Annotated in this window: 93 protein-coding genes (2 of these 93 only partly in view); 45 read left to right on the forward strand and 48 right to left on the reverse strand. The window is 66.5% G+C overall.

The window, feature by feature from the left end:
* On the reverse strand, window positions 1-185 hold the 5' portion of the coding sequence (locus tag JNX00_RS06715; protein WP_070398813.1) for a GMP reductase. The gene continues 793 nt to the left of window position 1, outside the view; the window shows 185 of its 978 coding nt (coding positions 1-185); its start codon is at window positions 183-185; its stop codon lies beyond the left edge, outside the window.
* 209 nt (window positions 186-394) lie between these two features.
* Between JNX00_RS06715 and JNX00_RS06720 the strand changes: the two genes are divergently transcribed.
* Window positions 395-2,755, forward strand: coding sequence for a 3'-5' exonuclease (locus JNX00_RS06720; RefSeq protein ID WP_204744459.1), 2,361 nt, complete (start codon window positions 395-397; stop codon window positions 2,753-2,755).
* Window positions 2,756-2,848: 93 nt separating this feature from the next.
* On the opposite strand, the gene JNX00_RS06725 is transcribed toward JNX00_RS06720, so the two are convergent.
* Complete coding sequence (locus JNX00_RS06725) at window positions 2,849-3,967, reverse strand: TIGR03364 family FAD-dependent oxidoreductase (RefSeq protein WP_204744460.1); 1,119 nt, start codon at window positions 3,965-3,967, stop codon at window positions 2,849-2,851.
* An 86-nt stretch (window positions 3,968-4,053) separates the two neighbouring features.
* On the opposite strand from JNX00_RS06725, the gene JNX00_RS06730 reads away from it, so the two are divergent.
* Window positions 4,054-4,596, forward strand: coding sequence for an HD domain-containing protein (locus JNX00_RS06730; RefSeq protein ID WP_204744461.1), 543 nt, complete (start codon window positions 4,054-4,056; stop codon window positions 4,594-4,596).
* 192 nt (window positions 4,597-4,788) lie between these two features.
* On the opposite strand, the gene asd is transcribed toward JNX00_RS06730, so the two are convergent.
* On the reverse strand, window positions 4,789-5,703 hold the full coding sequence (asd, locus tag JNX00_RS06735; RefSeq protein ID WP_204744462.1) for an archaetidylserine decarboxylase: 915 nt from the start codon (window positions 5,701-5,703) through the stop codon (window positions 4,789-4,791).
* 56 nt (window positions 5,704-5,759) lie between these two features.
* Between asd and JNX00_RS06740 the strand changes: the two genes are divergently transcribed.
* On the forward strand, window positions 5,760-7,415 hold the full coding sequence (locus JNX00_RS06740) for an aminotransferase class III-fold pyridoxal phosphate-dependent enzyme (RefSeq protein WP_204744463.1): 1,656 nt from the start codon (window positions 5,760-5,762) through the stop codon (window positions 7,413-7,415).
* A 71-nt stretch (window positions 7,416-7,486) separates the two neighbouring features.
* On the opposite strand, the gene JNX00_RS06745 is transcribed toward JNX00_RS06740, so the two are convergent.
* Entirely contained in the window at window positions 7,487-8,089 is a 603-nt protein-coding gene (locus JNX00_RS06745) for a hypothetical protein (RefSeq protein WP_204744464.1), read from the reverse strand.
* 168 nt (window positions 8,090-8,257) lie between these two features.
* On the opposite strand from JNX00_RS06745, the gene JNX00_RS06750 reads away from it, so the two are divergent.
* Complete coding sequence (locus JNX00_RS06750) at window positions 8,258-9,499, forward strand: glycosyltransferase family 1 protein (protein ID WP_239478267.1); 1,242 nt, start codon at window positions 8,258-8,260, stop codon at window positions 9,497-9,499.
* A 108-nt stretch (window positions 9,500-9,607) separates the two neighbouring features.
* Window positions 9,608-11,545, forward strand: coding sequence for a PhoX family phosphatase (locus JNX00_RS06755; RefSeq protein ID WP_204744465.1), 1,938 nt, complete (start codon window positions 9,608-9,610; stop codon window positions 11,543-11,545).
* Window positions 11,546-11,621: 76 nt separating this feature from the next.
* Here the strand turns inward: JNX00_RS06755 and JNX00_RS06760 are convergent, their stop codons facing one another.
* The 3 genes from JNX00_RS06760 to JNX00_RS06770 are packed head-to-tail and all read right to left on the reverse strand — an operon-like array spanning window position 11,622 to window position 13,739.
* On the reverse strand, window positions 11,622-12,416 hold the full coding sequence (locus JNX00_RS06760; protein WP_204744466.1) for a BPSS1780 family membrane protein: 795 nt from the start codon (window positions 12,414-12,416) through the stop codon (window positions 11,622-11,624).
* Window positions 12,413-13,411: a homoserine kinase gene (locus tag JNX00_RS06765; RefSeq protein ID WP_204744467.1), complete on the reverse strand. Its 999-nt coding sequence runs from the start codon at window positions 13,409-13,411 to the stop codon at window positions 12,413-12,415. Before JNX00_RS06765 ends, JNX00_RS06760 begins: the two co-directional genes overlap by 4 nt.
* 1 nt (window position 13,412) lies before the next feature.
* Window positions 13,413-13,739, reverse strand: a complete 327-nt coding sequence (locus tag JNX00_RS06770; protein WP_070398804.1) for a hypothetical protein — start codon at window positions 13,737-13,739, stop codon at window positions 13,413-13,415.
* Window positions 13,740-13,816: 77 nt separating this feature from the next.
* On the opposite strand from JNX00_RS06770, the gene polA reads away from it, so the two are divergent.
* The 3 genes from polA to JNX00_RS06785 all read left to right on the forward strand — a co-directional run bounded on the left by polA (window position 13,817) and on the right by JNX00_RS06785 (window position 18,624).
* Window positions 13,817-16,606 (forward strand): DNA polymerase I, encoded by a 2,790-nt coding sequence (polA, locus tag JNX00_RS06775; RefSeq protein ID WP_204744468.1) that lies wholly within the window; start codon window positions 13,817-13,819, stop codon window positions 16,604-16,606.
* 171 nt (window positions 16,607-16,777) lie between these two features.
* A complete protein-coding gene (locus JNX00_RS06780; protein WP_204744469.1) occupies window positions 16,778-17,677 on the forward strand; it encodes a dienelactone hydrolase family protein in 900 nt (299 codons plus the stop codon).
* 140 nt (window positions 17,678-17,817) lie between these two features.
* Window positions 17,818-18,624, forward strand: coding sequence for a ZIP family metal transporter (locus JNX00_RS06785; protein WP_204744470.1), 807 nt, complete (start codon window positions 17,818-17,820; stop codon window positions 18,622-18,624).
* A 22-nt stretch (window positions 18,625-18,646) separates the two neighbouring features.
* Here the strand turns inward: JNX00_RS06785 and JNX00_RS06790 are convergent, their stop codons facing one another.
* The 4 genes from JNX00_RS06790 to JNX00_RS06805 form a co-directional block, all read right to left on the reverse strand.
* Window positions 18,647-21,244, reverse strand: coding sequence for a PAS domain S-box protein (locus JNX00_RS06790; RefSeq protein ID WP_204744471.1), 2,598 nt, complete (start codon window positions 21,242-21,244; stop codon window positions 18,647-18,649).
* A complete protein-coding gene (locus JNX00_RS06795; RefSeq protein WP_070398799.1) occupies window positions 21,244-22,095 on the reverse strand; it encodes a sulfurtransferase in 852 nt (283 codons plus the stop codon). The genes JNX00_RS06790 and JNX00_RS06795 overlap by 1 nt, the downstream gene beginning before the upstream one ends.
* A 45-nt stretch (window positions 22,096-22,140) precedes the next feature.
* Window positions 22,141-23,031 carry a DMT family transporter gene (locus JNX00_RS06800; protein WP_204744472.1) on the reverse strand — a complete coding sequence of 297 codons (891 nt, stop codon included), beginning with the start codon at window positions 23,029-23,031 and terminating at the stop codon, window positions 22,141-22,143.
* Between the two features lie 106 nt (window positions 23,032-23,137).
* A complete protein-coding gene (locus JNX00_RS06805) occupies window positions 23,138-24,298 on the reverse strand; it encodes an aromatic ring-hydroxylating dioxygenase subunit alpha (RefSeq protein WP_204744473.1) in 1,161 nt (386 codons plus the stop codon).
* Window positions 24,299-24,540: 242 nt separating this feature from the next.
* Between JNX00_RS06805 and xseB the strand changes: the two genes are divergently transcribed.
* From xseB to dut, 7 genes are all read left to right on the forward strand, one after another.
* Complete coding sequence (gene xseB / locus JNX00_RS06810) at window positions 24,541-24,792, forward strand: exodeoxyribonuclease VII small subunit (RefSeq protein WP_070398796.1); 252 nt, start codon at window positions 24,541-24,543, stop codon at window positions 24,790-24,792.
* A complete protein-coding gene (locus tag JNX00_RS06815; RefSeq protein ID WP_239478268.1) occupies window positions 24,789-25,772 on the forward strand; it encodes a polyprenyl synthetase family protein in 984 nt (327 codons plus the stop codon). Before xseB ends, JNX00_RS06815 begins: the two co-directional genes overlap by 4 nt.
* A gap of 33 nt (window positions 25,773-25,805) precedes the next feature.
* Window positions 25,806-27,713: a 1-deoxy-D-xylulose-5-phosphate synthase gene (gene dxs, locus JNX00_RS06820; RefSeq protein WP_204744474.1), complete on the forward strand. Its 1,908-nt coding sequence runs from the start codon at window positions 25,806-25,808 to the stop codon at window positions 27,711-27,713.
* A 170-nt stretch (window positions 27,714-27,883) separates the two neighbouring features.
* Window positions 27,884-28,963 carry a TRAP transporter substrate-binding protein gene (locus JNX00_RS06825; RefSeq protein ID WP_204744475.1) on the forward strand — a complete coding sequence of 360 codons (1,080 nt, stop codon included), beginning with the start codon at window positions 27,884-27,886 and terminating at the stop codon, window positions 28,961-28,963.
* Between the two features lie 149 nt (window positions 28,964-29,112).
* Window positions 29,113-29,709 carry a TRAP transporter small permease subunit gene (locus tag JNX00_RS06830; protein ID WP_070398792.1) on the forward strand — a complete coding sequence of 199 codons (597 nt, stop codon included), beginning with the start codon at window positions 29,113-29,115 and terminating at the stop codon, window positions 29,707-29,709.
* Between the two features lie 11 nt (window positions 29,710-29,720).
* Window positions 29,721-31,520: a TRAP transporter large permease subunit gene (locus tag JNX00_RS06835; RefSeq protein WP_070399200.1), complete on the forward strand. Its 1,800-nt coding sequence runs from the start codon at window positions 29,721-29,723 to the stop codon at window positions 31,518-31,520.
* A gap of 10 nt (window positions 31,521-31,530) precedes the next feature.
* A complete protein-coding gene (gene dut / locus JNX00_RS06840) occupies window positions 31,531-31,980 on the forward strand; it encodes a dUTP diphosphatase (RefSeq protein ID WP_070398791.1) in 450 nt (149 codons plus the stop codon).
* Between the two features lie 114 nt (window positions 31,981-32,094).
* Here the strand turns inward: dut and JNX00_RS06845 are convergent, their stop codons facing one another.
* The gene (locus JNX00_RS06845) at window positions 32,095-32,634 is read right to left on the reverse strand and encodes a peptidylprolyl isomerase (RefSeq protein ID WP_116958037.1); all 540 of its coding nucleotides are present in this window, start codon (window positions 32,632-32,634) and stop codon (window positions 32,095-32,097) included.
* Between the two features lie 38 nt (window positions 32,635-32,672).
* Here JNX00_RS06845 and JNX00_RS06850 point away from each other — a divergent pair, with 38 nt between their 5' ends.
* Window positions 32,673-33,821, forward strand: a complete 1,149-nt coding sequence (locus JNX00_RS06850; RefSeq protein WP_070398789.1) for a cupin domain-containing protein — start codon at window positions 32,673-32,675, stop codon at window positions 33,819-33,821.
* Window positions 33,822-33,834: 13 nt separating this feature from the next.
* Window positions 33,835-34,359, forward strand: a complete 525-nt coding sequence (locus tag JNX00_RS06855; protein WP_204744476.1) for a hypothetical protein — start codon at window positions 33,835-33,837, stop codon at window positions 34,357-34,359.
* A gap of 28 nt (window positions 34,360-34,387) precedes the next feature.
* Here JNX00_RS06855 and bamC read toward each other — a convergent pair whose 3' ends face one another.
* From bamC to JNX00_RS06880, 5 genes are all read right to left on the reverse strand, one after another.
* Window positions 34,388-35,482 (reverse strand): outer membrane protein assembly factor BamC, encoded by a 1,095-nt coding sequence (gene bamC / locus JNX00_RS06860; protein ID WP_204744477.1) that lies wholly within the window; start codon window positions 35,480-35,482, stop codon window positions 34,388-34,390.
* A gap of 55 nt (window positions 35,483-35,537) precedes the next feature.
* Window positions 35,538-36,425: a 4-hydroxy-tetrahydrodipicolinate synthase gene (dapA, locus tag JNX00_RS06865; RefSeq protein WP_070398786.1), complete on the reverse strand. Its 888-nt coding sequence runs from the start codon at window positions 36,423-36,425 to the stop codon at window positions 35,538-35,540.
* 69 nt (window positions 36,426-36,494) lie between these two features.
* Window positions 36,495-37,049, reverse strand: coding sequence for a class I SAM-dependent methyltransferase (locus tag JNX00_RS06870; protein WP_204744478.1), 555 nt, complete (start codon window positions 37,047-37,049; stop codon window positions 36,495-36,497).
* Window positions 37,049-37,258: a hypothetical protein gene (locus JNX00_RS06875; protein WP_139147021.1), complete on the reverse strand. Its 210-nt coding sequence runs from the start codon at window positions 37,256-37,258 to the stop codon at window positions 37,049-37,051. Before JNX00_RS06875 ends, JNX00_RS06870 begins: the two co-directional genes overlap by 1 nt.
* The gene (locus tag JNX00_RS06880; protein ID WP_204744479.1) at window positions 37,255-38,490 is read right to left on the reverse strand and encodes an MFS transporter; all 1,236 of its coding nucleotides are present in this window, start codon (window positions 38,488-38,490) and stop codon (window positions 37,255-37,257) included. The genes JNX00_RS06875 and JNX00_RS06880 overlap by 4 nt, the downstream gene beginning before the upstream one ends.
* A gap of 168 nt (window positions 38,491-38,658) precedes the next feature.
* Between JNX00_RS06880 and JNX00_RS06885 the strand changes: the two genes are divergently transcribed.
* Genes JNX00_RS06885 through JNX00_RS06900 form a run of 4 tightly spaced genes read left to right on the forward strand, consistent with a single transcriptional unit; the run spans window position 38,659 to window position 44,319 of the window.
* Complete coding sequence (locus tag JNX00_RS06885; RefSeq protein WP_204744480.1) at window positions 38,659-40,626, forward strand: DNA topoisomerase IV subunit B; 1,968 nt, start codon at window positions 38,659-38,661, stop codon at window positions 40,624-40,626.
* Window positions 40,626-42,971, forward strand: a complete 2,346-nt coding sequence (gene parC / locus JNX00_RS06890) for a DNA topoisomerase IV subunit A (RefSeq protein WP_204744481.1) — start codon at window positions 40,626-40,628, stop codon at window positions 42,969-42,971. Before JNX00_RS06885 ends, parC begins: the two co-directional genes overlap by 1 nt.
* A gap of 33 nt (window positions 42,972-43,004) precedes the next feature.
* Window positions 43,005-44,135, forward strand: coding sequence for a crosslink repair DNA glycosylase YcaQ family protein (locus JNX00_RS06895; protein WP_204744482.1), 1,131 nt, complete (start codon window positions 43,005-43,007; stop codon window positions 44,133-44,135).
* Between the two features lie 4 nt (window positions 44,136-44,139).
* A complete protein-coding gene (locus tag JNX00_RS06900) occupies window positions 44,140-44,319 on the forward strand; it encodes a hypothetical protein (protein ID WP_139147020.1) in 180 nt (59 codons plus the stop codon).
* Between the two features lie 17 nt (window positions 44,320-44,336).
* On the opposite strand, the gene JNX00_RS06905 is transcribed toward JNX00_RS06900, so the two are convergent.
* The 8 genes from JNX00_RS06905 to JNX00_RS06940 all read right to left on the reverse strand — a co-directional run bounded on the left by JNX00_RS06905 (window position 44,337) and on the right by JNX00_RS06940 (window position 60,360).
* On the reverse strand, window positions 44,337-44,804 hold the full coding sequence (locus tag JNX00_RS06905; protein WP_070398778.1) for a RidA family protein: 468 nt from the start codon (window positions 44,802-44,804) through the stop codon (window positions 44,337-44,339).
* Window positions 44,805-44,933: 129 nt separating this feature from the next.
* Window positions 44,934-45,686 carry a hypothetical protein gene (locus JNX00_RS06910; RefSeq protein WP_204744483.1) on the reverse strand — a complete coding sequence of 251 codons (753 nt, stop codon included), beginning with the start codon at window positions 45,684-45,686 and terminating at the stop codon, window positions 44,934-44,936.
* Window positions 45,687-45,696: 10 nt separating this feature from the next.
* The gene (locus JNX00_RS06915; RefSeq protein ID WP_204744484.1) at window positions 45,697-47,256 is read right to left on the reverse strand and encodes a hypothetical protein; all 1,560 of its coding nucleotides are present in this window, start codon (window positions 47,254-47,256) and stop codon (window positions 45,697-45,699) included.
* A gap of 18 nt (window positions 47,257-47,274) precedes the next feature.
* Entirely contained in the window at window positions 47,275-47,901 is a 627-nt protein-coding gene (locus JNX00_RS06920) for an FG-GAP repeat protein (protein WP_204744485.1), read from the reverse strand.
* Window position 47,902: 1 nt separating this feature from the next.
* Window positions 47,903-53,143 carry a DUF6531 domain-containing protein gene (locus JNX00_RS06925; RefSeq protein WP_204744486.1) on the reverse strand — a complete coding sequence of 1,747 codons (5,241 nt, stop codon included), beginning with the start codon at window positions 53,141-53,143 and terminating at the stop codon, window positions 47,903-47,905.
* Window positions 53,144-53,318: 175 nt separating this feature from the next.
* Window positions 53,319-54,296, reverse strand: a complete 978-nt coding sequence (locus JNX00_RS06930) for a transglutaminase family protein (protein ID WP_204744487.1) — start codon at window positions 54,294-54,296, stop codon at window positions 53,319-53,321.
* A gap of 6 nt (window positions 54,297-54,302) precedes the next feature.
* Window positions 54,303-56,891: a circularly permuted type 2 ATP-grasp protein gene (locus JNX00_RS06935; RefSeq protein WP_070398775.1), complete on the reverse strand. Its 2,589-nt coding sequence runs from the start codon at window positions 56,889-56,891 to the stop codon at window positions 54,303-54,305.
* A gap of 46 nt (window positions 56,892-56,937) precedes the next feature.
* A complete protein-coding gene (locus JNX00_RS06940; protein ID WP_204744488.1) occupies window positions 56,938-60,360 on the reverse strand; it encodes a transglutaminase family protein in 3,423 nt (1,140 codons plus the stop codon).
* Between the two features lie 65 nt (window positions 60,361-60,425).
* Here JNX00_RS06940 and JNX00_RS06945 point away from each other — a divergent pair, with 65 nt between their 5' ends.
* Window positions 60,426-61,289, forward strand: coding sequence for a ComEC/Rec2 family competence protein (locus tag JNX00_RS06945; protein ID WP_204744489.1), 864 nt, complete (start codon window positions 60,426-60,428; stop codon window positions 61,287-61,289).
* 528 nt (window positions 61,290-61,817) lie between these two features.
* Here the strand turns inward: JNX00_RS06945 and JNX00_RS06955 are convergent.
* Together JNX00_RS06955 and JNX00_RS06960 are read right to left on the reverse strand one after the other, a co-directional pair.
* Window positions 61,818-62,369, reverse strand: a complete 552-nt coding sequence (locus JNX00_RS06955) for an HAD domain-containing protein (RefSeq protein WP_204744491.1) — start codon at window positions 62,367-62,369, stop codon at window positions 61,818-61,820.
* 263 nt (window positions 62,370-62,632) lie between these two features.
* A complete protein-coding gene (locus JNX00_RS06960; RefSeq protein ID WP_345774102.1) occupies window positions 62,633-62,980 on the reverse strand; it encodes a helix-turn-helix domain-containing protein in 348 nt (115 codons plus the stop codon).
* Window positions 62,981-63,373: 393 nt separating this feature from the next.
* Between JNX00_RS06960 and JNX00_RS22570 the strand changes: the two genes are divergently transcribed.
* Window positions 63,374-63,559: a BPSL0761 family protein gene (locus JNX00_RS22570; RefSeq protein ID WP_345774098.1), complete on the forward strand. Its 186-nt coding sequence runs from the start codon at window positions 63,374-63,376 to the stop codon at window positions 63,557-63,559.
* 572 nt (window positions 63,560-64,131) lie between these two features.
* Here JNX00_RS22570 and JNX00_RS06965 read toward each other — a convergent pair.
* Entirely contained in the window at window positions 64,132-64,752 is a 621-nt protein-coding gene (locus tag JNX00_RS06965) for a hypothetical protein (RefSeq protein ID WP_204744493.1), read from the reverse strand.
* 148 nt (window positions 64,753-64,900) lie between these two features.
* Here JNX00_RS06965 and JNX00_RS06970 point away from each other — a divergent pair, with 148 nt between their 5' ends.
* From JNX00_RS06970 to JNX00_RS06995, 5 genes are all read left to right on the forward strand, one after another.
* Entirely contained in the window at window positions 64,901-65,728 is an 828-nt protein-coding gene (locus tag JNX00_RS06970) for a LysR substrate-binding domain-containing protein (protein WP_204744494.1), read from the forward strand.
* A gap of 596 nt (window positions 65,729-66,324) precedes the next feature.
* Window positions 66,325-67,482 carry an ABC transporter substrate-binding protein gene (locus JNX00_RS06980; protein ID WP_204744495.1) on the forward strand — a complete coding sequence of 386 codons (1,158 nt, stop codon included), beginning with the start codon at window positions 66,325-66,327 and terminating at the stop codon, window positions 67,480-67,482.
* Window positions 67,483-67,508: 26 nt separating this feature from the next.
* Window positions 67,509-68,552, forward strand: a complete 1,044-nt coding sequence (locus tag JNX00_RS06985; RefSeq protein ID WP_204744496.1) for a branched-chain amino acid ABC transporter permease — start codon at window positions 67,509-67,511, stop codon at window positions 68,550-68,552.
* Between the two features lie 62 nt (window positions 68,553-68,614).
* Window positions 68,615-70,321 carry a branched-chain amino acid ABC transporter ATP-binding protein/permease gene (locus JNX00_RS06990; protein WP_239478269.1) on the forward strand — a complete coding sequence of 569 codons (1,707 nt, stop codon included), beginning with the start codon at window positions 68,615-68,617 and terminating at the stop codon, window positions 70,319-70,321.
* Window positions 70,321-71,085: an ABC transporter ATP-binding protein gene (locus JNX00_RS06995; protein ID WP_204744498.1), complete on the forward strand. Its 765-nt coding sequence runs from the start codon at window positions 70,321-70,323 to the stop codon at window positions 71,083-71,085. Before JNX00_RS06990 ends, JNX00_RS06995 begins: the two co-directional genes overlap by 1 nt.
* 169 nt (window positions 71,086-71,254) lie before the next feature.
* Here JNX00_RS06995 and JNX00_RS07000 read toward each other — a convergent pair.
* Window positions 71,255-72,477 (reverse strand): IS3 family transposase gene (locus JNX00_RS07000; protein ID WP_239478259.1). Its coding sequence is split into 2 segments (ribosomal slippage): window positions 71,255-72,219 and window positions 72,219-72,477, totalling 1,224 coding nucleotides; the frame shifts between segments, so codons are not numbered across the junction.
* Window positions 72,478-72,533: 56 nt separating this feature from the next.
* On the opposite strand from JNX00_RS07000, the gene JNX00_RS07005 reads away from it, so the two are divergent.
* From JNX00_RS07005 to JNX00_RS07030, 6 genes are all read left to right on the forward strand, one after another.
* Window positions 72,534-73,085 carry a MarR family transcriptional regulator gene (locus JNX00_RS07005; RefSeq protein ID WP_204744499.1) on the forward strand — a complete coding sequence of 184 codons (552 nt, stop codon included), beginning with the start codon at window positions 72,534-72,536 and terminating at the stop codon, window positions 73,083-73,085.
* A gap of 304 nt (window positions 73,086-73,389) precedes the next feature.
* On the forward strand, window positions 73,390-74,652 hold the full coding sequence (locus tag JNX00_RS07010) for a Rieske 2Fe-2S domain-containing protein (RefSeq protein WP_204744500.1): 1,263 nt from the start codon (window positions 73,390-73,392) through the stop codon (window positions 74,650-74,652).
* Window positions 74,636-75,589 carry a PDR/VanB family oxidoreductase gene (locus JNX00_RS07015; RefSeq protein WP_204744501.1) on the forward strand — a complete coding sequence of 318 codons (954 nt, stop codon included), beginning with the start codon at window positions 74,636-74,638 and terminating at the stop codon, window positions 75,587-75,589. Before JNX00_RS07010 ends, JNX00_RS07015 begins: the two co-directional genes overlap by 17 nt.
* A gap of 127 nt (window positions 75,590-75,716) precedes the next feature.
* Window positions 75,717-76,643: a 3,4-dihydroxyphenylacetate 2,3-dioxygenase gene (hpaD, locus tag JNX00_RS07020; RefSeq protein WP_204744502.1), complete on the forward strand. Its 927-nt coding sequence runs from the start codon at window positions 75,717-75,719 to the stop codon at window positions 76,641-76,643.
* Between the two features lie 233 nt (window positions 76,644-76,876).
* Window positions 76,877-79,186: a primary-amine oxidase gene (gene tynA, locus JNX00_RS07025; RefSeq protein ID WP_239478270.1), complete on the forward strand. Its 2,310-nt coding sequence runs from the start codon at window positions 76,877-76,879 to the stop codon at window positions 79,184-79,186.
* A 155-nt stretch (window positions 79,187-79,341) separates the two neighbouring features.
* On the forward strand, window positions 79,342-80,868 hold the full coding sequence (locus JNX00_RS07030; protein ID WP_204744503.1) for an amidase: 1,527 nt from the start codon (window positions 79,342-79,344) through the stop codon (window positions 80,866-80,868).
* 97 nt (window positions 80,869-80,965) lie between these two features.
* On the opposite strand, the gene JNX00_RS07035 is transcribed toward JNX00_RS07030, so the two are convergent.
* The 9 genes from JNX00_RS07035 to JNX00_RS07075 form a co-directional block, all read right to left on the reverse strand.
* Window positions 80,966-81,685, reverse strand: coding sequence for a helix-turn-helix domain-containing protein (locus tag JNX00_RS07035; RefSeq protein ID WP_204744504.1), 720 nt, complete (start codon window positions 81,683-81,685; stop codon window positions 80,966-80,968).
* A 493-nt stretch (window positions 81,686-82,178) separates the two neighbouring features.
* Entirely contained in the window at window positions 82,179-82,646 is a 468-nt protein-coding gene (locus JNX00_RS07040) for a DUF4124 domain-containing protein (RefSeq protein ID WP_204744505.1), read from the reverse strand.
* Window positions 82,647-83,060: 414 nt separating this feature from the next.
* Entirely contained in the window at window positions 83,061-84,344 is a 1,284-nt protein-coding gene (locus JNX00_RS07045) for an aminotransferase class III-fold pyridoxal phosphate-dependent enzyme (RefSeq protein WP_204744506.1), read from the reverse strand.
* Complete coding sequence (locus tag JNX00_RS07050; RefSeq protein WP_204744507.1) at window positions 84,344-85,348, reverse strand: phosphotransferase; 1,005 nt, start codon at window positions 85,346-85,348, stop codon at window positions 84,344-84,346. The genes JNX00_RS07045 and JNX00_RS07050 overlap by 1 nt, the downstream gene beginning before the upstream one ends.
* Before the next feature lie 99 nt (window positions 85,349-85,447).
* Complete coding sequence (locus tag JNX00_RS07055) at window positions 85,448-85,861, reverse strand: hypothetical protein (protein WP_204744508.1); 414 nt, start codon at window positions 85,859-85,861, stop codon at window positions 85,448-85,450.
* On the reverse strand, window positions 85,804-87,039 hold the full coding sequence (locus JNX00_RS07060) for a tripartite tricarboxylate transporter permease (RefSeq protein WP_204744509.1): 1,236 nt from the start codon (window positions 87,037-87,039) through the stop codon (window positions 85,804-85,806). The genes JNX00_RS07055 and JNX00_RS07060 overlap by 58 nt, the downstream gene beginning before the upstream one ends.
* Window positions 87,040-87,063: 24 nt before the next feature.
* Window positions 87,064-87,522 carry a tripartite tricarboxylate transporter TctB family protein gene (locus JNX00_RS07065; RefSeq protein ID WP_239478323.1) on the reverse strand — a complete coding sequence of 153 codons (459 nt, stop codon included), beginning with the start codon at window positions 87,520-87,522 and terminating at the stop codon, window positions 87,064-87,066.
* A 23-nt stretch (window positions 87,523-87,545) separates the two neighbouring features.
* Entirely contained in the window at window positions 87,546-88,502 is a 957-nt protein-coding gene (locus tag JNX00_RS07070; RefSeq protein WP_204744511.1) for a tripartite tricarboxylate transporter substrate binding protein, read from the reverse strand.
* A 23-nt stretch (window positions 88,503-88,525) separates the two neighbouring features.
* Window positions 88,526-89,974: an aminotransferase class III-fold pyridoxal phosphate-dependent enzyme gene (locus JNX00_RS07075; protein ID WP_239478324.1), complete on the reverse strand. Its 1,449-nt coding sequence runs from the start codon at window positions 89,972-89,974 to the stop codon at window positions 88,526-88,528.
* On the opposite strand from JNX00_RS07075, the gene JNX00_RS22340 reads away from it, so the two are divergent.
* From JNX00_RS22340 to JNX00_RS07105, 6 genes are all read left to right on the forward strand, one after another.
* Complete coding sequence (locus tag JNX00_RS22340) at window positions 89,882-90,778, forward strand: zinc-binding dehydrogenase (protein ID WP_239478271.1); 897 nt, start codon at window positions 89,882-89,884, stop codon at window positions 90,776-90,778. The genes JNX00_RS07075 and JNX00_RS22340 overlap by 93 nt on opposite strands.
* A 42-nt stretch (window positions 90,779-90,820) precedes the next feature.
* Complete coding sequence (locus JNX00_RS07085; protein ID WP_204744512.1) at window positions 90,821-91,915, forward strand: acyl-CoA dehydrogenase family protein; 1,095 nt, start codon at window positions 90,821-90,823, stop codon at window positions 91,913-91,915.
* A gap of 102 nt (window positions 91,916-92,017) precedes the next feature.
* Window positions 92,018-93,538 carry a DNA internalization-related competence protein ComEC/Rec2 gene (locus JNX00_RS07090; RefSeq protein WP_204744513.1) on the forward strand — a complete coding sequence of 507 codons (1,521 nt, stop codon included), beginning with the start codon at window positions 92,018-92,020 and terminating at the stop codon, window positions 93,536-93,538.
* Between the two features lie 132 nt (window positions 93,539-93,670).
* The gene (locus JNX00_RS07095; RefSeq protein WP_204744514.1) at window positions 93,671-94,096 is read left to right on the forward strand and encodes a hypothetical protein; all 426 of its coding nucleotides are present in this window, start codon (window positions 93,671-93,673) and stop codon (window positions 94,094-94,096) included.
* Window positions 94,097-94,183: 87 nt separating this feature from the next.
* Window positions 94,184-95,623 carry a circularly permuted type 2 ATP-grasp protein gene (locus JNX00_RS07100; protein WP_070398772.1) on the forward strand — a complete coding sequence of 480 codons (1,440 nt, stop codon included), beginning with the start codon at window positions 94,184-94,186 and terminating at the stop codon, window positions 95,621-95,623.
* 123 nt (window positions 95,624-95,746) lie between these two features.
* Window positions 95,747-96,706, forward strand: a complete 960-nt coding sequence (locus JNX00_RS07105; RefSeq protein ID WP_070398771.1) for an alpha-E domain-containing protein — start codon at window positions 95,747-95,749, stop codon at window positions 96,704-96,706.
* Between the two features lie 28 nt (window positions 96,707-96,734).
* On the opposite strand, the gene JNX00_RS07110 is transcribed toward JNX00_RS07105, so the two are convergent.
* The 7 genes from JNX00_RS07110 to JNX00_RS07140 form a co-directional block, all read right to left on the reverse strand.
* On the reverse strand, window positions 96,735-98,531 hold the full coding sequence (locus JNX00_RS07110; RefSeq protein ID WP_204744515.1) for a hypothetical protein: 1,797 nt from the start codon (window positions 98,529-98,531) through the stop codon (window positions 96,735-96,737).
* A gap of 73 nt (window positions 98,532-98,604) precedes the next feature.
* Complete coding sequence (locus JNX00_RS07115; RefSeq protein ID WP_204744516.1) at window positions 98,605-99,057, reverse strand: type III secretion system chaperone; 453 nt, start codon at window positions 99,055-99,057, stop codon at window positions 98,605-98,607.
* Window positions 99,058-99,222: 165 nt separating this feature from the next.
* Entirely contained in the window at window positions 99,223-100,941 is a 1,719-nt protein-coding gene (locus JNX00_RS07120; RefSeq protein WP_204744517.1) for a hypothetical protein, read from the reverse strand.
* A gap of 154 nt (window positions 100,942-101,095) precedes the next feature.
* Window positions 101,096-102,190, reverse strand: a complete 1,095-nt coding sequence (mltB, locus tag JNX00_RS07125) for a lytic murein transglycosylase B (protein WP_204744518.1) — start codon at window positions 102,188-102,190, stop codon at window positions 101,096-101,098.
* 14 nt (window positions 102,191-102,204) lie between these two features.
* Window positions 102,205-104,262 carry a DUF3488 and transglutaminase-like domain-containing protein gene (locus JNX00_RS07130; RefSeq protein WP_204744519.1) on the reverse strand — a complete coding sequence of 686 codons (2,058 nt, stop codon included), beginning with the start codon at window positions 104,260-104,262 and terminating at the stop codon, window positions 102,205-102,207.
* The gene (locus JNX00_RS07135; protein ID WP_239478272.1) at window positions 104,256-105,326 is read right to left on the reverse strand and encodes a DUF58 domain-containing protein; all 1,071 of its coding nucleotides are present in this window, start codon (window positions 105,324-105,326) and stop codon (window positions 104,256-104,258) included. Before JNX00_RS07135 ends, JNX00_RS07130 begins: the two co-directional genes overlap by 7 nt.
* On the reverse strand, window positions 105,326-106,246 hold the full coding sequence (locus tag JNX00_RS07140; RefSeq protein ID WP_070398766.1) for a MoxR family ATPase: 921 nt from the start codon (window positions 106,244-106,246) through the stop codon (window positions 105,326-105,328). Before JNX00_RS07140 ends, JNX00_RS07135 begins: the two co-directional genes overlap by 1 nt.
* Before the next feature lie 42 nt (window positions 106,247-106,288).
* Between JNX00_RS07140 and JNX00_RS07145 the strand changes: the two genes are divergently transcribed.
* Both JNX00_RS07145 and JNX00_RS07150 read left to right on the forward strand, forming a co-directional pair.
* Window positions 106,289-107,242: a histone deacetylase family protein gene (locus tag JNX00_RS07145; RefSeq protein ID WP_204744520.1), complete on the forward strand. Its 954-nt coding sequence runs from the start codon at window positions 106,289-106,291 to the stop codon at window positions 107,240-107,242.
* A gap of 36 nt (window positions 107,243-107,278) precedes the next feature.
* Window positions 107,279-108,592: a mechanosensitive ion channel domain-containing protein gene (locus tag JNX00_RS07150; protein ID WP_204744521.1), complete on the forward strand. Its 1,314-nt coding sequence runs from the start codon at window positions 107,279-107,281 to the stop codon at window positions 108,590-108,592.
* Here the strand turns inward: JNX00_RS07150 and JNX00_RS07155 are convergent.
* The 3 genes from JNX00_RS07155 to JNX00_RS07165 form a co-directional block, all read right to left on the reverse strand.
* Window positions 108,579-109,874, reverse strand: a complete 1,296-nt coding sequence (locus tag JNX00_RS07155; protein WP_070398763.1) for a TRAP transporter large permease — start codon at window positions 109,872-109,874, stop codon at window positions 108,579-108,581. The genes JNX00_RS07150 and JNX00_RS07155 overlap by 14 nt on opposite strands.
* Window positions 109,871-110,380: a TRAP transporter small permease gene (locus JNX00_RS07160; RefSeq protein WP_070398762.1), complete on the reverse strand. Its 510-nt coding sequence runs from the start codon at window positions 110,378-110,380 to the stop codon at window positions 109,871-109,873. Before JNX00_RS07160 ends, JNX00_RS07155 begins: the two co-directional genes overlap by 4 nt.
* Window positions 110,381-110,461: 81 nt before the next feature.
* Window positions 110,462-111,466 (reverse strand): TRAP transporter substrate-binding protein, encoded by a 1,005-nt coding sequence (locus JNX00_RS07165; protein WP_070398761.1) that lies wholly within the window; start codon window positions 111,464-111,466, stop codon window positions 110,462-110,464.
* A 333-nt stretch (window positions 111,467-111,799) separates the two neighbouring features.
* Between JNX00_RS07165 and JNX00_RS07170 the strand changes: the two genes are divergently transcribed.
* The 3 genes from JNX00_RS07170 to JNX00_RS07180 form a co-directional block, all read left to right on the forward strand.
* On the forward strand, window positions 111,800-112,549 hold the full coding sequence (locus JNX00_RS07170; protein ID WP_204744522.1) for an electron transfer flavoprotein subunit beta/FixA family protein: 750 nt from the start codon (window positions 111,800-111,802) through the stop codon (window positions 112,547-112,549).
* Between the two features lie 12 nt (window positions 112,550-112,561).
* Window positions 112,562-113,494 (forward strand): FAD-binding protein, encoded by a 933-nt coding sequence (locus JNX00_RS07175; protein WP_204744523.1) that lies wholly within the window; start codon window positions 112,562-112,564, stop codon window positions 113,492-113,494.
* 95 nt (window positions 113,495-113,589) lie between these two features.
* On the forward strand, window positions 113,590-115,343 hold the 5' portion of the coding sequence (locus JNX00_RS07180; RefSeq protein WP_070400665.1) for an acyl-CoA dehydrogenase. It continues 34 nt past the right edge of the window; the window shows 1,754 of its 1,788 coding nt (coding positions 1-1,754); its start codon is at window positions 113,590-113,592; the stop codon falls past the right edge of the window.

A 115,343-nucleotide genomic window follows, 5' to 3' on the forward strand; every position in this document is an offset into this window, starting at 1 on the left:
AAGTAGCCGTTCTGCGCCAGCCAGGTGCAGATGGACTCGTTGACCACCGTCTTCATGTTGGCGGGCACCACCGGCAGGCGGAAACGCCGCCCGCCGAGCTCCACGCCGGCGTCGCATTCCGAGCGGCTTTCCACGCGGCACTTGCGCGGCAGCAGCAGGATGTTGTCGTAGTCGAAAATTTCCATTGAAACCAAGCTCCAGAAAGCTGTTGTCGAACAGATGAGCGCTTGGCCTGGCCGGTTCTCTTGCCGCGGCGGGCAAAAAGAAACCGGGCGCAAGAATCTTGGGCCCGGTGCGCGATTCTAGACCGATGGCCCGTCCCCCGGCCGGTATGGGGTCCATATGCCCCCACGTATGGACCGGCCACCGCGCGGGCGCTTTCTACAATCCCTCGATGCCCCTGGACACCGCCCCGAATCCCTCGCCGCTGGTCGCCGGCCTCAATGCCGAGCAGGCCGCCGCCGTCACCCTGCCCGCCGAACACGCGCTCATCCTCGCGGGCGCCGGTTCGGGCAAAACGCGCGTGCTCACCACGCGCATCGCCTGGCTGCTGCAAACGGGCCAGGTGGGGCCGGGCGGTGTGCTGGCCGTGACCTTCACCAACAAGGCGGCGAAGGAAATGGTCACGCGCCTGTCGGCCCTGCTGCCGGTGAACGTGCGCGGCATGTGGATCGGCACCTTCCACGGCCTGTGCAACCGCCTGCTGCGCGCGCACCACCAGCTCGCGGGCCTGCCGGCCACCTTCCAGATCCTGGACACCCAGGACCAGCTCTCGGCCATCAAGCGCCTGTGCAAGCAGTTCAATGTCGACGACGAGCGCTTCCCGCCCAAGCAGCTGCAGTACTTCATCGCCGGTTGCAAGGAAGACGGCCAGCGCCCGCGCGACGTGCCCGCGCGCGACGAAGAGACGCGCAAGAAAGTCGAGCTCTACGCGCTGTACGAGGAGCAATGCCAGCGCGAAGGCGTGGTCGATTTTGGCGAGCTGATGCTGCGAAGCTACGAGCTGCTGCGCGACCAGGACGCCATCCGCGCGCACTACCAGCGGCGCTTCCGCCACATCCTGATCGACGAGTTCCAGGACACCAACAGGCTGCAGTACGCCTGGATCAAGCTGTTCTCGCCGCCCCCCATGGAAGGCCTGGACGTGGCCGTGGGCAACGCGGTGTTCGCTGTGGGCGATGACGACCAGAGCATCTACGCCTTCCGCGGCGCGCGCGTGGGCAACATGGCCGACTTCGTGCGCGAGTACCGCGTGCAGCACCAGATCAAGCTCGAGCAGAACTACCGCAGCGTCAGCAACATCCTGGACGCCGCGAACCACCTCATCGGCCACAACCAGCGCCGCCTCGGCAAGAACCTGCGCACCGACGCGGGCGCGGGCGAGCCGGTGCGCATCAACGAGTCGCCCAGCGATTTCATCGAGGCGCAGTGGGTGGTCGACGAGATCAAGTCCCTGGTGCGCGAGGAAACGCCGCGCAGCGAGATCGCCATCCTCTACCGCAGCAACGCGCAGAGCCGCGTGATCGAGACCGCGCTGTTCAACGCCGGCCTGCCCTACCGCGTGTATGGCGGCCTGCGCTTCTTCGAGCGTGCCGAGATCAAGCACGCCCTGGCCTACCTGCGCCTGATCGAGAACCCGCGCGACGACACCAGCTTCCTGCGCGTGCTCAACTTCCCGCCGCGCGGCATCGGCGCGCGCAGCGTGGAGCAGCTGCAGGACGTGGCGCGCGCGGCCGGCTGTTCGCTGCACGACGCGGTGAGCGCGGTCACCGGGCGCGCGGGCACGGCCATCGCGGGCTTCGTCGCCAAGATCGACGTGATGCGCGAGCGCAGCGAGGGCAGCCACCTCAAGGGCATCGTCGAGCTGGTGCTGGAGCACAGCGGCCTGGTGGAGCACTACCGCCAGGAGCGCGAAGGCCAGGAGCGCGTGGAGAACCTGGAGGAACTGGTCAACGCGGCCGAGAGCTTCGTGATGCAGGAAGGCTTCGGCCGCGAGGCCGTGGCGCTGACGCAAAGCCCGGCCAGCCAGGGCCTGGACCTGAACGCCCCCGTGCTCGACGAGCCCCTGGCCCCCGACGCCGACACCGGCGAGACCCTGAGCCCGCTCGCCGCCTTCCTGTCGCACGCCGCGCTCGAATCGGGCGACAACCAGGCCCAGGCCGGACAGGACGCGGTGCAGCTCATGACCGTGCACGCGGCCAAGGGTCTGGAGTTCGACTGCGTCTTCATCGTCGGCCTGGAGGAAGGCCTGTTCCCGCACGAGAACGCCATGAGCGACCGCGACGGCCTGGAAGAGGAGCGCCGCCTGATGTACGTGGCGATCACGCGCGCGCGCCAGCGCCTGTACCTGAGCCATTCGCAGACGCGGCTGCTGCACGGCCAGACGCGCTACAACCTCAAGAGCCGTTTCTTCGATGAATTGCCCGAGCACTGCCTGAAGTGGCTGACGCCGCCGCAGCCTTCGGGCTGGGGCGGCACGGGCAGCGCGGGCTGGGGTGGCCACCGCGCGCTGGGCACCCCGGTGCCGCAGCCGGCGTGGTCGCCGGCCTGGAAGGCCGCCAGCGCGCCCGCGCCCGAACCCGATCGCGGCACGCCGATCAAGAGCGGCATGGCGGTGTTTCACAACAAGTTCGGCGAGGGCAAGGTGCTCGCGGTGGAGGGCGCGGGCGATGACGCGCGCGCGCAGGTGAACTTCCCGCGCCACGGCACCAAGTGGCTGGCGCTGAGCGTGGCCAAGCTCACGCCCATCGAATAGGCCAGCGCTCGGGCCGTCGAGGCGGCCTGGTTGCTCGGGCGTTCGCGCCGGGCTGGCCGATGCCTGGCCCGGCCCGGCGTTGGGCCGGTTCCCCTACCAGCCCGCGAACACGTCCTCGGCGATGCCGAACGAGGTGCTGGCGCCGGTGCCGCTGGTCACCAGCACCAGGCGCAGGTGGTCGGCCGGCGCGTGGATGAGCGCGTCGGCGCTGTGGCCCGTCGGGTAGACACCGGTCCAGCGCTCCACCACCTCACAGCGGCCCAGCCCGACCACCTCGTGCAGGTGGCCCAGGATGCGATCGTCCACCGCCTCGCTGGCGAAGGGCTCCGGCGTGGCGTGCGGGTGGTGGGAATCGCCCACCACCAGTGTTCCGTCGGCGCTCTGCACGGCGATCAGGTGGATACCGTCGTCCAGGCTTTGGCCGCACTCGGCGCGCAGTTGCTCCAGCAGTGGCGCCGAACTGGCGAGGTCGGCGTAGCCGTGGTAGCGCACCAGGCTGAGGTCGCTCATCACCGCCGCGCCCAGCCGCCAGCCGGTCGGCGGGCGCACGCGCAGCATTTGCAGACGCGTGAGCCCCAGTGCGTGGTCGGGCAGCAGGCGCCGCGCCAGGCCATTGAGTTCGGTGCCGGGGCAGACCACGATGCGCTCGGCCGTCCACTGGCCTTGCGCGCCGTGCACCGTGGACCCCTCGATGCCCAGAACCTCCTGCCCCCAGAAGAAGCACACGCCCAGCGCCTGCAGCCAGCGCGCGAGGGCGGGGATGGCCTCGCGCGACTCGACGCGCAGCTCGTGTGGGCTGTACAGCGCGCCCGCTGCACCGCGGGACTTGAGCGAAGGCATGCGCCCGCCCCAGGCCTCGCCGCGGTGCAGTTCACAGGCCTCGCCCATCTCGGTCCCGGCGAACTCGGCCAGCACGTCCAGCGCCCGCGCGCGCTGGGCCACCACCCACAGGCCCTGGTGCACCACGGGGATGCCCGCCTGGGGCGCCAGCTCGGCCCAGAGGTCGCGCGAGCGCCGCGCGCGCCGCCAGGTGTCGCCGGCGCGCTGGCCGGTCACGGTGACGAAGCCGAAGTTGCGGATGGAAGCGCCCACGCAGCGGTGGTCGCGCTCGATCAGCGCCACGCGCAGGCCGCGGCGCAGCCCCATCCAGGCATGGGCGAGGCCGGCGATGCCGCTGCCCACCACGATCAGGTCGAAACGCTTGTCGGTCACGGGAAAGGCGAAGGGGATGCTTCGAATGGACGTCGGGCCGTCATGTTGATTGCACACAATGAAAGCCCGTTGACAGTTCCACCCGCATGAACCCCTCCTTCGACTCACTCTGGGCGCTGTTGGCCGCGCGCGGCCACGAGCGCTACACCGGCGAGCCCGTGACCCATCTGGAGCACGCCCTTCAAGCCGCCGATCTGGCGCGCCGCGGCGGCGCGGGCGAGGCCCTGGTGGTCGCCGCGCTGTTGCACGACGTCGGCCACCTGATCCATGGCGTGGCGGGCACGCCCAGCGCCGCCGGCGTCGACGATCGCCACGAAGCGATCGCCGCCGACGCGCTGGGGCGCCTGTTCGGCCCTGCCGTGAGCGGGCCGGTCGGGCTGCACGTGATGGCCAAGCGGCGCCTGTGCGCCGATCCGCGCTACCTGCGGGCCCTGTCGGACGATTCGCGCCGCAGCCTGGCGCTGCAGGGCGGTCCGCTGGACGCCGCGGGCTGCGAGGCCTTCGACCGCCTGGCCCACGCGCAGGACGCGCTGCGCCTGCGCCGCTGGGACGACGCGGCCAAGCGGCCGGCGCGCGAGGTGCCGCCGCTGGACACCTACCGGGCGATGGCCGAGGCGCTGCTGCGCTGAGCCCGGGGCTGGCCAAAAGAGGCCCTCCGGTCAGATGACCGGAGGGCCCGCAGGGTGCGATGGCGAGCGGCTTCAGGCGCCGATCACCCCGCCATCGTTCTTCGTCGTGCCAACCGCGTCGTGCTGGCTGGCTGGGTTGCGCGCCATCGTCCGTGGCTGGCGTGACGGGCGCATGACAGGGGCTGGGGGCGCTCAGGCTGGCCGCGCCAGCAGCGGCCGGCCCATGCGGATGGACGCGCCCGGCGTGACCCCGGGCGCGAGCGTGAAGCCCGGCGGCGCCAGCACGACGATGGTGGAGCCGTGTTCGAAGTGGCCCATCTCCTCGCCGCGCGCATAGGCCGTGTCGCAGGGCAGCTCGTCGGGGCCGCGGTAGCGCGTGTTGAGCGGCAGCGGCAGGGCGCGCAGGCGCAGGCTGGCCACCAGGATGGCGGCCACGGGCACCAGCAGCAGCGGCGTGCCGTCGGCCAGGCGGGTGAACAGCGCCGCGCGCTCGTTGCGGCAGAACAGGCGTTCCACGCGCTTGAGGGCGATGGGGTTCACGTTCCAGGTGTCGCCGCTGAAGTGCGTCACGTGCTCCAGCGTGAGCGCCTCGGGTGCGTGGAAGCGGTGGTACATGGCCGAGGTCAGGCGCAGCGTCACGAACTGGCCGCCGCGCAGGGTGGCGATGGCCGCCTGCGCGCGCGGCGAATCGCCGAGCAGGTCGGTGAGCGCGTACGGAAAGCCCTTGGCCTGGAACACCTGGGCGCAGGGGTCTTCGCCAATGCGCCCGCTGGCGCCGACGATGGCGTCGCAGGGGCTGACCAGCACCGACGGGGTGGTGTCGACGGGCCGCGCACCCTCGCGCAGCTCGCGCGTGAAGCAGTCGTGCAGGCTGTCGAAGCGCGGCTTCTTCGCGTCGCTCAGGTCGAGGTCGGTGAAGGCCTTCCACACCGCCATGGACGCGTCGCGCACCAGGGGCTGTCGGATCCGGCTGAACCAGCCCATGAAGCGCGTGAGCGCCAGGCGCGGCACGCGGTTGGTGAGCAGGAAGTTCAGGTCTTCGCTGAGCGCGAGGCGGCGCAGCTGGCGTTGCACAAGGCCGTGGGGATTCTGTCGCAGGGCTTTCATCGTTGGGTCATCCGGGGGCCATACAAGAGCGGGAACACCACGACGCCCCGAACGCCATGTCCCTTCTGCCTTATGCCTTGCCAGCCGGTTCGCTCCTGCTGGCCTTGCCGTACCTGAAACAGCGCCTCGAGCTCTCGCGCGCCAAGCACCGCTCGCTGGCGGGCCACTCGCGCTGGGCCAAGCGCCTGGCGGGCTGGTTGCCGGGCTACGCCTTCGACGAGCGCCGCTTCTTCCAGGCCGACGGCGCCGACGACGCGCTGGCCGCGCGGCGCCGCGCGGCCTTCGACGCCCTGTGCGCGGGCTACGCCCAGCGCTACGAACGTTCGCTCGCCCTGACCGCCGACGCGCGCGAGGGACTGGCCGACCTGCAGCTCACCGGCGCCTACCGCGTGCCCTTTCCCTTCAGCCCCTACCTGCGCGAGCGCCTGAAGGTCGGCGCCTTCGTGCGATCGGCCGATGGCCTGGAGGTGGAGGACCTCGACGGCAACCGCTTCCTCGACCTCACGGGCTCCTACGGCGTCAACGTCTTCGGCGTGGACTTCTACAAGGCCTGCATGGAGGAAGGCGCGACCATCGGCCTCGAACTGGGCCCGGTGCTGGGCGCCTACCACCCGGTGGTGGCGGACAACATCGCGCGCCTGAAGGCGATCTCGGGCCAGGACCAGGTGTCCTTCCACATGAGCGGCACCGAGGCCGTGATGCAGGCCGTTCGCCTGGCGCGCTACCACACGCGCAAGACGCACCTGGTGCGCTTCTGCGGCGCTTACCACGGCTGGTGGGAGGACGTGCAGCCCGGCCCCGGCAACCCCATGCCGCCGCGCGAGACCTACACGCTCAAGGACATGGGCGACAAGAGCCTGCGGGTGCTGCGCACGCGCCGCGACATCGCCTGCGTGCTCATCAACCCCTTGCAGGCCCTGCACCCGAACCGCAACGCGCCGGGCGACTCCACGCTGATGACCGGCCTGCGCCACGCGGGCTATGACCGCGAGGCTTACACGCGTTGGCTCCAGCGGCTGCGCGAGGTCTGCACCGAACGCGGCATCGTGCTGATCTTTGACGAGGTGTTCCTGGGCTTTCGCCTGGCGCCCGGCGGCGCTCAGGCGTACTTCGGCGTGAAGGCCGACCTGGTGACCTACGGCAAGTCGGTCGCGGGTGGTTATCCGGTGGGCGTGGTCTGCGGCCGCGCCGATCTGATGAAGCGCTTCCGCGCCGAGCGCCCCGCCGACCTGTGCTTCGCGCGCGGCACGTTCAACGCGCACCCGCACGTGATGGGCGGCATGCACGCCTTCCTGCGTCGCCTGGAAACGCCCGAGCTGCGAGCGATGTACGCCGGCAGCGACGAACGCTGGAACGCGCGCCGCGAGCGCTTCAACGCCACCATGGCCGACGCCGGACTGCCGGTGCGCGCGGCGAATCTGCACAGCGTGTGGACCTTGGACTACACGCAGCCGGGCCGCTACCACTGGATGTTCCAGTACTACCTGCGCTGGCATGGCCTGGCCTTGAGCTGGGTGGGCACGGGGCGGTTCATCTTCGCGCTGAACTTCGACGACGCGGCCTTCGATGAGGTGGTGCGGCGTTGCGTGGCGGCGGGCCGGGACATGCAAGCCGCCGGCTGGTGGACGCTGCCCGCGGGCATGGACGCCCAGGCGATCGGCAAGCAGTTGCGCAGGGAAACCCTGTCGGCGATGTTGCGCCAGAAGGGCTGAGCGCTCAGCGGCCCCGGGCCCGTGCGAGGCGTTCGGGCGCAAGGCAGCGAACACCCGCCCCTCACAGGAAGTCAGCGGCGCCCGACGCCCGGGTCGATGAGCTGGCCCTTCATCAGGTACAGCGGCGCCTTGTGGTACAGCTTGATGTCGTGGAACGGGTCGGTGAGGATCTTGGTGGCCCACACCAGGCCCGTCTGGATGTCCTGCAGAAAGAACAGGTGGATGGTGCGGAACAGCAGGCCACCGATGCCCAGCCCCAGCCACAGCGTGCCCACGTGGCGCGTATAGCCCCAGTGGTCGTGGTGCGCCTCGAACAGGCCCATCACCGTCGGGTCGATCCAGACCAGCACCGGCACCAGCGCCCACAGGCTCATGAGCACCACCTTGCGCTGCAGGTTGTAGCCCACCTTGATCTCTTCCTTGTGCTCGTGCGTGGCCTGGTTCACGTGGTCGTAGCCCTTGGGCTCGAAAAAGAAATGGCCGGCCTGGCGCGAGGTCATGGAGACCAGCCAGGCGATCAGCGCGGAGATCACGGGATCGAACCACAGCATCACGTACGCGACCACGAAGCTGATCGCGCTCACCAAATGCAGCGACTGGTTGATGCGGCTGTGGTGGTAGTAGCGGTGGTCGTCCCAGCGCTGGATCTCCAGGGTCTTGAAGAAGTCGTTCAAGGCGGTCTCCGTCGGCAATGAGGAAGCGGGTGAAAGAAGGGGAAAAGCGGCCGCATGGTGGTTGCCGCGCGTGACGGCGCGGTGACATCGCCGGTGCGTCACCGCGCGGGCACGCACGCGTCACGCCGCTGTCGCGGTGTCATCAATCTGCCGCGAAGCCGCCGCACCATGCCCCTCATGTTCGACACGAGCGCCGAAACGATCCTGGTGGAGGCCTTCCCGGCGGCCCGCCCGTCCCTGCGGCTCGCCGTGGTGACGGAGACCTGGCCACCCGAGATCAACGGCGTGTCGCTCACGCTGTCGCGCCTGGTGCAGGGCCTGCGCGCGCGCAACCACGAGGTGCAGCTCATCCGCCCGCGCCAGACGCGCGAGGACGCCGCGCGCAGCGACCCGGGGTTTCATGAGGTGCTCATGCGTGGCATGCCGATCCCGCGCTACCCCGAACTCAAGCTCGGCCTGCCCGGCAAGGGTGCGCTGGTGCGCGCCTGGACCTTGAGGCGGCCCGATCTGGTGCACATCGCCACGGAAGGCCCGCTGGGCTGGTCGGCCCTGCAGGCGGCGCGCCGCTTGCGCCTGCCGGTCACGTCCGACTTCCGCACCAACTTCCACGCCTACAGCCAGCACTACGGCGTGGGCTGGCTCAAAACGCCCATCGTGGCCTACCTGCGCAAGTTCCACAACCTCACGCGCTGCACCATGGTGCCCACGCAGAGCCTGCGCGCGGAGTTGCAGGCCATCGGTTTTCGCAACGTCAGCGTGGTGGCGCGCGGCGTCGACACGCAGCGGTTCAACCCCGCGCGGCGCAGCGCCGCGCTGCGCGCCAGCTGGGGCGCCGGCGACGGCACCCTGGTGATGGTGGCCGTCGGCCGCCTGGCGGCCGAGAAGAACCTGGGCGTGGTGCTGCAGGCCTACGAGGCCATGCGCGCGCAGAACCCCGACGTGAAGCTCGTCTTTGTGGGCGACGGCCCGCAGCGCGTGGCCCTGCGCCAGCGCTGCCCCGAGGCCCTGTTCGCTGGCATGCGGCGCGACGAGGACCTGGCCGCGCACTACGCCAGCGCCGACCTGTTCGCCTTCGCGAGCCTGACCGAGACCTTCGGCAACGTCACCATCGAGGCCCTGGCCAGCGGCCTGCCGGTGCTGGCCTTCGACACCGCGGCGGCGGGCGACTGGGTGCGCGGCGGGCACAACGGCTGGCTGCTGCCGGTGGACGACGAAGCCGCCTTCGCGCGCCAGGCCGCGCTGCTGGCGCGCGACCCGGCGCTGGTGCGCGCGGCCGCGTCGCAGGCGCGCGCGCAGGTGGCGGCGCTGGACTGGCGGCACATCGCCGGCCAGGTGGAAGGGATCTTCCTGCAGACCGTGGGCTGGCCGCACGCGCTGCCCGAGGGCTGGAGCCCGTCGCTGGCACTCTGAGCACCGCCCGCGCTCCGCTCGAGCGCCATGTCACCGGATTCACGAGGTTTTCACGAGGCCTGCGTAGCCTTTCCGCCTGTCGCATTTCCCAACCCCACAGGACATTCCATGACCCTCGACTTCGATAGCGAAGACCTGCCCACCAACACCAGCCAGAACGAGCACTTCCAGAACGTGGTGAACCGCGCGGTCAACCGCCGCGGCTTCCTGTTCAAGACCGGTGTGGGGGCCGCTGCCGTGGCCTTCCTCTCCGCTGGCCTCGCGGGCTGCGGCGGCGGCGGCGACGCCGACCCGACGCCCGCGCCGCCCGCGGCCGACCCCGACCTGCTGGGCTTCACCGGCATCGCCATCGGCACCGACGACAGCGTGCACGTCGCCCCGGGCTACACGGCCTCGGTGCTGGCGCCCTGGGGCACGCCGCTGTTCTCCAGCGGCGCGGGTTCGACCTGGGCCGGCGACGCCAGCGAAGACGCCGCCGCGCAGGCGCGCCAGATGGGCGACAACCACGATGGCATCCACTACTTCGCCCTGGCCGGCCGCAGCGACGAAGGCCTGCTGGTGATGAACCACGAGTACACCAACCCGCAGTACCTGTTCACCGACGGCGTGGTCAACAGCCTGGACGACGCCAACAAGGACCTCAACGCGCACGGCGTGAGCGTGGTGCACATCCGCCGCACCGCCGGCGTGTGGAACATCGTGCTGGACTCCACCTACAACCGCCGCATCACGGGCGATACGCCGATGCAGCTGACCGGTGCCGCCGCCGGCCACGCGCTGCTGCAGACCACGGCCGACGCCACCGGCACCGTGGCGCTCGGCACGCTGAACAACTGCGGCAACGGCTTCACCCCCTGGGGCACCTACCTGACCTGCGAAGAGAACTTCAACCAGTACTTCGGCACCACCAATACCGCTGCTCCCGGCATGACGCGCAACGCCAACCAGCTGCGCTACGGCCTGGCCGGCGCCGGCACCTCGCGCAAGTACGAGCAGTACCACGACCGCTTCGACTGGCAGAAGGAGCCCAACGAGGCCAACCGCTTTGGCTGGATCGTCGAGATCGACCCCTTTGACCCGGCCTCCATGCCCAAGAAGCGCACCTCGCTGGGCCGCATCAAGCACGAGAACGCCGCCTACGCCATTGCCGCCGACGGCCGCGTGGTGGTCTACATGGGCGATGACCAGGCCAACGACTACATCTACAAGTTCGTGACCGCCGGCCACTACATCGAAGGCGACACCGCCAACAACCGCGACCTGCTCGACACCGGCACGCTGTATGTGGCCAAGTTCAACGCTGGCGCCGTGGCGAACGACATGATGGGCACCGGCGAGTGGATGCCCATGACCACGGCCAACCCGGCCCTGGCCGCCTACGCCACGCAAGCCGAGATCCTGGTCAATACGCGCCTGGCGGCCGACGCCATGGGGGCCACGCCCATGGACCGCCCCGAGTGGGTGGCGGTGCATCCGCAGACCCAGGAGGTCTACGTCACGCTGACGAACAACTCCGGCCGTTCGACGACCGACGACGCCAACCCGCGCACAGCCAACGTCTACGGCCAGATCATCCGCTGGCGCGAGACCGGCGGCGACCCGACCGCCCTGACGTTCGAGTGGGACCTGTTCGTGCTGGCCGGCAACCCCACCATCGCCCAGGCCAATCCCTTGAACAAGGGCTCGGCCAACGTGACCAGCGACAACACCTTCAACAGCCCCGACGGCCTGGGCTTCGACCGCGATGGCCGCCTGTGGATCCAGACCGACGGCAACTACAGCAACACCGGCAACTACGCCAACCAGGGCAACAACCAGATGCTGTGCGCCGATCCGCGCACCAAGGAAATCCGCCGCTTCTTCGTCGGCCCCGTGGAGTGCGAGGTGACGGGCCTGAGCTTCACGCCCGACAGCAAGACGCTGTTCATCAACATCCAGCACCCGGGCGAGGGCGGCAACAGCCACTGGCCCGAGGGCGGGGCGGCGCTGCCGCGCTCGGCCACCGTCGTCATCACCAAGGACGATGGCGGCGTGATCGGCACCTGATCCGGCGCTCGCGCCAGAACACAGCCCGCACCGTTGGCCGGTGCGGGCTTTTCTTTTGGGGCGCCCGCGGCGGGGCTCAGGCCGAGGGGGAAGCGTCCGGCTCGGGCGCGTCGAAAGCGAAGCTGTCGCGCACCGTGAACCACAGCGAGGTGTGGAACATTGAGGCCATGAACAGCACGATGGGGTAGACCACCACCTGCATCACCTCGGGCCCTCCGACGATGGAGCCCAGCATGCCCAGGAGCAGGCCGGTGAGCATGAAGACCACCGTCCAGCCGGCGACGAAGAGCAGCATCGCGCCCCTGTTGCTCCAGCAGGCCACCAGGCTGAAGAACAGGCTCTTGGCCGGCGGCACGCCGTGCCAGAACACCAGCGCCGGCGCGTGCCAGAAGGCCATCAGCACGGGCAGGTAGGCCAGCAGGGCCGCCCACAGGCCGGGGCGGCCGACGGCGGCGCCCACCATTTCGGGCGTGACCTCGGCGCTGCCCTCGGGCAAGGGGGTGGGGGCACCGTCCGTGAACAGCGCGCCGACGCCCATCACCAGGAACAGCGCCACCGCATACATGGCGCCCAGCAGCAGCATGCCGCGCCGGCGCTCGGTGCCGCCCCGAAAGGCCGTGAGCAGCAGCGAAGGCATGGGGAAGCGGCCTTGCTCGGCCTCGCGCGTGGCGGCCATCAGGCCCAGCGTGGCCGCAGGCACCAGCGCCGCCGCCACCGCCGTGCCCAGGATGGGCACGATGGACAGCACCGAGACCAGGGCCATGAACATGAAGAACAGGCCCGACATCGCCAGCGGCTGGCGCAGGAAGGTGCGCATGCCGAGCTTGACCCACAACCAGCCCAGGCTGGCCTTGTTGACCTGGAGCTTCATGCGGCCAAGGCCTCCGGCGCCGCGCTCGCCGCGGGCGCGTTCGGCAGGCGGGCGCGCAGCACGCGCTGGAAGTGGCCCGGGTCGTGCGCCTGCAGCATGGCGGCCTCGCGCGGCAGGTGCAGGTCCCACAGGCGCGACAGCCAGAAGCGCAGCGCGCCCGCGCGCTGCATGGCGGGCAGCAAGCGGCGCTCGGCCGGCGTCAGCGGACGCACGCTTTCGTAGGCCGAGAGGAAAGCCTGCTCCAGCGCGGGCTCGGGCTGGCCGTCGGTGTCGCCGCCGTGGCGCACGCACCAGTCGTTCAGGCACACGGCGATGTCGAACAGCCAGGTGTCCACGCCGGCGAAGTAGAAGTCGAAGACGCCGCTGACCGCGCCGTCCTCGAACATCGCGTTGTCGCGGAACAGGTCGGCGTGGATGGGGCCGCGCGGCAGGGCCAGGTAGGCGCTGCTCTGCGCCACATGGTTCTGGTAGGCCAGCTCGGACTGCAGCAGGGCGGCCTGGGCGCCGTCGATGAAGGGCAGCACCACGGGCACGGTCTCGTTCCACCAGGGCAGGCCGCGCAGGTTGGGCTGGCGGCGCTCGAAGTCGCGGCCGACCAGGTGCAGGCGGGCCAGCAGCGCGCCCACGGCGGCGCAGTGCGCGGCCGTGGGCGCCAGCTCGCTGGCGCCGCGCAGCTTGTCGACCACGGCGGCGGGCTTGCCCTGCACGCGATGCAGGATCTCGCCCTGGGCGTCGGCCGCCGGCTCGGGCACGGGGATACCGTGCGTGGCCAAGTGCTTCATCAGGTGCAGGTAGAACGGCAACTGCTCGGCGCTCAGGCGCTCGAACACGGTGAGCACGTGCTCGATCGTCTGGCCGTCGCGTTCGCTGGTGACGAAGTAGTTGGTGTTCTCGATGCCGCCCTGGATGCCGCGCAGCTCGGTGAGGGTGCCCAGGTTCAGTCGTTCGATGAGGGCGGCGGCTTCGGCGAACGGGACCTCGGTATAGACGGCCATGTCAGAAGTTGAAGAGGCGCCAGCTGCTGCGGCCGCTGTTGCCCGAGGGGCGGCCCGCGGTTTCGCCGGGGGTGTTGGCGGCGCCGCGCGGCTGGATTTCATAGGCCGGCGCGCCGTTCTTGGGCTGCACCTGGATGGACTGGGTCTGGCCGTCCACGCGCAGCTCGTCGATGCGGGTGAGCGCGTCCTCGTGGGTAATGCGCTCGATGCGGTCGCCCGGGGCGCGCTGCAGCGGCACGGACTCGGCCGGTGCGGGCTGCTGCGCCAGGGCCGGCGCGGCCAGCGCGGCGAGCAGGACCGCGCGCAGAAGGGAAGGGGTGGAGGCCATCCGCGCATTGTAGGCACCGGGGTGGTCCCGCGTGGCATGGGCCCGCCGCCGGCGCGGCCTTCCCCCACAATGTCGGGATGACCCAGGACGCCACCCGAACCCTGCTGCTGATCGACGGATCGAGCTACCTCTACCGCGCCTACCACGCCATGCCCGACCTGCGGGCCGTGCCTGGCGACCCGACGAGCCCCGCCACCGGGGCCATCCGGGGCATGATCAACATGGTGCAGAGCCTTCGCAAGGAAGTGCCCGCGCTGTTCGCCGCCTGTGTCTTCGACGCCTCGGGCCCGACCTTCCGCGACGCGATCTACGCCGAGTACAAGGCCCACCGCAGCCCCATGCCCGAGGACCTGCGCGCGCAGATCCCGCCCATCCACGAGGTGGTGCGCCTGCTGGGCTTTCCCGTGCTGGACGTGCCCGGCGTGGAGGCCGACGACGTGATAGGCACGCTGGCGCGCACGGCGGCCGAGCAGGGGTTCGACGTCATCGTCAGCAGCGGCGACAAGGACCTGGCCCAGCTCGTCAATGAACGCATCGCCATCATCGACACCATGAGCGGCAAGCGCCGCGACCTCGCGGGCGTGCAGGCCGAGTTCGGCGTGCCGGCGCACCTGATGGTCGACTACCAGACCCTGGTGGGTGACGCGGTGGACAACGTGCCGGGCGTGGACAAGGTGGGTCCCAAGACCGCCGCCAAGTGGCTGATGGAGTACGGCTCGCTGGACGCGCTGGTGGCGCGCGCTGGCGAGATCAAGGGCGTGGCCGGCGAGAACCTGCGCAAGGCCCTGGACTGGCTGCCCACGGGGCGCCAGTTGCTGACCATCAAGACCGACTGCGACCTGAACGGCTTCGTGCCCGGCCTGCCCGCGCTGGACGCGGTTCGCCTGGGCGAGCCCGACCACCAGGCCCTGCAGGCCTTCTACGACCAGTACGGCTTCAAGTCGCTCGCCGCCAAGGCGGCGGCGGGCCAGGAGGCGCCGGTGGCGCCGGGCTCGACCGCCGTGGCGCCCGGTGCCACCGAAGGCCTGTTCGATGACCCGCCCGCGTCCGGTGCAGCGCGCCCCGCGCTGAGGTACGACACCATCCTGAGCTGGGACCTGTTCGACACTTGGCTGGCGCGCCTGCAGGCGGCCGAGCTGACCGCCCTGGACACGGAAACCACTTCGCTGGACGAAATGGTGGCCGAGATCGTCGGCATCTCCTTCAGCGTGACGCCGGGCGAGGCGGCCTACATCCCGCTGCGCCACGCCGGCCCCGACGCGCCCGAGCAACTGCCCTTCGACGAGGTGCTCGCCCGGCTCAAGCCTTGGCTGGAGGACCCCATGCGGCCCAAGCTGGGCCAGCACGTCAAGTACGACCGCCACGTCTTCGCCAACCACGGCATCGAGGTGCGCGGCTACGAGCACGACACCATGCTGCAAAGCTACGTGCTGGAGGTGCACAAGCCGCACGGCCTGGAAAGCCTGGCCGAGCGCCACACCGGCCGCAAGGGCATCAGCTACGAGGACATCTGCGGCAAGGGCGCGCACCAGATTCCCTTCGCCCAGGTGGACGTGGCCAAGGCCGCCGAGTATTCCTGCGAGGACAGCGACCAGACCCTGGACGTGCACCGCGTGCTGTGGCCGCGCCTGCAGGCCGATGAGAAGCTGAGGTTCATCTACGAGCTGGAGATGGCCAGCAGCGAAACGCTGTACCGGGTGGAGCGCAACGGCGTGCTGATCGACGCGCCCACGCTGGCCGCGCAGAGCCACGAACTGGGCCAGCGCATCGTGGCGCTGGAGCAGGAGGCCTATGCCATCGCCGGCCAGCCCTTCAACCTGGGCAGCCCCAAGCAGCTCGGCGAGATCTTCTTCGACAAGCTGGGCCTGCCCGTCATCAAGAAGACCGCCACCGGCGCGCGCAGCACCGACGAGGAGGTGCTGGAAAAGCTCGCCGAGGACTACCCGCTGCCGGCCAAGATCCTGGAGCACCGCGGCCTGTCCAAGCTCAAGGGCACCTACACCGACAAGCTGGCGCAGATGGCCAACCCGCGTACGGGCCGCGTGCACACGCACTACGCGCAGGCCGTGGCCGTGACGGGGCGCCTGTCCAGCAACGACCCGAACCTGCAGAACATCCCCATTCGCACGCCCGAGGGCCGGCGCGTGCGCGAGGCCTTCGTGGCGCCGCCGGGCAGCGTGATCGCCAGCGCCGACTACTCGCAGATCGAGCTGCGCATCATGGCCCACATCAGCGAGGACGCGGCCCTGCTGCGCGCCTTCCAGGAAGGCCAGGACGTGCACCGCGCCACCGCGGCCGAGGTGTTCGGCGTGGAACTGGAGCAGGTCAGCAGCGAGCAGCGCCGCTACGCCAAGGTGATCAACTTCGGCCTCATCTACGGCATGAGCGCCTTCGGCCTGGCCAAGGCCCTGGGCATCGACAACACGGCGGCGAAGAACTACATCCAGCGCTACTTCGAGCGCTTCGAGGGCGTCAAGCGCTACATGGAGCAGACGGTGGCCTCCGCACAGAAGAAGGGCTACGTGGAAACCGCCTTCGGGCGCCGCCTGTACCTGCCGGAAATCAACGGCGGCAACGGCCCGCGCAAGAAGGCGGCCGAGCGGCAGGCCATCAACGCGCCCATGCAGGGCACCGCGGCCGACCTCATCAAGATGAGCATGGTGGCCGTGCAGGCCGCGCTGGACGACCAGGAGCGCCGCACCAAGATGATCATGCAGGTGCACGACGAACTGGTGTTCGAGGTGCCCGCGGACGAGGTCGATTGGGTGCGCAGCGAAGTGCCGCGCCTGATGGCCGGCGTGGCCGAGCTGCGGGTGCCGCTGCTGGCCGAGATCGGCGTCGGCCCCAACTGGGACAAGGCGCATTGACCACGAATCCCCCCGCCGCGCTTCGCGCGCCCCCCAGGGGGCAACACCATTGGCCTGGCACAGCCGGTTCCGCGGTGTTTCTGGGTTGCGCTGCGTCGGGCCCGATTGACCAGAACTTCAGGCCCGCCAACGAGTCAGCTTGACTTTCCACCACCCGTCAGGAGACGACCCATGCTCGAACAAGACATGACCCGCGACGCCGAAGCCCTGCTGGGCGGCCGTGCCGATCAAGCGGGCCCCACCCGCCGCACCGCCCTCAAGGCCGCCCTGGGCGCGGGCTATGCCGCCGCCGCCGCGCCGCTGATGGCCCAGACGGCGATTCGCACCCCGTCCGACGGTTTGACCGTGGGCGAGGTGATGATCGATGTGGCCGGCTTCAAGATGCCGGCCTACCGCGCCGCGCCGGCCGGCAAGACCGGCCTGCCCGTGGTGCTGGTGCTGTCGGAGATCTTCGGCGTGCACGAGTACATCGCCGACACCGCGCGCCGCTTCGCCAAGGCGGGCTATCTGGCCATCGCGCCCGAGCTGTTCGTGCGCCAGGGCGACGCCCAGGGTTACGGCGAAATGGCCAAGCTCATCGCCGAAGTGATCAGCCAGGTGCCCGACGCCCAGGTGATGGGCGACCTGGACGCCACCGTGAAGTGGGCGGCCGCCAACGGCGGCGACACCCGCAAGCTGGGCATCACCGGCTTTTGCTGGGGCGGGCGCCAGGTCTGGCTGTACAGCGCGCACAACCCGGCGGTGAAGGCGGGCGTGGCCTGGTATGGGCGCCTGGTGGGGCAGCAAAACGCGCTCACCCCGAAGAACCCGGTGGACGTGGCCGGCCAGCTGCACGGCCCGGTGCTGGGGCTCTACGGCGCGGCCGACACCGGCATCCCGCTTGACACGGTTGATAAGATGAAATCGGCCTTGGCGGGCGGCAGCGCGGCGGCCAAGGCATCGACCTTCGTGGTGTACCCGGACGCACCGCACGCCTTCCACGCCGACTACCGGCCGAGCTTCCGCAAGGAGCCGGCCGAGGACGGCTGGAAGCGTGCCCTGGCCTGGTTCAAGCAGCACGGCGTGGCCTGAAACGAGACACCTCGCCGCGCTTCGCGCGACCCCCTCAAGGGGGCGACACCCGCGGCCCGGCCCAGCCGGTTCCGCGGTGTCACTCGGTTCGACCGCCCGTGCTCCGCAGGTCTTGTTCTACCGAGTAACTGAAGACTGATATGACCTTGTTGGCCATTCTTATCGGAACGGTCGCGGCCGGTGTCGGCAGCGTGTGGATCGCGGCGCTGCTGGGCTACGCCATGCTGGCGCGCTTCACGCAGCACATGCTCAGCCTGGCGGCCGGCGCGCTGCTGGCCACGGCCTTCATGCACCTGCTGCCCGAAGCCTTCGAGAGCGCGGCCGGCGCGCACGAGCTGTTCGCGCTGCTGCTGGGCGGCCTGGTGTTCTTCTTCCTGCTCGACAAGGCCGAACTCTGGCACCACGGCCACGAGCATGGCCATGAACACGGCCAGGAGGCCGGGGTCGGGCACGCCCACCACCACCACGGGCACCACCACCACGAGGAGCGGCGCGCCGGCGGCTGGGCCGTGCTGCTGGGCGACAGCGTGCACGCCTTCGGCGATGGCATCCTGATCGCCTCGGCCTTCGTGGCCGACCTGCGGCTGGGCGTGGTGGCGGCCCTGGCGGTGCTGGCGCATGAGGTGCCGCACCACATGGGCGACCTGGTGGTGCTGCGCCAGACCTCGCGCTCGCCGCGCGCGGCCCTGCTCAAGGTGTCGATGGCGGGCACGGTCACGGCCCTGGGCGGCCTGGTGGGCTACGCGCTGCTGGCCTCGCTGGACGACTGGCTGCCGTACTTCCTGGTGGCGGCGTCCAGCAGCTTCGTCTACGTGGCGCTGGCCGACCTGATTCCGCAGCTGCAGAAGCGGCTGAGCCTGCGCGAGACGGTGGCGCAGATTGCCTGGCTGGCGGTGGGCATCGGCATGGTCACGCTGGTGAGCGGCCTGGCGCACGGCGGGCACTGAGCGCGCCGGGCCGGGCGCCCGCTCACAGTTTCTGTGACTCGCTCTCGCTCCAGCGTGGCGGGTTGCCGAAGCAGAAGCGGAAGGTGGCGCCCTGGCCGACGGCGCCTTCGGCCGAGAGCCGGCCGTCGTGCCGCTCGATGATGCGGCGCACCGTGGCCAGGCCGATGCCGGTGCCCTCGAACTCGCTGGGCCGGTGCAGGCGCTGGAAGGGTTTGAAGAGCTGGTCGACGTACTTCATGTCGAAGCCCACGCCGTTGTCGCGCACGAAGAAGCTGGGCGTGCCGTCCTCGGCAACGCCGTCCAGGCCGAACTCGATGTGGGCCTCCTCGCGGTCGCGCGTGTACTTCAGCGCGTTGCCGATGAGGTTTTCCAGCACGATGCGGGCCAGGCGCGGGTCGCAGTCGGCCTCCAGGTCTTGCGCCAGCTCGGCGCGCACGCGGCGCTGCGGCGCGCGCGCCAGTTCGTGGTCGAGCACGCTGCGCGCGAGCTCGCTCAGGTCGATCGGGCTGCGCTGCAGCACACCCTGGCTCACGCGCGCCAGCGCCAGCAGGTCGTTGATGATGGCGCCCATGCGCTGCGAGGACTGCAGCACGCGGTCGAACAGCTGCTGCGTGTCCTCGTCGAGCTTGCCGTCGAGCTGCTCCTGCATGAGGCGCGTGAAGCCGTCGATGGCGCGCAGCGGCGATTTGAGGTCGTGCGAGACGGAGTAGGCGAAGGCGTCGAGTTCGGCGTTGAGCTTCTGCAGCTCGGCCGTGCGCTCGCGCACGCGCTGCTCCAGTGTTTCGTTCAGGCTCACGATCTCGCGCTCGCGGCGCAGGCGCAGCAGCTCGGCGTTGGCGCGGCTGGCGAAGATGGAGATGAGGGCCTGGACGTCGGCCTTCACCGTCACCGGCGTGCGCCACATGGCGATCAGCATGCCCGTGGCCTGGCCATCGGCGTCGCGCAGCGCCTGGCCCAGGTAGGCCTGGAAGCCCTGGGCGCGCAGCTGCGGCGCGTTGGGGTAGTTCTCGGCCAGTTGGGCGGTGCAGGTCATCAGGCCGGTCTGGCGCAGGGTGTCGGCGCAGGGCGTGCCGGCCACGTTGAAGCGGAAGTTGCGTGCGGCGCGGCCGTCGCGCCACACGCCCAGGGTCTGCAGCTCGCCGTCGTCGGTGGTCTCGGCCAGGGCCACGAGGTTGGCGCCGATGGCGTTGCTCAGGGTTTCCGCCAGCGCGCCGAAGAAGGCCTCGCCGGTCTCGGCGGCCACGCCCTTGGCCACTTCGAGCAGCAGGGCCTCGCGGCGCTTCTCTTCGCTGACGTTGACGCTGGAGGACAGGATGCAGGGCTCGCCGTCGATGTCGACGATCTCGGCCCAGACGCGCGAGTCGACCAGCGTGCCGTCCTTGTGCCGCATCTGCGTGTCGTAGCCGTCCACGTGGCCATCGCGGCGCAGGCGCTCGATGAAGCGCTCGCGGTCCTCGGGCGTGAGCCAGGCACCGACCTCGACCGAGGTGCGCCCCAGCAACTCCTCGGGTTCCAGGCCCTGCGCCTTGTCCTTGGCGCGGTTCACTTCCAGGAAGCGGCCGTCGGACAGGCGCGTGATGGTGAGGTTGAGCGGCGCGAAGTGGAAGGCCTTGGAGAACAGCGCCTCGGAGCGCTGCAGGCGGCGGATGAGCTCTTCGCGGCCGGTCATGTCGCTCACCGTGGTGATGATGAGCCGGTCCTCGTCGTCGTTGCCCATCTCGCTGGAGACCATGGCGTCGAACTCGCTGCCGTCGGCGCGGCGGCCGCGGGCGCGGTGCTGGGCGATGTGGCGCTCGGCGATCAGGCGCTCCATGTAGCGCTCGCGCTCCATGGGGTCGGCCCAGAGGAAGGTGTCCTGGCGGCCCAGTACCTGGCTGCGCCGGTGGCCGTAGCAGCGCTCGAAGGCGGGGTTGACGTCGAGGATGGCGCCCGTGCGCGCGGACTGCGCGATCATGGGGCTCGGGCTGGAGCGGAAGATGCGCGTGAAGCGTTCCAGGCTGCGGTCGCGCTCCTGCTCGGTCTGGTGGCGCCGCTCGAGCTCGTGCCGCAGGCGCTGCAGCGCGCGGTGGCTGACGGCGCGGCCGTGCATGACGACCAGGCCCACGACCACCAGGGTGGTGGCCTGCGTGAGCCACACGCGCAGGTTCATCGAGAAGTTGGGCGTGTGCGCGAAGCCGCCCTGGGCTTCGATCCAGCCCAGCAGGCCCAGCAGCGCGGCCGTGACCACCACCGAGGCCAGCAGCGCGCGCCGTCCGAGGAAGATGCCCGCCCCGACCACCGCGGCCACGAACAGGAAGTTGACCGCCGTGCGCACCGAGCCATAGACGACCACCGAGAACGTGGCGGTGGTCAGCACGCCCAGGATGACCAGCGCGGCCACCGGTTCCGGCGAGAGCCGGCGCGTGCGCAGCGCCAGCCAGCAGGCCCAGGCCACGGCCGACAGGGCGCCGGCGAGGGAGGCCTCGCTCTGCTCGGGGGGCGACAGCAGCAGGTCCATCGCGGCGATACCCAGCGCCGCGATGCCGACCACCATGCAGACCCACAGCAGGGTCTTGCGCAGGTCGGCCGCGTCGGGCGTTTCGGCCCGCGCCGATACGCCGACCGAGTCAGGCCCTTGCATCAGCCTCTCGCACGCGGCGTTCCCTCGGTGTTGCACCAGGCGCTCCAGCTGCCCGGGTACAGGGTGGTGGTGCCCAGGCCGGCGACGGCCATGGCCAGCAGATTGGGCACGGCGCTCACGCCGCTGCCGCACTGGTGCACCACGCCGGCGGGGTCGCGGCCGCCGAGCAGGGCGTCGAATTCGCGGCGCAGCTGGTCGGCGGGCTTGAGGCGGCCATCGGCCTGCAGGTTCTCGCCGAAGGGGCGGTTGAGTGCGCCCGGCACATGGCCCGCCACCGGGTCCAGTGGCTCGACCTCGCCGCGAAAGCGCGCGCCCGCGCGCGCGTCGATGACGGTGGTGTCGGCCCGGCCCAGGCGGGCCTGCAGGCCCGCCGTGTCCACCGTGGGCGCCAGCGAAGGCCCCAGGCGAAAGTCGCCCGCCGGACGGGCCTGCGCCGGGCCGCTGTCCAACGCGCCGCCGGCGGCTTTCCAGGCGGCCAGGCCGCCATCGAGCACGGCCACGGCCTCGTGGCCGCACCAGCGCAGCATCCACCACAGCCGGCCGCAGTAGTTGAGGCCCTGGCGGTCCATGGCCACCACTTGCACGCCCGGGTTCAGGCCCAGTTCGGCCAGCCGGGCCGCGAAGCGCTCGCGGCTGGGCAGGGGGTGGCGGCCCTCGCTGGCCGGGCGGCCCTTGTCGCTGAGGTCGCGGTCCAGGTCCACGTAGATCGCGCCGGGCAGGTGCTCGGCCTCGAACTGCGCGCGGCCCGCGGCCGGGTTCATCAGGTCGAAGCTGCAGTCCATCACCAGCACGGGGGCGCCGGTGTCGAGCAGGGCCCGCAGCTCGCGGACTTGTATCAACAAGTTAAGCATGCGCACATTGTGATGCAGATCGCATGCGTTTCCCTTGGCCCGGGGCTAGGGTTCTTCCGCAGGCACGGGCGGCACGGTGCGCGAGCGCAGCACGGTGGCCGCGATGCCGCTGACGATGATCAGCGCCATGCCGACCCAGCCGATCAGCGGCAGGCGGTCGCCGAACACGGTGATGCCGAACAGCGCCGCGAACACGATGCCCGAGTACTGCAGGTTGGCGACCACCATGGTGGCGCCTTGCGCGTAGGCGCGCGTCAGGCACAGCTGCCCGAACACCGCGAGCAGGCCGATGGGCAGCAGCCACAGCGCGCCGGGCCAGTGCCAGGGGGTGGCGCCGACGAACATCATGCCGAGGAGTCCCGCCAGCGCCGAGCCGAGCGAAAAGTAGAAGACCGTGCGGCTCTCCGGCTCGCCCACCTTGGACAGCGCGGCCACCTGCAGGTAGGCCAGGGCGGCGAACACGCCCGACAGCAGGCCCACCAGGCCGGCGAAGGCCTGGTCATGGTGGAAGCTGGGCCGCAGCATGAGGCCCACGCCCACGAAGCCCGCGATCACCGTGAAGAACAGCGGCGCCTGTTCGCGCACCGGCGAGCCGCGCGCCTGCGTGAGCACCGCGCCGCCAAGCAGGAAGGTGGCGATCCACACGCTGCTCATGTAATTGAGCGTCATGGCCGTGGCCAGCGGCAGCAGGGCGATGGCGTAGAACCAGGCCGTGAGCGAGATGGTGCCGACCAGGCTGCGCCAGGCGTGCATCATGGGCACGCGGGTGGCCAGCGACACGCCCTGCCAGCGCGTCAGGCCCCACAGGAAGGCCATGCCCACGAGGCCGCGGTAGAACACGGTCTCGAAGCTGTTGAAGTGCGCGGCGGCGAACTTGATGCACACGCCCATGCTCGCGAAGAAGAGGGATGCGAGCAGCATCCAGAGCGCCTGCATGCGTCAGCCCCCACGCTCCGCCGCTGTGCGGCTCGCTGCCCCCCGAGGGGGTGCGTTTCGCCTTGGGGCGGCCCGGCGGCGAAACCTGTTCGCGTAGATGCGCATATCAGCCGGCGAAGGCCGTGCCCATCTTCTCGCGGTACCACTCGTGGAAGTGCTGCATGCCGTCTTCCATGGGGCTCTGGTAGGGGCCGACCTCGTTGTCGCCGCGCGCCAGCAGGGCCTTGCGGCCCGCGTCCATGCGCTCGGCGATCTCGTCGTCCTCGATGCAGGTCTCCATGTAGGCCGCGCGCTGCGCCTCGACGAACTCGCGCTCGAAGGCGGCGATTTCCTCGGGGTAGTAGAACTCCACCATGTTGAGCGTCTTGTCCACGCCGATAGGGTGCAACGTGGAGACGGTCAGCACGTGCGGGTACCACTCCACCATGATGTGCGGGTAGTAGGTGAGCCAGATCGCGCCGTGCTCGGGCAGCTGGCCCTGGCGGTAGTTCATCAGCACGTCGTGCCAGCGCTGGTAGGTGGGGCTGCCAGCTTGGCCGAGCAGGTTCTGCGCGCCCACCGTCTGCACCGAGTATTCGCGCCGGAACTCCCAGCGCAGGTCCTCGCAGGTGACGAAGTTGCCCAGGCCCGGATGGAAGGGCCCCACGTGGTAGTCCTCGAGGTAGACCTCGATGAAGGTCTTCCAGTTGTAGTTGCACTCGTGCAGTTCGACGTGGTCGAGCACCATGCCCTCGAAGCTCAGCGTCTCGCGCGGGCCCATGCCGGCCAGGTCGGCCTCGATGTCGCGGCCGTTGTCCTCGAACAGCAGGCCGTTCCACTCGCGCAGCCGGTAGTTGTTGAGGTTCAGGCAGGGGTCGTGCGCGAAATGCGGCGCGCCCAGCAGCTGGCCGGCGGGGCCGGCGCCGGCGGGCGTGTGGGTGCCGCTGTAGGTCCAGCGGTGCAGGGGGCAGACGATGTTGCCGCCCGCGTGGCCGGGCTGGTGGCCCTGCAGGTTGCCGCGGCCCTTGAGCATGATGGCCTGGCGGTGGCGGCAGACGTTGGAGATCAGCTCGACGCCCGAGGGTGTGCGCACCAGTGCGCGGCCTCCGCCCTCTTGCGGCAGGGCGTGGTAGTCGCCGATGTTCGGAACGGAGAGAGCGTGCCCCACGTAGCGGGGCCCGCGCTGAAAGATCGTCTCCAGCTCGCGCTGGAACAGCGCCTGGTCGAAGTAACTCGACACCGGGAATTGGCTTTTGGCCTGCTGAAGTTGAAGACTCAAATCAGACATGCTTGTCCTGACCTAAAGACTCCCCCTATGAAGGGGCAGGGAAGCGCTGTGCTCGTCAGACGAATTCGCGCGGGATGGGTGTGGGTGCGTCCCTCCGGGCCCGCAGGGCCCGTCGTTTCGGAAAAAAAGAGCGCGGATTGTACCCCTGGGGTGCATCGGGCGTGGGGCGGCGGAAATGCCCCCTCGCTAAAATGGCCGCTTTGTCTCGAATGCCCCCCAGGGGTTTCTTTCCCACGAGGCCCATGACGCCACCGCCCGCCCGCAAGGCCCCCGCCGAGACACCGCCCGTGGCCCCCAGCTACGAGGCCGCGCTGCAGGAACTCGAGCAACTCGTTGCCCAGCTCGACGCCGGCCAGCTGCCCCTTGACCAACTGCTCTCGCGTTACCAGCGCGGCGCCGAGCTGCTGGCCTTCTGCCGCGACCGTCTGCAGGCGGTGGAGCAGCAGATCCAGGTGTTCGAGGCCGGGCAGAGCAAGCCCTGGGAGGCCGAATGAACGGGGCCCCCCACGCTCCCTCGCTGCGCGAGTCGCGGCCCCCCCAGGGGGCTGAGCCGTCTTGGGGCGGCCCGGCGGCGGCTCGCGCGGTGCTGGACCAGACCTTCGTGCAGTGGCGCAGCGCGCAGCAGGCCGCGGTGGAGCAGGCGCTGTCGGGCTGGGTGCCCCTGGACGCCCCTGCCGGCCTGGGCGAGGCCATGCGCTACGCGGTGCTCGACGGCGGCAAGCGCCTGCGCCCGCTGCTGGTGCTGGCCACCTGCGAGGCCGTGGGCGGCCAGGCCGACGCCGCGATGCGCGCGGCCTGCGCGGTGGAACTCATCCACGCCTACTCCCTGGTGCACGACGACATGCCCTGCATGGACAACGACGTGCTGCGCCGGGGCAAGCCCACGGTGCACGTGAAGTTCGGCGAGGCCCAGGCCCTGCTCGCGGGCGATGCCCTGCAGGCCCTGGCCTTCGAGCTGCTGGTGCCCGGCGACGGCAGCCTGGGCGACGCCATGAGCGCGCGCCTGTGCCGCCTGCTGGCGCTGGCCGCCGGGGCCGACGGCATGGCCGGCGGCCAGGCGGTGGACCTGGCCAGCGTGGGCATCGCCCTGGACCAGCGCCAGCTGGAGGCCATGCACCGGCGCAAGACCGGCGCCTTGCTGCAGGCCAGCGTCACCATGGGCGCGGCCACCGGCGCCGTGGCGCGCGACACCCTGGCCGCACTCGCCGACTACGGCGCCTGCGTCGGCCTGGCCTTCCAGGTGGTGGACGACATCCTCGACGTCACCGCCGATTCGGCCACGCTGGGCAAGACCGCGGGCAAGGACGCCGCGGCCGACAAGCCCACCTTCGTGTCGCTCATGGGGCTGGGGCCGGCCCAGGCCTATGCCGACAATGTGCTGGCGCGCGCCCACGCCGCGCTGGACCGCAGCGGCCTCGAGCGGCCTGGCACGCTGCATGCCCTGGCCGACTGGGTGGCCCACCGCGCCAGCTGAGGCCCGAGAACCGTCCGTGAACGACGACGCTCCATGAACGCACCGATCACCGCCTTGCTCGACACCATCTCATCGCCGGCGCAGCTGCGCCAGCTCACGCGCCCGCAGCTCAAGCCGCTGGCGGACGAGCTGCGGCAGTTCCTGCTCAACAGCGTGGCGCGCACCGGCGGGCACCTGAGCTCCAACCTCGGCACGGTCGAGCTCACCATCGCGCTGCACTACGTCTTCAACACACCCGAGGACCGGCTGGTGTGGGACGTGGGCCACCAGACCTACCCGCACAAGATCCTCACCGGCCGGCGCGACCGCATGGACACGCTGCGCCAGCTCGGCGGCATCAGCGGCTTCCCGCGCCGCGACGAGAGCGAGTACGACACCTTCGGCACCGCCCACTCGTCCACCAGCATCTCGGCCGCGCTGGGCATGGCCCTGGCGGCCAAGGCCAAGGGCGAGGACCGCCGCGCGGTGGCCATCATCGGCGACGGCGCCATGACCGCCGGCATGGCCTTCGAGGCACTGAACAACGCCGGCGTGGCCGACGGCAAGCTGTTGGTCGTGCTCAACGACAACGACATGTCGATCTCGCCGCCCGTGGGCGCGCTCAACCGCTACCTCGCGCAGCTCATGAGCGGGCAGTTCTACGCCGCCGCCAAGCACGTGGGCAAGCAGGTGCTCAAGGGAGCGCCGCCGCTGTTCGAGCTGGCCAAGCGGTTCGAGCAGCAGGCCAAGGGCATGGTGGTGCCGGCCACGCTGTTCGAGAAATTCGGCTTCAACTACATCGGCCCCATCGACGGCCACGACCTCGACTCGCTGATCCCCACGCTGGAGAACATCCGCCAGCTCATGGACGCCCACGAGGGCCCGCAGTTCCTGCACGTGGTCACCAAGAAGGGCCAGGGCTACAAGCTCGCCGAGGCCGATCCGGTGGCCTACCACGGCCCCGGCAAGTTCGACCCCGCCGTGGGCCTGACCAAGCCCGCCACGCCGCCCAAGACCACCTTCACGCAGGTCTTCGGCCAGTGGCTGTGCGACATGGCCGCGGCCGATTCGCGCCTGGTCGGCATCACGCCGGCCATGCGCGAGGGCTCGGGCATGGTCGAGTTCCAGCGCCGCTTCCCCGACCGTTACTTCGACGTCGGCATCGCCGAGCAACACGCCGTGACCTTCGCGGCCGGCCTGGCCTGCGAAGGCCTCAAGCCGGTGGTGGCCATCTACTCCACCTTCCTGCAGCGCGCCTACGACCAGCTCATCCACGACGTGGCGCTGCAGAACCTGCCGGTCGTCTTCGCGCTCGACCGCGCGGGCCTGGTGGGCGCCGACGGTGCCACGCACGCGGGCGCCTACGACATTGCCTACCTGCGCTGCATTCCCCAGGTGTCGGTGGCCTGCCCGGCCGACGAGGCCGAGTGCCGCCAGCTGCTGTCCACCGCTTTCGCGCAGAACCATCCGGTGGCCGTGCGCTACCCGCGCGGCGCGGGCGTGGGCGCGGCCCAGCCCGAGGGCCTGGACGGCCTGCCTTTCGGCAAGGGCGAGCTTCGCCGCAAGGGCCGCCGCGTGGCCATCCTGGCCTTCGGCACGCTGCTCTACCCGGCGCTCGGCGCGGCCGAGCGGCTGGGCGCCACGGTGGCGAACATGCGCTGGGCCAAGCCGCTCGACACCGGCCTGCTGCGCGAGATCGCGCGCACGCACGAGGCCATCGTCACGGTGGAAGAGGGCAGCGTCATGGGCGGCGCCGGCAGCGCCGTGATGGAGGCGCTGCAGGCCGAGGGCCTGGCGCTGCCGGTGCTGGCGCTGGGCCTGCCCGACAGCTTCATCGAACACGGCGATCCGGCCAAGCTGCTGTCCCTGCAGGGCCTGGACGCCGCCGGCATCGAGCGCAGCGTGCGCGAGCGCTTCGGCGCGCTTCTGGACGGTGCGTCGGGCCTGAAGGTCGTGGCCTGACCCAGGCCGGACTCAGCCTGACGCCAGGCTGAACGCTTCCCCCCGGACAAGCCCTCGCTTCGAGGGAAAACCCCCGAGGTGAGCGCGGGGCCGATTTCTAGAATTCCGTGGCCCTCTGGGGCGCCCGCACGCAGTGGCGGGCCGACATAACCACCACGGAGTTGAAACACATGGACCGTCGTTCTCTTATCCGGCATGCCGGAGTCGCCGGCGTGCTCGCCGCCGGCATCGCGCCTGCGGTGCACGCCCAGGCCACCATCCGCTGGCGCCTGACATCCAGCTTTCCCAAGGCACTGGACACCATCCACGGCGCCGCCGACGTCTTCGCCACCAGCATCAAGGCGATGTCGGGCGGCAAGTTCGAGGTCAGCGTGCACGCGCCGGGCGAACTGGTGCCGGCGCTCGGCGTCGTCGACGCGGTGCAGGCCGGCACGGTGGAGATGGGCCACACGGCGCCCTACTACTTCTTCGGCAAGGACCCGACCTTCGCCATGGCCACCGCCATTCCTTTCGGCCTGAACAGCCGCCAGCTCACGGCCTGGATGTACGACGGCAACGGCCTCAAGCTGTTCCGCGAGTTCTACGACCAGTACAACATCGTCAACTTCCCCGGCGGCAACACCGGCGCGCAAATGGGCGGCTGGTACCGCAAGGAAATCAAGACCGCGGCCGACATCAAGGGCCTGAAGATGCGCATCGGCGGCTTCGCCGGCCAGGTGCTCACGCGCATGGGCGGCGTGCCGCAGAACATCCCCGGCGGCGAGATCTACCAGGCGCTGGAGAAGGGCACCATCGACGCCACCGAATGGGTGGGCCCGTACGACGACGAGAAGCTGGGCTTCCAGAAGGTTGCCAAGAACTACTACTACCCGGGCTGGTGGGAAGGTGGCGCGCAGCTCGAGTTCTACGTCAACAAGGCCGCCTACAACGGCCTGTCGACCGAGCACAAGGCCATGGTCGAGAACGCGGCCTCGCACGCCCACACGGTGATGCAGGCCCGCTACGACGCGCGCAACCCCGCGGCCCTCAAGCGCTTGGTGGCCGGCGGCGCGAAGGTGCTGGCCTTTCCCAAGCCGATCATGGACCTGGCCTTCAAAGAGTCCATGGGCCTGTACGAGGAGCTCAACGCCTCCAACCCCCACTGGAAGAAGATCTACGCCGACTATTCGAACTTCCGCCGGGACCAGAACCTGTGGTTCCGCTTCACCGAGGCCCAGTTCGACCGCTACATGCAATCGGCTAAGCTCTGAGCCTCGCCGGCCCCCGGGCCGGCACCCCGCCACGGCGGGGTTTTTTTCTCGGGCCTTCGTGGCCCCTGTCCCGCGGGTGACACGCCCGCGGGGCGCCCCGGCCATGCGGTCACCCCCGCGCGGCCCACGCCCATACCCATGGGGTTCACATGCAAGCCTTACTTTCGATCTCTCGACTCATCGACGCCATCAACGACCGCATCGGCCGCCTGATGATGTGGTTCGTTCTCGCGGCCACGCTCATCAGCGCGGTCAACGCCATCGTCCGCAAGGTGTTCGGCACCAGCTCCAACGCCTGGCTGGAGGTGCAGTGGTACCTGTTCGCCGCGGTGTTCCTGCTGGGCGGCGGCTACGCCTTCCTGCGCAACGCGCACGTGCGTATCGACTTCCTGTCGTCCAAGTTCAGCGCGCGCCAACGCAACTGGGTGGACATCGCCGGCATCGTCATCTTCCTCGCGCCCCTGTGCCTGCTCATGATGTACGAAGGCTGGCCCGTGTTCGCGCGTGCCTGGGCGTCGGGCGAGATGTCGTCCAACGCCGGCGGCCTCATCCGCTGGCCGGTGTACCTGCTGATTCCGCTGGGTTTTGCCATCCTGCTGTTGCAGGGCTGCTCCGAGATCGTCAAGCGCGCGGCGTTTCTGAGCGGCCAAGGCCCCGACGTGCTGGCCCACAAGGAGCCCGAAGAGGCCGATTTCCTGGTGCGAGAAATGTCCGAGGCCGACACCGCCTCCCATAAGAAGGCTTGAGCGAGCGGGCCATGGTCGAATTCCTTACCCACAACTTCGTGCCCTTGCTGTTCGGCGGCCTGCTGGCCTTCCTGCTGTCGGGCTTCCCGGTTGCCTTCGCCCTCGCGGCCACTGGCCTGTTCTTCGGCTACGTCGGCATGGAGATTGGGCTCTTTCCGCCCGGCCTGTTCCAGGCCCTGCCGCTGCGCGTGTTCGGGATCATGCAGAACGAGACGCTGCTGGCCATCCCGTTCTTCACACTCATGGGCATCATCCTGGAGCGCAGCCGCATGGCCGAGGCGCTGCTGTCGACCGTGGCCCAGGTGTTCGGCCCGGTGCGCGGTGGCCTGGCCGTGGCGGTGATTCTCGTGGGCGCGCTGCTCGCAGCCACCACCGGCGTGGTCGCCGCCGCCGTGATCTCCATGGGCCTGATCTCGCTGCCCATCATGCTGCGCTACGGCTACAACCGCACCATCGCCATGGGCACCATCACGGCCTCGGGCACCTTGGCGCAGGCCATCCCGCCCTCGCTGGTGCTGATCGTGCTGGCCGACCAGATGGGCCGCTCGGTGGGCGACATGTATGCCGGCGCGTTGGTCCCGGGTCTGATGCTCGTGGGCCTGTACCTGCTGTTCATCGCCGTGGTGGCCATCGTGCTGCCCAAGTGGGTGCCGGCGCTGCCCAAGGAAGCGCGCATCTACTCGGAGCCCAGCGGCGCCTCGGGCCACCGCTCGCTGCTGGTGCTGCTGGTGATCTGCGCGGTGGCCGGCTGGTTCTGGGCCCGCAACCACGAGGCCATCATCAATCCCCTGATCGGTCGCCAGATGGCGCCCGGTGGCGACGAGGTGGTGATCATGTCCATCAGCGTCGCGTCGGTGCTGGCGCTGGTGCTGGCGCTGCTCAACCGCCTGTTCCGCCTGGGCCTGCTCTCGCGCCTGGCCGAGCAGGTGACCTTTGTGCTGATCCCGCCGCTGGTGCTGATCTTCCTCGTGCTGGGCACCATCTTCCTGGGCGTGGCCACGCCCACCGAGGGCGGCGCCATGGGCGCGCTGGGCGCGCTCATCATGGCCGCGGGCCGGCGAACGCTGAGCCTCAAGCTGCTGCGCGAGGCGCTGGAGAGCACCACCAAGCTGTCCATCTTCGTGCTGTTCATCCTGATCGGCTCCACGGTGTTCAGCTTCACATTCAACGCGGCCGACGGCCACATCTGGGTCGAGCACCTGTTCGACAAGCTGCCCGGCGGGCAGATGGGCTTCCTGATCGTCGTGAACTTCCTGGTGTTCGTGCTGGGCATGTTCATCGACTTCTTCGAGATCGCCTTCATCGTGGTGCCGCTGCTGGTGCCCGTGGCCCAGAGCCTGGACATCAACCTGATCTGGTTCGGCGTGATCCTGGCGATGAACATGCAGACCTCCTTCCTCACGCCGCCCTTCGGCTTCGCGCTGTTCTACCTGCGCAGCGTGGCCGCGCGGCAGGACTACACCGACAAGGTCACCGGCCAGCTGATCCCGGCCGTCACCACGGCGCAGATCTACAAGGGCTCGATCGCCTTCATCGTCCTTCAACTGATCATGGTCGCGGTGGTCATGCTCAACCCGGGCATCGTGGTCGGCAGCCTGGGCGCGCCCGTCAAGGTGGACAACCAGGCCGTGCAGGAGCTGCTGCGCGACATGGCGCCACCGTCCGAGGACAGCGGCTACGGCACGGAGGAAGAGACGCCGTCGGCAGAGCCGTCCGCCGACGGGCTCAAGCCCGAGCCCGAAGAAGCGGCGCCGGCGGAGGTCGACCCGAACAAGGCGCTGGAAGACGCGCTGAAACCCAAAGGCAACTGAGGCCGAGCGCATGCAGATCGACGTCAAGATCCTCGACCCGCGCATGGCGGGCCAGCTGCCGGCCTACGCCACACCGGGCAGCGCCGGGCTGGACCTGCGCGCCTGCCTGGACGCCCCGCTGCACCTGGCGCCCAACGCCTGGCAGCTGGTGCCCACGGGCCTGGCCATCCACCTGGCCGACCCGGGCTACGCGGCGCTGATCCTGCCGCGCTCGGGCCTGGGCCACAAACACGGCATCGTGCTGGGCAACCTGGTCGGCCTGATCGACAGCGACTACCAGGGCCAGCTCATGGTGAGCGCCTGGAACCGCAGCGACGTGGCCTTCACCATCGAGCCCATGGAGCGCCTGGCGCAGATGGTCATCGTGCCCGTGGTGCAGGCGCGCTTCAACGTGGTCGACGACTTCGCGGCCGAGAGCGCGCGCGGGGCGGGCGGCTACGGCTCGACAGGACGAGGCTGAAAAACCTCCGCCGCACCAGCCACACCACCAAGAGGCGCCGCGGAACCGGCTTTGCCGGGCCGCAGGCGCCGCCCCCTTGAGGAGGTGCGCGAAGCGCGGCGGCGGTGTTTCTTGTCAGTGCAGGGTGGGCGGGACCGGCGGCGACTGCGCCGGGTCCGTCACGTCCAGCTGGGTGCGGAAGAAGCCCGCGCCCAGCGTGCCCTGGCCGATCTCTTCCTCCGTGGCCTCGCGCACCGCGTGCAGCTTGAGGTGGATGCGGATGGCGATGCCCGCGAGCGGGTGGTTGCCGTCGAGCACCACGTGGTCGGGGTAGATGTCGCTCACGAAGAAGAGGCGGTCGCGTGGCGCGGCGGGGTTGCAACCGGGCGGCAGGCCCTCGAAGCCCATGCCCTCTTCCAGTTGCTCGGGGAAGCGGTCGCGCGGCTCCAGGAACAGCAGCTGGTCGTCGTAGTCGCCGAAGGCGTCGAGCGGCTCCAGGTGCAGGTCCAGCGTGTCGCCGGCCACGTGGCCCTGCAGGGCCTCTTCGATCTTGCCGAGCAGGTCGTTGCCGCCGACGAGGAATTCGACCGGCTCCTCCAGCACGTCGAGTTCCTCGCCCAGCGTGTCCTTCAGGGTCCAGGAGAGCGCCACGACGCACTGGGGCGTCACGGCCATCGGGGAAGCGGCGTCGGATTTCATCGGACAATTCTCCCATGAGCCCCAACACCGGCCCGAGGCCCGCCCCCCTGTCCGACGAACCGCTGGCCTTGCTCGGCGGCCTCAGCCCCGAGCGCTTCATGCGCCGCCACTGGCAGAAGAAGCCCTTGCTGATCCGCCAGGCCATCCCCGGCTTCCAGCCGCCGCTGGCGCGCGCCGCCCTGTTCGAGTTGGCCGGGCGGGAGGGTGTCGAGTCGCGGCTCGTCGAGCACGCCCGCGCCGGCTGGGGCTTGCGCCACGGCCCGTTCGCGCGGCGTGCGCTGCCGCCGCAGAACCGGCCGCGCTGGACGCTGCTGGTGCAGGGCGTGGACCTGCACAGCGACGCCGCGCACGCGCTGCTGCAGCGCTTCCGCTTCGTGCCCGACGCGCGGCTGGACGACCTCATGGTGTCCTGGGCCAGCGAGGGCGGCGGCGTGGGCCCGCATTTCGACAGCTACGACGTCTTCCTCTTGCAGGCCACGGGCCGGCGGCGCTGGCGCATCGGCCGCCAGAAGGACCTGAGCCTGCGGCCCGGCGTGCCGCTCAAGATCCTCCAGCACTTCGAGCCCGAAGAAGAGTTCGTGCTGGAGCCCGGCGACATGCTCTACCTGCCCCCGCGCTGGGCGCACGACGGCGAGGCCGTGGGCGGTGATTGCATGACCTGCTCGATCGGCTTTCGCGCGCCGCAGCGCGGCGGTCTGGCCGGCGAACTGCTGCAGCGCATGGCCGATGCCCTGGAGGACGACACCCTCTACCGCGACCCGGCGCAGGCCGCCACCGCGCAGCCCGCCCGGCTGCCCGAGGGCCTGCAGGCCTTCGCGGCCGACGCGCTGCAGCGCCTGCTGGGCGAGCGCGATGCGCTGGCGCTGGCCCTGGGCGAGGTGATGACCGAGCCCAAGCCCCACACCTGGTTCGACGAGCCCGCCGGCGCCTGGACGCCCGGCGCCTTGCGGCTGGATCGGCGCACGCGCATGATGTACGACGACCGCCACGTGTTCATCAATGGGGAAGGCCTGCGCGCCGGTGGCGCCGACGCGCGCCTCATGCGCCGCCTGGCCGACCAGCGACGCTTGAGCGCGGGCGATACCCGGAGCGCGAGCGCCGAGGCCCTGGCCGTGCTGGCCGACTGGTTCGCGGCCGGCTGGCTGCACCACGAACCCGAGTGAGCGAGGGAGGCCCATGCCCGACACCGAAGCCCGCGACAGCCCCGCGCCCGATCCGGTGGAACTGCCCGAGGGCCGCTTGGTCGGCCGCGTGGCCTTCGCCGACGCGGTGCGCCAGGCCATTGGCGTGGCGGCCTCGCAGGCCTGGCCGATGCTCTGGCTGGTGGACGATGACTTCGCCGACTGGCCGCTCGGGGAGCGCTCGGTCATCGCGGGGCTGAACGCCTGGGCCCAGCGGGGGCGCCGCATGCGCCTGCTGGCGCGCGACTTCAGCGCCTTGCGCACGCTGCACCCGCGCTTCACGGCCTGGCGCACCACCTGGTCCCACCTGATCGAGGCCCACGCCGTGCCCCAGGCCTCGCCGCACGAACTGCCCGGCGTGTTCTGGACCGCGGACTGGACGCTGGAACGACTGGACCCGGTGCGCTGCAGCCTGGTGGCCAGCCGCGCGCCCGAGCGCCGTGTGGCGCTGCACGAGCGCCTGGACGAGTGGTGGATGAAGGGGCGGCCGGCCTTCGCGCCGACCACCTTGGGCCTGTAAGGCCGCGCGCGACGCGCGGCGGGGGTGTTTACAGATCCGCGGCGAGCAGCTGAACGATGCGCTGCGCGTTCGCCGACGCGTCGGGCTGGCCCTGCGCGTCGAGCACCGACACCGTGGTCAGCTCGGCCTCGCTCTTGACGACGATGCGGTAGCGCTGCGGCGTGGGCTGCTTGTCGTCGGCGCCGAACATGCGGGCGAAGAAGCCGGGCTTCTCACCCGGCTTGGCCGGTTCCACGTAGCGAACGAAGTAGGTGCCTTCGCTGCGGTTGCGGTCTTCCACCGTGAAGCCGCTGCGGTCCAGCGACAGGCCCACGCGGCGCCAGGCGCGGTCGAAGTTGTCGTCGAATTGCAGCGCGGGCCGGTTGTTCACCGTGGTCACGCGCGCGGCCTGTGACTTCGCGGGCGCGGTGGCGGCCACGGCCTGGGCCTGGGTCTCGCTCACGCCGAGCTTGACCATCAGGCGGCGCAGGAACTCGGCTTCGAGCTCCGGGTCGGCCGGGCGGGGCTGCCACGCGGTCTGGTTCTCGCGCTGGTTGGTGTAGACCTCGACCATGCCGCGGTGGGTGATGTAGATCTCGGTGCCACCGCTGGCGCTGCGCTCCAGGCGGGTGCGGAACTTGTCGTACTCGCCGGTGGAATAGAGGCTGTCGAACAGGCGGCCGATGGTGCGCCGGATGATGTCCTGCGGCAGCTTGGCGCGGTTCTCGGCCCAGTCGGTTTCCATGATGCCCAGGGTTTCCTGGTCGGTTTCGAGCAGGAAGCCGTTCTCCTGCCAGAAGTCGCGGATGGGCCCCCACAGCTGGCCGGCCGGGCGGTTGACCACCAGCCAGCGCTGCGAACCGGCGCGTTCGATGCGCACGTCGCCCACCTCCACGGTGGCGGTGCCGCTGCCCTGCGCGGCGGCGGCATTGGCCTGGCCGGCCTGGAAGCCGCTGGCCGTGACGGCCGAGCCCGGCACCACGTAGCGCGACTCGCGGCTGAGCTGCGTCAGGTCGGGCGGCACGTCCAGCCGTTTGCCTTCCTGCGCGGTCTTGTAGTCGATCTTGTCCTCTTTGAGGATGGAACAACCCGTGGCGAGCAGCGCGGCGCACGCGATCAGGCCCAGGCGATGGAGTTGGCTCACGGTGCGGACGGCGGACGAAGGCATGGAAGGGCGGGGCATCGGTGGATGGGGGGAATCAGCTCAGCAGGCCGGACTCGCGCAGCGCGGCTTCGACCTGCGGCACGTATTGGCGCGACATGGGCGTGAGCGGCAGGCGCATGGTCTCGCCGCACAGGCCCAGGCGGGCCATGGCCCACTTGAGCGGAATGGGGTTGGATTCGCAGAAGAGCTGCTTGTGCAGGGGCAGCAGGCGCTTCTGGATGGCCATGGCCTGCTTCGCGTCGCCCGCGACGGCGGCCACGCAGAGCTCGTGCATGGCGCGCGGCGCGATGTTGGCGGTGACGCTCACGTTGCCGTGGCCGCCGCAGAGCATGAGGGCGACGGCGGTGGGGTCGTCGCCCGAGTAGATGGCGAAGTTCGCCGGCGCCTCGCGGATGAGCCACTGGGCACGCTCGATGTTGCCGGTGGCTTCCTTGATGCCGACGATGCCCTTGACCTGGCTCAGGCGCAGCACGGTGTCGAGCTGCATGTCGGCCACGGTGCGGCCGGGCACGTTGTAGAGCACGATGGGCAGGTCGCCCGTGGCCTCGGCGATGGCCTTGAAATGCTGGAACTGGCCTTCCTGCGTGGGCTTGTTGTAGTAAGGCACCACCTGCAGCTGGCAGTCGGCCCCCACGCCGCGCGCGAACTTGGCGAGGTTGATGGCCTCGGCCGTGGAGTTGGCGCCGCAGCCGGCCATGATGGGCACGCGCTTGTTGGCCTGCTCCACCGCGACGCGGATGATTTCGCAGTGCTCTTCCACCGTGACCGTGGGCGATTCGCCCGTGGTGCCGACCACGCCGATGCAGTCGGTGCCTTCGGCGATGTGCCAGTCGACCAGCTTGCGAAGGCCGGGGTAGTCGACGCTGCCGTCGGGGTTGAACGGGGTGGCCAGGGCCACGATGCTGCCGGTGATCATTTGCATGGCGGATCGGTGTGTCAGCGCGGCCGGGCGCGCGCTGGACGCCCTCGAGGGGCGGATAAGCGGAGCATTCTACCCAGCGGCATCCAGGGGGTACCGAGCGGGTGCTGCCTCGCGGGAACGGGTTTCGCGCACCGCCGCCAGGCGCTGCACGAAGCGGTCGGGGGCCGCGCAGAAACCGTCTTCATAGGCCACGATGCGAAGACCGCTGGCGGCCGTGAGCAGTTCCCCGGGGCGCAGCAGGAAGTCGGGCCGCGAGGGCTTGCCGACGCTGGCGTGGTCGATGGCGAAGGTCTCGTAGATCAGCACGCCGCCCTCGGCCACGCTGTCCAGGAGGCGGGGCATCAGCGAGCGCCACAGGTAGTTGGTGACCACCACGCCGGCGAATCGCTGGCCCTCGAAAGGCCAGGGGCCGTTCTCGATGTCGGCCTGCACGGCGCGGCCCAGTCCCTGGATGGCGGCGATGGCCTCGGGGTCCCGGTCCACGCCCGTCACCGGGTGGCCGCGCTGCGCGAACCAGCGCAGGTGGCGTCCGTGGCCACACGCCACGTCCAGCACCGCACCGCCCGCCGGCACCAGGTGGGACCAGCGCCGTACCCAGGCCGATGGCGCTGGCGTGCCGTGCATCAGAAGCAGCTCCAGAGCCGGTCGGCGAGGTCCACGAGGAAGTCGGGCCGCTGGTACAGGGCGAACGTGGCCAGCAGGCCCGCGAGCGCCGCGGTCCAGACCAGGCCGCGCTGCCACAGCCGAGCCGCCGCCCGGCCGCCCGAAGGCGGCTCAGCCCCCCCGGGGGGCAGCGACCCGCACAGCGGCGGAGCGTGGGGGTCCATGTTCATGCGCTGGCTCCCACGCGCCGTGGCCCGCGCAGGATCGGCGCCTCGCGCACCGGCAGGTTCACGATGGCCGCGAACACGCCCAGGGCGATGGCGATGTACCAGACGATGTCGTAGCTGCCGGTCCGGTCGTAGAGGTAGCCGCCCAGCCACACGCCCAGGAAGCTGCCGATCTGGTGGCTGAAGAAGACGAAGCCGCCCAGCATGGACAGGTGGGCCACGCCGAAGATCTGCGCCACGGTGGCGTTGGTGGGCGGGATGGTGGACAGCCACAGCAGGCCCATCACCGAGGAGAACACGTACACGCTCAGGGGCGTGAGCGGCGCCCACAGGAAGCCGGCGATGGCGAGCGCGCGCGCCAGGTAAATGAAGGCCAGGATGTGGCGCTTGGCGATGCGCTGGCCCAGCGCGCCAGCGGCGTAGGTGCCGATGACGTTGAACAGGCCGATGAGCGCGAGCGCGTAGCTGGCCACCTGGGGCGACAGCCCGTTGTCCTTGAGGTAGCTGGGCATGTGCACGCCGATGAACACCACCTGGAAGCCGCAGACGAAATAGCCCGCCATCAGCAGCTGGAAGCTGCGGTACTGGAAGGCCTCGCGCAGGGCCTGGGCGATGGTCTGCTCGCGCCTGGCCGGCGCGCTGCCCGCGAAACCGGGCTCGCGCAGGCCCATGGCCAGCGGCGCGATCAGCAGCACCGCCACCGCCAGCACCAGCAGCGCGTTCTGCCAGCCCAGCCCCGCGATCAGCCAGCCTTCCACCGGCACCATGAGGAACTGGCCGAAGGAGCCGGCGGCCGCGGCCACACCCATGGCCCAGGAGCGGCGCTCGGCCGCGATCTGGCGGCCGATCACGCCGTAGATGACGGCGTAGGTGGTGCCGGCCTGGGCCGCGCCGATCAGCACCCCCGTGGTGAGCGCGAACGACAGGGTGGACGTGGACAGCGCCATGCCCGCCAGGCCCAGGGCATACAGGCCGGCGCACACCAGCAGCACGCGGAAGGCGCCGAAGCGGTCGGCCGCCATGCCGGCGAAGATGCCGAACACCCCCCAGGCCAGGTTCTGCACCGCCAGCGCGAAGGCGAAGGTCTCGCGCGTCCAGCCCTGGGCCTGGGTGATGGGCTGCAGCCACAGGCCGAAGCCGTGGCGGATGCCCATGGACAAGGTGACGATCAGGGCCCCGCAGAGCAGGACCTGGGTGGCGGAGAGGCGCGGCGCGCCCGGAGTGGCGGAGGTCATCGGCGGATTGTGCCCAAGGGCCATTCGCCCCGGGCGTCGCGGGGGAGGCAGGGGCGATTGAAATTTCTGCGCGTTTTTGTTGCGCGCAGGGCATCGCCGGCCCGCGCCGACAGAAGGGCTGGGAATCCATCCAGTGGTTTTCGCCGTCCGCCCCTACAATCCGCGCCCATGGCAAGCACCCCCTCCACCTATTCGGAAGGCTCCATCCGCGTCCTCAAGGGGCTGGAGCCGGTCAAGCAGCGGCCGGGCATGTACACCCGCACCGACAACCCGCTGCACATCATTCAGGAAGTGCTGGACAACGCGGCCGACGAGGCGCTGGCGGGGTTCGGCAAGAAGATCAAGGTCACGCTGCACGCCGACGGTTCGGTTGGCGTGGAAGACGAGGGCCGGGGCATTCCCTTCGGCCTGCACCCCGAGGAACAGGCCCCGGTGGTCGAACTGGTGTTCACCCGCCTGCACGCGGGCGGCAAGTTCGACAAGGGCAAGGGCGGCGCCTACAGCTTTTCGGGCGGCCTGCACGGCGTGGGCGTGAGCGTGACCAACGCGCTGTCCAAACGGCTGGAGGTCACCAGCTTTCGCGACGGCCAGGTGGCGCGCCTGGCCTTCTCCGGCGGCGACGTGATCGAGCCGCTGGCCGTGGCGCCGCGCGGCGAGGGCGACCGCAAGCAGGGCACCTCGGTGCGCGCCTGGCCCGATGCGAAGTACTTCGAATCGGCCGCGCTGCCCATGAACGAGCTGGTGCACCTGCTGCGCAGCAAGGCCGTGCTCATGCCTGGCGTGACCATGCAGCTGGTGGTCGAGAAGACGAAGGAGACGCAGACCTGGCAGTACAAGGGCGGCCTGCGCGACTACCTGCAGCAGACGCTCACCGCCGATCCGGTGATCCCCATGTTCGAGGGCGAGGGCTTCGCCGAGGCCGGCCACGACAGCTTCGCCGAGGGCGAGGGCGCCGCCTGGTGCGTGGCCTTCACCGAGGACGGCGCGCCCGTGCGCGAGAGCTACGTCAACCTCATCCCCACCAGCGCCGGCGGTACGCACGACAGCGGCCTGCGCGACGGCCTGTTCCAGGCGGTCAAGAGCTTCATCGAGCTGCACGCCCTGCTGCCCAAGGGCGTGAAGCTGCTGCCCGAGGACGTGTTCGCGCGCGCCAGCTACGTGCTCTCGGCCAAGGTGCTCGACCCGCAGTTCCAGGGCCAGATCAAGGAGCGCCTGAACTCGCGCGACGCGGTGCGCCTGGTGTCCAGCTTCGTGCGGCCTGCGCTGGAGCTCTGGCTCAACCAGCACGTGGAACACGGCAAGAAGCTGGCCGAACTGGCCATCAAGGCGGCGCAGACGCGCCAGCGCGCGGGCCAGAAGGTGGAGAAGCGCAAGGGCAGCGGCGTGGCCGTGCTGCCCGGCAAGCTCACCGACTGCGAAAGCCGCGACCTCAGCCACAACGAAATCTTCCTGGTCGAGGGCGACTCGGCCGGCGGCAGCGCCAAGATGGGCCGCGACAAGGAATGCCAGGCCATCCTGCCGCTGCGCGGCAAGGTGCTCAACACCTGGGAGGTGGAGCGTGACCGCCTGTTCGCCAACAACGAGATCCACGACATCGCGGTCGCCATCGGCGTCGACCCGCACGGCCCCAACGACTCGCCCGACCTGAGCGGCCTGCGCTACGGCAAGGTCTGCATCCTGTCCGACGCCGACGTCGACGGCTCGCACATCCAGGTGCTGCTGCTGACGCTGTTCTTCCGCCATTTCCCCAAGCTGATCGAATCGGGCAACGTCTACGTGGCGCGCCCGCCGCTGTTCCGCGTGGACATTCCCGCGCGCGGCAAGAAGCCCGCGGCCAAGGTGTACGCGCTGGACGAGGGCGAGCTGCACGCCGCGCTCGACAAGGCCGCCAAGGAAGGCGTGCCGGCCGAGAAATGCCAGGTCAGCCGCTTCAAGGGCCTGGGCGAGATGAGCGCCGAGCAGCTCTGGGACACCACGCTCAACCCCGACACCCGCCGCCTGCTGCCCGTCACCCTGGGCGCGCACGACTTCGCCACCACCGAGGCGCGCATCACCCAGCTGATGGGCAAGGGCGAAGCCGCGGCGCGGCGCGAACTCATGGAACTTCACGGTGACGCCGTGGAGGTGGATATCTGATGTCTGATGTGAACACCCCCGAACTGCCGCTGGCGCCCGCGGCCGAACCCGACGACAGCCTGGCGGCCTACGCCCAGCGCGCCTACCTCGAGTACGCGCTGTCCGTCGTCAAGGGCCGCGCGCTGCCCGACGTGTGCGACGGCCAGAAGCCGGTGCAGCGGCGCATCCTCTACAGCATGGAGCGCATGGGCCTGGGCTACAGCGGCAACGCGGCCGCGCGCCCGGTCAAGAGCGCGCGCGTGGTCGGCGACGTGCTCGGCCGCTTCCACCCGCACGGCGACCAGGCCGCCTACGACGCCCTGGTGCGCATGGCGCAGGACTTCGCGCAGCGCTACCCCCTCATCGACGGCCAGGGCAACTTCGGCTCGCGCGACGGCGACGGCGCCGCGGCCATGCGCTACACCGAGGCCCGCCTGGCCAAGATCAGCGGCCTGCTGCTCGACGAGATCGACGAGGGCACGGTGGACTTCGTGCCCAACTACGACGGCTCCACCACCGAGCCGCGGCAGCTGCCCGCGCGCCTGCCCTTCAACCTGCTCAACGGCGCCAGCGGCATCGCCGTGGGCCTGGCCACCGAGGTGCCCAGCCACAACCTGCGCGAGGTCGCCGAGGCCTGCGTGGCGCTGATCAAGAGTCCCAGGCTCAGCGACGAAGAGCTGTTCGCCCTGGTGCCCGGCCCCGACTACCCGGGCGGCGGCCAGATCATCAGCCCGGCCGGCGACATCGCCGACGCCTACCGCAGCGGCCGCGGCAGCCTCAAGGTGCGCGCGCGCTGGAAGATCGAGGACCTGGCGCGCGGCCAGTGGCAGATGGTGGTGACCGAGCTGCCGCCGGGCACCAGCACGCAGAAGGTGCTGGAAGAGATCGAAGAGCTCACCAACCCCAAGCTCAAGACCGGCAAGAAGGCGATCACGCAGGAGCAGAACCAGCTCAAGGCCAGCATCCTCGCGGTGCTCGACGGCGTGCGCGACGAGTCCAGCAAGGACGCGCCGGTGCGCCTGGTGTTCGAGCCCAAGAGCAGCCGCATCGAGCAGCAGGAGCTCATCACGCAACTGCTGGCGCACACCAGCCTGGAAACCTCGGCGCCGATCAACCTCACGGTGATCGGGCTCGACGGCCGGCCGGTGCAAAAATCGCTGCGGCAGATGCTGGTGGAGTGGATCGAATTCCGCCAGACCACCATCAAGCGCCGCTCCCAGCACCGCCTCGACAAGGTGCTGGACCGCATCCACATCCTCGAAGGCCGGCAGCTCGTGCTGCTCAACATCGACGAGGTGATCCGCATCATCCGCCACAGCGACGAGCCCAAGGCCGCGCTGATCGAGGCCTTCCGGCTCAGCGACCGCCAGGCCGAGGACATCCTCGAAATCCGCCTGCGCCAGCTCGCGCGGCTGGAGGCGATCAAGATCGAGCAGGAACTCAAGAACCTGCGCGAGGAACAGGCGAAGCTGGAGGACATCCTCGCCAACCCCGCGAGCCTCAAGCGCCTGATGGTCAGGGAGATCGAGGCCGACACCAAGGCCTTCGCCGACGAGCGCCGCACGCTGATCCAGGCGGAGAAGAAGGCCGTGGCCGAGATCAAGGTGGTGGACGAGCCGGTCACCGTGGTGGTGTCCAGCAAGGGCTGGGTGCGCGCGCGCACCGGCCACGGCCACGAGGCCTCGGCCTTCGCCTTCAAGGCCGGCGACGGCCTGTACGGCACCTTCGAATGCCGCACGGTGGACGTGCTCATCGTGATCGGCAGCAACGGCCGCGTCTATTCGGTGCCCGTGGCCAGCCTGCCCGGCGCGCGCGGCGACGGCCAGCCCGTCACCACGCTGATCGACCTGGAAAGCGGCACCCAGCCGCTGCACTACTTCGCGGGACCGGCGAACGCGGCGCTGCTGCTGTCCAGCAGCGGCGGCTACGGCTTCATCGCCACGGTGGAGTCCATGGTGTCGCGCCAGCGCGGCGGCAAGACCTTCATCAGCCTGGGCGAGGGCGAGACGCCCTGCGCGCCCTCGCACGCGGCCTTCTCCTCAGGCGGTCAGCCGCTGGTGCCGGCCACGCACGTGTGCTGCGCCTCCACGGGCGGGCGCATCCTCACCTTCGAGATCACCGAACTCAAGCAGATGGACAAGGGCGGCCGCGGCCTCATGCTGATCGACCTGGAGCCCAAGGACACCTTGGCCGGCGCCGCCGCCTACATCCGCAGCGTGAAGATCGAAGGCGTCGGCCGCGGCGGCAAGGAGCGCGAGGAAACGCTGGAGATCCGCAGCCTGAACAACGCCCGCGCCGCGCGCGGCCGCAAGGGCAAGGCGGCGGACCTGGGTTTCAAACCTTCGCGGGTCACGCGGGTCGAGTAAGCCGCGCGGCCACACCGGTTCCTTCCGTTGCCGATGGCCAAGCCCCTGACCCTCGACGCGCTGCGCCGCCACGCGATCGCGCGCAGCCTGTTCAGGCCGCTGGCGCTGCCGGCCGCGGTGCGCCGGCTGGGCTTCGTGCAGGCCGACCCCATGCGCGCGCCGGCGCGCGCGCAGGACCTCATCCTGTTCCAGCGCGTGCGCGACTACCGCGCGGGCGACCTGGAGCGCCGCTACGAGCGCCTGGGCCTGGAGGAAGACGCCTTCGTCAACTACGGCTTCGTGCCGCGCGGCATGCTGGCCCTGCTGCACCCGCGCACGCCGCGCCAGGCCTGGGACGCCGACACCACCCAGCGCGCGCGGGCCGTGCTCGATTTCGTGCGCGAGCGCGGCCTGGCGCACCCGCGCGAGGTGGGCGAGGCCTTCGCCCACCACGGCCGCGTGGCCGGCTACTGGGGCGGCGACCTGAACGCCAGCACGCGCCTGCTGGACCACATGCACTACCACGGCTGGCTGCGCGTGCGCCGGCGCGAAGGCGGCACGCGGCTGTACGAGGCCATGGAGCACGCCGTGCAGGACGACAGTCCCGCCGCGCGGCGGGCGCGCGCCGAGGCGCTGGTCGACACCATCGTGAACCTCTACGCGCCGCTGCCCGCGCCCAGCCTCGGCTACCTGGTCACGCTGCTGCGCTACGGCGCGCCGCAGCTCGCGGCCGAGGCCCGCGCCGTGGCCACGGCCGCGCGCACGCGCTACGGCCACGCGGTGGTCGACGGTACCACCTGGTTCTGGCCGGCCGACGAAAACCCCGCCTCGCGCCGCCACCAGCCGGATGGGACAGGCCTGCGACTGCTCGCGCCCTTCGACCCCGTGGTGTGGGACCGCCGCCGCTTCGAAATGTTGTGGGGCTGGGCTTACCGCTTCGAGGCCTACCTGCCCGCGCCCCGGCGCACCATGGGCCACTACGCGCTGCCGCTGCTGTGGGGAGAACAGGTGCTGGGCTGGGCCAATCTGCGCCTGGAGCGCGGGCGCCTGGTGCGCGAGCTGGGCTTCGTGTCGGGCCGGGCGCCGCACGACGCCGCCTTCAAGCGCGCGCTCGACGAGGAGCTGGCGCGCTTCGAGGCATTTCTGTCGGGTTATGGGCGCGCCGTGGGCGGGCCCCAGGAGTGAAACGATGCCATCTGGCGAACTCACCGGCGTGGTGATCGCGGTCGCGGTTGGGGTGCTGGCGTTCGCCGTGTCCCGCTACGCCACGAGGTACTTCACCCAGCGGCGCGCGGAACGGGAGAAGGCGAAGCAAGCCGCCGGCCAGAGCCGGCAGGTGCGGCGCGCGAACGCGCGCCGCCAACGCTGAACCTCAGGCGCCGAGCCTCAGTTCAGCTCCGCGATCAACTCGATCTCCACGCAGGCCCCCATGGGGAGCTGCGCCACGCCGAAGGCGCTGCGCGCGTGCAGGCCGGCGTCGCCGAAGACCTCGCCCAGCAGCTCGCTGCAGCCGTTGGTGACCAGGTGCTGTTCGGTGAAAGTGGGGGCGCTGTTGACCAGGCTCATGACCTTGACGATGCGCTTGACGTCGTCCAGCGTCTTGCCCGAGGCCTGGCAGGCGGCCTGCAGCGTGCCCATGAGGGCGATGGCGACGCTGCGCGCGGCCTCCTTGCCCTCGTCGGTTTCCATGGTCAGGCCCAGCTGCCCGACCCAGGCCTTGTTGTCCTTGCGGGCGATGTTGCCGCTGATGAACACCAGCTGGCCGGTCTGCACGAAGGGCACATAGGCGGCGGCTGGGGTGGCCACGGGGGGCAGGGTGATGCCCAGTTGCTTGAGCTTGGCGAGTGCGCTCATCGGTCGCTCCTAGGGAATGGGAATGGCGAAAAAGAGCGGGCCATTCTAGTGGCGCCCCATGGGCGTGATGGATGGCTGCGTGCGAGGGACACGCCGCGGCTTCTTTGGCTGGGCCCAACACCTCGACGCTCAATCGGCGTAAGGAAACGCCAAATCCACCCCTGCACGTTGGGCCTCCTCGGCCCAGATGCGCTTGACCACCGCGCGGGGCAGGTACCTGGAGGTATAGAGGAAGGGCTCGACCTCGGTGGCGTACTGACTCTCTTCATCGACGTTGCCGGCTTTGTGAGCGGCGAACGAGGCGCGCATCATCTGGCGGAAATGAAAGGCGTCGTCGCCGGGCCCCAGCCCCGCAATGAGATTGCCTTGCCATATGCGCGAGTAGATGGCGGCGGAGTGGGATTCGGTGTCCCAGTAAACCGTGAAAGAGCTGCCTTCGTAGTCAATCGAGCGTTTTCCTCCCCCAAAGGGCTTGAAGCCCTGCGCTGTTCGCAAATGGATTTCTCGCGGTTGGAACAGCAATATGGGCTTGCCCTTCACGTTTCCGTACGGCTCCTTTTCGCTCGAGACGATCGCATCGCACCAGCCATCACCGTCGACGTCCACCCAAGTCACGTCGATGACATCCTCCTTGCGCCATCGCGCATCGGACTCTTTGATCCGTTTCTTGAAATAGGGGTCGTTCCATAGTCTCGGGTCAAAATCGAGTTTTCCCGGAGAAAACAACTTCCAAGCTTTCATGTCCCGTCTGCACGCGGGCAGATCGATCGTCAACCCCGTGGCTTCGGTGTTCGAAGGGTTTGATGGCTCCTGCCCCTGCACGGGTCCCGAGGCAACGATCAACAACGTCGTGGCGATCGCTATCCAACCAGCTTGTGTCATTACGCTTCTCCTATTGCTTCGGTTTGATGGGGTCGAGTGCCAGTCGTGGCGCGTTCATGACGTCGCAGGGCATCTTGGCGGTATCGCTCCAGATGCCCACCAATCCCTTCGCATACTCAAAGTTCCGCGCCATCGACAAGGTCGTGGCGTCCGAACCCGCGTTATGGAAGTAGCCGATGCGCGCCACGATGTCCTCTTCCGTCTCATCGGGGTACTTGATCCTGTACGCCGCGTACTTCCATCGAATCTCGCGGTCGGAGATCAGATCGAATTTCTGTCGGCTCTTGAACAAGGCACTTGGCGCATCTAATAGCACCGCCTTAAGCGTTTTGTCCGTGAAGACGGCGGCCGAGGCAAAGCCCTGCCAACCTTCGTTCCAGTTCGCAGGCTGCTTCAGGTAGAGACGAAACCCGTCGCGCGTGATCCGCAGATTGGCCAGCAGCGCATCGAATTGCTGTTCCTTTGTCGTGGCAACACCTTGCGCCTGCTCCTTAAGGCTTTCTTTTCTCAGCAATGCATAGGCTTCATCGGGGCTTCCTCTGGCGGTCTTGCGAAGCTCATTCATCAAATCAAACATCTTCGCCCACTTCACCATCCTGACGTACATACCGTACGCCTCACTGCTCGTGCTGCCGGGCGTATGGCTGAAGCCTGTTTCCTTGGCGAACTGCTGCACTTGGCTGTCGCTGGCGGGGTCGATCGGCGTGTTCGCCGTCAAACGGGTTCTCCAACCCACAATACGTTTTCCCTTGTAGGTTCCACCGAGGACGTAGACGGCACGCTGCAGCGCCTGGTCCAAGCGCTGTCTCAATCCCGTGTCCTGCCCCTGCGCATCGATCAACCCCAAGGCCTTCTTCTCCTCGTCGTTCAAATTCGCCTGGCTGTTGAACAAGGCTTGATAGACCAGGTTCTGGTTCGTGCTGGGTTTGCGCACATCCGAGAACGTCAGCATTCGGTCCACAAAGGTGGAGACCACGAACTGGGTGGAGCCGTAGCTGGCCGGTGTGCCCGCGGGGTTCTGCGCCAACGCAGCGCAGCCCGTCTTGCTGCAGTCCATCCCGCCGGACTCCTTGATCTGCACCGCGCGCTTGAGCCGCTGGAACGCGCGCTCGGGCGTCATCGCCTGCTGGCACGTCAAGCTGTCCGTGCCCTGGTCGATGCGCTGACCACCCGGCTCGTCGTTGATGCCTGCGATACCACCCGGCGAGAGCGTGAGTCCGCGCAGCTTCACGCTCGGCAGCACGAGCTGGTCGTCGGCCACGCCTGCCGCCGCGTTGCCACCGGAGCACGCCGCCGCGGTGTACTTGCGCGTGACGTCACCGAAGGTCTGCAGGTCCTCCAGCAGCTGCAGGGCGGCGGCATCGTCGATCTCTTGCGTGAAGCTGTCGGGCGAGAGCATGTCGTTGACGTAGTGGGCAACGAAGGCCTGCACGGTGTCCTGGGCCTTCGGCTGGGACGAATTCCACTGCGCATACGCCTTGGACGAGGCGCCCAGCGGGTTGGCGGAGGAGCCGAGGAAGCTGCCGCGCGGGTCGTAGAGCACCTGCGTGAGGGCGTTGGCGCCGCCCATGTCGCGCAGCCGTATCGATCACTTTTTTGACCGATCGCATCGCTGGCCTACGGTCGAGTAATAGAAAGTGATAACGGCGTCGCGGGTCACGTCATCGACCTTCTTGAAGGCATCGACTTCGTTGTCCCAGCGGTGGACGGAAACGTATTCTCGGCAACCTAGGGCCACATACTCCAGACCATCCGGACCGATCCCGAGTACGTAAGGTGCTCCACCGGACTTCGGGTAAATCATGGTGACCTCAGTGAGGTCCACGTTCTGGTCTGGAGAAACTCTGAAATCCGAACCAAACAGCGTTGCACCCGTTTCTTTCAAAGGCGGCCGCCATCTTTTTGGACCACCCAGCGTCATGATTTCATCCAAAAAGTAGGATTCCATTTTCGAGTTCATTGGATATGGAACAGCCCACGCGAAATCGCACCATCCATCGCCGTTGAAGTCGGCCACCAAGGGTGAATACCAGCCGGTCTCGATCGCGCCCTTGGACTCCGATCCTCGTTCGGCGTGAAGTTTGGGTCGCTTTGCAGGAGGCGTCTTGCATGTCGGCGGCTCCATTACTAGGTCCAGGGAGACCTGCGCTGCAGCCTCTGTTTCAAGAGCAACAATTGCCAATCCACCCAGCATCAGTACAAAAACTTTTCTCATTTCAATTCAGCTTCAACGGCTGCATTTCAAGCCCGGTCACACGCGTCAATTCTTCGCCACATCGCAAAGCATTCCAGTCGCCCCGCCCTTTAAGCCGTGTGAATTCATCCACATAACTCTGCACTCCAGGCGAGAGTTCCATTCTTGGCATAGTGATTCGGCGAACACTCCCCCAGTTGTGCATTGCCGCCACACGCTGAGCCAAATCAATCTCAATTTCGCGCTGACGCTGATGATATGCAATGGACCCCGGTGCTTCCTTGTTCAAAAAATGACCGCGAAGCGAAGATGCGTCCATCACCACTGACAGATTATTTTTAAGGAATGTTTTGGAGACAAAACCATATTCATCTTGACTGGAGTACAACCACATCAGCCATTCTGCGAAACTTGACTGCCCGTCGCCGTCAAGTATGCGCGTCGCAGCCGCTGCCGCGAAGGCGTTTCTTGCTTCGGCTTCTGTGCGAGCCCGCCCCTCCGGGATGAAACCAAGCATGTCGACGAATTCAGACTGATTCAAACCCGTTTCATTTTGAAATTTCGAATGCTCTTGCTCAGACAAAGAGTTCCACACCTGGTTTGCCTGCTGTGCAGCAAGGCCACTTCCGAAACCGGTTTTCGAACTCCGGATTTTTTTGAGGACGTTTGCAGTTGCCGTAGCACGCTCATTCGCAATCCCCACCATATCCAACATGGTTCCCATCGAGCCATTCGGTAGTCGCACGGGCTGATCCAGGCGCAATTGGTGGCGTTGTTGCGCGCTCAAGCCCTTGGCCATCGTCCTGAGCGTTCTGAGAAACGTCTCCACCACGAACTGTGTGCGCCCATAGCTGGCGTAGTACTCGTGCCCGTTGATCTTGATGGCGGTGTTGCTGCGGCAGCCGTTGTTGGCCGAGCAGTCCTTGTAGATGGCGGACGTCGCGGGAGATTCCTGCAGCTCCGCTGCGGCTTCGTACTTGGCGATGCGCCGCCGCTCCTCGTCGTTGGCATACGCCACGGGCAAGGTCGTGGGGCGATTGCAGTTGAGGATGCGCTGGGCGTTGGCCTGGTTGCCCGGCAGGCCCGTCAGCGGCGGCTCCTTCTCGCGATCGACGTGGATGTCTGTCTCCCCTGGCGCGAACCGAATCGGCGGCAGCAGCGCCGCGCGCGACGGACACGATCGCCCAAAGACCTGTTCCCGATCGGCCTGGATGTAGCTGGCGATCAAGGCGGTGGCGTCGTCGTCGCTCATGTTGTCGATGGTGAATTCGGGAATGGCGATGAGCGCCTCGCCGTAGTGCTGGAAGAAGTCCGCCGCCATGGGGTTGTCCGCGCCGCCCCAGGCGCTGGCGGCTTGCCCACCGCCCAGGAAGTTGCCTCCGACGTCCACGAGCAAGGCACTGGCCGCCCGCGCGTACTCATTGCGCTTCTGGCCCAGCGCACTGGCGTCCCCGCCGCCCTGCACGTCGTCGACGATGAAGGCCCAGCGCGCCTTGACGAAGCCCTGGTCGATGCCCAGCGCCTTGTCTTTGGCGTCGGTGGTGATGGCGAAGTAGCGGATGCGCGCCGCGCCATCGGGATCGAAGTACGCGTCGGGGCGCCCGCCCGCGTAGGCGTAGAGGTCCAGCAGCAGGCCCGCGGGCAGATCGTTGATGGCGTCGGCGATGCCGGCTGGGTCGGGGCTGATGAAGCGGCCTTGTGTCGGCTCGAAGAAGCGCGCGCCGTGGTAGCTCAGGCCGCTGTCGGCGTCGTGGACCTGGCCGACGTAGCGCAGGGGTTGGTGGATGCGGGGCGACTGGCCGTCGTCGCGCCTTTCGTCTGGTCCTTCGGACGGCCCTGCGCCTCGCTCCGCGCCTCGTTCGCCGTCGCGCCAGACGGTCCGCCCCTGCTCGCTCACGCTGAGCACGCGCCCGGCGCGCGTGGTGTGCAGGTGGCGGGCTTCTGGGCCGAGCAGCCAGGCGGTGAAGCGCTGCCAGGCGCTGGCGGGCTGCAGCGGGATCTGCGCCACGGGGCGGTAGCCCAGGTGGACGTGGGCATACGTCAAGCGGCCCTGGGCGTCGGCTTCGGCCACGAGGCGGCTGTCTTCGTACAGGCTCAGGCTGGCGAGGACCTGGCCCTTGGCCTCGCTCACGAGCTGGATGACGCGGCGCCCGCGCGCGTCGTAGAGGTAGTCGCTGTGGCCGCCGTCTTCTCTCTCGGTTCGTTCGAGCTGTCCGGCCGCGTTCCAGTGCAGGCGCTGAACGCCTTGGCTGGTGCTGATGCGGCTGGGTAGGCCCGCGCTGTCGTGTTCTTGCCCCGGCGGGGCGAGCCAGGACGCCGTGTCGCTCCCGGCGAGGCCGCTTCGGCTGGTCTCTGGCTGTGCCGGTGGCGGGACGGGTTCGAAGCGGTCGACGCTGCCGTCCCCATGGGTGATGGCCGTGGCGTAGCGCAGCGCCCCCAGGTCCTGCCAGCGGATGTCGCGCACGATGTCGCGCCCGCCGCCGAGCCAGGCCGGCAGCGCGCCTTCGGTGCGGATGCGGGTGACCGGCCCACCCAGCGGCCTGGACAGTGGTCCATCCAGCGGTGCATCGCTGGGTAGGTACGCGATGCCCAGGCGGCGCCCATCGGCACCGGTGAGCGTGCGGCTCAGGCGCCCGTCCGCTTCGCGGCGGTAGGCCAGGCTCAACTGGATGGGCTCGGGCAAGGCGGCCCGCAGTGCCCCGGCGGGCTCGATGCGCAGGGTTTCGCTGGCCAGGGCGCCGCGTTCGTCGTAGCTCAGGCGGGTGATGCGTTGACCGTACTTGTCGCTGATGCGTTCTTCGGCAAGGCGCTCATGCTCGTAGCGGCGCTCGATGACTTGCTCTGCGGTGGTGCCGGCCTCAGCACCGGGAGCGAAGCGCTCCAGGCGCACGAGCCGCCCCGCCAGGTCCCAGCGGGCGCGCTGGCGTGCGCCTCTGGGGTCGATGGTCAGGAGGAGACGCCCGGCCTCGTCGTGGCGCGCGAACTGCCAGCCTTGGCCGGGGTGGCGGATGGCCACGACGCGAGCGAAGTCGTCGAGCCGGCGCTGGGCCTGGGCGTGGGGGGTGGCGAAGCCGAGCACGCTGGACTCGGCCACGCTGCCCGGTGGGCCCCAGGTGGCGCTGAGCAGCGCTTCACTGTCGTCGCCTGACGCTGTCCCTGAGGCTGCCCCTGCCACCGTTCGCCAGGCCACGGGCCGGGCCCAGGGGTCGTGCTCGATGAGAAGGTCCGCGCGGCCGCTTAGGCCTGCGTGGCCGTTCAGGTCCGCGTTGGGCGCTGCGCTCTGCTGGGGCGCGTCCCAGACTGGCACCGGCTGGGGCAGTGGCAGGCTCAGCCCATCCGGCCCGCTGAGGCCGACGATGCGCCCGCTCTCGGGCTCGCGGTGCACATCCAGGGGTCGTGGGCCGGGGCGCACGATGCGCTGCAGGTGGTCGGCGCGCGCGTCCCATTCGTAGCGGGTGATGTCCGAGTCCTCGGGTCGGCTGGTCGGGCCGTTGGGCAAGGGGCCATCGACGCTCGATAACACGCTGCGTCCGTTGATCTGGGCGTAGCCGTAGGTGGTGCTGCGCCGGATGGCCACCCCTTGTGGATTGAACTGACCCTGTTCGTCGACCGGGCTGAAGCCCTCTTCGGTGACCTCGACAGGCTGCATCGCGGCGTTGTAGGCAATGCGGGTGAGCCGCTCCTTGCCCGGGACCACGCTGGGCGTGGCGATGAGCACGGGTTGTGGGCTGGGTACCGCATACGGATCGCTCGCATCGATGGCCGCGTACTCGTAGCGCGCGCGCCATTGGGCTGGTTGGGCTTTGCCGTTCTGGTAGGTGATGGTGCTGACCTTGACCGGGCGGCCGTAGGCGTCGCGTTCGGTGCGGGTGCTGCGCAGGGGGTGGCCCTTCTCGTCGAGGGTGGTCTCTTCGATGAGCCGACCCACGCGGTCGTAGCCGTAGCGCCGGTTGCCCGGAGTACAACTCGCGCAGCCCGGGCCGATGGCTTGCAGCAGGCGCGGCTCGCCGGCGATGGTGGTGCTGGTGTAGACGGTCCTCTGGCCCAGGCTGTTGGCGAGCACGGTGGTGCGCTGCCCGTGCTCGGTGGGTCCGTGTTGCAGGCTCACCTGATCCTGGCCCGTGGCGACCGCCGTGCCAGTCGTACCAGTCGTGCTCGAAGGGCGTTCGCCCTTGAAGCTGAGCACGGCGCGGCGCTCTTCGTCGTAGGCCCAGGTGTTTAGGCGCTCGTTGCGGGCTTGGCCATGGCGGCTCAGCCGCTGTGCGCTGATGCCGGTGAGCAGCGTCGGAAAGCGCGGGTCTTCGTAGTGGTAGCGGCGGCTGCGCATCTCCGAGGCCGCGCCACCTTCACTCGGCGCCTGCGCCGGATAGATGACCTGGCTGAGGTTGGCGATGGGCTCGCTGGGCCTGGCGCTGGAGCCCTCGGGCAGTTGCCCGCCGTGTTCATAAACAAACCGCCCCACGGGCGTGTCGATGCCCTGCACGCCGCGGTAGCGCTGCGGGTCCTGGGCGCTGGCCTTGTCCAGCACATGCAGGCGCAGGCGCCGCCCGGCGGGGTCGATCACTTCGCTGAGCCAGCCACGCCCGTCGTAGCGCAGGCTGAGGAATTCGCCGCTGGGCGCGCGGATCTGCTCCAGCTGGCCCCGGGTGTTGAAGCGCAGCTGGCGCCCGTCGGCCCAGCGCCAGAGGTACTCGCTGCCGCGCGGCGTGTGCAGTCGGTGCACCAGGCCTTGCAGCGGGTTCAGGCCACGGTAGAGATCGCCTTGGCCCTGGCCTGGGCCTTGGCGTTCGTCTGGAGGCAGGGCGAAGGCGATGCGCGTGCCATCGGCCTGCACGACTTCCAGCGTGCCCGCCAGCGCACCGGTGCCCACGCGCAGCGTGGTCTCGTAGCTCAGGCGCCAGCCGCGCCCGAGCAGGTGGCGCTCGGTGTCGGCGCTGTTGTAGTAGCGGATGAGTTCCAGGCCGAGCACGCCGGGCAGCGCGGGCATGTCCACCTCGCGCTGGAACTTGTTGCCGCCCAGCACATTGAGGGGGTTGCCCGCGCCGCTGTCCACGCCCGAGGTGTTGCCCAGGGTGGCCGCGCCCGCCCCGCCGCAGGGGCTGCCGGTGCTGGGGGCACCGGCGCAGCAGCTCACGCTGGGGTCGCAGGCGGCTTGGGCCGTCGGCAGCTGACCGAAGAGCAGCACAAGGGCGAGAAGGCCCGACCCATGTTGGGCGCGGCTGCGCGCGGCCTTGAGCCCCTCCCACAGGTGATGTCTGTGCATGCCCCGTCCCCCCGATGCGATCCGAAACGCCCGTGCCGGCGGCACGAGCGCGCGATCACATCAGGCGAGGGCCCAGGGCGTCTGGACTGCCGGCGGGGGCTTTAACCAAAATTCACGAATCGCCAGGCCGCGTGCCCACCTGAGCGACGGGTTGGCCCGCGCGTGGCGGAAGGGATCAGGGAGGCGGCGCTGTTGCGCCGGGCATCGCTTGTGTGGGTGTATCCAGGTCACGGCCTTCCAGCTCGTCCGGCGGGGCCACGGTCACGGCCACGTCCAGCGTGTGCTGGGCGCCGCCCTGGATGACGCCGCGCATGGGCGAGACGTCGCTGAAATCGCGGCCGATGGCCAGGGTCACGTAGTCCTCGCCCGGGCTGCCCCAGCCGCAGCGGTTGTTGGTGGGGTCGAAGTCGAACCACTCACCGTCGCCGCCGTCCTCGCGCGGTACGTAGACGGCGGCCCAGGCGTGCGAGGCGTCGGCACCGATGAGGCGCGGCTGGCCGGGCGGCGGCTGGGTGAGCAGGTAGCCGCTGACGTAGCGCGCGGGCAGCCCCAGGCTGCGCAGGCAGCCGATCATGATGTGGGCGAAGTCCTGGCACACGCCCCGGCCCTGGGCCAGGGCCTCCAGCGGCGGCGTGCTGACCTCGGTGCTGGCGCTGTCGTACTGCAGTTCGCCGTGGATGCGCTCCATGAGCGCGCGCGCCGCCTGCAGCACCGGCGCGCCGGTCGCGAAGGCCGGGCGCGCCCACTGGACGAAGGCCTCGTCGCGTTCCACCAGGGGCGAAGCGAACAGGAACTCGGCCGCGGCCTCGTAGGGCGCATTGACGCGGTAGCGGAAGTGCTCGCGCACGCGCTCCCAGGTCATGCCACGCCAGGGCGCGTCTTCGGGCAGGGGGCGCGGCGCGGCGGTCATCACCGTGCTGTCGGCCAGCACGCTCAAGGTGTCGTGCGGCGCCTGCTGGGCGAAGAAGCGGCGCTGGTTGCCGAAGGCGTCGGTGCTCTGGTGCATCGTGGCCGGCTCGGGCTCGATCGCGATGCGGTGCGACAGCACGCGCTGCAGCGCGCTGGCGCGCGGGCTCAGGTGCAGCATGTGCTGCGCCATGTCCACCGCGCTCTGGTAGCGATAGGTGGTGCGGTGCAGGACGCGGAGTTTCATGGCCGTTCAGATGGACAGCGTCTGGCTGCGCCGGTCGGCGTGGCTGAAGTGCAGGCGCGTGATCTCGTCGGAGAGCTCGACCGCCGCGGCCTCGCAGTCTTCCAGCACGCGCAGCAGCGCGCCCCAGACGCGGCGGCCGTCGGCGTCGCGCTGCCAGTTGCTCAGCTCGGCGAGCTGCCAGCCGGCCGGGTCGGGCAGGCCGCGCGCGAGTTCGGCGTCCTGCGGCGCCACGCTCTGACCCAGACGGGCCAGCCGCGCGCGCAGGGTTTGCACCACCCAGGCCAGCGAGCGCGGGTTGTCGCGGTCGAGCACCAGCAGGTCGATCAGCGCCACCATGTCGCGGCGCTGCTGGTACTGGGCGTGGAAGGTGATGGTGCTGTCGAACAGCGCCACCATGGCCTCGAAGCCGGCGGGTTCATGCACGCTGCCGGTTTGCAGGCCCAGCGCCAGCGCGCGCGACAGCGTGGCCAGGCGCTCGATGTGGCGGCCGATGGACAGCAGGCGCCAGCCGTCGTCGCGCACCATGCGGTCGGTCTGCGAGCCGGTGATGGCGGCCAGCTGCTGGCTGGCCTCCTGCAGCAGCAGCTGCGCGCCGCCGGTGTTGAAGTCGCCGTTGTCGAGCAGCCGCGCGGCGCCGGCCGCGAAGCCGGTCCGCAGACGCTCGATCAGGTTCCAGTGCTCGCGCGACAGCCGCTCGCGCACCTGCGCGGCGGCGTTGGCCAGGGCGCCGAGGTTGAAGCCCACGCTGAAGGAGCTGGCGGCGGCCGGGTCCTGCGGGTGGGGCGCCAGGTTGGCCATCAGGGAGCGCGCGAACACGCGCGAGGAGTGCAGGGCGTCGGGCACGTCGGCCAGCACCAGTGCGTTCTCCCGCGAGACCTCGGTCAGCCAGGCCAGCAGGGCCTGCGTGCCGGGTTCCTCGCCGTCGAGCTGGTCGAGCACGGTTTCGGCCAGGCGCACGGTGTTTTCGGCGCGTTCGGTGTAGCGGCCCAGCCAGAACAGGTTTTCGGCCGCGCGGCTGGTGACGGGCTGCTTCTGTTGCGCGATGGCGAAGGAGCTGGGCTGGCCGCTCAGCAGGCTGGTGGGGTCCACCGCGCCGTCGGTGAGCACCCAGCAGTCGGCGCTGCTGCCGCCGCGCTGCATGGCGGCCACCAGCTGGCCGCGCGGCGCCAGGCGCACCAGGCCACCGGGCAGCACGCGCCAGGAACCGGCGCCATCGGCCAGCGCGAACACGCGCAGCATGGCCGAGCGTGGCATGAGCCGGTCGCCCGTCCAGGTGGGGGTCTGCGAGAGCGGCAGCCAGGACTGCACGGTGTGCTGCTCGGGTTGGCGCACCAGGCGGCCGGTCCATTCGTCGATCTCGCGCGGCGTCAGGCCCTGGCCGATCACGGTGTCGGACCCGCCGCCGGGGTAGGTGGCCTTGATCACGCCGTCCCTGAGCAGGGGCAGCACGCCGCGCAGCGCGGCGTCTTCGCCGCACCACCAGGTGGCCAGCGAGGGCAGGGCCAGCGGCTCGCCCAGCAGGTGCTCGCTGATGGCGGGCAGGAAACCGAGCAGCGCGCTCGACTCCAGCGGCGCCGAGCCCGGCGCGTTGGCCAGCACCAGGTGGCCGGCGCGCAGCACCTGCAGCAGGCCGGGCACGCCGAGGGTGGAGTCGGGGCGCAGCTCCAGCGGGTCCAGCCACGGGTCGTCCACGCGCTTGATGAGGGCGTGCACCGGCTCCAGGCCCGCCAGGGTCTTGAGGAACAGGCGCTCGTCGCGCACGGTGAGGTCGTTGCCTTCCACCAGCGTGAGGCCCAGGTAGCGCGCCAGGTAGGCGTGCTCGAAATAGGTTTCGTTGTACGGACCGGGCGTGAGCAGGGCGATGCGCGCGTTCTCGCCTTCGGGCGCCAGGGACTTGATGCCGTCCATGAGCGCGCGGTAGCTGGCGGCCAGGCGCTGCACCCGCAGGCCGGCGAAGGCCTTGGGGAACTGGCGGCCGATGGCGATGCGGTTCTCGAGCAGGTAGCCCAGGCCGGAGGGCGCCTGGGTGCGCTGGCCCACCACCCACCAGCGTCCGTCGGGGCCGTGGGCCAGGTCGAAGCCGACGATGTGCAGCCAGGTGCCGCCGCGCGGGCGCACGCCCTGCATGGCGCGCAGGTAGCCCGGGTGGCCCTGCACCAGGGCGGCGGGCAGCAGGCCGCGCTGCAGCAGTTCGCGCGGGCCGTAGAGATCGGCCATCACGGCGTTGAGCAGGCGCGCGCGCTGCAGCACGCCGGCTTCGATCTGCGCCCAGTCGCCCGGGCCCAGGATCATGGGAAAGAGGTCCAGCGCCCAGGGCCGCTGCAGGCCACTGTCGTCGGCGTAGACGTTGTAGGTGACGCCGTTGTCGCGGATCTGGCGCCGCAGGTTCTCGGCGCGGCGGTTCAGGTCGGCCAGGCCTTCGGTGCCGGTGTGGTCGAAGAAGGCGGACCAGCTGGGGGCCAGGCCGTGCGGGCCATCGCCCAGCAGCTCGTCGAGGTGTCCCGGGTCGGCCGGCACGGCCAGAGACAGGGCCCATTCGCCCGGCCGCTCGGGGGCCAGGGGGCCGAAAAGGGAATCGTCAGGATCGGCGTTCACGGCGCGCAGTATGCCTGCGCGCCCCTGGCGGGCGGCCGGGCGAGGCTCACGTTCTCAGGTCCAGCGTGCAGGGGAATTCGCGGTTCACGGCGGCGGGCGCCACGCGCAGTCGGCCGGGCGTGTGGCCCATCGGGAAGAAGCGCGACAGGCGGCGGCTTTCGGCCTCGTAGGCGTTGACCGGAAAGCTGTCGTAGCTGCGTCCGCCGGGGTGGCTCACGTGGTACTGGCCACCGCCCAGGGAGCGCTGCATCCAGGTGTCGACGATGTCGAAGGTGAGCGGCGCGTGCACGCCGATGCCGGGGTGCAGGGCCGAGGGCGGCGCCCAGGCCTTGTAGCGCACGCCGGCCACATAGTCGCCGGCCGTGCCGGTGTGGTGCAGTGGCAGCGCGCGGCCGTTGCAGGTAACGGCGTAGCGCCGGTCGGTCCAGCCGCGCACGCGCACCTCCAGGCGTTCGAGCGAGGAGTCGACGTAGCGCACGGTGCCGCCGATGGCGCCTTCTTCGCCCATCACGTGCCAGGGCTCCAGCGCGCCGCGCAGCGTGAGTTCGATGCCGCGCACCGCGAGCTCGCCGATGAGCGGGAAGCGGAATTCGAAGTGCGGTTCGAACCAGGCCATGTCGAAGGCATAGCCGGCCTCGCTCAGCTCGGCCAGCACGTCCTCGAAGTCCAGGCGCAGGTAGGTGGGCAGCATCCAGCGGTCGTGCAGTTCGGTGCCCCAGCGCGCCAGCGGCGCACGGTAAGGCTGTTGCCAGAAGCGCGCGACCAGCGCGCGCAGCAGCAGCTGCTGGGCCACGCTCATGCGCGCATGCGGTGGCATCTCGAAGGCGCGCAGCTCCAGCAGGCCCAGGCGGCCGGCGGGGCCGTCGGGTGAGTAGAGCTTGTCGATGCAGAACTCGCTGCGGTGCGTGTTGCCAGTGACGTCGATGAGGATGTTGCGCAGCGTGCGGTCCACCAGCCAGGGCGGCATGTGTTCGCCATGCACCTGGCGCGCCCGCTCGATCTGCGCCAGCGCGATCTCCAGTTCGTGCAGCTGGTCGTTGCGCGCCTCGTCCACGCGTGGGGCCTGGCTGGTGGGGCCGATGAACAGGCCGCTGAACAGGTAGCTCAGCGCGGGGTGGTTGTGCCAGTAGGCCACCAGGCTGCCCAGCAGCTCGGGCCGGCGCAGGAAGGGCGAGTCGGCTGGCGTGGCGCCACCGAGCACGATGTGGTTGCCACCGCCGGTGCCGGTGTGGCGGCCATCGGTCATGAACTTCTCGGCGCACAGGCGCGTCTGGTGCGCGGCCTCGTAGAGAAATTCGGTGTGCTCCACCAGTTCGCTCCAGTTGTGCGCCGGGTGGATGTTGACCTCGATCACGCCGGGGTCGGGCGTCACCTGCAGCGTTTTCAGGCGCGGGTCGCGCGGCGGCGGGTAGCCCTCGAGCACCACCTTCACGCCCAGCCGATCGGCCGTGGCCTCGACGGCGGCGAGCAGGTCGAGGTAGTCCTCCAGCCGCGCCAGCGGCGGCATGAAGACATAGAGGTGCTGCCCTTGGCCGCCTTTGTCCTTCTCGGCCTTGGGGCCGTTGGCGCGCTGCGGGTCGCGCGCTTCCACGCACAGCGCGGTGCGCGTGAGCCAGCCGGCCGATTCGCCGCGCCGCGGGTGGTGCGAGGACAGGCCCTGGGCCTGGGCCGAGGGGCCGCTGCCGGGCCAGCCGCGCGCCGCCGCCACGTCCGGCGGCGCGCCGGCCGCCGCGTGCGCCTGCCATTGCGCGCGCACGGGGGCGCCGCGCGGCAGCGGCGCGCGCGGCGCGAACGGGTCTTGTTCGATGGTCTGGGGCCGGTCGCCGGCCGCCGCCCAGGGCAGCGAGTCCAGCGGCAGCCGGTAGCCCATGGGGGAGTCGCCCGGCACCAGGTACAGGCGCTCGTCGCGGAAGAACCAGGGGCCGGTGGACCACACCGTGCCGCCCAGGGCCGGGTGGCCGGCGTTGGCCTGCAGCGGCAGCACGTAGCCCACCACGCTGGACAGGCCCTGCTCGAACACGCGGCGCAGGCGCAGGCGCTCCAGCTCGTCGTCGAGCCGGCTGTCGAAGGGGTCCACGTTCACGGGCAGGCGGCGTTCGCGCCAGAGGTAGTACCAGGTGTCTTCGTGGCCCGCGGTGATGTATTGCGTGCTCAGGCCCAGCCGGCGCGCCAGCGCCTGCGCGAAGCGGCGAGCGTCGTCGCTGGTGCAGTGGGCCTCGTCGCGCTCGTCGGCCAGCAGCGCGGGATTGTTCCAGCACGGCTCGCCGTCGGCGCGCCAGAACACCGAGAGCGCCCAGCGCGGCAGCTGCTCGCCCGGGTACCACTTGCCCTGGCCCATGTGCACGAAGCCGCCCTGGCCGTAGCGCTCGCGCAGGCGGCCCAGCAGCTCGGTGGCGTAGCCGCGCTTGGTGGGGCCCAGGGCCTCGGTGTTCCACTCGGCGGCGTCGCGGTCGCTGGTGGCCACGTAGGTGGGCTCGCCGCCCTGGGTGAGGCGCACGTCGTGCCGCGTCAGGTCCGCGTCGACCTGGTCGCCCAGCGCGAGCACGGCGGCCCATTGCTCATCGGTGTAGGGCCGGGTGACGCGCGGCGATTCGTGCACGCGGCGCACGGTCATGTGGTGCTCGAAGGCCACCTCGCACTCGTCCACTGCGCCTTCCACGGGCGCGGCGCTGCCGGGCTGCGGCGTGCAGGCCAGGGGAATGTGGCCCTCGCCCGCGAGCAGGCCGGAGGTCGGGTCCAGGCCGATCCAGCCCGCGCCGGGCAGGAAGACCTCGCACCAGGCGTGCAGGTCGGTGAAGTCGCGCTCGGGGCCGCTGGGGCCGTCGATGGATTTCACGTCGGGCGCGAGCTGGATGAGGTAGCCCGAGACGAAGCGCGCCGCCAGCCCCAGGTGGCGCAGCAGCTGCACCAGCAGCCAGCCGCTGTCGCGGCAGGAGCCGCGCTGCCGCTGCAGCGTTTCCTCCGGCGTCTGCACGCCGGGCTCCATGCGGATGGTGTAGTCGATGTCGCGCCGCAGGCGCTGGTTGATGTCGACCAGGCAATCGATGGTGCGGCGCCGGTCGCGGGCGATGCCCGCGAGGTAGGCCGCCAGCCGCGGCGTGAGCGGCTCGGCAGCCAGATACGGTGCCAGTTCGCGCCGCTGCGCCTCGGCATACTCGAACGGGAACTGCTCGGCCTGCGGCTCCAGGAAGAAGTCGAACGGGTTGTGCACCGCCATCTCGACCACGAGATCGATGGTGATCTTGAACTCGGTGGTGGGCTCGGGAAACACCAGGCGGGCCTGGTGGTTGGCGAACGGGTCCTGCTGCCAGTTGACGAAATGGGTGGCGGGCTCGACGCGCTGCGAATACGAGAGCACCTTGGTCCGGCTGTGCGGGGCCGGCCGCAGGCGCACCACCTGAGGCCCCAGGCGCACCAGGCGGTCGTACCGGTAGTGGGTGATGTGGCTCAGGGCGACGTGGATGGCCATGAAAAGGCTTTCAGGGAAAGGGATGACGCGGGATCGCGCGAGCGCCTCCACGCGGTTGAAAAATCATGCTAGCAAGTCTTGCGCCATTGCGCGATGACGTCTGCGCGCCGGCGCCACCGCGCGCCTGGCGCCCGGGCTGGGCCCTGGCCGGCGGGGTGCTGGGCACGGCCGCGCAGCTGCAGCAGCCGGACCTGTGGGGGTGGGGGGTCTGTATCGGCATCACCGTGGCGGGCCTGCTGGCGCTGGCCTTGCGGGGACGCCTGGCCTGGTTGCTGGCGGGCGCGGCGCTGGCCTTTGGCGGCGCGGGCTTGCGCGCCCTGTCGCTGTCCGAGCAGGCCCTGGCGGGCGCGCTGGAGGGACGCGACATCGCGGTGGTCGGGCGCGTGGCGTCCCTGCCGGTGAAAGACCCGCAGGGGGAGCGCGTCGAATTCATCGTCGAGCGCGCCAGCCTGGACGGCCGGCCCGTGCCGCTGCCGCCGCGCCTGCTGCTGGGCTGGACCGGTGGACCCCCCGCCGGGGGCGATCGTCCCGGCCGCCCGGGGGCCTGGGCGGTGGCGCACCCCAACCCGGGCCTGGTGGCCGGCGAGCGCTGGGCTTTCGAGGTGCGGCTCAAGCGCGCGCACGGCAGCCTCAACCCGCACGGCTTCGACCGCGAGCGCTGGCTGTGGGAGCGCGGCATCCTGGCCACCGGCTACGTGCGCGCCGGCCCGCGCGACCCGGTGCCCCAGCGCCTGGGACAGACCTGGCTGCACCCGGTGGACCTGGCGCGCCAGCGCGTGGCCGACGCCATGGGCGAGCGCCTGGGCCACTCGCGCGCGGCGGGCGTGCTGGCGGCGCTCGCGGTGGGCGACCAGTCGGCCATCGAGCTGGAGACCGACATTAAAGACATTTCCTGTTTCTCCCCTTGCGACCATCTCCTAGGGGCGTGAAACTGACATTGAAGTCTTTAACTGCTACGGGTCCGTCTGGCACATTGACTGACATTGAAGTCGTTACCTGGAGCCGTTATGGAGAATTATGTGGATCTCCATAATGGCGAAGCCCTATGGGAACCGGCCTACATTCGGCACTGAGCCCTACGCCGCTAATACGCGCTCACGCCTCTCACAGAAGGAGTGTCTCGACGCCTTTGGTTTCCACAAGCTGCAGGAGTCTGGCTGCTGCACCCCTTGGATGCTTGCCGGCACCATGTGACTCCCACCTCTGAATGGTCGAGACGCTCACGTGCATGAGCGAGGCGAATGCCACTCGGCTCATTCGCGCGACATTGGTCCTGACACAGGCAACCCGCTCTGGGGGATAGTCCAGCGGTCTTGTGAAGGGCGCCTGAGCATCGGGCATGTTCGACCTGGAAACTAAGCCGGAGCGGCTTGGGTACGCGGCGTTCTCCTGAAGTTGGGGGAGCGTCGAGCCTTTTTACCGCTTCTCTTTGGCATGGCCGACCACCCGTCTCCAGCTCATCCACGCAGCGCTCGCCGAATTCGGTCCACATGCGACGGTTGGAGACCGACCCCCACGTCGCAGAGCACCAATCGACCAGCCTTGTCGATATGCGACCCCTCCAGCTCCGTTCCTGACAAATAGTCGTCAAGGACGACGTACCGCTCGCCCCGGTGGTGTTGCGTGAGCCATCGGTCGATAGCACGCAGTCGGGACTCGCCAGAGTTCTGCGCCGCCTCGCACTCATCATGGAGTGCTTCGGCCAACGCGCCAAGGCCGCAGGCCAGAAAAATCCGCTCAAAGCTACTTCGTTCGAGAAGTCGGATCCAGCTTGTCGTGAGCACGATGCGAGGTCGGTGCTCGCGAAGGACGCCCAACAGAACTTCAGTGGCGTCTTGAGCGAACAACTTTTCCCAGAGGTCAACCGGGTGCGACTGCACGAGGACGTCATAGCCGCCATACGGGTTGTTCATGCAGATAACGTCGTCCAAATCCAGAAACACGAGGGGTTGGCTTGGAGTGGCCAATCGCGACGGCTCAAGCGTGGGCAAAGGGACGGTAACGCTCATGAAGGGGGTGTAAGGGGGGTTGACGAAATATATCGTATTCGATATGTTTTGCTGGCGCCAGCACTGACGCTTCGATGAATGAGCTTGCGAACGAACGGCGGTCGTGGAGGTTGCGCCCACCACGCGGACATGGAGATGACCACCCCGTACGAACGCACCCGCGCAGTTGTGCAAACGCTGCGACTCCTCAAGCGCTTGTTTGATCCAAAAGCTGCACCGCGCGTGCCACGGTGGGTTCGAGCACAAGCAAAGTAACTACTGTGTCAAGTCTCAGCGAAGGGCTTCTTGCGCACACGGCGAGGTGTCTCCAGCTGCGCATCCAGCAGGCGCCGCCCAACAACATCGTCTTGCGCAACCTTGGATAGGTCGGTTTCAAGGTTCAGGGTAGTAAGCACGCGAAGGTACGTACCCATCGTCACCGAAGGGGCACCGCGTTCGACCTTCGTGAGCGTCTGACGAGAAACATCAGCGCGCGCAGCGACAAGCGATGCGGTAAACCTTCTGCGTAGTCGAGCTTGCCGTATGCGCTGTCCGAGTTCAGCTAGCAACTTTCTCTGTGGCGGATAGAGAAGGGGGGACGAGGATGGCATAACGGAAACCATTGGGTGCATAGGAGCGAAGAAGCGCAAATAATGGTTGTCATTGCATTGCCAGATGCCCTTAAGCGTCAGCGCAGGGAGACATGACTCTCGAACTGAAGCAGCTACCTCTGTGCAGTCTTGGCGGAACGGAAGCGCGCCCTCAGTAAGTCCGACTCAGCATGCGGCTTGTTCAAGCAGATGACGTCATCCAGATCCAGGATCACGAGGGGGCGGCTGGGAGCGGCCAAACGCGACGGGTCAAGCGTGAGCAAAGGGGCGGCAGCGCTCATGAGGGGGTGTAAGGGGTTGACAAAACATATCGTATTCGATATGTTTTCATGACGCCAGCACCGACCCTTCATCCCCTGCACTTGCGAACGAGCGGAGGACGTGGATGTTGTGCCCCATCACAAGGACATGGAGATGACCATCCCGTTCGAGCGCACTCGCGCAGTCTTGCAAACGCGAGAGCTCCTCAAGCGCTTGATGGACCCAAAAGATACCCCGCGCGTGCCACGTTGGCTCCGAGGGCAGGCGAAGTCGCTGCTGCGTCATTATCCGGGCCATCAGGCTCTTCGGTCGTCTTCTTCGCATAAGCCATGCGACTAGTCATTCTTGGTTCCATCGATGACGCCCTGAACGGTTGTGGTGCCGGACAGCCTGTTATAGGGGGGAGCGGGTCCAAACAGGTCAGGCACATCTCTGTGGACTCGCTCAATGTCGGCAAACGTAGGGTAGCCTCAGACCGGAAGTAGAAGAAGTGTTCGACACCCTGGAGCCGCTCACCCGTAAGCAGCACGACGCGATCTCATCGGCGGAGCCAAAGAACGGAGGAACCGTATTCGAATCCGTGATTTGGTCAGGACGTCCTCGCTCATCGACGGGGTTCTGACTTGCACTAGGCACCTTGGCGAGTGAAAAAGTGCCTGCCCCACCGACCTGACGGATCACGCTTGTGGCGGTTAATCAGGATGCAGCATGGGCTGTAAGCAGAGGTTCTCGCAGACAACGGCCCCGATGGGGCCGTTGTGTTTTTCACCTACGTGTGCGCATTCGCGAACCCGAGGTGGAATCATGTAGCGATGGACTTGTTCCGATGGGCATCTCCCTGAGCAGAGAAAATCCGATGGCTCGAAGTTGACTACCTTCGTCAGGTCCTCGGCGCTGTCGCGTCCTGAGTTTCAATGCACCAAGTCGTCTGGTCCCGCTGGAGTCGCGGTGGCCTCCGGCAAGCCTGGATTCGAGTGCTCGGTAATGACAAATCCCATATCCACCTTGCCTGGCAGTCGCCCGGTCCGGTCAGCAATCATGCTCTCGATAAACCCAGGCTCTGCAAGGATGTGGAAGTGACGCAGAACCGCATCCAGGAACCCTGGCTTGTCGCGCGACTCTTCGAGTGCGTTTCCGACAGCTGACTCGATGGAGAAGTCGCCCTTCATCAACGCCAGCCTTTTGTCTGGGCCAACAAGCATGACTCGGCAGAATCCGGCCTTGTCCCAGGCCTCAAAGGCTTGAGCGACCACAGGGTCAGCCAGATTGAGCAGGAAGCTTGAGCAAGAGTTGCCTCGCCACACTTCGAAGAAAAACAGATTGCAGTCGCGCGTGCGAACAAGTCCGTGGCCCAAGGTGTGCTTTCCCGTGAGTACCGATTTGTTCAGCTGGAGCCTCAGGATGGGCACCTCAGACTTGCCGAGCTGCGCTCTGCTTGCAGCGTCCAGGTATTCGTGGCTCACAAACGAGCCCTGTGAGATGTGCCGTTCGAATGCGGCGTTGATGGGGAAAGTGAAGAAGGGTCTGCTCATTTGATGGTTCCTGGTTAAGCCGTGAAAGAGGCGGCTGAGAACCGTCTAGCACCCGGTCTTATATTTTCAGGAGAGGAGCGGCGTTCGCGATCTGAAGGCAGGCAAGGAAGAGCGGAGCATGACACGTGAACCTTTTCACATCCCCTCCATGAACCCGGTAGCAAAAGAAAAGTCCGCATTCGGCGGGCTTAGGGGAACGATGGGGCTTCTCAGCCTTTTCCGTTTACTCGCTTCATCGCACGTTTCACCTTGGCTGCGACGTTTTCGAAGGAGAACGAATTGCTTGCGTGAAGCTTTTTCACGAGTGCATCCATGCCAGGGTTGCTTCGCTTCCGTCTGCACCACGTGCTTGAAGCGAGACGGCGCGCGCCTAGCCACCGTGGCGAATTCTTCGCTTCACCACATCTGCGCAGCGCTTCTGAGATCGCATCCGGATATTCTCCTGTCGATACGCGACGGCACTGCCGCTTTGGTAACGAATCTGGTTGAGCAGGGGGTGGTTGAGTTTGGCATCACCACGCAGTTGACCTTCGGTCCTTCGATTCAGGCAGAGTCGCTAGGCCACTACGGCTTCAATCTCATACTCGCACCGGGCTCTGAAGCATCCAAGCTGATTTCTCGAAAGTCGGTGGACTGGCAGGAACTGAAGAAACTGAAGTTCGTTGGACTAAACCCGCTCAGCTCGACGCGCCTTCAGCTCGATGGTGCACTTGAATCTCTGGGACTTCACATCCCTTGGAAAGTGGAGGTAGACCAGCTGTCGACCTTGCTGTCCATGGTTCGAAATGCAGGCTATGCGTCTGTTTTGCCAACGCTATTCGACTGTGGCGCTAACGGGTTTAAAGGCATCCCCATCAGGAGACCCACCTTGACTCGGGAGCTCTTTCTCATTCGCCGACCGGACAGTCGGCGAACTGATGCCGGCGCGGCGTTCGTTCAACTTGCCAGAAGCCTCATACACGGCGTCAAACGTTGAATGTGTGACCGCTTTATCGAATCGAGCAGTTCATGACTAGTGGCGAAACGACCGAGAACGCATAGCGGTCGTAGGCCGCGAAACCTCGTTTTTCAGACCTTGGCGGGATGAAGTGACGTCGGCTTGTCCCTATTGATGAACATGCAAGTTCACCGTATTGGCAACTGAATATGCGGCCCGGCCAGTGCTTGGTGGCATCGACTGAGCTTCTCTTCTAGTTCAGCCTGGACTCGAATCGAAGAAAGGCCCGTTCTTCCATCGCAAGCGATAAGGTTGTCCTGGGCCCAGTCTGGCCAACCTTCGGTGTCATCGTCTAGGGCCAGCCACTGTTTGGGTTGGCGACGTTGGACGTCGGCCCAGATCTGCATCCCGCGCGATAGTGCTCGAAAAGCGCTCTGACCCCAGGGGTCAGCGCCGTGGATTCGTCGATGGTAGCTTTGCTGCCGTGCTGGTTCGTTGCCTTTGTGCAGCAGACCCTCTCCTAGGTCGGCGGCTTCCTGGCCGGACGAGGGGCAGGGTTAACCATTACGGATAGATGTCTCGAATTTGAGATACTTAAAGTCGAGAAACATAAATCCACTTAGGAGATCTCCCCCATGTTCCAAGGTCTGTTCCCTCGGCTGCTCTCGGTCGGACTGCTTGCATCGATTGGTGCTACTGCCGGCGCACAAGTCAAAGTCGGAGTAATAGTTTCCGCTACAGGGCCGGCCGCGTCGATCGGTATTCCGGAGCGGCGGGTCGTGGACCTCATGCCGCGTCGTATCGGCGACAAGACCATTGAGTACATCGTCATGGACGATGCCACCGATACCAACCAGGCGGTCAAGGCTGCTCGCAAATTGATGGCAGACGACAAGGTCGACGTGCTCATCGGCCCGTCGGCGTCCGCCCCGTCCATTGCTGTGGTCAACGTGGCCGCTGAGCTCTCGACCCCTATGGTCAGCATGGCTTCCAGTTCGAGGATCGTCTCGCCTGTTGATGACAAGCGCAAGTGGGCTTTCAAGGTGGTGATGGACGAGTCGGCGATGGTTGAGACGACTCTCAAGCACCTCTCTGAGACGAACAAGCGCAAGCTCGCATTCATTGGGAGTGGAGATGCCTACGGCGATGTGTGGCTCGCCGAGGTGAATCGCCTGCGTGGCAAGTACGGGGTGGAGCTCGTCGGTACTGAGCGCTTCGCTAGTTCTGATGTCACCGTGCTTGCGCAGGTTGCTAAAGTGATGGCGACTTCCCCTGATGCAGTTCTTATCGCTGCTGGCGGTACGCCCGCAGCTCTTCCGCACAAGACGCTGCGCGAACGTCAATACAAGGGCTTGATTGTTCAGACCTATGGTGCTTCGGTGCCGGAAGTCCTCAAGATTGGTGGCAAAGACATGGCAGGCACGATTGCCGCCAACTGGCTGGGGTTCGTTCCTGAGCAAATGGATAGGGACGACCCTGTTCGCCTGGCCACCGAAGAGCTGAACAAGAAGTACGAAGCCGCATATGGCGCAGGCAGTTGGAGCCCCTCCGCCGTCAACGCTTGGACGGCCTGGCAACTGCTGCAGAACGCTCTTCCTGAAGTGCTGAAGACTCAACAGCCTGGCACCCCTGCATTCCGTTCTGCACTTCGCGATCACCTTGAGAAGACTAAAAACCTCTCGACTGCGATGGGCATCATTTCGATGAGCCCTCAGGACCACATGGGCTTCGATCTTCGGTCCACCACGGTTTTCGAGCTCCGTGACGGGTCTTGGACGCGCATCGCCAAATGAAGTAGCGGCTCGTCAGGACAAGTTTCATGGATTGGTCGATAGCAGCCCTGCTGGCGCAGGACGGCGTGGTAACGGGCGCAATCTACGCGCTTCTGGGACTCGCACTCATCCTGGTTTACTCCGTGACCAGGGTTCCCTTCATCCCGATGGGAGGATTTGTCACCTACTCAGCCCTGTCGCTAAACATGATGCAGAACGGCAAGGCCCCTAGCGTGGCGGCCTTGTTGCTCGTTCTCGGGGTGGGGTGTTTCATTCTCCAGCTCCTTCAGGCCAAGCGGCAGCGTACCTTGACGCTGCAGCGAATTCTTGGATGGGCTACAGCTTGCCTTGTTGCACCGCTGCTTCTTTGCGTTGCAGCGGTGTACGTGCCGTGGACCAAAGTCCCGGGCCTGCTTCAGATGGCGTTCGTGCTCCTGATTACGGTGCCGCTGGCGCCCATGATCTATCGGCTTGCGTTTCAGCCGATTCAGGACGCGGGGGTTTTGGTGATGTTCATGGTCGCAGTCAGCATTGATGCGGTCATCGTCGGTATGGCGCTGTTGCTCTTTGGGCCAGATGGCGTGCGCAATGAAGCCTATAGCGACTTCTCTATGCAGCTAGGCAATCTGGTGGTGACCGGCCACTCGCTTTGGACCATCGGCGTAACTATCCTCCTGGTTGTTCTTCTCTACGGTTTTTTCTACTTCTCGTTGGAGGGTAAGAAATTGCGTGCGACGGCCGTGAATCGAGTTGGCGCCCAGTTGGTGGGTATCAGTACGTCGAGAGCTGGCATGTTGGCCTTTGGTTTGGCGGCGGCCATCGGTGCGATCTGCGGCATCCTCATTGGCCCGACCACCACCTTGAACAGCTCCTCGGGTGTGCTGATTGGGCTGAAGGGCTTCGTCGCAGCGGTGATTGGAGGCTTTGCGAGTTATCCCATTGCTGCCATCGGTGCGATTGCGGTCGGGGTTCTTGAGTCGTTCTCTTCGTTTTGGGCGAGCGCTTGGAAAGATGCCATCGTTTTCACACTGATCGTCCCTGTTCTCCTCGTTAGGTCCCTCTCGGGCCACCACCCCACGGACGACCACTGATTCGTATGAGAAACCCTCGACTTTGGATTCTCTTGGGAATCTGCACACTGATCGTGTTCCCGATGCTGCCGCTGAAGGGCTCTTGGCTTACGACGCTCAGCTATATCGGCATCTATGCGCTGCCTGCGCTAGGGCTGGTTTTGATCACTGGTACCGCAGGCATGCTCTCTTTCGGCCAAGCGGCCTTCATGGGCCTGGGTGCCTACACGACTGCATTGGTGGTGGGACATCTTGACTGGTCGCCCTGGCTCGGCCTGCTTGCGGGCTGGGCCTTGACGGCTGCCTGCGCCTGGATTCTTGGCGCAGTCACGTTGCCGATGTCGGGCCACTATCTCCCGATCGCTACGCTGGCTTGGGGGTTGGCGCTAAGCATTGCCTTTGCCAACTTGGAGATTCTGGGTCGCAATGATGGCTTGAGCGGCATTGTTCCTCTGTCCATCGGGGGCATGTCACTGCAGTCCCAGGTCGCCATGTTCTACGTCATCTGGACTGTGGTTCTCTTGGCGTTGCTCCTTGCAAGGAACCTGCTTGACTCGAGGCCAGGACGAGCTATTCGCTCGTTGCTAGGCGGGCAGATGATGCCGGAATCGATGGGCATCGACACCGTGAGTGCCAAACGTACAGCGTTCGTCATTGCTGCGTTGCTTTCGTCCACTGGGGGCTGGCTGTATGCCCACATGATTCGCGCGGTGAGTCCCAGTGCGTTCAGTCCGATGTACAGCCTGGAGTTCGTCTTCATGGCAGTCATCGGAGGCGCGACGTCCATCTGGGGCTCGATTGTCGGCGCTGCGATTGTGGTGTTCACCAAAGACGGCCTACAGACGTACCTCCCCAAGCTGCTGCCCTTGAGCGGCAACGCCGAAAGCGTGGTTCTGGGGGTGGCTATGGTTCTGCTACTTATCAAGACGCGCGAGGGACTGTGGCCGTATCTGGCTCGGCGATTTGGCTTGGGGACGCGGCGCTTGCAGGTGGCTGCTTCGTTCTCGGGGTTTGCTCCGCGCTCGGACGCTGTCAATGGTGGCCATCTTGTGGTGAATGGGGCTACTAAGCGATTCGGTGGCTTGGTTGCAGTGAACAAGGTGAGTCTGGAGGTTCGTCCAAGCGAGATCGTTGCGCTCATCGGTCCGAACGGTGCAGGGAAGTCGACTACCTTCAACCTGATCACAGGTGTGTTGCCGATGAACGAGGGTGAGGTCATCTTCAATGGCTCGCCCATTTCGAATGCGACCTCCCGGTCCATTGCCAAGGCGGGCATCTTCCGCACGTTTCAGCACGTCAAGTTGTTGCCCGCAATGTCAGTGCTTGAGAACATTGCGATTGGCGCTCATCTTGAGAGCAAGGGAAACGTCTTCCAGAGTGTGTTGCGACTGGATCGCTCCGAAGAGGCCGCGATTCTGGCCAATGCAGCGGAGCAGGGGCGTCGCGTGGGATTGGGTGACTGCCTGCACCTCCCAGCGGGATCTTTGTCTCTGGGGCAGCAGCGGCTGATCGAAATTGCGCGAGGTCTGGCGGGCAATCCTTCGATGCTGCTTCTCGATGAGCCTGCCGCCGGCCTGCGATTTGCGGAGAAGGTTGCGCTTGGGAAGTTGCTGAGTGAGCTTAAGCAGAATGGCGTGAGCATTTTGCTGGTCGAGCACGACATGCAGTTTGTGATGGAACTGGCTGACCGCATCTTTGTTCTTGACTTTGGGACTCGCATTGCTGAAGGAACTCCCGCTGAGATTCAATGCAGCGACGTTGTCAAGCGCGCGTACCTGGGAATGGAGTAATGGTGGTGTCGCCAATTCTGAGAATCGAAAATCTTCACGTGCTCTATGGGAAGGTTCCGGCTGTGTGCGGAATCAACCTGACCATCCAGCCCGGGAAAATTGTGAGCGTCATTGGCCCGAATGGTGCAGGAAAATCGAGCGCATTGAACGCAGTGATGGGTGTCCAACCGCCCACCGCATCTGTCGATGGGGGCGTCTGGCTAGAAGGCGTGCCGGTAGATCGTCTTACTGTCGAGTCCCGTGTGCGTAGTGGTCTAAGCCTCGTCCCGGAGCGTCGAGAGCTTTTCGGCACGATGACAGTGATGGAGAACCTTGTGCTCGGCGGGCAAAGCCGTAAGAAGGTTGCGAAAGCCCACTGGCTGGATGAGCTTGATTTTGTCTTTCAATTGTTTCCCAGGCTGAAGGAGCGGGTCGATCAGTTGGCCGCGACCATGTCGGGCGGCGAGCGTCAGATGTTGGCGCTTGGGCGTGCATTGATGGCCAAGCCGAAGGTTCTGATGCTCGATGAACCTAGTCTTGGGCTTGCTCCCTTGGTCGTGCAGGAAGTGCTTAACGCCGTCGCAAAGCTCCGGGACGCAGGGGTGTCAATCTTGTTGGTTGAGCAAAATGCCCGGGCTGCCCTGCAGATTTCTGACTACGCCTACGTTGTCGAAGGGGGGCGTGTCTCCCTTGAGGGAGATGCTCCTCAGCTGGCCACAGACGAGCGTGTGATTCAGGCGTACTTAGGGGTCGGTGGTATGCGAAAAGAGCCTTCTGCTGCGTGATAGCATGGAGATTGACCGGTCCGACCAAGACGTATTGATGACTGAAGAAGCCGAAAGAAGGTTGCCAAACGAGAGTTCAAGTGACGTCCTGGTTGCTCAGTGGGCAAAGGAGCGACCAGATGTCGACATGGAGTTGACCCGGTCCGGTGGACGGTTTCCGGTTTGATTCTCAAACCATCTGAGGTGTCCCGTCAGCATGCTGTGGTTCATGCTCGGGGGCATTGAATCGGGTCTGTTGGCTCCTTTCAAAGTTCAGGGGTGAGAGGTAGCCCAGGCCGCTGTGGCGGCGCCTGGGGTTGTACCAACCCTCAATCCAGGTGAAGACGGCCATGCGGGCCTGCGCTTTGGACTCGAAGCTGTGGCGCTCAATGAGCTCAGCCTCCAGGCTGGCGAAGAAGCTCTCGGCCATCGCGTTGTCGTAGGCATCGCCCACGGTTCCCATCGAAGGGCGAACGCCCATCTGACGGCAGCGCTCGCCGAAGGCCAGGCTGGTGTACTGGCTGCCTTGGTCGCTGTGGTGGATGACGTCTTGCGGCTTGCGCTGGGTCAGCGCCATGTTGAGCGCCGAGAGCACCAGGTCGGCCGTCATGCGCTCGCCCATGGACCAACCCACCACACGCCGGCTCCACACGTCGATGACCACCGCCAGGTACAGGAACCCCGTCCAGGTGGGCACGTAGGTCATGTCGGCCACCCAGAGCTGATTGGGGCCGCTGGCCCGGAACTGGCGCTTGACCAGGTCGTGGGCGAGTGAGTCGCGTTTGTCGCGGCGCGTGGTCACGGTGAAGCCCCGGCGGCGGCTGATGCCCCGGATGCCCGCTGTGCGCATGAGACGCGCCACACGCTGGCGGCTGATGCACACGCCTTGCTCGATGAGCTCGGCCCGCACGCGTGGCATGCCGTAGGACTCGTAGGAGTCCTTGTGAATCTGGCGAATGCGCTCGGTCATCACCGCGTTGGAGATGCTGCGCTGAGAAGGAGCGCGCTCGCGCCAGGCGTAGAAGCCGCTGGCGGAGACGCCCAGAACACGGCACATGGTGCGCACGGGGAAGTCGGCCTGGTTCGCCATCACGAGTCCGAAGACTTCGTCGAAGTCGCATCGCTGCGACCGGCAAACCAGGCCGTAGCCTTTGCCAGGATGTCGCGCTCCTGCTGCAGTTGGCGAACCTGGCGACGCAGCCGGCTGAGCTCCTCGCGCTCAGCCGTGCTCAAGCCTTCCTTGCCGGGCAACGGCTTGCCACTGTCGATAGCGGCCTGGCCGACCCAGTTGGTGATGGACTGCGCGGTGACGTTGAACTCGCGCGAGAGCTCGGCCGGCGTGCGCCCGGCACGCACCAGCTCGACCATCTGCTGTCTGAATTCCGCCGGGTACGGCGGTCTGACCTTGGACATTTGCGGCTCCTTGAACACAAAGAATGATGTGTCCACGGAACCGGGTCAACTCCAACATGGAACATTTCGGCATCCTGCTGCGTATTCGCGCGCTGGCAATGCTGATGGACCAGCAGGCCGTTGTCGTCAGCAAGGAGCTTGGCCTGAAGGGGCCAGAACTCTATCTCCTTTACGCCATTCGACGTGGAGGGGAGCCGTACAGGATGCGGCCAACCGATATCTACAAGCTGCTTCGCGTCACCTCGGGCACCATCACCTATCGCATCGATAACTTGGAGCAGGCGGGCTTGGTCACACGCATCCCTGACCCGGAGGACCGGCGCAGTGTGGTCATCCAATTGACAGACAGCGGCCGGGAATTGGTGGACAAAGCCGTCGATTCAACTTTTCGCCTGCTCGGGGAGCCGTTGACGACGATTTTCAAGGATCCTGCTGAAGTTCGTGTGTTTACCGGTGTCCTCAAGAAACTCGGTCTCCTCTACGACCGAATGATGGACGACTCTGAAAACCCGCTGGTTCACGACATGGAGTCCGACGCTGAGGTCGTCAAACCCAAGCGCGCTACGGCCAAGACGTCGACGCGCAAGGCTAGGCCTCGGCAGTCCTAGTTCTTGGGCCGGCTACGCCGGCGCAACTGGAGGTGCCGCATCTCCTGAGTAGGGGAGTTTGCGCTCCCTGGAATCCTCTAGGCCCCCCTCGTATCTCGAAGCTCCGAATTCTGCGGAGCATGTCGCATGGATGCGCCGTGCGTCACTGCGCGCGGCCTTAGTCAAGACGCTCATCTAGCCGCCTGCGACCCTACTCCTACGTGGGCCTCACCAGGTCTTCAAACTGGGGTTAACCCTTGGTTTTCATGTGCAAAAGTATCTTAAAATTGAGATTCCTAAACCTGAGACATCGAAGGAGAGCCCCATGGAAACCAAACCGATTCAGTTGATGGGTCGTGCGTACGGGCGCAGCGCGCCGCATCCTGATGAAGACCTGGTTCGTTGCGGTCCGGGCACCCTTGGCGGCGAGCTGTTGCGGCGCTACTGGCAGCCAGTCGCGCTTTCCACCGATGCGGGCAGTCTCCCCAAATCCATCCATGTGTTGGGCGAAGAGCTGATCCTCTTCCGGGATGGAAAAGGTCGTCCCGGCCTGCTGTACCCGCGCTGCGCTCACCGTGGTACTTCGTTGTTGTACGGTCGCGTTGAAGAAGACGGCATTCGTTGCTGCTACCACGGCTGGAAGTTCGACGCCCAAGGCGTGATTCTGGATATGCCGTGCGAGAAGATGACGCCGACTACCAGCGCGGTGCGTCAGCCCTGGTACCCGCTACACGAGCACCATGGGCTGATCTTTGCCTACATGGGCCCACCGGAAAGCCAGCCCGCCTTCCCGACGTTCTCCATTACAGAAGGTCTTGAGGAGGACGAGGAGGTGTTGGCAATTCAGACCACGTGTGGCCCGAACGGCCCGCATCCGAAAATTTCTGCACGCGCCGACTACAACTGGTGGCAAACGTTTGACAACTTCATGGACCCGTTCCACGCCGTGGTCACCCATTACCTCATCAACGGCACCCAGTTTGTGCCTAGCCTCGGAATCCTTCCCGAGGTGAAGTTCGAATACATGCCCGACGGTGTGCGAACCGTGCAGCATCGCACCCTACCGGATGGTCGCCTCCACCAGCGAGTAAGCCAAGTGATTCTGCCGAACATGCACTGCACACCTGGTGTCACTGATGATGACCTGGGCAAGGCAAATCTCGGCTGGATTGTCCCGTCAACCGACGAGTCGTTCCTGCATTTCCACTTGTTTCGCAAGAAGAAGGGCGTGAACCCGTTTGCGACGTTCTACAACGTGGGAATGCTCACCGATGAATGGGGTCCTAAGCACGGACGTCCATTCCTGGAGTGGTCGCTCGAGGATCATCAGTTGTGGCAGACGGACTACGTCGCGCAGAAGGGCCAGGGAGACATCAACCTTCACTCCGAAGAGCATCTGACGGGAATCGACGCCGGCATCGCAATGATGCGTCGACTCTTCAAGAAGCAGGCCGCTCAAGTGGCTGCTGGCTCGAATCCCATTGGTTCGATCCCCAGTGAGTCCTACTTTGTGAACATCGTGGCTGGCAATGCCATCCTCGATCCAGCGACCAATGAGTGCATCGCGGGGCATGATGGCCGAAAATGATTTGATCAGCCTGCGGCTAAAGGGAGTCAGCTGGCACAACGAACTCGTCAATAGTTATGAGTTCGTCAGCGCCGATGGCGCTCACCTGCCTCCTTTTACGGCAGGTGCGCACGTCGGACTGGTTTTGCCGGTCGGCGAGCGCAGCTACTCTCTTCTAAATGACCCTTCCGAGACGCATAGGTACGTGCTGGGCATCGCTCGCGAACGCAATGGTCGTGGCGGTTCGGATTACATCCATGAGCAGCTGAAAGTCGGGGCCGTCCTAATGGCCAGTCCTCCGAAGAATCTCTTTCCTTTGCATGAAGGGGATGCACCTGCACTGTTGATAGCTGGTGGCATTGGAATCACACCGATGCTGAGCATGGCCGCTCATATGGAGGCTTTGGGAAGGCCATGGAGGCTCGTTTATGCAGTCAGAGGTGTAGAACAGGAAGCCTTCTCGAGCGAGATCAGTCGTTGGCCAGGAAAAGTCACCGTCCACCGTGACAAGGACGCCGGGGGAGTGCTCGATCTGAAGAAGCTTGTCGAAGAAGCCGCCCCGGAAACCCACTTCTATTGCTGTGGGCCTGGGCCAATGCTCGCGTCGTACGTGGAGGCATGCGCTTCGAGACCTCAGGAAAACGTCCATCTGGAGCGTTTCTCTGCGGAACTTCCCCCGCCTGTCAACTCGGGCGGATTCGAAGTTGTTCTCGCCAAGTCGGGGAAATGCATTCGAGTGAAAGAGGAGCAGTCCATTCTGCAGGCTCTAGAAGAGGCTGGCGTCAGCGCTCCTCGTTCTTGCGAGCAGGGCATCTGTGGTGTGTGCGAGACACGACTCCTGGACGGGATTCCAGACCACCGAGACAGCTTGCTGTCCGAGCAAGAGCGAAGCGCTAACAACGTAATCATGATCTGTTGCAGCCGAGCGTTGACACCTTCTCTTACCCTGGATCTCTAGCTAGATGCGCTTCAGTGAAGATTGCGGTCGATCCAGATAAAGGAATGTCGTTGAAGCTCGCGGCTACTGGACTGTCGGATGTAGCGTACGAGCGCGCGTTTGCGCCACGACATCAATAGGATTTGACATGGGAAAGCTCGCTCTCGTCGCCAAGATCACCCACGTTCCCTCGATCGTGCTCAGCGAGATCGACGAAGGGCCGCGCAAGGGCACGCGCCAGGACGCCATCGATGGCCTCAAGGACATCGGCCAGCGTTGCAGGGACATGGGCGTCGACACCTTCATCGTGTTCGACACCCACTGGCTGGTGAACGCCAGCTACCACATCAACTGCGCGAAACACTGGCAGGGCAACTACACCAGCAACGAGCTGCCGCACTTCATCGCCAACATGCCCTACGCCATCCCCGGCAACCCCGAACTGGGCAAGCTGCTGGCCAAGGTGGCGAATCAGATGAAGGTGGACACGCTGGCCCACGACGGCACCACCCTCGCGCCCGAGTACGGCACCCTCGTGCCCATGCGCTACATGAACCCCGACCAGCACTTCAAGGCCGTGTCCGTGTCGGCCCTGTGCATGGCCCACTACCTCAACGACAGCGCACGCCTGGGCTGGGCCCTGCGCCGCGCCATCGAGGACGAATACGACGGCACCGTCGCCATCCTCGCCAGCGGATCGCTCAGCCACCGCTTCGCGCAGAACGGCCTGGCGCCCGAATACGCCTTCAAGCTCTGGAGCCCGTTCCTGGAAACCATGGACCACGAGGTGGTGCGCATGTGGCAGAGCGGCGAGTGGAAGGCCTTCTGCGAGATGCTGCCCGAGTACGCCGTGAAGGGCCACGGCGAAGGCTTCATGCACGACACGGCCATGATGCTCGGCGCACTCGGCTGGAGCGAGTACGACGGCCACGGCGAGGTCATCACGCCGTACTTCGGCGCTTCGGGCACGGGCCAGATCAACATCGCTTTCCCTGTGACATCCGTGACTGGTCGGGCGATTCCGAACTCGCAAGCCTCTTCCGCGCAGGGCTTTCAGGCTGCCTCTCGGCTCTGAAACTTCTCGTGCCTCACCTGAAGGATCCTCGATGCGGCGTTCTGAGACGTTCCGTTGCAGAAGGTGGACACGAAATGCCTAACATCGTTCGGTAACGTCCACCCGTCGTTGTCTCAGCCGGTTGACATCTCAAGAGCGGAGACCCCCCTTCTTTTGCCAGAACTGGATAACTGCAGTGGTCGGAAGTCGGTAACTTTGGCGGTTCTACATCGCCTCGTTCCGATAAACGCATCATGAAGAAACCAGTCGACCTGCCGCCACTCATCAAGAGTCTTCTGCCTCTGCGCGCGACTATGGCTGCTCTTGTCCTTGGCGCGACAGTGGTCTCCCTTTCAGTTCCGGATGCGCTAGCCCACGGCGCAGCAGCCAAGATGCTTCCGTTGAAGCAGACTGTTGAGGACTTTGGTGGAGTGGTCAAGTGGGACGACTACACAGGAGTCTTCACGATCTCCCGCCATGGGGTCATCGTGAGACTGAAACCTGACTCCAAGGAAATCCTGGTAAACGGCAATCCACACAAGCTGGATGTTCCAGTTGTGATGCGCAAAGGAACTGCCTACGTTTCTCACGACTTCGTCAACCAAGTTTTTCAATCTGGTTTGGACAAAACCTTCGTCGTGGAGAAGGCACCACATCCTGTCAATCCGCTGAGCGTGGAAGAGATCCATCAGACCGTCGAAATCCTAAAAAGCGCAGGTCGCTATAAGCCGAGCTATCGCTTCACCGAGATAGTCGTTAGGCGGCCACCAAAAGATCAAGTCTGGGCTTTCGCACTCACTGGTGCCCCAGTTCAAGAGGGGCGTCAAGCAGACTTTGTGATTCTTGACGGTAAATCCCTCATCGAGGGCGCGGTCGACCTGGCAAGACGAAGTGTGACGAAGTGGACTCCTGTCCCAGGTGCTCACGGCATGGTGCTACTTAACGACTTTGCAGACGTACAGGCTGCAGTCGAGGCGAGTCCTGAGTTTGCTCAGGCGCTTGCCAAGCGCGGCATCAAAGACGTGAAGAAGGTGGTTAGCAGCCCACTTACCGTGGGCTACTTCGATGGAAAAGACGGCTTGAAGCAAGAGGATCGACTCTTGAAGGTGGTGAGCTACCTGGACGTTGGCGACGGAAACTTCTGGGCTCACCCCATTGAAAACCTAGTTGCGATTGTCGACCTCGAGAAGAAGGTCGTAGTCAAAGTCGAAGACGGAGGCGTCATACCTGTACCAATGAAGCTTACCCCTTACGACGGCCGAGACAAAATCGCTGCTGAACCACACAAGCCACTCGACATATTGGAACCTGAGGGGAAGAACTACACCATAGCAGCAAACACCCTGCATTGGCGCAACTGGGACTTTCACGTTCGTCTTGATTCACGTGTGGGCGTGGTCCTTTCAACCGTCACCTACAGGGATAAGGGGGTGAAGCGAAAGGTGATGTATGAAGGTTCTCTCGGAGGGATGATTGTCCCGTACGGCGATCCAGATGTTGGCTGGTATTTCAAGGCGTATCTCGACTCAGGCGAGTACGGGATGGGTACGCTCACATCTCCCATCGAGCCAATGAAGGACGCTCCGCAGAACGCCGTCTTCATGGACGCGGTGATTGCGGACTACGCTGGAAAGCCGATGAAGATTCCTCGAGCGATAGCAATCTTCGAACGCTATGCTGGACCGGAGTTCAAACATCAGCCGATGGGTGGCCCCAACGTGAGCGTAGAGCGCCGGGAACTGGTTGTTCGCTGGATCAGTACTGTAGGCAACTACGACTACATGTTCGACTGGGTTTTCTCGGAGAACGGAACAATCGGAATCAATGCTGGAGCAACCGGCATTGAGGCCGTAAAGGGCGTTGTCACTCGAACCATGCAGGACCCCACTGCACTTGAAGACACGCGATTCGGTACTCTGTTGGATCACAACATAGTGGGAACTACCCATCAGCACATCTACAATTTCCGCCTGGATCTGGACATCGATGGCGAGTTGAACACTCTCACTGAGATTGATCCTGTGGTTCTGCCAAACACTCGTGGCGGTCCTCGCACAAGCACGATGCAAACCACACAGAGAACCGTCGATAGTGAACTGAGTGCCGCTCAAAAATTTGACCCGTCGACCATTCGTCTCTTGAGTAACCCATCCAAGAACAACAAGGTGGGCAATCCAGTTTCTTATCAATTGATCCCCTACGCTGGGGGAACTCACCCAATCGCAAAGGGCGCTGCATTTGGGAAGGATGAGTGGATAAGTCATCGCCTGAGCTTCATGGATCGGCAGATATGGGTAACGCGATACAGCCCGGACGAGATGTTTCCCGAAGGTAAGTATCCCAATAGGTCGAACACTGACACGGGTCTTGCGCAGTTCACTAGTGACGACCAGCCAATTGTCGGCACGGACAACGTGGTGTGGCTGACAACGGGTACCACTCACGTTGCGCGAGCCGAGGAGTGGCCCATCATGCCAACCGAATGGGTCAACGTCCTGCTGAAGCCCTGGAACTACTTCGACGAGACCCCGACGCTGAACCTGAGCCGGCCGGCGAAGAGGTGAAGTGCAGCTTGTGGCGATGCGTTTCCGGCACGGAATGCCATGAACGTACAGCCTAGTGCTAGATCCGGATGTCGAAAGTGCCGCCCTTCGGTGGCTGCTTGGCTACCCGGATTTGGCGAAATTCATGTGCGTCCCATTCAACTTGGAGAGTAACCATGGATCGACGTAGATTCCTTTCTCAGGCAGCGGCGGCTTCCGCTTCAATCACTGCATTTCAGGTCGATGCTGCCGAAGGAACATCTAAGCTGAAGACACGTAGCTCTTCCTCCCAGCCGTTGTGGTCTTGGTCTGCGACGGATCTGGCCCAGTCGATTCGAGATGGGAAGATCACTTCTCGACAGGCAACTGAAAGTGCGCTGCAACGTCTAAGTGAAGTCAACCCTACCATCAATGCAGTGGTAGAGACCTTGAGCGACGAAGCGCTGGCAGCTGCGGATGCTGCAGACAAGCAAACGCAGAATACGCCGCGCTCGAAGCTTGCTCCTCTGCATGGGGTGCCCGTAACTACAAAAATCAACGTTGACTACGCTGGGCGCGCCACTACCAATGGCATCGTGGCCCTCAAGGGCGCAATTGCCAAGGAGGACTCATCACCGGTTGCCAACTTGCGCAAGGGCGGCGCAGTCATCTTCGGACGCACCAATGTGCCGGCATTCTCGTTTCGCTGGTTCAGCGACAACGATTTACACGGACAGACGCTCAACCCATGGAACAAGACTCTTACGCCCGGGGGGTCGAGCGGCGGCGCTGCCTCTGCGGTGGCCTCGGGTATTGGCGCGCTGGCGCACGGTAACGACATTGGAGGCTCGATTCGATATCCCGCCTATTGCTGTGGAGTGGTAGGTATTCGCCCATCCATTGGTCGAGTGGCGGGCTACAACCCGTCTTCCGGCAACATGCCTCGACCGATTGCGGTGCAACTGATGGCCGTTGAGGGACTTATAGCTCGCAATGTCGCTGACCTGAGAGTTTCTCTGCCTGTTCTGGCCGCTCGAGACGTGCGAGATTCATGGTGGAGCGAAGCAGCAGTGTCTCCGAAGCGTTTGCCTCCTCGAACTCGCGTGGCAATATTGGCAAGGCTTCCCGGCGTAAAGGTCGACCCTTCCGTTGCGAAGGGGTTGGAAGTCGCTGCTCGAGCGCTGACGAGTGCGGGGTACATCGTTGAGGAAGTAGTTCCCCCTCAGTTTGCGGAAACGGCCGACATGTGGTCGGGGTTTGCACTATCGGAGTTCGGGCGAGGCTTTCGAGCTGTGGCTGAGAAGATTGGCGATGCACGTATACGAAAGGCTTTGGGGACATGGATCGACATCACCAAGCTGTCTGACTTTGCTGACTTCAGCAAGATGCTCGGCGTGCGTGAGCAGGTAAGGACGGCCTGGCGGGTCTTCATGGAGAAGTATCCCGTCGTAGTGACCCCGGTCTCTTGGAAGGCGCCCTTCCCATTGGACTATGACCAGCAAGGTCCGGATGTATTCAGGGAAATCTTGCTGGCACAGGGGCCACTCTTCGTGGTGCCCTTCTTGGGTTTGCCTGCCCTTTCGGTGCCCACCGGCATTCAGGCAGGCGTGCCCACTGGAGTTCAGATAATCGCTGACCACTTCTGTGAGGGCCATTGCTTTGACATCGGAGAGGCCATTGAGAGTGCCGTACGACCGACTACGCCAGTAGATCCCCTCGGTTGAACGGTAGATCTGGCCGCCACCGCTTTGAAGTAACAACGTCCGACCCTGCTGTTCCCTGGTGCCGTGCACAACCTCGACCAGGCGCAACTATCAAGCGTTAGTGGCGGTGACGTGCGCGGCCTTGCCGGAGCGTCTCGGAGGGAAGCTCGCCGAACAGCTTCTTGTAGTCAGCCGAGAACCGTGAATAGTGCCAAAAACCCCAGCGGCTTGCAATGTCACACACACCGGCATCCCCTTCACTTCGGGCGAACTCCTTGCGAGCAGAGTTCAGCCGCGCGATCCTCAAGTAGGACTGCGGAGACATGCCAATGACTTCCTGGAAGCAGTAGGTCAGCTTGCGCGAACTAACGCCTGTGTGTCTGCACAGATCTAGCAGCGTAGGTGGTGAGTCAGGTTTCAAAAGTACAAACTCTCTTGCTCGTTCAAACACACGCTTTCGCTCTGTGTTGTGATACGCAAGTGGCTCGGACGCGCCACCTGACATTACATCGGCAAAGTGGATAGCCGCCTGCGTCGCAAGATCCTCGGCGCCAACAGCCGGCAACGTCAAAGTCGAGCGGCTCAGTAGTGCAACTACCTCGTCCAAAAAACCACGGGTGGCTTTCGTGAATTCATTGTTCGCCCAGCAACTGCAGCGAATCATTGGTCTTTCAGGACCAAGCACTGACTCAAGCAGGCTGGAGTCAACAACCAACCCCAATAGGGTGCACGTTGATGGAGTTGTCAGATCAATACTCGAGCTCGTCGGGCCAAACATTGCCTGCGAGCTCGAAGAGCTGTTCGGCGTGTCCTGAAACGCAATTCCGGCGGCGCTCATCTGGATCGATCCTCGCTGGCGAAGGGATCGATTGGTGAACTCCCTAAACACCTGTACTCCAGGGAGTCTGATGTCCAAGAAGTCGCCCATGAAAGCGCCGCACTCAAGTTGCTCATACTCAAGTGTCCAGTCTCGAAGCTGATCGAGATGCAAGTCGAGCTGAGAAGAGCGCGTCGCTCTTGTCGCGACTTGCGTAGACGAAGTAAGCAAACTGCTCAACGACATATGAGATATGGAAGGGCGTACCTAGATCGCTTGTCCAACTTCTAAACCTGGTCGCAAGTTTCGTGCCTCAGAACATGCCGCGCTTGGGGCATTCTGCGGTGAAAAGGTGCTGCGCACAATGGCGTTAGCGAGTACCCAAACGTTATTGCTGAGCGGCACGTATCGGCAGGGTGCCAAGGCCTCGAAGCGAACGATGCGACTGCACGCTTCGCGACAAAGGTGCCCTGCCAGTGCTAGCCCGCTTGAGCGAAAGGTATGGCCCCGTCACTCAGCACCCCACCGAGATAAACCGCTTGCGCAGGGAAAGTAGGCGTAGCTGCACCGACTTCATCGCCTCTCCAGATGCGGCGCGTTCCTGGCTCTCAGCCGCAGGTATCGCCTGATCCAGGTCCTGGCACTCGCGCCGCGACGCTGCGGAAAGCTTCGTTCGCTTGGCCTGGGTGTCCAACTGCTTGGAGTCCATGCCGGTGATCGGCCGCACCGCTTCGGTAAATTGTTCCCGGCGACGTTCGCGCTGAACATCAGCGCCCACAAGTTCATTCCCTGAAGTGGCATTGAGTCCTCGCGTGGGCTCGACATCAACCTTCTTGGCGCCAAGGCAAGGAGCGTCCGAGTACGTGACTTTGCCGCCAACCGCACAACGGTAGACGTCACGGCTCGGGGCAGGCAGCTTCTGCGCGTGAGAGCTTAGCGCAGGCGCAAGCATCAGGATGGCGAGGAGAAGGCGAAGACGCATGGATATGTATGGGACCTAACGTGTTCGCGTTGCAATGACGAAGATCTCTACGCTTTTGCTGAAGCTCAGTTGTGGCGCGGTGAGAAGCCCGTAAGACACGCTGTGACCAGCGTCGCGCTGAAGACCTACCCTTGGCGGACGTCCGCTTCTCTTCTGGCCGATTGCGGAAGTCTAGTCGCACGCCCGCTTGTAGCCAATTGTGAAGAAGGGAGGCGGTCAATGGATGCACGGGCGGCACGAAAAACCGGCTCGGACTGCCAGCTCAGATCGATTCAAACTGCCTAGTCGAGTCGGACTGGACCGACCGATCAGGAAGGATTGAAATATGCAGATAGTGGGTGAGAGCATTCGAGCAGGCTCCTTCTCTTTTTGCTCAAGCGAAGAATGGGGAGCAGCCCTCCTTCAATTCAGGCGTCAAACAGCGTGAGGCAGCACGCGAGGAGCCGCTCTCTCCAGGCTAGACATCTTGAGTTGAAGCACCTTGTTTAGTGCGTCTAAGAACAGTTCTGCATTCTCACGAGAGAAGATAAGAGGCGGTCGGATCTTCAACGTGTTCTTTCGGGACCCCATCGAACTAATCAAGACACCGGCATCTCGCATACCGTTCACGACATCAGAAGTCTCAACGCCGGACAGCATATCGAGGCCCCAATAGAGCCCGCTACCCCTCGCTTCGCCCACGACTGCTGGGTATGTGCTCGAAAGCCTCCTGAACCCATCTTTGAGTAGGAGGCCGACGCTTCGAGAATTCTCAATCAAGCCTTCATTCTCAATAACATCAAGAACAGCAAGGGCCACGGCGCAGCTGACATTGTTGCCTCCGAACGTGTTGAAGTAACCAAAACGCTGAGCGAAGGCATTCATGATTTCGGGCTTCGCCGCCAATGCCGCAATGGGGTGACCATTGCCCATGGGCTTTCCCATGGTCACGATATCGGGGATTGAGCCGTGAAGTTCGAATCCCCACATACCCCAGCCCATGCGACCAAACCCTGGCTGGACTTCATCTGCAACGAACAAGCCGCCAGCATCTCGAACAGCTTGCACAGCCTCCTGGAGGAAACCGGGAGGGTTGATGCAGAGTCCATCGCTAGAGACGATCGTGTCGATCAACAATCCCGCTGGCTTAACACCATCTGCACGCATCTTCTCTAGGCAGGCCTTAACCCCCAGGACGAACCCTGAGGGGCCCTCGTCTCCCAGAGGTGCTGACGTGATGTACACGTCTTTGCCTTTTGCGTAGCCCTTCATCGAGGGGGACATTCCACTCGTGAGTTCGGTGGTTCCGTGGTACGCGTGTGGGGTCACGATGAACCCTGTGCCGCCCGTGACGAACTTAGAAATTCTTATCGCAAGGTCGTTGGCCTCGCTCCCCGAGCAAGTGAACACCACGTTCTGAATATCAGGAGGCATCGTCGAAAGAAGCCGCTCGGCGAGTTCAGTTGGTTCCCTGCTGAGATAGCGAGTATGGGTGTTCAGCCGTGAGGCCTGCCTGGCCAGAGCTTCTACAACCAGTGGATGACAATGGCCAACGGCTGGAACGTTGTTGTATGCATCTAGGTATTTCTTGCCCGTGGAGTCGAACATCCAAACGCCCTCTGCGCGAACGAGCTCCAATGGTTCTTGGTAGAAGTGCGTGTAAGTTGGGCCGAGTGCCCTTCTTCGTCGCTCGAGTTGGTCGTGAACGTATGTGGACATCAGACAAACCTCATGGATTCGACCTCAGCTATGAGGGAAAGACGATGCTTTACATCGGCATCGCTTCTCTCGGGAAAGTGATTGCTGTGTGGATGACGCCTGCGGTGCCAGGACGTCACCAGTAAGCCGCTGGCCAAGCGCGCGGCGATGAGCCAATTGAGGACCGATAGCTCCGCAGCTCCCAATGGGACAACTGACCGGTACCCGTCGACAACATCGAGAATTGAGAGCTTCACTGAGTCCTGGATAGTGATCCCGCCTGAGCCAGGAGCACGAATCAGGTGAGCTCCAGCGGCGATTGCGAGGTCAGCGACGACGATGGTTTCGACCACGTCGCCGAAGTCAATTAGTCCAACGGCCCTGTCTGAGTCTCTCTCATCTACCAACAGATTGCGCAGATTCACATCGTTGTGAAGCGCCTGCCGAGGCAACGCTGAGAAGCTCGGCAGAATGCCCAGGTACCTGGAGAAGAAGTCAGTGAGGCTGGAGTGAGCGGAGAAGTCCCGCATCTCGTCCAGATACGGTTGGAGCAAGCGCGGTTGCGTGAGATCCCAGATGATAGGCCGCCGAAGACCGGGATGACTGAATCCACGAAGAGCCTTTGCGGTTGACCCGGCTAGAGCACCACAAGAAGTCCGCTGAGACCGTGAACCAGGTGCAGACTCAAGCGCAACCCCGGGCAACCATGTCATCAACTGCACCCAGCGTGATCGACCCGACCGGTCCACAACCTCAGCGAGAGCCCGACCAGCCTTCGTCTTGAGGATGCGAGGCACTGGAAGACTTGGGTCGCTCTTGGCGATGAAGTCCAGTGCGTAGGGTCCTAACTGTGCCGTGAACGGATTCACGTCTGAGCCAGAGATCTTGAGGACAAAGTCACCATCGCGGCCGCTCACGCGGAAGTTCTCATCCACTTCGCCGGTGAGCGCAGTGACGTTCCCGTCAATTCCGTAGACTTGACGGACCACTTCCTTGACCTTCTCGGTATCGAAAACAGAACTCATTGTGGGTCAAGTTGGAATGACACCGGTGTCAACCGAGGTGAACAGCAGGAAGTCTCAGCCTATCGGCCTGTACTATGCCCAAGCCGTTGATCGGACCTCTTAAAAATACATGGCGAGCTGGTCTATCTGCTCCTTTTGCCAAGCTTGTAATGCTTGACCTGGCGTGCGGTCGTGGTTTGCAGTGATAGGGCAAACGACATCAGTCGTAGTGCCGGACATCTGCTCGAGCACCGCAAGACCGAAGAAGGGCACCGAGACGGGGCAGTAGCCACCCTCGTGGGTAAGTACAAGGCGTCCTCTGCAGTGACGGCGTGCCACGTCTTGCACGGCCTCCGTCATCCAGCGAAAGGCCCTTCCATCCAGTAGCATGCGACCCAGTGGATCCATCTTTCCGGCGTCGTATCCGCAGGCCACGATGATGAGCTCTGGCTTGAACGCCTCCAGCGCCGGCAGGATCACTCTCTCGAAGGCGTACCGGTAGGCTCCAAAGCCGCCGCCTGGTAGCAGCGGCACGTTGAGGTTGTATCCACGACCATTAGGCGTGCCAAGCTACGGATCGACAACGCGAGCAACGCAAGGATGATGACGTTCAGTACAAGAAGTCCGACGAAGACACCATTGACGATCTCGGGGCGATCGAAGAAGAGCGTGGGCCCTGGAACGATTCCATGCACTACGAATACGCCCATGATGATCGCCGTGATGGCGTCACCGGGAATTCCAAGTGTGAGAACGGTGATCATCGCTCCACCCGAGTTGGAGTTGTTTGCGGATTCGGCCGCAACGATTCCTTCGGGATTCCCACTGCCAAAGGGCGTCGGGTTTTTCGCACCGCGCTGACTCCAGAAGTAAGCCAGCGAGGTGGACAGCCCTGCTCCGACCGCAGGAAGAATGCCGATCGCGCCTCCCAAAAACAGGCCCTTCGCCAGAGCCTTCGGGTAGCGAAGTGCCTCGGTCAAGCCTCGCCAAGTAAGTCCTGCCTTCTCAATCAATGTCGCATCAAACTTGGGTTTTGCAGAGGAGATCATGACGAGCGCCTGCGCCATACCGAAAAGACCCACCGCAACTGCCACCAATGGCAGGCCGCTGAGCATTCCGGACGACCCGAAGGTGAACCGCTGCTCGTTGGAGTTCGGATCGATGCCAATCGTCGCAATGAAGAAGCCCAGGGCGGTCATCGTTAGGGCCAGGAAGAACTGGCGCTGGTAGGCTTTGGCGACGCAGAGGGATGCCAACACGATGGCCAGCGCTGTCTCAGGAGCGCCAAACTTGCCCGCCATGGTCGATAGCGGTCGCGCTGCAAGGCCTAAGAGGAGGGCGCTGAGAATGCCTCCGAGAAATGCCGACATGAACGCCAGGGAGAGCGCGCGCTGCGCTTCACCTTTGCGCGCCATGGGGTAGCCATCGAACATCGTCATGATGGACGAGGCCTCACCCGGGGTGCGAATAAGAATGGAGGTGACGGCACCTCCGTAGAACGCTCCGCAGTAGACGCCTAGCAGGAGGCAGATTCCTGCGAGGGGCGGCATGCCATAGGTGAAGGGTAAGAGCACCGCAATCGTTACGCCGGGCCCAACACCGGGAAGAACTCCGACAACAATACCCAGAATTGCGCCAAACAGGATGCTGAGCATCACCGTCAGTGACGAAAGTGCGCTCACCCCTAAGGCAAAGTCTTGGAAGAATTCCATCTCAGTCTCGAACGAGCTCGTGAATTACAAGAAGCCGCCAAACGCCACCAAAAGCAGCTTGGCAAAAACAACCCAAAGCACAATGGCTAGAGGGATAGCCAGCGCCAAGGCGGTGCGGATTCGAAGTCCCGCGACAAGTCCTGCCAGGACAGAGAATGCGGCCGTGGAAATGAGAAGCCCTAGGACCGGGACCAAGAGTGCGTAAGCGACAAACGTGGCAACCACTATGAGCGCGACGCGCACGTTCGACTCGCTCGCATCAATTTCGTCAGACCCCTCAATCCGCGCATGGGGTTTGACGAGCTCGATCAGTGCACCCATGGTGGCAAGAGACAGCGCAACTCTCGGAAAGAAGGCTGTCGACTGATACCAGGGAATTGACGGGTCGTAAGGCGTTATCAGCCACGGAACGGCGTAGGCTGCGGCTGCCGACCCAATGGCAATCGCTAGCAAAAGAGCCCGATAGGGCCCTTTTGATGCCATCGATGCGTGAGTCTGACCCGTGCTCACTTCTTGCTCATCCCGAGCTCATTCATGAGCTCGCTGATCCACTTGTTTTCAAACTGGATGCGTTGTGCCATCTCTTGGCGGGTGAGCGGGTAGGCGGGTGAGCCAATGCGAGCGAGAAGCTCCTTGGGCTCTTTGTCGGTAAGTGTCTGGCGAACAGCCTCACTCAGTTTGTCGGCGATCTCGGGAGGCACTCCTGCAGGTGCGAACAGACCGACCCACATGTTGATTTCACCGAACCCCTCTTCTTCAGAAGTCTGTACATCAGGGTAGTGCTTGGCTCGTTCCGGAGCCCAACTCGAGAGCACCTTCACTTGCTTGGCCTTCACAAACGGCGAGACCATTTCAGCGCTGGTAGTGACCACGTCGGCATCGCCTGCAGTCAATTCCTTGGCGCTAGGATTGGGGAAGGAGACGATCTTGTAGCCAAAGCCTGCTTGCCTGGCGACGCGTGCCGCTACCAGCCCGATGACGGATGTTGGGGAGTACGTTCCGACAACGACCGGCTTCCCGGTGGACTTCGACCAATTTGCAAGCTCTTTGATGTTGTTGGCTGGAATGTCAGCACGAGCTGCGAGAACGAAGTCGGTCGAAAAAACGCCTGAGATAGGTGTGAAGTCCGTTTGCTTGTAGGGGGCAACGCCTGCCAAAACTTGAGCAATTCCGGCGCCGAGCGTGAAAGTTCCAAGGGTGTAGCCATCGGGTTTGGCCTTGGCAATTTCGTTGGTTCCGACGACGCCACCACCACCTGGTTTGTTGATCACCTGAACGGGAACCCCCAGCCGCTTGCTCATGCCCTGGGCAATCAGTCGAAGCAAAGCATCAGTGTCGTTGCCCGGAGGATACGGATGCACAAGTTCAATGGTCTTGGAAGGCCATTTGTCTTGCGCAAATGCAGGAGCCCATGCGGTGATGGACGTTACAGCAATCAGAGTGGATGCGAGGACAACTTTCATTGGATGGCTCCAGGTCAAAAAAGTTAAGCGCCTTCTGCGGCTTCGAACGCCAGGTGGAGAATGCGCATCGTTTCATCGACGTTTGCGCGCGTGAAAACAAGAGGAGGGGAGAGAATCAGCCGGTTCCCCTGGATGCGAATGATTGCGCCTTCGCGCAATGCGGTTCGCACCAGTGTTTGTGCATAAGGGGATGTCATCATCAGCATCTCGCGCGTCGACCGGTCGACCACCAGTTCTGCTGCGCACATCAAGCCTTTGCCTCGAACTTCACCCACATGGGAGTGACGCATCAGTTCCTGCATGCGCTCCAGAAGATAGCCACCAATCTCCAAAGCCTTTGCAGGAAGATCCTCTTGCTCGACGATGGCCAGGTTGGCATTGGCGGCGGCGCAAGCAAGTGGATGGCCGCTGTAGGTGTAGCCATGCATGAAAGGTGCAGGCACTCCCGGCTTGTCGAACGCGGAGATGACCCGATCATTCGCCAGGGTAGCGCCGAGAGGGACATAGCCCGAATTGATGCCTTTCGCCATGGCCATGATGTCGGGAGCTACGCCCCACGCGCGCGCGCCGCACATTGATCCCAGTCGCCCGAAGCCGGTGACGATCTCATCGCTGATGAGCAGGATGCTGTACTTGTCAAGAAGCTTTCGAAGCCCGGGCCAGAAGGACTCGTGGGGAACAATGACGCCGCCAGCACCTTGCACAGGTTCTGCAACAAACCCTGCGATAGTGTTCGCGCCTTGAAAAAGGATTTCGCGCTCAATGTTTGCAAGGCAAAGGGACGCTAGCCTCTCCGGGTCCGACTCATTCCAGAGGTTTCGATAGGTGTAGGGTGTCTCCACCTGGAAGAAGCCAGGCATCAGTGGTTCATAGGCTTGCCTAAATGCGGGGTTGCCGTTCAGCGAGGCACCTCCGAAGTGCACCCCGTGATACCCCAGCTTCAGCGAGAAGAACTTGACTCGATCGGCCTGGCCTTCGAGCTTCCAGTACTGGCGCGCAATCTTCAGTGCTGTCTCAATCGCGTCAGAACCACCCGACGAGAAGAACGCCCTGGCCATCTTCTCTGCGGAGAACATCCCCATCAGCCGAGCCGAAAGTTCGATTGCGGAGGGGTTCGAAGTTGACGTGAACGTGGAGTAGTAGGCAATCTTGTCCAGTTGGGCCGTGATGGCCTCTTTTATCTCGCGCCGGTTGTGTCCAACGTTGACGTTCCACAAGGAGGCGACTGTGTCTAAATATCGCTTGCCGTCGATGTCCCAGATGTAGACTCCGTCAGACTTCTCCACCACAAGCGGCGGTTGAGCTCGCGTGCGGCACGGATACAGCCAGGCGAGACACTTCTCGTTTTGGGGGCGGCCGGTGGGGTTGGAAGCGCCGCCGTGGAAGTTGGACGCGCTCTTGGCGCCAAAGTCCTGGCGGGAGCTTCGACTCAGAAGAAGCTGGACTTCGCAAAGTCGTGTGGTGCGGTCGATGGCGTGGTCTACGAAGCCGACCTTCTTCCGGGGGATCCACAGCGAGAACTGACGAGGCGGCTTAAGCAAGTTGCGCCAGAGGGTGTGGATGTGGTCTTCGACCCCGTGGGAGGGAACTACTCCGAACCAGCCCTTCGCTGCATGGCCAGAGGTGGTAGGCACTTGGTTGTTGGGTTCACCGCTGGTATACCGAAGATTCCGCTCAACTTAACTCTACTGAAGAGCTGTCAGATCGTTGGCGTTGACTGGCGCACCTTTGTTCGCGAAGACCCGGAGGGCAATAGCAGAAACGTGATGTCTCTCCTGGAGCTATGGTCAAACGGACGTATCCGACCACAAGTGACCGAGTCCTATCCGATGGAGAAGGCGCCACAAGCAATAGCTCGGCTTGAAGGACGGGATGTCATCGGTAAGGTAGTGGTTGAGGTCAGCGACTATCTCTACCTCACCGACCGACGAGCGAACATGATCATTTCTGGGGGCGTGAATATCTACCCTCAGGAAACGGAAAACGTGCTTCTTCAGCATCCCCTCGTAGCTGATGTTGCCGTGGTCGGCGTTCCGAATGCCGATTTTGGTGAGGAGGTTAAGGCGGTCATCGAGCTGCGTGATCCCTCGCAGGCCTCAGCCGCCACAGCCGCATTGCTGATTGAATACTGCCGGCAGCGCTTGTCTCATCTGAAGTGCCCGCGTAGTGTCGATTTTGCGAGTGGACTCCCCAGGAGCGAGACCGGAAAGCTGCTGAAGCGGCTTGTTCGTGACCAGTATCGGACTGCATCCGCTTCGCAGTCCAAAGTGAACTAAAAACACGCTAGCCCCAGACAGAAAACAGACCTTGATACCACCATGAACTTCGAACTTACTGAAGCCCAGCTTGACCTCCAGCAACGTGCGAGAAACTTCATCTCGACCGAGGTGTTGCCGAACTACCGCACCTGGCCCATCACTTCTGCGGAGTACAGCGCAGAGTTGACCGCACATCTCAAGGGAAAACTTGGCGAGTATGGTTTGACCAAACTGATTGTTCCTAAAGAGTTTGGTGGTCAAGGTCTGGGAGCAATGGAGGATGTCATCGTGCTCACCGAGTTTGCCAAGGCTCCCCGTCGTATGCCCGGTGGCCCGTTTGCACCTTGGCCGGTGCTCTACAAAGCGCCTGAACCGATTCGGCAGAAGTACCTTTACCCTGTGTTGGAGGGGAAAACCGGGTGGTCGATGTGCTTTACGGAGCCTCAGGCAGGTTCTGACTTGGCTCGTATCCAGACCAGCGCAGTGCGCAAGGGGGACCACTGGGTCATCAACGGCACAAAAATGTGGCGTACAGGTCACCACGGCGCTTCCTACACAGCTGTGGCAGCCGTAACTGATGCCAGCAAGGGGTACAAGGGTATCAGCGTCTTTCTTGTTGACAATGACACCCCAGGTTTCGAGAAGACCCGCGACATTCCTGTTATCTCGCGCACGTGGGGAATCGAGCAGGAGGTAAAGCTGGAGAACGTCATCGTGCCTTCTGAGAACCTCCTGGGGGAAGAAGGGGCGGGATTTGAGATCGCTCAGCACCAATTCAACAGATTTCGCATGCGCCTTGGTGGTTTGGCGTTGGGCATGGCTGAACGTAGCCAGCAGCTGGCTGTTGAATACGCAACAAGTCGCGAGGTCTTCGGAGGCAAGTTGAGTGACAACCAAGCCATCCAATGGATGCTCACGGACAACCACTTTGACACGGAGTCGATTCGGTGGAATACGTATTACGCCGCATGGATGGTGGACAAGGGTGGCTACAACAACTCGCGATTGCAGTCGTCCACAGTGAAGGCATACTGCATTGACGCTGGGTTGCGCGTGGTTGAAGGTGTACATCGCCTGCCTGCTGTTCTCTGGCGTTGCCTTGATTTCAAAGTATTCGAGGTATTCGCCGGCAGAGACGACCTTCAAGTCCGATAGGCGCAGTGATAGGCGGCGTTGGAAGCCGTGGCGAGCCGTGGGAAAGGTTGATTCGAGCCTCAATGCCGGTGGCTTCGAAGCAGAGCGCCGCGCTGGCCGGCCGTGGCCCGGCGCTGGCCCTTGCCCTGGGTGGCCGGCTGGGGCGGCGTGGCCTGCGCGGTCGGCTACGCGGTGTTCTCCGGCTGGGGCGTGCCCTCGCAGCGCACGGTGCTGATGCTGGCGCTGGTGGTGGGCCTGCGCTTGTCGGGTCGGCGCTGGCCCTGGCCGGCGGTGTGGCTGCTGGCGATGGCCGCCGTGCTGGCGCTGGACCCCTGGGCCTTGCTGTCGGCGGGTTTCTGGCTCAGCTTCGTGGCGGTGGGCCTGCTGTTCGCGAGCGACCCGGCGCGCGAGGCGCCGGCCAGCGGCCTGGCCTGGCGCGGCGCCCAGGCGCTCAAGCGCCTGCTGCGCGAACAGGCGCTGATGACGGTTGCCCTCGCCCCGCTGACGCTGCTGCTGTTCGGCCAGGTGTCGCTGGTGGGCCTGGCCGCCAACCTGATCGCCATTCCCTGGGTCACGCTGGTGGTGACGCCGCTGGCCCTGCTGGGCCTGCTGGCCCCGCCGCTGTGGACGGCGGCGGCGGGGGCGGTGGACGCGCTGGTGCCGCTGCTGCAATGGCTGGCGGCCTGGCCCGGCGCGGTGCTGCACCGGCCGGTGCCGCCCTTGCCGCTGGCCTTGGCCGCCGTGGTGGGCGGTGTGTTGCTGGCCATGCGCTTGCCGGCGGTCGTGCGCGCGGCCGGGGCCTGGCTGGTGCTGCCCGTGCTGCTGTGGGCGCCGCCGCGCCCGCCCGAGGGGGCGTTCGAACTGCTGGCGCTGGATGTGGGGCAGGGCGGTGCCGTGCTGGTGCGCACCGCGCGCCACGCGCTGCTGTACGACACCGGCCCGGCCTGGAGCCCCGAGGCCGACGCGGGCGAGCGCATCGTGCTGCCCTTGCTGCGGGCGCTGGGCGAGCGGCCCGACACCGTGGTGGTGAGCCACCGCGACAGCGACCACTCGGGTGGCGCCAAGGCCGTGCGCGCGGCGTTTGCGCAGGCGCGCTGGCTGTCGTCCTACGACGAAGCGCCGGCGAACCACTGCCTGGCCGGCCAGCGCTGGACCTGGGATGGCGTCGACTTCGAGATCCTGCATCCCGGCCCCGAAGCCTGGGCCAACCGTGGCCTGTCCACCAACGCCATGTCCTGCGTACTGCGCGTGGCGACCCGCCAGGGCGCCAGCGCCTGGCTCACGGGTGACCTGCCCGCCGCGCAGGAGGTGCGCCTGGCGCTGGAGCGGCCGAGCGAGCGCGCCACCCTGCTGCTGGCGCCGCACCACGGCAGCGCCAGCTCCTCCAGCCCGGTGCTGCTTAACAGCCTGCGGCCGCGCTGGGTGGTGGTGCAGTCGGGCTACCGCAACCGCTTCGGCCACCCGGCGCGGGTGGTGGTGGAGCGTTACGAGGCCAGGGGCATCCCCTGGGTGGAATCGCCGCGCTGCGGCGCGGCGACCTGGCGCAGCGACCGGCCTGACGAACTGCGGTGCGAGCGGGTGGCGGGGCGGCGGTACTGGCACCAGGACGTCCCGCTCGCGCCGGCGCCGCCCGCGGCCGATTGAGTCGGGGCGAGCGCCCAACCCCAATGGCCTAGGCCATTTCAGTGCCGACCCGGCGAACTTCGGCGGGCGCGCGGCCACACACGTTCGCCCGGCATTCGTTGCGGGGCTCACCCGCATTCCGTGTCGAGCACCATGTCCAAGTCCTCCTCTCTCTCCTATTTCGCCGCCCGCCTGCAGACCCAGTTCGACGGCTTCCAGCTCAAGCGGCAGGCCATGAACCCCAAGGCCCATCCAGGGGCCGACGCCAGGCTGCGCAGGTACTACAGCAAGCAGGGCAAGATCGTTGACGCGTTGTACGTGCGGGGCGGTGGCCTCTACGTCTCGCGCAACCCGCCGTCTTTCGGTGATGCGGGCAAGGCGTCCAGCCGCTACCGAAAGCTGGTGGGCGCGATCGCCAGCCAGTTTCGCAGCCGCGGTAACCCCAGCGCAGCCAGCCGCGCGAACCAATTGGGCGAGGCCGTGCGGCACCGGCCCACCGAGCCGGCGGCTGCGATCGCCTACGGCCGCCAGCTCCGGCAACTGAACCTCGATCTGGTCCTCGCCAGCGCCGACGAGTAAGTCGGCCGCGCCGGCGCGTCGGCCGTTGCACCAGGGGTTTCCCCTGGCCCGCTCCTTGCTATGCTCCCTCGGCAGGAGAGCAGCACCATGAGCCGACCCATGTTCGACGAGATGCACGCCCCGAACGGGGTTGTGCGGGAGCACTACCGGCACTACGCCCGCTGGCTGGCCGAACAAGCCGACGAGTCCATGGCGGCGCGGCGCGAAGAGGCGGAGATGATCTTTCGCCGCGTCGGCATCACCTTCGCCGTCTACGGCGCCAAGGACGAGGAAGGCGCCGGTACCGAGCGGCTCATTCCCTTCGATCTGATCCCGCGCATCATCCCCGCGCACGAGTGGCGCACCATGGAAGAAGGCCTGGTGCAGCGCGTGACCGCGCTCAACCGCTTCATCCACGACGTCTACCACGGGCAGGAGATCATCAAGGCCGGCGTCATCCCGGCTGAGCAGATCTTCCAGAACGCGCAGTTCCGCCCCGAGATGATGGGCGTGGACGTGCCGCACCAGATCTACTCGCACATCGCCGGCATCGACATCGTGCGCGCCCCCAACGCCGACGGCGAGGGCGAGTACTACGTGCTGGAGGACAACCTGCGCGTGCCCAGCGGCGTGAGCTACATGCTCGAAGACCGCAAGATGATGATGCGGCTGTTCCCCGAGCTGTTCGGCGAGAACCGCGTGGCGCCGGTGGCGCACTACCCCGACCTGTTGCTGGAGACCCTGCGCGCGGTGAGCCCGGCCACCACGGCCGAGCCCACGGTGGTGGTGCTCACGCCCGGCATGTACAACAGCGCCTACTTCGAACACGCCTTTCTGGCGCAACAGATGGGCGTGGAACTGGTCGAAGGCCAGGACCTGTTCGTCAAGGACAACTTCGTCTACATGCGCACCACGCGCGGCCCCAAGCGGGTGGACGTGATCTACCGCCGCGTCGACGACGACTTCCTGGACCCGCTGGTGTTCCGGCCCACGTCCACGCTGGGCTGCGCGGGCCTGCTGGACGTCTACCGCAGCGGCAACGTGAGCATCTGCAACGGCGTGGGCACCGGCGTGGCCGACGACAAGTCGATCTACCCCTACGTGCCCAAGATGATCGAGTTCTACCTGGGACAGAAGCCCATCCTGAGCAACGTGCCCACCTTCATGGGGCGCAACCCGGAAGACCTCAAGTACATGCTCGCCCACATGCAGGACCTGGTGGTGAAGGAGGTGCACGGCGCGGGCGGCTACGGCATGCTGGTCGGGCCCGCGTCCACCAAGGCCGAGATCGAGGCCTTCCGCCAGGCGGTGGCCGCCCACCCCGAGGGCTACATCGCGCAGCCCACCCTGTCCTTGTCGACCTGCCCCACCTACGTCAAGAGCGGCGTCGCGCCGCGCCACATCGACCTGCGGCCCTTCGTGCTCTCGGGCAAGGAGGTGCAGATGGTGCCCGGCGGCCTCACGCGCGTGGCGCTCAAGGAAGGCTCCCTGGTGGTGAATTCGTCGCAGGGCGGCGGCACCAAGGACACCTGGGTGCTGGAGGATTGATGCACCCCCGCGACGCTTCGCGTCACCCCCTCAAGGGGGCGGCACCAACGGCCCGGCAAAGCCGGTTCCGTGGTACCTCTGGGTTGTGCTGCCGCCTCATGCCGGTTTGATGGAGTCCTAGACATGCTGTCCCGCACCGCCGACCACCTCTTCTGGATGTCGCGCTACACCGAGCGCGCGGAAAACACCGCGCGCATGCTCGACGTCAACTACCAGACCTCGCTGCTGCCGCAGTCGGCCGCGGTGGCCCAGGTGGGCTGGGAGGGCCTGCTCACCATCAGCGAGCTGCTGCCGGCCTACCGCGCGCAGTACGGCCAGGCCATCACGCCGCGCAACGTGCTCGACTTCATGGTGCGCGACGAGAACAACCCGTCGAGCATCGTGTCCTGCCTGCGCGCGGCGCGCGAGAACGCGCGCGCGGTGCGCGGCGCGCTCACCACCGAGCTGTGGGAGATGCAGAACCAGACCTGGCTGGAACTCAACCGCGCGCTGCAGGGCAAGGCCTTCGAGCGCGACCCGGGGCAGTTCTTCGAGTGGGTGAAGTTCCGCTCGCACCTGTCGCGCGGCGTGGCCATCGGCACCATGCTGCAGGACGAGGCTTTCCATTTCTACCGCATGGGCACCTTCCTGGAGCGCGCCGACAACACCGCGCGCCTGCTGGACGTGAAGTTCCATGCGGTGCACAGCGACTTCTTCGGCGCCGCCAGCGAGCTCGACCAGGAATACGACTTCTACCACTGGAGCGCGATCCTGCGCAGCGTCAGCGGCTTCGAGGTCTACCGCAAGGTCTACCGCGACGTGATCACGCCCGAGCGCGTGGCCGAGCTGCTGATCCTGCGCGCCGACATGCCGCGCAGCCTGGCCGCCAGCCTGAACGAGGTGGTCAACAACCTGGCCGTGGTCGCCAGCGATCACAGCGGCGAGACCCTGCGCCGCGCCGGCAAGCTCAAGGCCGAGCTGCAGTACGGCCGCATCGATGAAATCCTGGCCACCGGCCTGCACGCCTACCTCACGCAGTTCCTGGACCGCGTGAACGAGCTGGGCTGGCGCATCAGCCAGGACTTCCTGGTGCCGGCGGGCTGAATCGCCGGCCGGACGCGGCCCCGATGGCTCAGTTCACGGGGATCTGGAACACCCCGTTCACGGCGTTGCGGACGTCCGGGTCCTGCTGGCTGGGGTCGTACTCCGGTGCGGCCGGCGCCTCAACCCCTGTGCGGGTGGCCTGGGCCCGGTTCGCCGAATCGGCCAATTGCATCAGGGTCTGGCTGATGCCGAGCAACTGCTCGGCCGTCGCAAAGCGTGGATCGGTTGCGTCACCGCCCGAGGCATTCCACAGGTCCTGGCCCATGCCTCGAAGGGTCTCGACGAGCCGCTGTGTGGCGGGGCTGGCGAGCGCTTGGGCGTGCCTTGGCAGCTGGTCTGGGCCCATGTTCGTGAACAAGGGCTCATAGACGCTGTACTCGAAGTCGCGGACATCGTCGGCGCCCGTCTGATGCAAGCCCTTGAGCAGCTCCTGCTGGGTTTTCACCTTGGCCAGAACCCTCTGGGTCGCCGCCAGGGCGTTCAAGGTCGCGTGCAGGTCGCCCTGGTTCAACTGGTCCAGTACGGGTAGCAAGGCCTCATGGCATTCCCGTACACCCCAATCGAGTCGCTCGTCGATGGCCTGGGCAAGGGTGGGCTCGGCCTGGGTGTTGCCGAAGATGGCCAGGGCCTTGGACAGCGCGGGCAGCTCCGCCGCGCTCAGCTCATCGAGGGCCGCCTGATGGAGCACCAGCCGAGGGACGTGATGGACGATCGCCTCGAATGCCTGCGTGACCTGCGGGTCGGTGCTCAGGCCATGCGCGCCATGGTGCTTCTGCAGCGCCTTCCATTGTCCGGCGGCGTCGATGATGCGGCGCAGACCCTGCGGGTCCACCTGACCGGGGGGTGAGAGCGACAACAGCGCACCTTGGGCGGCGGCCAGGAAGCGCTCCTGCGTGTGTCGCTGGCGTTGCACCGCGACGTCCGCGATGAGGGTGTCGATCAGGTCGGTGCTTCTGGCGACCCAATGGGCGCTGTCGGCCGCTTGCAGCGCGGCTTGGTCTTCGCTGGGCAGGGCGTCCAGCAAGGTCTTGATGTCGCTGGCGGAGACATCGCCCTTGCTGAGGAACCCGTTGAGGGCCGCGCCCAGCACGCTCAGCGCCAGTTGGGTCTCATCCCCGTATTTCGCGGCATGGTTCATGCCGTATTGGCCCATGATGTTTTTGACCACGCCCGACAGACCGTTGTACGTGTCTGGGGCGCGAGGCGACTGTTGCTGGGCCTCCGCGATGGCTTCCTTGAGCCTGGGCAAGAGTTGGGTTCTTCCATCGGCGAAGACGCGACGCTCGACTTCCGCGCTCAACGCCTGGCTCAAGCGCTTGAGAGGCAGCGCCACCGCGGCATCGGTTCCGTCCGCGAACAAGATCTGGAGTTGGGTGCGCAAGGTCTTGAGTTCGGCGGGCGTGAACTGAGCCAGGTGAACCTCGAAGCGCTGGGTCAGCAGCTGATCCAGCGGCACGCCGCGCTGCGTCACGGGCGCGGCGGTGTTTTCGATGGCGCCGAATGCCTTCTTCAGTGCCTTCGAACTGAGGTTTCCCTGAGGATGGATCAGGTTGCCCAGCAGATCACCAACGGCCCGGCTGGTGTCTTTCAGCGCATGGCGGTACTTGGGGTCGACCCGCACACCGCCAGGGGTCATGGCGTTGAGGAAGCGGCTCCATCCACGCACCATGCCATGGGCCACCTTGTTCCATCCGGTGCGTTTCGCTTGGGAGGGCAGCACGGTTGCAGCCCGCGACCTCCCATGGAACTTTCCGACAGGGCTGTCGTGGAACACATGGTTGATCGGCAGGGGCAGGTGAGCGGTGGTGGTGTTTCCAACTGGCATGGTCGTCTCTCGCTGAACGTGAATGCGCGGAGGGTTTGGTCGACGCCGGGCGCCAGGCGCGGCGCGGCCGGCTTCAGACTGAAAGAAAGGAGGGGGCGGCCGGGGGGCGCGGATCGGCGCTGGCCGCGGTGGACGGGAGGGCAGCGAAGCGTTCCTGCCACGTCTCCGCCGCATCGATGAAGCGCTGCAGGCGCGACATGATCAGTTCGGCCGTCCAGCCGTGGTTGCCGATGTCCGAGCACAGCACGATCTCGTTGAACTCGACGTCGATGGCCAGCGCGGCGCCGCCGGTGTCGGCGCCGAAGAGGTTGGCGCTGAGCAGTTGCTCGAAGGTGCGTTCGCGATCGCTCGTGGGCACGGGGCCCAGCGTGCAATAGATGTGCAGCAAGTGGCTGCTGCCACTGGCCTCGAAGTTGACGTCGATGCGGTCGTCGACCCGCAGTCGCGCGCAGCCGTGTTCGTCCAGCCGCAGTTCGGGCACACCCATGGCCGTGGCGATGGCCTGGATGACGTCATCGGTGTTCATGGGCTTCTCCATGGGCAATGGGCGGCGGTGCGGCGTGCCCCGTGGCCCGCCGTCTCTGTTCGACGGTGTTGGGTGGCCGGGCGCCGAACGCCTGTTCCGTGGAAAAAAGGCCGTCGGTCAATAGGATGGGGGGTACCCGGCTTGGGCCGTCTTGGAGGGGTGGAGTCATTCCATGGGCCGCTGAACGAGTCCGTCGGTGAAGCGAAACGCGATCGCGAAGGTCTTGCGGTCCAGCAGTCCGGCGGCCGCTTGGGCTTGCTCCTTGGACAGGCTCTTCATTTCGCCGGTCTTCTGCAGTTGCTGGGCCAGGGCGCCTTTGAGCAGCAGCAGCTGGGTTCCGATCCGGCTGAACGCGGCCTTGTCTGTGGCGTCATCGTCCTCCGCCTGCAGGCCCATGTTCATCAGCACCTGGGTCAGCAGCAGCGTCTGCTCGTCGTTGAGGGTGGCGAAGGCCGACTTGAGCGTGTGTGGCGCGGCGTTCTCGAAGACTTCCTGGAAGAGCCGATAGGCCAGTTCGGTCCTGCCGTCGATGTCCAGGCGGCGGCCCGCCAGGGCCTCGTGGATCGGCACCAGCGATTCGAAGTGCCGATCCACCTCCGCCAGATACCCCAGGGCCACGTCCAGGTCGCCGTTGGCCAGTTGCCTCAACGCCCTTTGCAGGGATTCCGCGCACGGCTCTCGGCGGAATGCTTGGCGCTCAGCGATCTCGCGGACGAAGGCCTGGGGGTCGTGCGGGATGTTCAGCGTTTGCAGGGCCTGGCTCAGCGGGTGCAGTTCCTGATCCGATAGCGCATCCAGAGGCCGATCCGGCAGCTTCAGGTGCTCGCTGGCGAGCCGGGTGGTCATGGCCACGCGGTATTGGAATCCAGCGGCAGCGGTCGGGCGGTTCAGGGTGTTGCAGTGCTTCTGCAAGGCGGCCCAGGCATCGGCCAGCTTGACCAGTGTCTCGATCGAGGGTTGCTCGTATGCCGCCTTGCAGGCGTCGCGCAGCGCTGCGACGAGCGTTGCCTCGGTTTGCGCGATGGCCTTTTTCAGCAGTCGGTCGACGGCCCGGCCATCCACGGACATATGTTGGGGTCCCGCCGCTAGCCAGGCGGCCTGGCGGGAGGCGGGCATCGCTTGGAAGAAGCGCTTGAGTTGTTCGTCGTCGGCGGGTTGCCCCTGCAGCCACAAGGCGCAGAGGGGCTTGAGCAGCGCCTCGCCCAACGCGACAGGGTCTTCAGCGGGGCCCACCAACTGGTAGTTCTGCAGCAGGCGAACGGCTTTTCCCCAGGCCTGTGACAGCTGGTCGTCCATGGTGGCTGGGTCCTTGTTCTCGCTGGCTTGGAGGGCCTTGTCGAAGAACTTCAGGATGTCTTGCCTGTCCTTGCGCAAGGCATCGATCTCGCGAACCAGGCCGCGCAGAACGGCATCACGCTGGCCGCTTGGGGCCAGGTCGACGCGCGCTTGCAACTGATCCAGGTCCTCAGGCGGCAAGGCGAACAGTTGCATGCGCAGGCATTTGCGGAATGCGTCGGTCGCCTGATGGGCATCGGCGTTGGTCAGGGGACGGCTGGCCCGGTTGATCCGGTCCAGGTGCCCATCAATGGCCTCGGGTGACGGCAGATCGACAAGCAGGTGGGCCAGCAACAGTTGCGTGGCTTCATGGGTTTTCTGGCTGGCCTTCTCTTGTGTCCGCTGGGTGCGCGCGGCAGGGGGGGCCATCAGCTTGGCCCATCGGTGCTGAATTTTCTCCAGCAAGGACCTCTGGCGCTTCAAGCGGGGGGCTTGAGGTGGAAGAAGCTGAAGGCCTGGCTTGGTGGGCTTGCCGTCGGCGGGGCGCTTGGGGCCGGGGAGGGGGGCGACTGTGTGATGCCGGAGTTGGGCTGCTTTGCTGCGGATCATGTGGGGGCCTCGAAGCCGGTCTTGCCCGATCCGTGCCCCGCTCGGTCGTGAGGGTTCCGTGGTCTGCGCCGGCCTCGGCCGCATGGCGGTGCTGGTGCCGACCAGCGGGAAACCGCCCCCATCGAATGGCCGATGGCTCGGCCGCCCCAGCCGCTCAGCGCTCGGGCAGCGCCGCCTTCACCGCCTCGCCCAGCTCGATCACCGCCAGCGCGTAGTAGCTGCTCCAGTTGTAGCGGGTCACCACGTAGAAATTCTGCGTGCCGGCCACGTAGCTGGACGGCGCGCCCGCGTTCTGCAGCTCGACCAGTGCCAGCGGGCCGGGGTGCTGCAGCGCCGCGCCCTCGAGCATGGCGCCCTTGGCCTGGAAGGCCTCCACCGTGAAGCTGGGCAGGATGTCGGGCGCGAGCAGGGTCTCCAGGTCCAGCGTGGCCGGGTCGAAGCGCACCGGGTAGTGCGTGGGCATGCCGGGTGTCCAGCCGAAGGCCTTGAAGTAGTTCGCCACCGAGCCGATCACGTCGGCCGGGCTGTCGAACAGGTCGACCTTGCCGTTGCCGTCGAAGTCGATGGCGTAGCGCGCCCAGCTGCTGGGCATGAACTGCGGCAGGCCCATGGCGCCGGCGAAGCTGCCCAGCAGGCCTTGCGGGTCGCTGCCGTTGCGCTGGCACAGGCTCAGCAATTGCTCCAGCTCGTCGCGGAAGAAGGCGCTGCGCGCGGCGGCGCGTGGGTGGCTGGCGGGGAAGTCGAAGGCGAGCGTGGTGATCGCGTCGATGACCTTGTGGGTGCCGGTGTGGCGGCCGTAGAGCGTCTCCACGCCGATGACGCCGACGATGAGCGAGGCCGGTACGCCGAACTCGGCCTCGGCGCGCGCCAGGGCCTCGCGGTTGTCCTGCCAGAAGGCTTGCCCGGCGGCGATGCGCGTGGGCTCGATGAAGCGCGCGCGGTAGGCGGCCCAGTTCTTGGGCACGCCGCGCGGCGGCGGCGTGACGCCGCGGATGGCGGCCTCCAGCCGCTGCGCCTGGCCGATCTGCGCCAGCACCCAGGCCGGGTCGAGCTGGCGGCGCGCGGCCAGGTCTTCGGCGAAGGCCATGGCGGCCGGGTGGTCGCGGTAGAAGAAGGGCGCTCGCGCGGACGGGCGGCTCGTGGGGCGCTGCTTGGCGAGGGGGGTGGCCTGGGCCAGGGCGACCGGCAGCGGCAGGGTGGACAGCGAGAGGGTGGCCAGGGCGGCCAGGGCGATCGATCGGCGTTGCATTGCCCGCGATTGGATCACGCGCGGCGGCGGACCGGCCAGGCCAGCCGGCGGAATTCCCGCCTCAGCTGGGCGAGGGTGCTGCCGCTGTCGCGCCCGTAGCGTTGGGCTTCGAGGCGCAACAGCCAGTCGGCCAGACCTTGAACGGCCGGGCCATCGCCCAGTTGCGCCTTCATGCGTTGAGCCAGTTCGCGCGGGGGCGTGCGCTCGTCCGAGGCCACGCCCAGGCGTTCCAGCCGCTGGCGCGCGCGCCGCAGCAGGCGCAGCCAGGGATCGTGCCGCTGGCGTTCCCACAGGGCCCAGAGCGCGCCCAGCAGGCTCACGCCGACCACCACGCCCAGCAGCACGGTGGCCAGGTCCTGCCAGCTTGGCGAGGCGAAACCCAGCGCGCGCAGCAGCTCGAGCTGGCTGCCCTGCGTGTAGTCCAGCACCCACTGGTTCCAGGCATTGTTGACGGCCTCCCAGGTGGCGCGCAGCTGCGCCGTGAGCGTGGGGTTGAGGTTGCCGAGCGCGCCGGCGAAGGCCCCCGCGAAACCGGCGGCGGGCGCCTGCAGGCGCTGCACGGAGCCGATGCGGCCAGGGAAGACCGCGCCCGTGGGGTCCACGCGCACCCAGCCCTGGCCCTGCAGCCAGACCTCGGTCCAGGCGTGGGCGTCGCGCTGGCGCACGGTCCAGTAGCCGTCGACGGTGTTGGTTTCCCCGCCCTGGTAGCCCGTGACCACGCGCGCCGGGATGTCCATGGCGCGCATGAGCACGGCGAAGCCGCTGGCGATGTGCTCGCAGAAGCCCGCCTTGCGGTCGAACCAGAACTCGTCGGCGGTGTGCCGGCCGTAAACGCCGGGCTCCAGCGTGTAGCGGTAGCCGCCGGTGCGCAGGCGTTCGAGCGCGGCGTTCACCAGCGCCGGCGCGGCGGCGGGGCCGGGGCCGTGCTGTCGGCGCATCTCCTGCGCCAGCTGCAGGGTGCGCGGGTTGAAGCCGGGCGGCAGTTGCAGGTAGTCCTGCAGACCGATCTGTGCCTCCAGCGGGCCGTGGCCGAAGTCCAGGTGGCTTTGCGCCCGGTAACGCACCAGGCTGTTGATGGGGCGCTGGGCGGTCCATTGCAGCGCTTCGCTCATGCGCACGCGGTTGCCGCCGGGCAGTTCGGGCGCGGCGGTGGCGGCTTCCAGCACGAAGACCCAGGGGCGCCGGTTGGGCTCCAGCGTGACCTCGTAGCCCACGGGCTCGCCGCGCGGGCGCAGCTGGGCCGTGAGGCGCTGCTCGCGCGGGAAACCCGATTCGAGCGGGCGCCACTGCCGGCCGTCGAAGCTGCCGAACACCGGGCCGCGGAAGTACAGCAGGCCGGCCGGCGGTGGGCGCGGGTCGTCGAAGCGCACGCGCAGCGCGATGCTGTCGTCCAGCGCGAGCTGGGCGATCTCGCCCACACGCATCTCGTCCGACAGGCCGCTGCGCCCGCTCGGGTCGGTGTTCGGCGTGCCCCACAAGGGCGCCAGGCGCGGGAACAGCAGGAACAGCACCAGCATGATGGGCGCGCCCATCAGCGCCATGCCGGCGGCGTAGCGCGCGGCCTGCGACAGCGGCGGCTGGCCCACGGGCATGTGCGCGTTCACCAGGGCCGTGAGTAGGCCCAGCAGCGCGACCAGGATGCCGGCCGCCGTGAGCAGCGACTGCGAGTAGAAGAAGTGCGTGAGCAGGGTGAAGAAGGCGAGGAAGAACACCACGAAGGCGTCGCGACGCGCGCGCAGCTCCAGGGTCTTGAGCGCCAGCAGCACCACCACCAGCGTGACGCCGGCCTCCTGGCCAAGCAGCGTGCCGTGGCTGGCGAAGGTGGCGCCCAGCGTGAGCAGCAACAGCCCCAGGCGCCAGGGCCAGCCGGGCAGGGGGGCGGCGCGCAGCGCCAGCCGGGCGCGCCAGGCCAGCACGCCGGCGGTGAGCGCCGTGGTCCACCAGGGAATGTGCGCGGCCTGCAGGGCCACCACCCAGGCGATGACCGCGAGCACGAACAGGGTGTCGCGCGTCTCGCGGGGCAGCGAGGGTGGCGCACCGGCGGCGCGGGACGTTCGAAGCGCGTTCAGCACAGCGCGAGCGCCTCCAGGCACTGGTTGCGGTGCACCGGGCCTTGGTCGGGGGCGATCTCGCGGCCCGGCAGGCGAAGGCCATAGTCGAGTTCGAGCCGGTCGGCCATCAGCACCCAGGCGGTCAGGCGCGACACGCGTCCTTCCAGCCCCGTGCCGCCGCACTGGTTCAGGTCCAGCCAGAGCCGCTGGCGCTGGCTGGACAGGGCGTCGCGGCTGACCAGCTCGTCGCGCCCGCTCGCGAAGGCCTGGGCGGCCTTCTTCCAGACCACGGCCTTCATCGGGTCGCCGCGCCGGTAGGCGCGCACGCCGTCGTATTCGCCCGTGGCCTGCACGCGCGCGCTGCCGGCACCGCCCGACAGCGGTTCGCCGGGCGGCAGTGGCGGTGGGTGCTCTTCCGGCGTGGGGTAGACCAGGGCCTGGGCGGCCGGGCGCCACACCGTCCACACGCGAAAGGTGCCGAGCGGGAACAGGGTCATGGCGCTGAGTGCCGGCAGCTTGTGCAGGCCGCGCGCGGGCGGTTGCCAGGCCAGCTGCAGATCGGCGCTGCCTTGGGCGGGCACGTCGGCCCAGGCCAGGGCCGGCGCGCCGCCGTCCTCGGGGAGCACGCCGAGGCCGATGCCGTGGCGCGCGCGCCGCCGCTCGCTGGACAGACGCACCTCCAGCACCACCGCCTGGTGCGCGTGCACCGGCTCGGGCGGGTGCAGGTGCAGCGTGAGACCCCGCAGGTTGTTGTGGCACACGTGCATGCCCACCAGGGCGCTGCCGGCCAGCAGGAAGGTCAGCAGGTAGCCCAGGTTGAGCTGGTAGTTGATGCTGGCCACCAGCAGCAGGAGCAGGGTGAGGGCCAGCATCCAGCCCGGGCGCGTGGGCAGGATGTAGACGTTGCGCTGGGTGAGCGTGAGCGTGTCGCTGCGCCTGAGCCGGTTGTGGAACCAGGCCCGCGCGCGCGCCCTGAGGTTCAGCCCCGCGGGTATTGCACCCAGGGCGCCGCGGAACCGGCGTTGCCGGGCCGCTGGCGCCGCCCCCTGGGGGGAGGCGCCGAAGGCGCTTCTGGGGGGGCTCATTACGGCAGGGGGACGGCGTCCAGCATCGCGCGCACCTGCTCCAGCGGACCGCGCCCGGCGTCGCGCACGGGGATCAGCCGGTGCGCCGTGGTCTGCGGCAGGATGGCGGCGATGTCGTCGGGCGCCACGTAGTCGCGGCCTTGCAGGAAGGCCTGGGCCTTGGCCGCGCGCACCACGGCCAGCGCGGCGCGCGGCGACAGGCCCTGCAGGAACCAGCGGCCGCTGCGCGTGGCGTTGACCAGGTCCTGCAGGTAGTCGAGCACCGGTTCGGCGGTGTGCACCTCGGCCACGGCGCGCTGTAGGCGGGCGAGCTCGTCGGCGTCCAGGGCCGGTGGCATCGAATCGATCAGCTCGCGCCGGTCCTGGCCGCGCAGCAGCTCGCGCTCGGCGGCGCGGTCGGGGTAGCCCAGCGACAGGCGCATGTGGAAGCGGTCGAGCTGCGATTCGGGCAGGGCGTAGGTGCCCAGTTGGTCGTGCGGGTTCTGCGTGGCGATGACGAAGAAGGGCTGGGGCAGGGCGCGCGTCTCGCCCTCTACCGTCACCTGCTTCTCTTCCATGGCCTCCAGCAGCGCGCTCTGGGTCTTGGGGCTGGCGCGGTTGATCTCGTCGGCCAGCAGCACCTGGGCGAACACCGGGCCCGGGTGGAAGACGAAGGCCTCGCGCCCGCGCTCGTAGATGGAGACGCCGATCAGGTCGGTGGGCATGAGGTCGGCGGTGAACTGCACGCGCGCGAACTGCAGCCCAAAGCAGCGCGCCAGGGCATGGGCCAGGGTGGTCTTGCCCACGCCGGGCACGTCCTCGATCAGCAGGTGGCCGCCCGCGAGCAGGCAGGCCACGCAGTCGCTGACCTGCTGCGGTTTGCCCACGATCACCGTGTTAAGCTGGCTCAGCAGGCGCTGGATCTTGGAGTCTTGTTGCATCTGGGCTTGCATATTGGCCGCGATTCTCACCGCAGTTCAGAGATGGCCCACGCCACTGGTTATTTCACGCACCGGGCATGCTGGCAGCACGACATGGGCGCCGGCCACCCCGAATGCCCCGAACGGCTCGATGCGATCGAGGACCGGTTGCTGTTGACCGGCCTGGACGCCGCGCTCGAGCGCCGCGAGGCCACGCCCGCCGCCCTGGCCGACCTGGAGCTCGCGCACGACCGCCTGCACCTGGCCGCGCTGCGTGGCCTGGCCGACACCCTCAAGGAAGACATCGCCGCCGGCGGGCCGCAGCGCGCGCAGGTCGACCCCGACACCTCGATGAACGTGCACAGCTGGGAGGCGATCCTCATGGCCGCGGGCGCGGCCATCGACGCCACCGACGCCGTGCTGGCCGGCGAGCTGCGCAACGCCTTCTGCGCGGTGCGACCGCCGGGCCACCACGCCACGCGCCGCCAGGCCATGGGCTTTTGCTTCGTCAACAACGTGGCGGTGGCCGCCAAGTACGCGCTGGAGCGCCACGGCCTGAAACGCGTGGCCATCATCGACTTCGACGTGCACCACGGCAATGGCACCGAGGACATCATCGAGGGCGATGAGCGCATCCTCATGTGCAGCTTCTACCAGCACCCGTTCTACCCGGCGTGGACGCACTCCACGGCGAAGAACATGGTCAACCTGCCGGTGCCGGCCTATACGCGCGGCATGGACATCCGCGAGCTGGTCGAGACCTGCTGGATCCCGCGCCTGGACGAGCACCGGCCGCAGATGCTGTTCGTGAGCGCCGGCTTCGACGCGCACCGCGAGGACGACATGGGCCAGCTGGGCCTGGTCGAGCAGGACTACGCCTGGCTGAGCGAGCGCATCCAGGCGGTGGCCGATCGCCACGCCCAGGGCCGCGTCGTGAGTTGCCTGGAGGGCGGCTACGCGCTGGACGCGCTGGCGCGCAGCGTGGAAGCGCACCTGCGCGCGCTTGCGGGCGTCTGAGCTGATGCCGTTTTTTTCCTGTCACCTGCTTTGACGATGAACCCTTCCTCCGCTTCGCTGCGGCCGGTGGACGACCTGTCCGCCTGGTTCAATAGCTTCCTGCAGCCGGCGGCGCTGGCCGAACTGGCCGCGCTGGCGGCCGTGGCCCTGTTGGCCTGGTCCCTGGTGGCCGGCCTGCGCCGTGCCCTGTCCATGCGGAACGAACCCCAGTCGGTGCTGTTCGGCCGGCGCATCGTCGATGGCGCGCTGTTCCCCATCGTGCTGCTGGTGCTGGGCTTCGTGGCGCGCGGGCTGTTGATGCACTTCGTGCCGCTGGCGGTCTTTCACGTCGCCATCCCCGTGCTGGTGTCGCTGGCGGTGATCCGCCTGGGGGTGAAGGTGCTGCAGGCGGCCTTCGACGACAGCCCCTGGGTGAAGGTGCTGGAGCGCACCATCTCCTGGGCCGCCTGGCTGGGCATGGTGCTGTGGGTCAGCGGGCTGCTGCCGGTGATGCTGGCCGAGGCCGAGGACATCCGCTGGAAGGTGGGCGCCACCACGCTGAGCCTGCGCACCCTCATCGAAGGCATCGTCACCGCGTCGGCGGTGCTGATCATCACGCTGTGGATTTCATCGGCCATCGAGGCCCGGCTGCTGCGCAACGTGGTGGGCCGGGACCGCTCGCTGCGCCAGGCGGTGAGCAACGCCACGCGGGCCCTGCTCCTGTTCGTGGGCCTCATCGTCGCGCTCTCGGCTGTGGGCATCGACCTGACCGCCCTCTCGGTGCTGGGCGGCGCCGTGGGCGTGGGCATCGGCCTGGGCCTGCAAAAGCTCGCGTCCAACTACGTCAGCGGCTTCGTGATCCTGGCCGAGCGCAGCATGCGCATCGGCGACAACGTGCGCGTGGACAACTTCGAGGGCCGCATCACCGACATCAACGCGCGCTACACGCTGATCCGCAACCTCAGCGGGCGCGAGTCCATCGTGCCCAACGAGATGCTCATCACCAACCGCGTGGAGAACCTGTCGCTGGCCGATCCCAATGTCTGGCAGTCGACCGTGGTGTCGGTGGGTTACGACAGCGACGTCGACCTGGTGTCGCGCCTGCTGCTGGAGGCCGCCACCGCGCAGTCCCGCGTGCTCAAGAGCCCCGGGCCCTCGGTGGCCCTGTCCAACTTCGGCGCCGACGGCCTGGAGTTCACGCTCGGCTACTGGATCGGCGATCCCGAGAACGGGCAGCTCGCGCTGCGCTCGGCGATCAACATGGCCATCCTCTCCTCGCTGCGCGCCAACGGCATCGAGATCCCCTTCCCGCAGCGCGTGGTGCACGTGCTGCGCGAGGGAGACGGCGCGGTGGCCACTAGCGGTTCATGAAACCGGGCAGCCAGAGCGAGATCACCGGGAAGGCGATGAGAATGCCCAGCCGCACCACATCGGCCGTCACGAAGGGCCACACGCCGCGGTAGATGGTGGTCAGCTTGACCCCAGGCAGCAGCGAGTTGATGACGAACAGGTTCAGGCCCACGGGCGGCGAGATCATGCCGATCTCCACGATGGTCACGATGAGGATGCCGAACCAGATGGGGTCAAAGCCCAAGCCGGTGACCACGGGGAAAAACACCGGGATCGTGAGCAGCACGATCGCCAGTTCCTCCATCACCATGCCCAGAGCCAGGTAGATCACCATCATCACCACCACCACCATGATCGGCTCGGGGCTGAACTGCAGCACGAAGTCGCGCAGATCGGCCGGCATGGACGTGAAGTTGATGAAATTGGTGAAGATCATCGCGGCGATCAGGATGGTGAACAGCATGGCCGTGGTGCGCGAGCTTTCGATCAGCACCTCCAGCAGCAGCCGCGGCGTGAGCGTGCGGCGCGCCAGCGCGAAGAAAAATGCGCCCGCCGCGCCCATGCCCGCGCCTTCGGTGGCGGTGAACACGCCGCCGTAGATGCCGCCGATCACCAGCGCGAACAGCAGCGCCACCCCCCAGATGCCGCGGATGGCGGCCAGGCGCTGGCGCCAGGTGAAGCGCTCGGCGGGCGGGCCGGCCTGGGGATCGCGCCAGGTGACGAACACCACGGCCAGGCACAGGCAGGTGATGGCGACGATGCCGGGCAGGATGCCGGCGATGAACAGCTTGCCGATGTCGGTCTCGGTGATGATCCCGTAGATCACCAGGATGGTGGACGGCGGGATCAGGATGCCCAGCGTGCCGCCCGAGGCAATGGCGCCGGTGGCCAGGGTCTCCTTGTAGCCGTGCGCCTTCATCTCCGGAAAGGCCACGCGGGTCATGGTGGCCGCGGTGGCGATCGACGAGCCGCAGATGGAGCCAAAACCGCCCGAGGCAATGATGCTGGCCATGGCCAGGCCGCCCGGGCGGTGGCCCACGAAGGCATTGGCCGCGTTGAACAACTCGCGCGCCATGCCGGCGCGGGCGACGAAATTGCCCATCAGCACGAACAGCGGGATGACCGACAGCACATAGGCGAAGCCGGTTTCGAAGATCACCTGGCTGGTGCTGGCCAGGGCCGGCTGCCAGCCCCGCAGCACACCCATGCCCACAAAGCCCGCGGTGGCCATGGACACGGCCAGCGGCACGCGCAGGAAGGCCATGGCGAAGACGCCCAGAAAACCCAGCAGCGCGGCGGTCATGCGGCGTCTCCCGGCTGGGCCGCGCCGTGGAAAGCGGGCTCGGGAGGACGGAAGAAGACGAAGACCAGGTGCACCAGAGCGGTCACGAACAGGAAGAGCGCCATCATCCAGGCCACCGGCGCCATGGGCAGCTGCAGGTGGACCGTGATGTCGCCGTAGTCGAGAAAGCGGTCGGCGCGCAGCAGCATCAGGCGCGCCATCCAGGCGAAGGCAATGGCGCAGAACAGGTGCACCACGCGCTGCTGGATGCGCCGCAGGCCACTGGGAATGAAGGCGTCCAGCGAGTCGAAGACCACGTGCTCGCCGCGCCAGGAGACCAAGGGCAGCGCGCCGAAGATCACGATCACCATCAGGATCTCGGTGACCTCGAGCCCGCCGGGCACCGAGTGGCTGAAGAACTTGCGGCCCGTCACGTCGACGAGCGTGAGCAGCATGATGGAGAACAAGGCCATCGCGGCCATGAGGCCGGTCGACCAGCGCAGCGCGCGATCCAGGACGGTGAGCATGTCGGGGGAGCGTTCAAAAGCAACGGCGGGCAGCCGGGTTGGCGACTGCCCGCCGTGCGGGGTGGGTGGCGGCTCGATGCCTTACTTGACCTTCTTGATCTCGGCGCGGAACTCGGCCAGCACGGCCTTGGGGTCCTTCAGGCCCTTGGCCGCGGCGGCGGCGGCCCATTTGTCCTCCAGCTCGGCCTGCTTGGCGGCGACGGCCTTGATGAAGGAGTCGTCGGCCTGGATGCGCGCCACGCCTTGGGCCTTCTGCAGCTCGCGGCTGGCGGCGTCGACCTTGTCCCAGCCTTCGCCGAAGATGCGCGTGGCGACCTCGCCCGAGATCTTGTCGACCACGGCCTTGTCCTGCGCGGACAGGGCGTTGTACTTGGCCGGGTTCATCATGAACACGAAGCTGGTGTTGTAGAGGCCACCAGGGAAGGTAGTGGCGTGCTTGATCATGTTCAGCTTGAACGAGGCGATCGACTCGTCGGGGAAGAAGGTGCCGTCCATGACGCCGGTGGACAGCAGCTCGAAGGAGTCGGGCGCGGGCTTGAGCGTGGTGTTGAAGCCCATGAGCTTGGACAGCTCGTTGATGTTGCCACCGCCGATGCGGAACTTGAGCTTGGTGGCGTCGTCCAGTGTCTTCACTGGCTGCTTGCTGTTGAAGATGATGCCGGGCCCGTGCGTGAACACGGCCAGCACCTTCACGCCGCGGTGCTCGCCCAGCGGCGCGAAGTGCTTGGCGTAGAGGTGCTGGTAGGCCACCGAGGTGGCCAGCGCGCTGTCGCCCAGGAAGGGGAACTCGGCCAGCTGCGTGAAGACGAAGCGCCCCGGCGTGTAGCCGTCCACCGTGTAGGAAATGTCGGCCAGGCCGTCGCGCACGGCGTCGAAGGTGCCGGGCGCCGCCGCCACGGACTTGGGCAGGATGTTGCACTTCATGCGACCCGCGCTTTCCTTCTCCAGCAGATCGCACCACGATTTCTGCGCCATGCTCAACGTGTGCGTGGGGGGGACCCACGATGAGGCGGTGAACACGGTCTGCGCCGAGGCCGCGCCGGCGCTCAGCAGGGCGGCGGTGGCCAGGAGGGGAATCAGCTTCATGCGGGGTGCTCCAACGACGGGGTGAAGGGGCGCGCCATCGTTACTCAACATAAGTAAAGGGCGCAAATTCACTATAGGTGAACGCATTGCGCGACGCCCTCCAGACTTACCCGAGTTCGCCGACCAAGCGGTCGGCGAAATGACGCCCCAACGACATCCCGCCGTGCGTCGCGGGCATCGTGGCACCCGCGTGGCGATCGATATAATTCGAAAAAAGCACGGTCGTTCGATTTTCTGGCCATCGCTTTGGTCGCTCCCAGCGCCCACCTACAATGCCCAATTGACGTGCACGTCAATTGCACCCCGAACCCCAAACCACAGGAGCAGCTCAGCATGAAGGTTCTCGTCCCCGTCAAGCGCGTGGTCGACTACAACGTCAAAGTCCGCGTGAAGAGCGATGGCAGCGGTGTCGACATCGCCAACGTGAAGATGTCGATGAACCCGTTCGACGAGATCGCGGTGGAAGAGGCGGTGCGCCTGAAGGAGAAGGGCGCGGCCACGGAGGTGGTGGTGGTTTCCTGCGGCGTGAGCCAGTGCCAGGAGACGCTGCGCACGGCCATGGCCATTGGCGCGGACCGCGCGATCCTGGTGGAGACGTCTGAGGAACTGCAACCCCTGGCGGTGGCCAAGCTCTTGAAGGCCCTGGTGGACAAGGAACAGCCCGGTCTCGTGATCCTGGGCAAGCAGGCGATCGATGACGACTGCAACCAGACGGGCCAGATGCTGGCCGCACTGGCCGGGCTGCCGCAGGCCACCTTCGCCAGCAAGGTCGAGATCGACGGTGACAAGGCCAAGGTCACCCGTGAAGTGGACGGTGGTCTTGAAACCCTGTCCATCAGCACGCCCGCCGTCATTACCACGGACCTGCGCCTGAACGAGCCGCGCTACGTGACGCTGCCCAACATCATGAAGGCCAAGAAGAAGCCGCTGGAGACGGTCAAGCCCGAGGAGCTGGGCGTGGACGTCAAGCCGCGCATCAAGACGCTGAAGGTGAGCGAGCCGCCCAAGCGCGGTGCCGGGGTGAAGGTGCCCGACGTGGCCACGCTGGTGGCCAAGCTCAAGACCGAAGCCAAGGTGATCTGAGGAAGAACTGACATGACTGCACTGGTTATTGCCGAACACGACAACGCGTCCATCAAGGGCGCCACCCTCAACACCGTGACCGCAGCACTGGCGTGCGGCGGCGACGTGCACGTGCTCGTCGCGGGCCACAACGCCGCTGAAGCCGCGAAGGCCGCCAGCCAGATCGCCGGCGTCGCCAAGGTCATCCACGCCGAGGCCGCCGGCTTCGAACACGGCCTGGCCGAGAACGTCGCGGCCCAGGTCGTGGCGCTCGCCGGCGCCTACAGCCACCTGCTCTTCCCCGCCACCGCCAGCGGCAAGAACGTGGCGCCGCGCGTGGCCGCGCTGCTGGACGTGGCGCAGATCAGCGACGCCACCAAGGTCATCAGCCCGGACACCTTCGAGCGCCCGATCTACGCGGGCAACGCGATTGCCACCGTGCAGGCCACGGACGAGAAGAAGGTGATCACGGTGCGCACCACGGGCTTCGACCCGGCACAAGCCAGCGGTGGCAGCGCGGCGGTGGAGACCGCCAACGCGGTGGCCGACTCGGGCAAGAGCAGCTTCGTGGGCAGCGAGATCGCCAAGAGCGACCGGCCCGAACTCACGGCGGCCAAGATCATCGTCTCGGGTGGCCGCGCGCTGGGCAGCAGCGAGAAGTTCAACGAGGTGATCACGCCGCTGGCGGACAAGCTGGGCGCGGCCATCGGGGCCAGCCGCGCGGCGGTGGACGCGGGCTACGCGCCCAACGACCTGCAGGTGGGCCAGACGGGCAAGATCGTGGCGCCGCAGCTCTACATCGCCGCCGGTATCTCGGGCGCCATCCAGCACCTGGCGGGCATGAAGGACTCCAAGGTGATCGTGGCGATCAACAAGGACCCGGAGGCGCCGATCTTCAGCGTGGCCGACTACGGCCTGGAGGCCGATCTGTTCGAGGCCGTGCCCGAGCTGGTCAAGGCGCTCTGATCCGAAGAGCACCCCAAGGGCATCGCGTGCGATGCCCTTTTTTTGCATCGCGCCGACCGTTTTCTGTGTGGGCGCACCCCTGGAGACATTGAGCCATGAGCTACACCGCCCCCGTCAAGGACATGCTGTTCAACATCGAGCACCTGGCGCGCATCGACCAGGTGGCTCAACTGCCCGGTTTCGAGGACTCGGGCCTGGAGACCGCCCAGGCCGTGCTGGAGGAGTGCGCCAAGCTCAACGAAGGCGTGGTGGCGCCGCTCAACCGCGAGGGCGACCTCAAGCCGTCCTCGGTGAAGGACGGCGTGGTCACCACCACGCCCGGCTTCAAGGACGCCTACCGCCAGTACGCCGAGGGCGGCTGGCAGGGCCTGCAGCACCCGGTGGATTTCGGCGGCCAGGGCCTGCCCAAGACCATCGGCTCGGCCTGCGGCGAAATGCTCAACAGCGCCAACCTGAGCTTCGCGCTGTGCCCCCTGCTCACCGACGGCGCCATCGAGGCCCTGCTGACCGCCGGCAGCGATGAGCAGAAGGCCACCTACCTGCACAAGCTGGTGAGCGGCGAGTGGACCGGCACCATGAACCTCACCGAGCCGCAGGCCGGCTCGGACCTGGCCGCCGTGCGCACGCGCGCCGAACCGCAGCCCGACGGCACCTACAAGATCTTCGGCACCAAGATCTTCATTACCTACGGCGAGCACGACATGGCCGACAACATCGTGCACCTGGTGCTGGCGCGCGTGACCGGCGCGCCCGAGGGCGTCAAGGGCATCAGCCTGTTCACCGTGCCCAAGTTCCTGGTCAACCAGGACGGCAGCCTGGGCGCGCGCAACGACGTGCACTGCGTCAGCATCGAGCACAAGCTGGGCATCAAGGCCAGCCCCACGGCCGTTCTGCAATACGGCGACAACGGCGGCGCGATCGGCACCCTGGTGGGCCAGGAGAACCGTGGCCTCGAGTACATGTTCATCATGATGAACGCCGCGCGCTACGCGGTCGGCGTGCAGGGCATCGCCATCAGCGAGCGCGCCTACCAGCAGGCTGTGGGCTACGCGCGCGAGCGTGTACAGAGCCGCCCGGTGGACGGCAGCATGAACACCGCCGCGCCCATCATTCACCATCCCGATGTGAAGCGCATGCTCATGACCATGCGCGCCGCCACCGAAGGCTGCCGCGCCATGGCCAGCGTGGCCGCGGCCGCCTACGACGCCGCCCACCACCACGCCGACGCCGAGGTGCGCCGGCAGAACCAGGCCTTCTATGAGTTCCTGGTGCCGCTGGTGAAGGGCTACAGCACCGAGATGAGCCTGGAAGTCACCAGCCTGGGCGTGCAGGTGCACGGCGGCATGGGCTTCATCGAGGAGACCGGCGCGGCCCAGCACTACCGCGACGCCAAGATCCTCACCATCTACGAAGGCACCACGGCGATCCAGGCCAACGACCTGGTGGGCCGCAAGACCGCGCGCGACGGCGGCACCGTGGCCAAGGCCATCGCCGCCCAGATCCGCCAGACCGAGGCCGAGCTCGCCAAAGGCAGTGGCAACGCCCAGGCCGTGGGCAAGCGCCTGGCGGCCGCGCGCGAGGCCTTCGAGCAGGCGGTGGACTTCATCGTCGCCAACACCAAGGGCAACCCCAACGCCGCCTTCGCGGGCAGCGTGCCCTACCTCATGCTGGCGGGCAACCTGGTGGCGGGCTGGCAGATGGCGCGCGCGCTGCTGGTGGCCGAGGCGCTGTCGGCCAAGGGACAGGACAAGGCCTTCATGGACGCGAAGATCACCACCGCGCGTTTCTATGCCGACCACATCCTCAGCCGCGCGCCGGGCGTGGCCGCCTCCATCGTCGACGGCGCCGA

It is taken from the genome of Hydrogenophaga sp. YM1 (assembly GCF_016903055.1).
GTDB classification, from domain to species: domain Bacteria; phylum Pseudomonadota; class Gammaproteobacteria; order Burkholderiales; family Burkholderiaceae_C; genus Hydrogenophaga; species Hydrogenophaga borbori.

Coding starts and splice junctions, on each gene's coding strand:
- JNX00_RS06855 (WP_204744476.1), top strand. CDS start 33,835: ATGCCCGACACCGAAGCCCGCGACAGCCCCGCGCCCGATCCGGTGGAA.
- parC (WP_204744481.1), top strand. CDS start 40,626: ATGTCTGATGTGAACACCCCCGAACTGCCGCTGGCGCCCGCGGCCGAA.
- dapA (WP_070398786.1), bottom strand. CDS start 36,425: ATGCAAATGATCACCGGCAGCATCGTGGCCCTGGCCACCCCGTTCAAC.
- asd (WP_204744462.1), bottom strand. CDS start 5,703: ATGAAAGCCCTGCGACAGAATCCCCACGGCCTTGTGCAACGCCAGCTG.
- JNX00_RS06790 (WP_204744471.1), bottom strand. CDS start 21,244: ATGCAAGGGCCTGACTCGGTCGGCGTATCGGCGCGGGCCGAAACGCCC.
- JNX00_RS06970 (WP_204744494.1), top strand. CDS start 64,901: ATGAACCCGGTAGCAAAAGAAAAGTCCGCATTCGGCGGGCTTAGGGGA.
- JNX00_RS06945 (WP_204744489.1), top strand. CDS start 60,426: ATGCTAGCAAGTCTTGCGCCATTGCGCGATGACGTCTGCGCGCCGGCG.
- JNX00_RS06830 (WP_070398792.1), top strand. CDS start 29,113: ATGCAAGCCTTACTTTCGATCTCTCGACTCATCGACGCCATCAACGAC.
- JNX00_RS06785 (WP_204744470.1), top strand. CDS start 17,818: ATGACCTTGTTGGCCATTCTTATCGGAACGGTCGCGGCCGGTGTCGGC.
- JNX00_RS06900 (WP_139147020.1), top strand. CDS start 44,140: ATGCCATCTGGCGAACTCACCGGCGTGGTGATCGCGGTCGCGGTTGGG.
- tynA (WP_239478270.1), top strand. CDS start 76,877: ATGAAGAAACCAGTCGACCTGCCGCCACTCATCAAGAGTCTTCTGCCT.
- JNX00_RS07145 (WP_204744520.1), top strand. CDS start 106,289: ATGGCCCACGCCACTGGTTATTTCACGCACCGGGCATGCTGGCAGCAC.
- JNX00_RS07005 (WP_204744499.1), top strand. CDS start 72,534: ATGGAACATTTCGGCATCCTGCTGCGTATTCGCGCGCTGGCAATGCTG.
- JNX00_RS06835 (WP_070399200.1), top strand. CDS start 29,721: ATGGTCGAATTCCTTACCCACAACTTCGTGCCCTTGCTGTTCGGCGGC.
- JNX00_RS07010 (WP_204744500.1), top strand. CDS start 73,390: ATGGAAACCAAACCGATTCAGTTGATGGGTCGTGCGTACGGGCGCAGC.
- JNX00_RS07120 (WP_204744517.1), bottom strand. CDS start 100,941: ATGATCCGCAGCAAAGCAGCCCAACTCCGGCATCACACAGTCGCCCCC.
- JNX00_RS06905 (WP_070398778.1), bottom strand. CDS start 44,804: ATGAGCGCACTCGCCAAGCTCAAGCAACTGGGCATCACCCTGCCCCCC.
- JNX00_RS06965 (WP_204744493.1), bottom strand. CDS start 64,752: ATGAGCAGACCCTTCTTCACTTTCCCCATCAACGCCGCATTCGAACGG.
- dxs (WP_204744474.1), top strand. CDS start 25,806: ATGAACGCACCGATCACCGCCTTGCTCGACACCATCTCATCGCCGGCG.
- JNX00_RS06925 (WP_204744486.1), bottom strand. CDS start 53,143: ATGCACAGACATCACCTGTGGGAGGGGCTCAAGGCCGCGCGCAGCCGC.
- JNX00_RS06915 (WP_204744484.1), bottom strand. CDS start 47,256: ATGGGCGGCGCCAACGCCCTCACGCAGGTGCTCTACGACCCGCGCGGC.
- JNX00_RS22570 (WP_345774098.1), top strand. CDS start 63,374: ATGACCATCCCGTTCGAGCGCACTCGCGCAGTCTTGCAAACGCGAGAG.
- JNX00_RS06980 (WP_204744495.1), top strand. CDS start 66,325: ATGTTCCAAGGTCTGTTCCCTCGGCTGCTCTCGGTCGGACTGCTTGCA.
- JNX00_RS06920 (WP_204744485.1), bottom strand. CDS start 47,901: ATGAGAAAAGTTTTTGTACTGATGCTGGGTGGATTGGCAATTGTTGCT.
- JNX00_RS07115 (WP_204744516.1), bottom strand. CDS start 99,057: ATGAACACCGATGACGTCATCCAGGCCATCGCCACGGCCATGGGTGTG.
- JNX00_RS06730 (WP_204744461.1), top strand. CDS start 4,054: ATGAACCCCTCCTTCGACTCACTCTGGGCGCTGTTGGCCGCGCGCGGC.
- dut (WP_070398791.1), top strand. CDS start 31,531: ATGCAGATCGACGTCAAGATCCTCGACCCGCGCATGGCGGGCCAGCTG.
- JNX00_RS07095 (WP_204744514.1), top strand. CDS start 93,671: ATGTCCAAGTCCTCCTCTCTCTCCTATTTCGCCGCCCGCCTGCAGACC.
- JNX00_RS07015 (WP_204744501.1), top strand. CDS start 74,636: ATGATGGCCGAAAATGATTTGATCAGCCTGCGGCTAAAGGGAGTCAGC.
- JNX00_RS07065 (WP_239478323.1), bottom strand. CDS start 87,522: ATGGCATCAAAAGGGCCCTATCGGGCTCTTTTGCTAGCGATTGCCATT.
- JNX00_RS06780 (WP_204744469.1), top strand. CDS start 16,778: ATGCTCGAACAAGACATGACCCGCGACGCCGAAGCCCTGCTGGGCGGC.
- JNX00_RS07085 (WP_204744512.1), top strand. CDS start 90,821: ATGAACTTCGAACTTACTGAAGCCCAGCTTGACCTCCAGCAACGTGCG.
- JNX00_RS07150 (WP_204744521.1), top strand. CDS start 107,279: ATGAACCCTTCCTCCGCTTCGCTGCGGCCGGTGGACGACCTGTCCGCC.
- JNX00_RS06800 (WP_204744472.1), bottom strand. CDS start 23,031: ATGCAGGCGCTCTGGATGCTGCTCGCATCCCTCTTCTTCGCGAGCATG.
- JNX00_RS06940 (WP_204744488.1), bottom strand. CDS start 60,360: ATGGCCATCCACGTCGCCCTGAGCCACATCACCCACTACCGGTACGAC.
- JNX00_RS07165 (WP_070398761.1), bottom strand. CDS start 111,466: ATGAAGCTGATTCCCCTCCTGGCCACCGCCGCCCTGCTGAGCGCCGGC.
- JNX00_RS07155 (WP_070398763.1), bottom strand. CDS start 109,874: ATGACCGCCGCGCTGCTGGGTTTTCTGGGCGTCTTCGCCATGGCCTTC.
- JNX00_RS06895 (WP_204744482.1), top strand. CDS start 43,005: ATGGCCAAGCCCCTGACCCTCGACGCGCTGCGCCGCCACGCGATCGCG.
- JNX00_RS06740 (WP_204744463.1), top strand. CDS start 5,760: ATGTCCCTTCTGCCTTATGCCTTGCCAGCCGGTTCGCTCCTGCTGGCC.
- JNX00_RS06990 (WP_239478269.1), top strand. CDS start 68,615: ATGCTGCCGCTGAAGGGCTCTTGGCTTACGACGCTCAGCTATATCGGC.
- JNX00_RS06885 (WP_204744480.1), top strand. CDS start 38,659: ATGGCAAGCACCCCCTCCACCTATTCGGAAGGCTCCATCCGCGTCCTC.
- JNX00_RS07110 (WP_204744515.1), bottom strand. CDS start 98,531: ATGCCAGTTGGAAACACCACCACCGCTCACCTGCCCCTGCCGATCAAC.
- JNX00_RS06750 (WP_239478267.1), top strand. CDS start 8,258: ATGCCCCTCATGTTCGACACGAGCGCCGAAACGATCCTGGTGGAGGCC.
- JNX00_RS06805 (WP_204744473.1), bottom strand. CDS start 24,298: ATGTCTGATTTGAGTCTTCAACTTCAGCAGGCCAAAAGCCAATTCCCG.
- JNX00_RS07175 (WP_204744523.1), top strand. CDS start 112,562: ATGACTGCACTGGTTATTGCCGAACACGACAACGCGTCCATCAAGGGC.
- JNX00_RS06770 (WP_070398804.1), bottom strand. CDS start 13,739: ATGGCCTCCACCCCTTCCCTTCTGCGCGCGGTCCTGCTCGCCGCGCTG.
- JNX00_RS06720 (WP_204744459.1), top strand. CDS start 395: ATGCCCCTGGACACCGCCCCGAATCCCTCGCCGCTGGTCGCCGGCCTC.
- JNX00_RS06880 (WP_204744479.1), bottom strand. CDS start 38,490: ATGACCTCCGCCACTCCGGGCGCGCCGCGCCTCTCCGCCACCCAGGTC.
- JNX00_RS07135 (WP_239478272.1), bottom strand. CDS start 105,326: ATGAGCCCCCCCAGAAGCGCCTTCGGCGCCTCCCCCCAGGGGGCGGCG.
- JNX00_RS06825 (WP_204744475.1), top strand. CDS start 27,884: ATGGACCGTCGTTCTCTTATCCGGCATGCCGGAGTCGCCGGCGTGCTC.
- JNX00_RS07170 (WP_204744522.1), top strand. CDS start 111,800: ATGAAGGTTCTCGTCCCCGTCAAGCGCGTGGTCGACTACAACGTCAAA.
- JNX00_RS06985 (WP_204744496.1), top strand. CDS start 67,509: ATGGATTGGTCGATAGCAGCCCTGCTGGCGCAGGACGGCGTGGTAACG.
- JNX00_RS06795 (WP_070398799.1), bottom strand. CDS start 22,095: ATGCTTAACTTGTTGATACAAGTCCGCGAGCTGCGGGCCCTGCTCGAC.
- JNX00_RS07105 (WP_070398771.1), top strand. CDS start 95,747: ATGCTGTCCCGCACCGCCGACCACCTCTTCTGGATGTCGCGCTACACC.
- JNX00_RS06845 (WP_116958037.1), bottom strand. CDS start 32,634: ATGGCCGTGACGCCCCAGTGCGTCGTGGCGCTCTCCTGGACCCTGAAG.
- JNX00_RS07040 (WP_204744505.1), bottom strand. CDS start 82,646: ATGCGTCTTCGCCTTCTCCTCGCCATCCTGATGCTTGCGCCTGCGCTA.
- JNX00_RS06910 (WP_204744483.1), bottom strand. CDS start 45,686: ATGACACAAGCTGGTTGGATAGCGATCGCCACGACGTTGTTGATCGTT.
- JNX00_RS06875 (WP_139147021.1), bottom strand. CDS start 37,258: ATGAACATGGACCCCCACGCTCCGCCGCTGTGCGGGTCGCTGCCCCCC.
- hpaD (WP_204744502.1), top strand. CDS start 75,717: ATGGGAAAGCTCGCTCTCGTCGCCAAGATCACCCACGTTCCCTCGATC.
- JNX00_RS06955 (WP_204744491.1), bottom strand. CDS start 62,369: ATGAGCGTTACCGTCCCTTTGCCCACGCTTGAGCCGTCGCGATTGGCC.
- JNX00_RS06870 (WP_204744478.1), bottom strand. CDS start 37,049: ATGCACGGCACGCCAGCGCCATCGGCCTGGGTACGGCGCTGGTCCCAC.
- JNX00_RS06760 (WP_204744466.1), bottom strand. CDS start 12,416: ATGAAGCTCCAGGTCAACAAGGCCAGCCTGGGCTGGTTGTGGGTCAAG.
- JNX00_RS07045 (WP_204744506.1), bottom strand. CDS start 84,344: ATGTCCACATACGTTCACGACCAACTCGAGCGACGAAGAAGGGCACTC.
- JNX00_RS07100 (WP_070398772.1), top strand. CDS start 94,184: ATGAGCCGACCCATGTTCGACGAGATGCACGCCCCGAACGGGGTTGTG.
- JNX00_RS07140 (WP_070398766.1), bottom strand. CDS start 106,246: ATGCAACAAGACTCCAAGATCCAGCGCCTGCTGAGCCAGCTTAACACG.
- JNX00_RS06755 (WP_204744465.1), top strand. CDS start 9,608: ATGACCCTCGACTTCGATAGCGAAGACCTGCCCACCAACACCAGCCAG.
- JNX00_RS07060 (WP_204744509.1), bottom strand. CDS start 87,039: ATGGAATTCTTCCAAGACTTTGCCTTAGGGGTGAGCGCACTTTCGTCA.
- JNX00_RS06850 (WP_070398789.1), top strand. CDS start 32,673: ATGAGCCCCAACACCGGCCCGAGGCCCGCCCCCCTGTCCGACGAACCG.
- JNX00_RS07160 (WP_070398762.1), bottom strand. CDS start 110,380: ATGCTCACCGTCCTGGATCGCGCGCTGCGCTGGTCGACCGGCCTCATG.
- JNX00_RS07030 (WP_204744503.1), top strand. CDS start 79,342: ATGGATCGACGTAGATTCCTTTCTCAGGCAGCGGCGGCTTCCGCTTCA.
- JNX00_RS06995 (WP_204744498.1), top strand. CDS start 70,321: ATGGTGGTGTCGCCAATTCTGAGAATCGAAAATCTTCACGTGCTCTAT.
- JNX00_RS07035 (WP_204744504.1), bottom strand. CDS start 81,685: ATGAGCGCCGCCGGAATTGCGTTTCAGGACACGCCGAACAGCTCTTCG.
- JNX00_RS07050 (WP_204744507.1), bottom strand. CDS start 85,348: ATGAGTTCTGTTTTCGATACCGAGAAGGTCAAGGAAGTGGTCCGTCAA.
- JNX00_RS07070 (WP_204744511.1), bottom strand. CDS start 88,502: ATGAAAGTTGTCCTCGCATCCACTCTGATTGCTGTAACGTCCATCACC.
- mltB (WP_204744518.1), bottom strand. CDS start 102,190: ATGCAACGCCGATCGATCGCCCTGGCCGCCCTGGCCACCCTCTCGCTG.
- JNX00_RS06815 (WP_239478268.1), top strand. CDS start 24,789: ATGAACGGGGCCCCCCACGCTCCCTCGCTGCGCGAGTCGCGGCCCCCC.
- JNX00_RS06960 (WP_345774102.1), bottom strand. CDS start 62,980: ATGCACCCAATGGTTTCCGTTATGCCATCCTCGTCCCCCCTTCTCTAT.
- JNX00_RS06930 (WP_204744487.1), bottom strand. CDS start 54,296: ATGAAACTCCGCGTCCTGCACCGCACCACCTATCGCTACCAGAGCGCG.
- xseB (WP_070398796.1), top strand. CDS start 24,541: ATGACGCCACCGCCCGCCCGCAAGGCCCCCGCCGAGACACCGCCCGTG.
- JNX00_RS06765 (WP_204744467.1), bottom strand. CDS start 13,411: ATGGCCGTCTATACCGAGGTCCCGTTCGCCGAAGCCGCCGCCCTCATC.
- polA (WP_204744468.1), top strand. CDS start 13,817: ATGACCCAGGACGCCACCCGAACCCTGCTGCTGATCGACGGATCGAGC.